Annotated in this window: 103 protein-coding genes, 1 pseudogene and 1 riboswitch; of the genes and pseudogenes, 18 read left to right on the plus strand and 86 right to left on the minus strand. The window is 45.1% G+C overall.

Annotation, left to right across the window (positions count from 1 at the left end; genetic code table 11):
* Nucleotides 1-499: 499 nt before the first annotated feature.
* Complete coding sequence (locus J2T19_RS22865) at nucleotides 500-1,381, minus strand: nucleotidyltransferase-like protein (RefSeq protein ID WP_307219916.1); 882 nt, start codon at nucleotides 1,379-1,381, stop codon at nucleotides 500-502.
* 122 nt (nucleotides 1,382-1,503) lie between these two features.
* Between J2T19_RS22865 and J2T19_RS22870 the strand changes: the two genes are divergently transcribed.
* Nucleotides 1,504-1,875, plus strand: a complete 372-nt coding sequence (locus tag J2T19_RS22870; protein ID WP_145051590.1) for a DUF2614 family zinc ribbon-containing protein — start codon at nucleotides 1,504-1,506, stop codon at nucleotides 1,873-1,875.
* Between the two features lie 216 nt (nucleotides 1,876-2,091).
* Here the strand turns inward: J2T19_RS22870 and J2T19_RS22875 are convergent, their stop codons facing one another.
* The 17 genes from J2T19_RS22875 to uptA all read right to left on the minus strand — a co-directional run bounded on the left by J2T19_RS22875 (nucleotide 2,092) and on the right by uptA (nucleotide 15,937).
* Nucleotides 2,092-3,843, minus strand: a complete 1,752-nt coding sequence (locus tag J2T19_RS22875) for a glycosyl hydrolase family 18 protein (protein WP_370874934.1) — start codon at nucleotides 3,841-3,843, stop codon at nucleotides 2,092-2,094.
* A 107-nt stretch (nucleotides 3,844-3,950) separates the two neighbouring features.
* On the minus strand, nucleotides 3,951-4,373 hold the full coding sequence (perR, locus tag J2T19_RS22880) for a peroxide-responsive transcriptional repressor PerR (protein WP_056693464.1): 423 nt from the start codon (nucleotides 4,371-4,373) through the stop codon (nucleotides 3,951-3,953).
* A 163-nt stretch (nucleotides 4,374-4,536) separates the two neighbouring features.
* Nucleotides 4,537-5,940 (minus strand): DUF4097 family beta strand repeat-containing protein, encoded by a 1,404-nt coding sequence (locus tag J2T19_RS22885; protein ID WP_307219924.1) that lies wholly within the window; start codon nucleotides 5,938-5,940, stop codon nucleotides 4,537-4,539.
* Between the two features lie 26 nt (nucleotides 5,941-5,966).
* Nucleotides 5,967-6,521 (minus strand): hypothetical protein, encoded by a 555-nt coding sequence (locus tag J2T19_RS22890; protein ID WP_307219926.1) that lies wholly within the window; start codon nucleotides 6,519-6,521, stop codon nucleotides 5,967-5,969.
* Between the two features lie 208 nt (nucleotides 6,522-6,729).
* The gene (locus J2T19_RS22895) at nucleotides 6,730-7,440 is read right to left on the minus strand and encodes an MgtC/SapB family protein (protein ID WP_145051599.1); all 711 of its coding nucleotides are present in this window, start codon (nucleotides 7,438-7,440) and stop codon (nucleotides 6,730-6,732) included.
* A gap of 91 nt (nucleotides 7,441-7,531) precedes the next feature.
* Nucleotides 7,532-7,960, minus strand: coding sequence for a GNAT family N-acetyltransferase (locus tag J2T19_RS22900; protein WP_307219932.1), 429 nt, complete (start codon nucleotides 7,958-7,960; stop codon nucleotides 7,532-7,534).
* 217 nt (nucleotides 7,961-8,177) lie between these two features.
* Nucleotides 8,178-9,617 (minus strand): Asp-tRNA(Asn)/Glu-tRNA(Gln) amidotransferase subunit GatB, encoded by a 1,440-nt coding sequence (gene gatB / locus J2T19_RS22905; RefSeq protein ID WP_307219934.1) that lies wholly within the window; start codon nucleotides 9,615-9,617, stop codon nucleotides 8,178-8,180.
* Nucleotides 9,618-9,643: 26 nt separating this feature from the next.
* On the minus strand, nucleotides 9,644-11,101 hold the full coding sequence (gene gatA / locus J2T19_RS22910; RefSeq protein WP_307219936.1) for an Asp-tRNA(Asn)/Glu-tRNA(Gln) amidotransferase subunit GatA: 1,458 nt from the start codon (nucleotides 11,099-11,101) through the stop codon (nucleotides 9,644-9,646).
* 27 nt (nucleotides 11,102-11,128) lie between these two features.
* The gene (gene gatC / locus J2T19_RS22915; RefSeq protein ID WP_128103545.1) at nucleotides 11,129-11,416 is read right to left on the minus strand and encodes an Asp-tRNA(Asn)/Glu-tRNA(Gln) amidotransferase subunit GatC; all 288 of its coding nucleotides are present in this window, start codon (nucleotides 11,414-11,416) and stop codon (nucleotides 11,129-11,131) included.
* Between the two features lie 269 nt (nucleotides 11,417-11,685).
* Complete coding sequence (locus tag J2T19_RS22920; RefSeq protein ID WP_307219940.1) at nucleotides 11,686-12,069, minus strand: ATPase; 384 nt, start codon at nucleotides 12,067-12,069, stop codon at nucleotides 11,686-11,688.
* 153 nt (nucleotides 12,070-12,222) lie between these two features.
* On the minus strand, nucleotides 12,223-12,438 hold the full coding sequence (locus tag J2T19_RS22925; RefSeq protein WP_056693445.1) for a hypothetical protein: 216 nt from the start codon (nucleotides 12,436-12,438) through the stop codon (nucleotides 12,223-12,225).
* Entirely contained in the window at nucleotides 12,431-12,763 is a 333-nt protein-coding gene (locus tag J2T19_RS22930; protein WP_307219943.1) for a YxlC family protein, read from the minus strand. The genes J2T19_RS22925 and J2T19_RS22930 overlap by 8 nt, the downstream gene beginning before the upstream one ends.
* Nucleotides 12,756-13,319, minus strand: a complete 564-nt coding sequence (gene sigY, locus J2T19_RS22935) for an RNA polymerase sigma factor SigY (protein ID WP_307219946.1) — start codon at nucleotides 13,317-13,319, stop codon at nucleotides 12,756-12,758. Before sigY ends, J2T19_RS22930 begins: the two co-directional genes overlap by 8 nt.
* A 61-nt stretch (nucleotides 13,320-13,380) precedes the next feature.
* The gene (locus tag J2T19_RS22940) at nucleotides 13,381-13,647 is read right to left on the minus strand and encodes a hypothetical protein (RefSeq protein WP_307219948.1); all 267 of its coding nucleotides are present in this window, start codon (nucleotides 13,645-13,647) and stop codon (nucleotides 13,381-13,383) included.
* Nucleotides 13,648-14,111: 464 nt separating this feature from the next.
* Nucleotides 14,112-14,744: an MBL fold metallo-hydrolase gene (locus tag J2T19_RS22945; protein WP_307219949.1), complete on the minus strand. Its 633-nt coding sequence runs from the start codon at nucleotides 14,742-14,744 to the stop codon at nucleotides 14,112-14,114.
* 6 nt (nucleotides 14,745-14,750) lie between these two features.
* A complete protein-coding gene (locus J2T19_RS22950; protein WP_307219951.1) occupies nucleotides 14,751-15,320 on the minus strand; it encodes a thioredoxin family protein in 570 nt (189 codons plus the stop codon).
* Entirely contained in the window at nucleotides 15,320-15,937 is a 618-nt protein-coding gene (gene uptA, locus J2T19_RS22955; protein WP_056693428.1) for an undecaprenyl phosphate transporter UptA, read from the minus strand. Before uptA ends, J2T19_RS22950 begins: the two co-directional genes overlap by 1 nt.
* A gap of 160 nt (nucleotides 15,938-16,097) precedes the next feature.
* Between uptA and J2T19_RS22960 the strand changes: the two genes are divergently transcribed.
* Nucleotides 16,098-16,445 carry a dehydrogenase gene (locus J2T19_RS22960; RefSeq protein ID WP_082560313.1) on the plus strand — a complete coding sequence of 116 codons (348 nt, stop codon included), beginning with the start codon at nucleotides 16,098-16,100 and terminating at the stop codon, nucleotides 16,443-16,445.
* A 90-nt stretch (nucleotides 16,446-16,535) separates the two neighbouring features.
* Here J2T19_RS22960 and J2T19_RS28200 read toward each other — a convergent pair whose 3' ends face one another.
* The 5 genes from J2T19_RS28200 to yyaC all read right to left on the minus strand — a co-directional run bounded on the left by J2T19_RS28200 (nucleotide 16,536) and on the right by yyaC (nucleotide 23,154).
* Nucleotides 16,536-17,984, minus strand: coding sequence for an O-antigen ligase family protein (locus J2T19_RS28200; RefSeq protein WP_370874935.1), 1,449 nt, complete (start codon nucleotides 17,982-17,984; stop codon nucleotides 16,536-16,538).
* A gap of 1,299 nt (nucleotides 17,985-19,283) precedes the next feature.
* Nucleotides 19,284-20,510, minus strand: a complete 1,227-nt coding sequence (locus tag J2T19_RS22970) for a class I SAM-dependent methyltransferase (RefSeq protein ID WP_370874936.1) — start codon at nucleotides 20,508-20,510, stop codon at nucleotides 19,284-19,286.
* Nucleotides 20,511-20,605: 95 nt separating this feature from the next.
* A complete protein-coding gene (locus tag J2T19_RS22975; RefSeq protein WP_307219960.1) occupies nucleotides 20,606-21,310 on the minus strand; it encodes a DUF6483 family protein in 705 nt (234 codons plus the stop codon).
* A 301-nt stretch (nucleotides 21,311-21,611) separates the two neighbouring features.
* Complete coding sequence (locus J2T19_RS22980) at nucleotides 21,612-22,409, minus strand: alpha/beta fold hydrolase (RefSeq protein ID WP_239293810.1); 798 nt, start codon at nucleotides 22,407-22,409, stop codon at nucleotides 21,612-21,614.
* 181 nt (nucleotides 22,410-22,590) lie between these two features.
* Nucleotides 22,591-23,154 carry a spore protease YyaC gene (gene yyaC, locus J2T19_RS22985; protein ID WP_370874938.1) on the minus strand — a complete coding sequence of 188 codons (564 nt, stop codon included), beginning with the start codon at nucleotides 23,152-23,154 and terminating at the stop codon, nucleotides 22,591-22,593.
* Between the two features lie 149 nt (nucleotides 23,155-23,303).
* On the opposite strand from yyaC, the gene J2T19_RS22990 reads away from it, so the two are divergent.
* Nucleotides 23,304-23,525 carry a DUF1128 domain-containing protein gene (locus J2T19_RS22990; protein ID WP_056693416.1) on the plus strand — a complete coding sequence of 74 codons (222 nt, stop codon included), beginning with the start codon at nucleotides 23,304-23,306 and terminating at the stop codon, nucleotides 23,523-23,525.
* 219 nt (nucleotides 23,526-23,744) lie between these two features.
* Here the strand turns inward: J2T19_RS22990 and J2T19_RS22995 are convergent, their stop codons facing one another.
* Nucleotides 23,745-24,470, minus strand: a complete 726-nt coding sequence (locus J2T19_RS22995) for a pirin family protein (protein ID WP_128103555.1) — start codon at nucleotides 24,468-24,470, stop codon at nucleotides 23,745-23,747.
* 161 nt (nucleotides 24,471-24,631) lie between these two features.
* Nucleotides 24,632-25,651 carry an asparaginase gene (locus J2T19_RS23000; RefSeq protein WP_307219966.1) on the minus strand — a complete coding sequence of 340 codons (1,020 nt, stop codon included), beginning with the start codon at nucleotides 25,649-25,651 and terminating at the stop codon, nucleotides 24,632-24,634.
* A gap of 176 nt (nucleotides 25,652-25,827) precedes the next feature.
* On the opposite strand from J2T19_RS23000, the gene J2T19_RS23005 reads away from it, so the two are divergent.
* The 4 genes from J2T19_RS23005 to J2T19_RS23020 all read left to right on the plus strand — a co-directional run bounded on the left by J2T19_RS23005 (nucleotide 25,828) and on the right by J2T19_RS23020 (nucleotide 27,844).
* A complete protein-coding gene (locus J2T19_RS23005) occupies nucleotides 25,828-26,526 on the plus strand; it encodes a phosphatase PAP2 family protein (protein WP_307219968.1) in 699 nt (232 codons plus the stop codon).
* Nucleotides 26,527-26,672: 146 nt separating this feature from the next.
* Nucleotides 26,673-26,930 carry a GlsB/YeaQ/YmgE family stress response membrane protein gene (locus J2T19_RS23010; protein ID WP_056693407.1) on the plus strand — a complete coding sequence of 86 codons (258 nt, stop codon included), beginning with the start codon at nucleotides 26,673-26,675 and terminating at the stop codon, nucleotides 26,928-26,930.
* Nucleotides 26,931-26,994: 64 nt separating this feature from the next.
* Nucleotides 26,995-27,402: a YtxH domain-containing protein gene (locus tag J2T19_RS23015; protein ID WP_307219971.1), complete on the plus strand. Its 408-nt coding sequence runs from the start codon at nucleotides 26,995-26,997 to the stop codon at nucleotides 27,400-27,402.
* Between the two features lie 76 nt (nucleotides 27,403-27,478).
* A complete protein-coding gene (locus J2T19_RS23020; protein WP_145051635.1) occupies nucleotides 27,479-27,844 on the plus strand; it encodes a DUF5665 domain-containing protein in 366 nt (121 codons plus the stop codon).
* A 22-nt stretch (nucleotides 27,845-27,866) separates the two neighbouring features.
* Here the strand turns inward: J2T19_RS23020 and J2T19_RS23025 are convergent, their stop codons facing one another.
* The 11 genes from J2T19_RS23025 to J2T19_RS23075 all read right to left on the minus strand — a co-directional run bounded on the left by J2T19_RS23025 (nucleotide 27,867) and on the right by J2T19_RS23075 (nucleotide 40,146).
* Entirely contained in the window at nucleotides 27,867-28,904 is a 1,038-nt protein-coding gene (locus J2T19_RS23025; RefSeq protein WP_307219975.1) for a magnesium transporter CorA family protein, read from the minus strand.
* A gap of 134 nt (nucleotides 28,905-29,038) precedes the next feature.
* Nucleotides 29,039-29,812 carry a sigma-70 family RNA polymerase sigma factor gene (locus J2T19_RS23030; RefSeq protein WP_145051641.1) on the minus strand — a complete coding sequence of 258 codons (774 nt, stop codon included), beginning with the start codon at nucleotides 29,810-29,812 and terminating at the stop codon, nucleotides 29,039-29,041.
* A complete protein-coding gene (rsbW, locus tag J2T19_RS23035; RefSeq protein WP_145051644.1) occupies nucleotides 29,809-30,261 on the minus strand; it encodes an anti-sigma B factor RsbW in 453 nt (150 codons plus the stop codon). The genes J2T19_RS23030 and rsbW overlap by 4 nt, the downstream gene beginning before the upstream one ends.
* 18 nt (nucleotides 30,262-30,279) lie before the next feature.
* The gene (locus J2T19_RS23040; protein WP_056693392.1) at nucleotides 30,280-30,618 is read right to left on the minus strand and encodes an STAS domain-containing protein; all 339 of its coding nucleotides are present in this window, start codon (nucleotides 30,616-30,618) and stop codon (nucleotides 30,280-30,282) included.
* A gap of 83 nt (nucleotides 30,619-30,701) precedes the next feature.
* The gene (locus tag J2T19_RS23045) at nucleotides 30,702-32,375 is read right to left on the minus strand and encodes a hybrid sensor histidine kinase/response regulator (protein ID WP_307219980.1); all 1,674 of its coding nucleotides are present in this window, start codon (nucleotides 32,373-32,375) and stop codon (nucleotides 30,702-30,704) included.
* A 16-nt stretch (nucleotides 32,376-32,391) separates the two neighbouring features.
* Nucleotides 32,392-33,264, minus strand: coding sequence for a CheR family methyltransferase (locus J2T19_RS23050; RefSeq protein ID WP_145051650.1), 873 nt, complete (start codon nucleotides 33,262-33,264; stop codon nucleotides 32,392-32,394).
* 68 nt (nucleotides 33,265-33,332) lie between these two features.
* The gene (locus tag J2T19_RS23055) at nucleotides 33,333-37,052 is read right to left on the minus strand and encodes a response regulator (RefSeq protein WP_307219984.1); all 3,720 of its coding nucleotides are present in this window, start codon (nucleotides 37,050-37,052) and stop codon (nucleotides 33,333-33,335) included.
* On the minus strand, nucleotides 37,049-38,218 hold the full coding sequence (locus J2T19_RS23060) for a PP2C family protein-serine/threonine phosphatase (protein WP_307219987.1): 1,170 nt from the start codon (nucleotides 38,216-38,218) through the stop codon (nucleotides 37,049-37,051). The genes J2T19_RS23055 and J2T19_RS23060 overlap by 4 nt, the downstream gene beginning before the upstream one ends.
* 336 nt (nucleotides 38,219-38,554) lie before the next feature.
* Complete coding sequence (locus tag J2T19_RS23065) at nucleotides 38,555-38,899, minus strand: YflT domain-containing protein (protein WP_056693378.1); 345 nt, start codon at nucleotides 38,897-38,899, stop codon at nucleotides 38,555-38,557.
* Between the two features lie 127 nt (nucleotides 38,900-39,026).
* Nucleotides 39,027-39,560 carry a hypothetical protein gene (locus tag J2T19_RS23070; RefSeq protein WP_307219989.1) on the minus strand — a complete coding sequence of 178 codons (534 nt, stop codon included), beginning with the start codon at nucleotides 39,558-39,560 and terminating at the stop codon, nucleotides 39,027-39,029.
* 76 nt (nucleotides 39,561-39,636) lie between these two features.
* Entirely contained in the window at nucleotides 39,637-40,146 is a 510-nt protein-coding gene (locus J2T19_RS23075; protein ID WP_307219991.1) for a DUF948 domain-containing protein, read from the minus strand.
* 222 nt (nucleotides 40,147-40,368) lie between these two features.
* Between J2T19_RS23075 and J2T19_RS23080 the strand changes: the two genes are divergently transcribed.
* Both J2T19_RS23080 and J2T19_RS23085 read left to right on the plus strand, forming a co-directional pair.
* A complete protein-coding gene (locus J2T19_RS23080) occupies nucleotides 40,369-40,533 on the plus strand; it encodes a DUF1328 domain-containing protein (protein ID WP_017692264.1) in 165 nt (54 codons plus the stop codon).
* A gap of 397 nt (nucleotides 40,534-40,930) precedes the next feature.
* Entirely contained in the window at nucleotides 40,931-41,404 is a 474-nt protein-coding gene (locus tag J2T19_RS23085; protein WP_307219994.1) for a hypothetical protein, read from the plus strand.
* A 128-nt stretch (nucleotides 41,405-41,532) separates the two neighbouring features.
* Here the strand turns inward: J2T19_RS23085 and J2T19_RS23090 are convergent, their stop codons facing one another.
* Entirely contained in the window at nucleotides 41,533-42,420 is an 888-nt protein-coding gene (locus tag J2T19_RS23090; protein ID WP_307219996.1) for a cation diffusion facilitator family transporter, read from the minus strand.
* A 302-nt stretch (nucleotides 42,421-42,722) separates the two neighbouring features.
* On the opposite strand from J2T19_RS23090, the gene J2T19_RS23095 reads away from it, so the two are divergent.
* Nucleotides 42,723-42,911 (plus strand): hypothetical protein, encoded by a 189-nt coding sequence (locus tag J2T19_RS23095; protein ID WP_056693364.1) that lies wholly within the window; start codon nucleotides 42,723-42,725, stop codon nucleotides 42,909-42,911.
* Between the two features lie 152 nt (nucleotides 42,912-43,063).
* On the opposite strand, the gene J2T19_RS23100 is transcribed toward J2T19_RS23095, so the two are convergent.
* The 6 genes from J2T19_RS23100 to J2T19_RS23125 all read right to left on the minus strand — a co-directional run bounded on the left by J2T19_RS23100 (nucleotide 43,064) and on the right by J2T19_RS23125 (nucleotide 52,058).
* Complete coding sequence (locus J2T19_RS23100) at nucleotides 43,064-44,689, minus strand: ABC-F family ATP-binding cassette domain-containing protein (protein ID WP_307219999.1); 1,626 nt, start codon at nucleotides 44,687-44,689, stop codon at nucleotides 43,064-43,066.
* A gap of 432 nt (nucleotides 44,690-45,121) precedes the next feature.
* Nucleotides 45,122-46,210: an MBL fold metallo-hydrolase gene (locus J2T19_RS23105; protein WP_307220001.1), complete on the minus strand. Its 1,089-nt coding sequence runs from the start codon at nucleotides 46,208-46,210 to the stop codon at nucleotides 45,122-45,124.
* A gap of 65 nt (nucleotides 46,211-46,275) precedes the next feature.
* Complete coding sequence (gene cydS / locus J2T19_RS23110) at nucleotides 46,276-46,428, minus strand: cytochrome bd oxidase small subunit CydS family protein (protein ID WP_156395355.1); 153 nt, start codon at nucleotides 46,426-46,428, stop codon at nucleotides 46,276-46,278.
* 5 nt (nucleotides 46,429-46,433) lie between these two features.
* Nucleotides 46,434-47,468 carry a cytochrome d ubiquinol oxidase subunit II gene (locus J2T19_RS23115; RefSeq protein ID WP_145051676.1) on the minus strand — a complete coding sequence of 345 codons (1,035 nt, stop codon included), beginning with the start codon at nucleotides 47,466-47,468 and terminating at the stop codon, nucleotides 46,434-46,436.
* The gene (locus tag J2T19_RS23120; protein WP_307220006.1) at nucleotides 47,465-48,811 is read right to left on the minus strand and encodes a cytochrome ubiquinol oxidase subunit I; all 1,347 of its coding nucleotides are present in this window, start codon (nucleotides 48,809-48,811) and stop codon (nucleotides 47,465-47,467) included. Before J2T19_RS23120 ends, J2T19_RS23115 begins: the two co-directional genes overlap by 4 nt.
* 394 nt (nucleotides 48,812-49,205) lie before the next feature.
* Complete coding sequence (locus tag J2T19_RS23125) at nucleotides 49,206-52,058, minus strand: ATP-binding protein (protein ID WP_307220009.1); 2,853 nt, start codon at nucleotides 52,056-52,058, stop codon at nucleotides 49,206-49,208.
* Nucleotides 52,059-52,410: 352 nt separating this feature from the next.
* Between J2T19_RS23125 and J2T19_RS23130 the strand changes: the two genes are divergently transcribed.
* Complete coding sequence (locus tag J2T19_RS23130; protein ID WP_307220011.1) at nucleotides 52,411-53,106, plus strand: response regulator transcription factor; 696 nt, start codon at nucleotides 52,411-52,413, stop codon at nucleotides 53,104-53,106.
* A 54-nt stretch (nucleotides 53,107-53,160) separates the two neighbouring features.
* Here J2T19_RS23130 and J2T19_RS23135 read toward each other — a convergent pair whose 3' ends face one another.
* Nucleotides 53,161-53,589: a hypothetical protein gene (locus tag J2T19_RS23135; protein WP_307220013.1), complete on the minus strand. Its 429-nt coding sequence runs from the start codon at nucleotides 53,587-53,589 to the stop codon at nucleotides 53,161-53,163.
* A 234-nt stretch (nucleotides 53,590-53,823) separates the two neighbouring features.
* Here J2T19_RS23135 and J2T19_RS23140 point away from each other — a divergent pair, with 234 nt between their 5' ends.
* A complete protein-coding gene (locus J2T19_RS23140) occupies nucleotides 53,824-54,966 on the plus strand; it encodes a virulence factor (protein WP_307220015.1) in 1,143 nt (380 codons plus the stop codon).
* Nucleotides 54,967-55,111: 145 nt separating this feature from the next.
* Nucleotides 55,112-55,331: riboswitch (Lysine riboswitch) on the plus strand.
* Nucleotides 55,332-55,453: 122 nt separating this feature from the next.
* On the plus strand, nucleotides 55,454-56,920 hold the full coding sequence (locus tag J2T19_RS23145; RefSeq protein ID WP_307220017.1) for an amino acid permease: 1,467 nt from the start codon (nucleotides 55,454-55,456) through the stop codon (nucleotides 56,918-56,920).
* Here J2T19_RS23145 and J2T19_RS23150 read toward each other — a convergent pair.
* From J2T19_RS23150 to xylA, 10 genes and pseudogenes are all read right to left on the minus strand, one after another.
* On the minus strand, nucleotides 56,917-57,123 hold the full coding sequence (locus J2T19_RS23150; RefSeq protein WP_307220019.1) for a hypothetical protein: 207 nt from the start codon (nucleotides 57,121-57,123) through the stop codon (nucleotides 56,917-56,919). The genes J2T19_RS23145 and J2T19_RS23150 overlap by 4 nt on opposite strands.
* Nucleotides 57,111-58,238: a transglutaminase domain-containing protein gene (locus J2T19_RS23155; RefSeq protein WP_307220021.1), complete on the minus strand. Its 1,128-nt coding sequence runs from the start codon at nucleotides 58,236-58,238 to the stop codon at nucleotides 57,111-57,113. Before J2T19_RS23155 ends, J2T19_RS23150 begins: the two co-directional genes overlap by 13 nt.
* Nucleotides 58,239-58,437: 199 nt before the next feature.
* A complete protein-coding gene (locus tag J2T19_RS23160; RefSeq protein WP_307220023.1) occupies nucleotides 58,438-60,813 on the minus strand; it encodes an S-layer homology domain-containing protein in 2,376 nt (791 codons plus the stop codon).
* Between the two features lie 357 nt (nucleotides 60,814-61,170).
* Nucleotides 61,171-62,094, minus strand: a complete 924-nt coding sequence (locus J2T19_RS23165; protein ID WP_307220024.1) for an alpha/beta hydrolase — start codon at nucleotides 62,092-62,094, stop codon at nucleotides 61,171-61,173.
* A gap of 153 nt (nucleotides 62,095-62,247) precedes the next feature.
* Nucleotides 62,248-62,880 carry a bifunctional 4-hydroxy-2-oxoglutarate aldolase/2-dehydro-3-deoxy-phosphogluconate aldolase gene (locus tag J2T19_RS23170; RefSeq protein ID WP_307220026.1) on the minus strand — a complete coding sequence of 211 codons (633 nt, stop codon included), beginning with the start codon at nucleotides 62,878-62,880 and terminating at the stop codon, nucleotides 62,248-62,250.
* A 236-nt stretch (nucleotides 62,881-63,116) separates the two neighbouring features.
* The gene (locus tag J2T19_RS23175; RefSeq protein ID WP_307220092.1) at nucleotides 63,117-64,187 is read right to left on the minus strand and encodes a glycosyltransferase; all 1,071 of its coding nucleotides are present in this window, start codon (nucleotides 64,185-64,187) and stop codon (nucleotides 63,117-63,119) included.
* Nucleotides 64,188-64,628: 441 nt separating this feature from the next.
* Nucleotides 64,629-65,066: pseudogene (locus tag J2T19_RS28245) on the minus strand (glycosyltransferase family 2 protein); the annotation flags it as partial.
* Nucleotides 65,067-65,082: 16 nt separating this feature from the next.
* Nucleotides 65,083-65,799: a glycosyltransferase gene (locus J2T19_RS23180; RefSeq protein WP_307220028.1), complete on the minus strand. Its 717-nt coding sequence runs from the start codon at nucleotides 65,797-65,799 to the stop codon at nucleotides 65,083-65,085.
* Between the two features lie 341 nt (nucleotides 65,800-66,140).
* Entirely contained in the window at nucleotides 66,141-67,634 is a 1,494-nt protein-coding gene (gene xylB / locus J2T19_RS23185; protein WP_307220030.1) for a xylulokinase, read from the minus strand.
* Between the two features lie 687 nt (nucleotides 67,635-68,321).
* Nucleotides 68,322-69,638, minus strand: coding sequence for a xylose isomerase (gene xylA, locus J2T19_RS23190; RefSeq protein ID WP_307220032.1), 1,317 nt, complete (start codon nucleotides 69,636-69,638; stop codon nucleotides 68,322-68,324).
* A gap of 201 nt (nucleotides 69,639-69,839) precedes the next feature.
* Here xylA and J2T19_RS23195 point away from each other — a divergent pair, with 201 nt between their 5' ends.
* Together J2T19_RS23195 and J2T19_RS23200 are read left to right on the plus strand one after the other, a co-directional pair.
* Complete coding sequence (locus J2T19_RS23195) at nucleotides 69,840-71,006, plus strand: ROK family transcriptional regulator (RefSeq protein WP_307220034.1); 1,167 nt, start codon at nucleotides 69,840-69,842, stop codon at nucleotides 71,004-71,006.
* 144 nt (nucleotides 71,007-71,150) lie between these two features.
* Complete coding sequence (locus tag J2T19_RS23200) at nucleotides 71,151-71,348, plus strand: hypothetical protein (RefSeq protein WP_056693310.1); 198 nt, start codon at nucleotides 71,151-71,153, stop codon at nucleotides 71,346-71,348.
* A gap of 268 nt (nucleotides 71,349-71,616) precedes the next feature.
* On the opposite strand, the gene J2T19_RS23205 is transcribed toward J2T19_RS23200, so the two are convergent.
* Entirely contained in the window at nucleotides 71,617-71,847 is a 231-nt protein-coding gene (locus J2T19_RS23205; protein WP_056693307.1) for a glutaredoxin family protein, read from the minus strand.
* Between the two features lie 74 nt (nucleotides 71,848-71,921).
* On the minus strand, nucleotides 71,922-72,863 hold the full coding sequence (gene trxB / locus J2T19_RS23210; protein ID WP_307220039.1) for a thioredoxin-disulfide reductase: 942 nt from the start codon (nucleotides 72,861-72,863) through the stop codon (nucleotides 71,922-71,924).
* A 254-nt stretch (nucleotides 72,864-73,117) separates the two neighbouring features.
* Here trxB and J2T19_RS23215 point away from each other — a divergent pair, with 254 nt between their 5' ends.
* On the plus strand, nucleotides 73,118-73,849 hold the full coding sequence (locus J2T19_RS23215) for a ZIP family metal transporter (protein WP_307220042.1): 732 nt from the start codon (nucleotides 73,118-73,120) through the stop codon (nucleotides 73,847-73,849).
* A 355-nt stretch (nucleotides 73,850-74,204) separates the two neighbouring features.
* Here the strand turns inward: J2T19_RS23215 and J2T19_RS23220 are convergent, their stop codons facing one another.
* The 21 genes from J2T19_RS23220 to J2T19_RS23320 form a co-directional block, all read right to left on the minus strand.
* On the minus strand, nucleotides 74,205-76,154 hold the full coding sequence (locus J2T19_RS23220; RefSeq protein ID WP_307220044.1) for a heavy metal translocating P-type ATPase: 1,950 nt from the start codon (nucleotides 76,152-76,154) through the stop codon (nucleotides 74,205-74,207).
* Nucleotides 76,155-76,566: 412 nt separating this feature from the next.
* Nucleotides 76,567-77,874 carry a homocysteine synthase gene (locus tag J2T19_RS23225; protein WP_307220047.1) on the minus strand — a complete coding sequence of 436 codons (1,308 nt, stop codon included), beginning with the start codon at nucleotides 77,872-77,874 and terminating at the stop codon, nucleotides 76,567-76,569.
* Between the two features lie 246 nt (nucleotides 77,875-78,120).
* Entirely contained in the window at nucleotides 78,121-78,966 is an 846-nt protein-coding gene (locus J2T19_RS23230) for a sugar phosphate isomerase/epimerase family protein (RefSeq protein ID WP_186323553.1), read from the minus strand.
* 36 nt (nucleotides 78,967-79,002) lie between these two features.
* Complete coding sequence (gene kduD, locus J2T19_RS23235; protein ID WP_307220050.1) at nucleotides 79,003-79,755, minus strand: 2-dehydro-3-deoxy-D-gluconate 5-dehydrogenase KduD; 753 nt, start codon at nucleotides 79,753-79,755, stop codon at nucleotides 79,003-79,005.
* Nucleotides 79,756-79,799: 44 nt separating this feature from the next.
* Nucleotides 79,800-80,558 carry a DeoR/GlpR family DNA-binding transcription regulator gene (locus tag J2T19_RS23240; protein WP_307220052.1) on the minus strand — a complete coding sequence of 253 codons (759 nt, stop codon included), beginning with the start codon at nucleotides 80,556-80,558 and terminating at the stop codon, nucleotides 79,800-79,802.
* Nucleotides 80,559-80,617: 59 nt separating this feature from the next.
* Complete coding sequence (gene kduI, locus J2T19_RS23245) at nucleotides 80,618-81,457, minus strand: 5-dehydro-4-deoxy-D-glucuronate isomerase (protein WP_239293780.1); 840 nt, start codon at nucleotides 81,455-81,457, stop codon at nucleotides 80,618-80,620.
* 299 nt (nucleotides 81,458-81,756) lie between these two features.
* Nucleotides 81,757-82,086 carry a cytochrome o ubiquinol oxidase subunit IV gene (gene cyoD / locus J2T19_RS23250; protein ID WP_056693282.1) on the minus strand — a complete coding sequence of 110 codons (330 nt, stop codon included), beginning with the start codon at nucleotides 82,084-82,086 and terminating at the stop codon, nucleotides 81,757-81,759.
* Nucleotides 82,087-82,707 carry a cytochrome o ubiquinol oxidase subunit III gene (gene cyoC / locus J2T19_RS23255; RefSeq protein ID WP_110898411.1) on the minus strand — a complete coding sequence of 207 codons (621 nt, stop codon included), beginning with the start codon at nucleotides 82,705-82,707 and terminating at the stop codon, nucleotides 82,087-82,089. It abuts the gene before it with no gap.
* A complete protein-coding gene (locus J2T19_RS23260; protein WP_145051744.1) occupies nucleotides 82,708-84,678 on the minus strand; it encodes a cbb3-type cytochrome c oxidase subunit I in 1,971 nt (656 codons plus the stop codon).
* A gap of 21 nt (nucleotides 84,679-84,699) precedes the next feature.
* On the minus strand, nucleotides 84,700-85,671 hold the full coding sequence (gene cyoA / locus J2T19_RS23265) for a ubiquinol oxidase subunit II (RefSeq protein WP_307220059.1): 972 nt from the start codon (nucleotides 85,669-85,671) through the stop codon (nucleotides 84,700-84,702).
* A gap of 318 nt (nucleotides 85,672-85,989) precedes the next feature.
* On the minus strand, nucleotides 85,990-86,253 hold the full coding sequence (locus tag J2T19_RS23270) for a hypothetical protein (RefSeq protein ID WP_145051748.1): 264 nt from the start codon (nucleotides 86,251-86,253) through the stop codon (nucleotides 85,990-85,992).
* Between the two features lie 373 nt (nucleotides 86,254-86,626).
* The gene (locus J2T19_RS23275; protein ID WP_307220061.1) at nucleotides 86,627-87,973 is read right to left on the minus strand and encodes a GH1 family beta-glucosidase; all 1,347 of its coding nucleotides are present in this window, start codon (nucleotides 87,971-87,973) and stop codon (nucleotides 86,627-86,629) included.
* A 3-nt stretch (nucleotides 87,974-87,976) separates the two neighbouring features.
* Nucleotides 87,977-90,370, minus strand: a complete 2,394-nt coding sequence (locus tag J2T19_RS23280; RefSeq protein WP_307220063.1) for a glycoside hydrolase family 95 protein — start codon at nucleotides 90,368-90,370, stop codon at nucleotides 87,977-87,979.
* Between the two features lie 274 nt (nucleotides 90,371-90,644).
* The gene (locus J2T19_RS23285; protein WP_307220065.1) at nucleotides 90,645-92,348 is read right to left on the minus strand and encodes an ABC transporter substrate-binding protein; all 1,704 of its coding nucleotides are present in this window, start codon (nucleotides 92,346-92,348) and stop codon (nucleotides 90,645-90,647) included.
* Nucleotides 92,349-92,479: 131 nt separating this feature from the next.
* Nucleotides 92,480-94,171, minus strand: coding sequence for an ABC transporter substrate-binding protein (locus tag J2T19_RS23290; protein ID WP_307220067.1), 1,692 nt, complete (start codon nucleotides 94,169-94,171; stop codon nucleotides 92,480-92,482).
* Nucleotides 94,172-94,708: 537 nt separating this feature from the next.
* Complete coding sequence (locus J2T19_RS23295) at nucleotides 94,709-95,611, minus strand: carbohydrate ABC transporter permease (RefSeq protein WP_307220069.1); 903 nt, start codon at nucleotides 95,609-95,611, stop codon at nucleotides 94,709-94,711.
* Between the two features lie 15 nt (nucleotides 95,612-95,626).
* Nucleotides 95,627-96,610, minus strand: coding sequence for an ABC transporter permease (locus tag J2T19_RS23300; RefSeq protein ID WP_307220071.1), 984 nt, complete (start codon nucleotides 96,608-96,610; stop codon nucleotides 95,627-95,629).
* Between the two features lie 278 nt (nucleotides 96,611-96,888).
* Nucleotides 96,889-99,789, minus strand: a complete 2,901-nt coding sequence (locus tag J2T19_RS23305; RefSeq protein WP_307220073.1) for a glycoside hydrolase family 2 protein — start codon at nucleotides 99,787-99,789, stop codon at nucleotides 96,889-96,891.
* 204 nt (nucleotides 99,790-99,993) lie between these two features.
* Nucleotides 99,994-101,598, minus strand: a complete 1,605-nt coding sequence (locus J2T19_RS23310; RefSeq protein ID WP_307220075.1) for a response regulator transcription factor — start codon at nucleotides 101,596-101,598, stop codon at nucleotides 99,994-99,996.
* On the minus strand, nucleotides 101,591-103,381 hold the full coding sequence (locus J2T19_RS23315) for a sensor histidine kinase (protein WP_307220077.1): 1,791 nt from the start codon (nucleotides 103,379-103,381) through the stop codon (nucleotides 101,591-101,593). The genes J2T19_RS23310 and J2T19_RS23315 overlap by 8 nt, the downstream gene beginning before the upstream one ends.
* Before the next feature lie 118 nt (nucleotides 103,382-103,499).
* A complete protein-coding gene (locus tag J2T19_RS23320; protein ID WP_307220079.1) occupies nucleotides 103,500-103,958 on the minus strand; it encodes an Lrp/AsnC family transcriptional regulator in 459 nt (152 codons plus the stop codon).
* 273 nt (nucleotides 103,959-104,231) lie between these two features.
* Between J2T19_RS23320 and J2T19_RS23325 the strand changes: the two genes are divergently transcribed.
* Nucleotides 104,232-104,654 (plus strand): carboxymuconolactone decarboxylase family protein, encoded by a 423-nt coding sequence (locus J2T19_RS23325; protein WP_307220081.1) that lies wholly within the window; start codon nucleotides 104,232-104,234, stop codon nucleotides 104,652-104,654.
* Here J2T19_RS23325 and J2T19_RS23330 read toward each other — a convergent pair whose 3' ends face one another.
* The 5 genes from J2T19_RS23330 to J2T19_RS23350 all read right to left on the minus strand — a co-directional run bounded on the left by J2T19_RS23330 (nucleotide 104,655) and on the right by J2T19_RS23350 (nucleotide 108,242).
* On the minus strand, nucleotides 104,655-105,077 hold the full coding sequence (locus J2T19_RS23330; protein ID WP_145051767.1) for an OsmC family protein: 423 nt from the start codon (nucleotides 105,075-105,077) through the stop codon (nucleotides 104,655-104,657).
* A gap of 21 nt (nucleotides 105,078-105,098) precedes the next feature.
* Nucleotides 105,099-105,845 (minus strand): amino acid ABC transporter ATP-binding protein, encoded by a 747-nt coding sequence (locus J2T19_RS23335; RefSeq protein WP_056693238.1) that lies wholly within the window; start codon nucleotides 105,843-105,845, stop codon nucleotides 105,099-105,101.
* A 17-nt stretch (nucleotides 105,846-105,862) separates the two neighbouring features.
* A complete protein-coding gene (locus tag J2T19_RS23340) occupies nucleotides 105,863-106,513 on the minus strand; it encodes an amino acid ABC transporter permease (RefSeq protein WP_056693229.1) in 651 nt (216 codons plus the stop codon).
* Between the two features lie 31 nt (nucleotides 106,514-106,544).
* Nucleotides 106,545-107,408, minus strand: a complete 864-nt coding sequence (locus tag J2T19_RS23345) for a substrate-binding periplasmic protein (RefSeq protein ID WP_307220084.1) — start codon at nucleotides 107,406-107,408, stop codon at nucleotides 106,545-106,547.
* A gap of 201 nt (nucleotides 107,409-107,609) precedes the next feature.
* Nucleotides 107,610-108,242 (minus strand): TetR/AcrR family transcriptional regulator, encoded by a 633-nt coding sequence (locus J2T19_RS23350; RefSeq protein ID WP_307220086.1) that lies wholly within the window; start codon nucleotides 108,240-108,242, stop codon nucleotides 107,610-107,612.
* Nucleotides 108,243-108,481: 239 nt separating this feature from the next.
* Here J2T19_RS23350 and J2T19_RS23355 point away from each other — a divergent pair, with 239 nt between their 5' ends.
* Nucleotides 108,482-109,267 (plus strand): undecaprenyl-diphosphate phosphatase, encoded by a 786-nt coding sequence (locus J2T19_RS23355; RefSeq protein ID WP_056693502.1) that lies wholly within the window; start codon nucleotides 108,482-108,484, stop codon nucleotides 109,265-109,267.
* 162 nt (nucleotides 109,268-109,429) lie between these two features.
* On the opposite strand, the gene J2T19_RS23360 is transcribed toward J2T19_RS23355, so the two are convergent.
* The 4 genes from J2T19_RS23360 to J2T19_RS23375 all read right to left on the minus strand — a co-directional run bounded on the left by J2T19_RS23360 (nucleotide 109,430) and on the right by J2T19_RS23375 (nucleotide 111,641).
* A complete protein-coding gene (locus J2T19_RS23360; RefSeq protein ID WP_307220088.1) occupies nucleotides 109,430-109,612 on the minus strand; it encodes a hypothetical protein in 183 nt (60 codons plus the stop codon).
* Nucleotides 109,613-109,825: 213 nt separating this feature from the next.
* On the minus strand, nucleotides 109,826-110,152 hold the full coding sequence (locus tag J2T19_RS23365) for a thioredoxin family protein (protein WP_239293931.1): 327 nt from the start codon (nucleotides 110,150-110,152) through the stop codon (nucleotides 109,826-109,828).
* Between the two features lie 131 nt (nucleotides 110,153-110,283).
* Entirely contained in the window at nucleotides 110,284-111,192 is a 909-nt protein-coding gene (locus tag J2T19_RS23370; protein ID WP_145051779.1) for an aldo/keto reductase, read from the minus strand.
* Nucleotides 111,193-111,476: 284 nt separating this feature from the next.
* Entirely contained in the window at nucleotides 111,477-111,641 is a 165-nt protein-coding gene (locus tag J2T19_RS23375; RefSeq protein WP_307220090.1) for a hypothetical protein, read from the minus strand.
* Nucleotides 111,642-111,854 lie beyond the last annotated feature (213 nt).

The raw sequence follows: 111,854 nt of genomic DNA on the forward strand, positions 1-111,854 counted from the left end.
AGCGTTCGTCCTGAGCCAGGATCAAACTCTCCAATAAAGTATTGAAAAGAGCGATTAGCTCATTTTGAATCTGACGAGATTAAAAATCTCATTTGCGCTTCGAAACCATCCAGTCCGAAGACATGTACGATTTCTCAGCGTCGATCTTGCAAGCAAGATCGTTACTCACTCGTTGTTCAGTTTTCAAAGATCAAACTTGAATCATATTACTTGTTTTTGTGTCAACCAAGTTTTCAGCGGCGACTTTTATAATGTAACACATTTCGTTTGTTTTCGTCAAGAACTTTTTTTTAAATTCTTTTTTTGAAGCATTTTGTTCTCGATGTTCTTCAGCAGAATCTGACTGTCTGTTACAACATTCTTCATTTGAGGAACGAAATATAATGTATCATAAATCATATTTAAGAGTCAACATTTTTTTATAAATTATTAAACAAACAAAAAAGGAAGGTTTCCCCTCCTCTTTTTATACAGTATAACTGTTGAGTCCAGCACTCATTTAATTCTCAATCCAGTAACGGATTTCGCGCCCTTCTCCCCCGATCAAGGAAGGCCAACCAGGTGATTCTTTTACTAATGAACGGAAAACCAGCTTACGCAGAATAAGCGGAAGATCTTTGGCAACAAACCTTAATTGAGGATGATGAACAAGTTCATCCATACTCCAAGGTTCTTTACGGCTACCTAACACACGTAGAAGCAGTCCCGAACATTCACTCATTTTGGACATGACAGAGAACTCGCAGGCTAGTAGAACAAGCTCCACACGTTGCTCCAGTGTCTCTGAGCTGACGGTAAGTTCCTGATATAGCTTCCACAATGCCCGATCCAAGCTCTGTACATGTGTCCAGACAGCGTGATCTGGGTATATTCCCTGTTCAATTAGTACGATTCTAGCCCAGTTCCCTAGAGCCTCAAGTACATTATAATACGCATCCACCACATGTCCTTCCTGAATGTAGCGTTTCGACTCCACATACATTCTAAGAAAGCTAGCGAATTCATGTAGAAGCTTTTGCTCTCGCAATTCTTTGCTAAAAGTAGATAACTCATCTCGCAGGGCACTTATGGCACCGTCAACTTCCCAGATGATCTCTCCTTCTATCAGGCATTGCATCATGTTGTCATTGTCCCCAGTAATCACACTGCCTCGCAGCTCATGTCTACTCGCATACATAATCTGATAACGCAGATCACCATATTTATAGTGCCCTACCTTGGATGCAACCTCATCTGATTCACATATAATAAGTACAAGCAATTCGAAATCCTGAATCAGGGAGCCGTGGAATCGCTCTCCCGGGTGGGAATAAGCGATAGCCCCAACTGCTCCCGTCTCTTCCGACTGTCCGGATAAAAAAGCTAGGTTCTTTAATTCCACGAGTCCCTCCATACAATTCATGGCAGATATGCGCCAAGTCAGTTATAATATAATTCTACAAGCAGGCTGAAGTTTCCTTCTTTTCCAGATACGATACTACTCATACGTTAGGAGCATTTTTCATGATTTTTAAATCAGCTAAAATTAATGCTTTTCGCACTTGGGGACTGTTGCTTACCATGCTAGGCATGGGTCTAATGGTCCTGGGTACGGCCGGAATTGTATTCTGGGGACATGCTGGCAAGATATTTGCAGCTGTAGGACTCGTCATTGGACTGGTTGCTATGTTGGCTAGTCTGGCGATCTACTTTTGGGCAGGCATGCTGTCAACGAGCGCTGTGCAAGTTGATTGTCCAGAGTGCGGCAAGTTAACCAAAATGCTGGGCAAGACAGATCGTTGCATGTTCTGTCATACCATCCTCACCCTAGATCCCAAACAGGCCAATACGATCGCCCCACAACTGAAAGCGCCTTCTCCTTCAAGTACAGACTAGGAATGATACAGACGAGAAAGATAAGTTTAGGCTCCTTAGATACCCATCATTCGCGACTGTTGTTAATGACCATTAAGATTTCAATAACAAAAAGACCCGGAATGATTACTCCGGGTCTTTTTGAATTCTATAATAGGATTAATGAAACGAAGATTATAAGTCCACTGCGTGTTCATTAGATTCTTAATCATGTAACAATGATGAGTTAGGATAAGTTTATTTGCCATAGCCAGCTTGTTTCAGCACTTCCCAGGCAGAGGCGTTTGCAAAACTACGGTTCCATGCAGCAACGCCGCCCAGTTCCAGCGAATCAATCAGATCCACACGTGCCTGGAGAGACACGGCGTCTTCTATCCATATTTTCTTCGTTGCGCCATCTTCCTCATATTCCACATAGTTCTGTCCACTGGCTTGATCCAGCACAGGCTTCAATTTCTTTTCTTTAATCAGATCTGTAACAGTATTCATGCCTACTGCCTTCGAAGACACTTTGACTTCTCCCTGTTCATTCTTCTCTTCAGTCCATATCCGTGTGTATAACGGAACAGCCATAATTAATTTATTGGCTGGCACTTCGTCTTCTTCTAAAATACGGCGCATAGATGCCTCTGTCCATGGCAGTGATGCTACTGATCCCGCCTTTGGACTTGCAGCCCAGTGTTCATCATAAGCCATCACAACAATATAGTCAGCGAAGGATCCCAGTGAACGACGATCTAGAAAAGCTGACCACATCTCACTGTTGGATTTTGGTGTTACATCAACAGAGAGCATCAAACCATGAATACGTGCCATCGCTTTAATTTCACGCACAAATTGAGTTATGTTAGGACCGTCATCCGTATAGACATTCTCAAAATCAATATTGATCCCATCCAGCTGATAGGTCTGCGCATACGTTAACATCTGCTCAATAATATGAGTACGTGTCTCATACGTTGCCATTGCTTCCTTCGTAATATCCGGATCAAAACTATTGTCGATCAATCCCCATACTTCCTTGCCAGAGCGGTGAGCCCAGTTAACGTAGCTCTTGTCAGCCTTACTTCTCAGGTTACCTTGCCCATCTGTGATATGGAACCAGGTTGGACTAACTACATTCACTCCTGGCAACTTGCCAATAGAAGAAATGTCTGGTTGGCGATTATAGACTGCCTCCCATACCAAGTTTACAGGCTTAGTCTGCCATTTCTTCTCAGCAGCAGTAAGTGTGAATTGAGGCTTGTCCAGCTCCTTTTGCTCAGTAAGGGTAATGTTCTTGTTGTCCATGTAACCGGCATATCCATTGTCGAGCTGTACAAAACTTTGTTCATCCCCAGTCTGCCACACCCTCAATCGGTCATCTTGCAGCATATCCGCAATTATAGGAGAACGCTCTCCCCCTTGTTTGTACAGCGGAACCGTCTTATCTGCTTTGGTCGATCCAGTATTCACGGTAGCATATTGTATCGTATCTCCCCCGCGCATGAGCAAGACTGCACCGGTTGTAGAATCTTCTTGTATAGCTATGCCATAGACCTCCTTCAGAGGTTTAAGCGGAATGTAGGCCTCATCCCCTACTACCTCCGGCTCTACCGACATCGGAAAATCCTTATGATTCAATTCTGCTTGTGTGCTGTCTACCTTCATATGCAGCACTCGTTGGGGTGAAGCAATAATAATATCACCGGTAGCAGCTTCATAACGAATGCCTGGATCAATGACATCCTGCAGTACGCTGACAGGTAGCTTGAGCTCGTTTCCTGAACCTGAAGCCTGCCCCTCCATACGCTGTCCTTCTACAAAAATAGGTTGTTTCATCCCAATCCAATCGGGTTCTTCATAAGTTGGATTAAGCCATACATTCGTAATAAGCCAGTAAGCAGCGCCAGCAACGATACAAGCCCCAAGTAAACCAGGCCAGAACGAGCGACGTTTCTGACGTGTATATCTGTTTTTTCTACTCAACAGTCTACCTCCGTTATTCATGCTGAATCTAATCATTATGCATACATAACATCATCTAATAGCCTTAAAAACAAAAAACGTGAAGAATTCAACCGAATTCCACACGTTAATATTGTAATTCAGCTCTCTTAAGTCCTGCAACTTTTACATACACCATAGACTTCCAGTCGGTGACCATGTACTTCAAACCCAGTACTTGTCTCCGCCTGCAGCTCCACGCTTTTTAACGAAGGATAGCTGAAATCTTCAATTTTGCCGCATTGATCACATATCACATGGTAATGATCCGTGACATTGGCATCGAAGCGACTTGAATTGTCTCCGTATGTTAATTCCCGAACCATGCCGGCTTCCAAAAACATCTTCAAATTGTTATATACAGTCGCCACGCTCATACTGGGAAATTGGGGTTCAAGCGCACGGTAAATTTCATCGGCTGTTGGATGCCCCATAGATTCCATCAGATAATTCAATATGGCATGACGCTGGGGTGTAATACGGACACCGGTCGTTTTCAGATGCTCCAACGCATGTTGGACACGTGTTGCCATAAAACCCACCGCCTTACCTTTCGTTCTCTAAATGAAGATCACATCATCGCCATTCAGAGTTTGATCTTAGGCAGGAACAACGGCCAACCGTCTATCCCACCGTGTCACCTTACCTTATGATAGTTATTGTACGGCGACTACAAGTTTGTTGTCAACGCGGCAGTCACGGAACTTCCGGTGGATTGTCCTGGGAATTTTGCTCATTCTCACCCAACTGTTCCACGTCATCCCCTGTATCTTCTACATTTTGTACATCTACATTAGGTGACATGACTTCAGGATTCTCATTGATCGTCAGATCGCTATTCCCTTCAACTTTAACCGTATATTCCCCTTCGCCTAATTGACCTTCAATCGTTTTGTTTCGCACTGTAAACGGTAGATCTGTTAACAGGTCGCCATAGCTGCTGGAGCCATTCAGTTTATAGTCACCTTGATTCGGTATCAATATATTAATTGCGCCGACCGCACTGTACACTTCCCAATCGCCACCTATTTTGGTCGAAGTAATGCTGATGCTCCCATTTAACGATTGAGCTCTGATGCCCAGATTTGCATTGTCCAAGGTGATATTCCCGTTTCTAGTCTCCGCCGTAAACTCACCAACAGAATCGGTAATACTGATACTGCCCACTTGTGTCGTTAAATCTACATCTCCAGATACCCCACGAGCTTTCATATCTCCTCGATTACTATCTAGGTCAACATTGCCAATCGCATTAGCTACAATGACATCGCCATTCAGCGTTTTGCCTGAAATATCGCCTACCGCATTCGTAATTCGAATACGTCCGTTTCCCGTCTCAGCCATAATGGTGCTGATCGCTTCAGGGCGGTTCAATAAGATCGCACCATTGGATGTGCGAATGTCCAGATTAAAACGACGGTCATCAGGGACAGTAATGGTCATATTCATCCGTGGCTGTGTTTTTTCATTTTCTCCATAAGTCTTGCCCGTAGCTTTGATATAAATAACTTTTGTGCCCTCTGTCTCAACAAACGAAGCATCTGCTACAGCCTTAGCCTGAACCTCTGACGTATTGTCCACCCAGACAACCGTACGCACTTCAATTTCGTCTGTGTCTCCGCGCTGGAACGCAATATCTCCATTTACGCCTTGAACGACAATGTCCGAAGTTTCCATCTCCACGGGTACACGTATGGTTCCTTTATCTTGCATGTATCCAGCAGCTTGGCTATAGTCCATTGATGCAGCTCCGAGATTGAGACTCACCCTGTTCCATAAATGCATGTAATGATCCTGCTCTGTCACGATGAACACAGAAGCCGTAAGCACAAGAGATGCCAATATCCCTTTCGCATCCGGCCTAAAACGCATTTTCACCTTCTCGCCTTTTACTTCCTGTGTTAAGGTCTTTCTCTTGCGAAGAAACCAGAGGAATAATAGGATGCATTCGAAACCAAGTGCAATGAGTAGCAATGGCCACCAATCCACAATTTCATAGAAATAGTCGGTTCCCCACTGCTTATCCATAATCAATAGAACACCAACTGATATGATTAAGGAGGCAGCCGTATAGCGACCAACTCGGATTTTACGGTTCATCGTTTCCCCTCCTAAGATAACGTCATCTACACTTTCGTTTTACGCAGCATACCCCATATTTCACGACCAAATATAATTAAGCCACCTATAATTAACAAGACTGCAAACACATATCCTCCATACAGCGCCAAGACCTCTTGGAACCAACGGGGTTTACGGAAGAACAATACCATGAGTGCTCCGCCTACAATGAGTAACAGTCCAAATGATATCCCTCTTTCCCAGAGCATAAGCGCTTCTCCTGCAGCCCGCTCATTTGGTTCAGGCTTGTCCGAGCCCCCAAGTACATTCACTCTACGCCTGCGCATCATCACCCAGTCCGCCGATTGTAATACATCATACACATTGTAGAAATAGATTATTGGAATACATAAAGCCAGCAGGATCAACAGCGGTACGTTAATCTGTATGCCGATCGATGAGAAATACAAGAGCGCCGACAAGTCCAGTAGAATGAGCAGCATAAACGTAAGACCTCTCATATATAGACGCAAATAAATATGCCCCATACCCGGAATAATGGCACTTAATAGCCCAGCGAGGAATTTATGTGTTCGGTTCCGAATGGGTTTGTTTTGCATCATATTTCTACTTTTCCGAGGTTGATTCTTCTGTTTTCTGTGTTGCTTCTTGCTTACCATGACATGCCCCTTTCCTCAAGAAATGATGCTCACGCTCTTCGTGCATTTGGTTAGATAGTACCCTAAAGCGGCAGAAGAGTAACTGGAAGAAAAATGGATACAACCAAAAACCCTCCGCCACTACTGGCCTGGGGAGGGCTGGATTCATTTATTCTACAGATACCTTGGTAATATGTTCTCGCTCTCTCAATTTGGATACAAGCTGTACTGTACTATAATCATGCGGCACATGAACATGCAGGACAACTTCAATTTTACGCTCGACGGAGACCATTTCTGCATAAGCCAAGTCTTGTTCATTTACTGTAATTTTGCGTATTTTGATCTTCTCATGCTCCAAAAAGGAAGATATCTGCTCCAGAAAGCCGGGTTCAGATAACGTATGGAGTGTGACGACATGAAGCTTGTTACCTCGAATGTACCTTAACTCCAGCTTATTAAATACCCAAAGGTTAAGCAGAACTAAGACCGTGGATACGATGGATGCAAAAAAGAACCCCGCGCCTGCGGCAAGCCCAATGGCTGCAACCACCCAGATTGATGCTGCAGTCGTTAAACCAGTGATTGATTTTCCGGTGAAAAGAATCGTTCCTGCTCCCAAAAATCCGACACCCGTAATAACCGCTGTCGCTAGACGTGCCGGATCGATCCGTACATTTAATTCATTTGCAAAATCTTTAAATCCATAAACAGATAACATCATAATTAATGCCGATCCAAGACATACCAGAATATGCGTACGCAAACCAGCCGCATGATTCGAACGTTCACGCTCTAAACCTACAAGCCCTCCCAGTAACATCGCAAGCAATAACCGTAACAAAATATGCCACTCATCAATAAACCAAGGATTACCCAAAGCCGGTGCTCCCCCTCCAAGTTGTTAACATCTTTAATCATTAATATCTAATATTTATTCCCCAACTAATGTTGTCATACCTAAGATGAGACTAACTCTTGTGAAACGTCGTTAGTTCCACACCAGGGGCAATCTGCACAACCTCTACAGGTTTGAAGCCAAACTTAGTGTATAGATTCACTGCGGGTTGGTTCAAGGTGCCTGTAGACACGATATATCGAGGCACATGGGGATACTGCTCAAACACATGAGACATTAATGCAGCTGCAATTCCTTGACGAAAATGATTCGGATGCACCATCATCCGTGTAATCGTCAACGTATTTTCCTCTTCCTTCGCTACGGCGACAGCACCAAGAAGTTCACCCTCACCATCCATGCAACCATAAAAAGTCTCACCACAGTTCTGGAGTGTCTCGATCGTATCCATCAGAGGTGGGATCTCTTGAAATCCGATAATTTCAGCTTCTAACCGATACGCCACATGCTGAAGCCGCCAGAGCTGGCTCACTGTCTCCATCTCGTATAATGCCAAAGCTTGGATATGCACCTTCCCTCATCTCCCTCCTGCGCAATATAAATTGAACTGTATGAATAAGGTGCCTAGTTGTAAAAAAACATGTACACGCCTACTCCAAAGATAGAATATGTTTCTATCGTCGCGATCTTCAATTTGTTTTACAAAAAAGAGGCTGTCGCAGGGACGAGCCTCTTTCTGTCCGGTCTCACCGGCTGGATTAGCGGTTCAGTACGTCTGTCAGTAGTTTATTGGCCAAGCCTGGATTGGCTTTCCCTTTACTTTCTTTCATAACCTGACCAACTAAGAAACCGATGGCTTTTTGTTTACCAGCCTTGTAATCCTCAACGGATTGAGGGTTGTTTGCAACAACCTGCTCAACAATGGTAAGAATGGCTCCCTCGTCACTAATTTGGACAAGACCTTTCTCTTCAACGATCTGTTGTGGAAGTTTACCACTCTCCAGCATTTCTTTAAATACTGTTTTGGCAATCTTACTGCTAATTGTGCCCTTCTCAAGCAGTCCGATCATCTCACCTAGACCTTGACCTGTCAGAGGAACCTGAGACAACTCTAGGTTACTGGTGTTCAAGTGAGCGAGTAATTCACCCATGATCCAGTTGGATACCGTTTTGGCATCTTGTGTGTATTTCAAGCTATCTTCAAAAAGATCTGCAATCGCTTTGGATGAAGTAATAACCTCAGCATCGTAACTTGGCAGCCCATAATCCGCAGTATAGCGAGCTTTACGCTGGTCTGGAAGTTCAGGAATTGAAGCTCTAATCCGCTCTTTCCAAGCATCATCAATATGCAGGTTAACTAGATCTGGATCTGGGAAATAACGATAGTCATGCGCCTGCTCTTTACCACGCATCGTTAGTGTTTTGCCTTGTGCCTCGTCCCAACGACGAGTCTCTTGCACCACTTCACCGCCCTCATCCAGGATCTCAGCTTGGCGGAATTGTTCATATTCCAAACCACGCTGAACACCACGGAAGGAGTTCATGTTTTTGAGTTCAGCCCGTGTACCCAGCTTCTCTTGTCCATGTGGACGCAAACTGATGTTGGCATCACAACGAAGCGAGCCTTCTTCCATTTTCACATCAGACACTTCACAATATTGCATAATTGCACGTAGCTTCTCAAGATAAGCACGCGCTTCTTCAGGTGAAGAAATCTCTGGTTCTGATACAATCTCGACAAGCGGTGTGCCTACACGGTTAAAGTCAACTAATGAAGCATAGCCGCCATCAACGTGAGTCAGCTTACCTGCATCTTCCTCCAAATGGAGACGGGTAATGCCGATTCGTTTCGTTTCACCATTCACTTCGATATCAATCCAACCGTTCTCACCAATAGGTTGATCAAATTGTGAGATTTGGTACGCTTTTGGTGAATCCGGGTAGAAGTAGTTTTTACGGTCAAACTTACTAACATCAGCAATCGTACAGTTTAGAGCCATTGCGGCTTTCATCGCGTAATCAACTGCTTGACGATTCAATACAGGCAATACACCTGGGTGCCCGAGACAGACAGGGCAAGTATGCGTATTAGGCGGTGCTCCAAAGGCTGTGGAGCAACCGCAGAAAATTTTGGAATTCGTGTGCAACTCGACGTGGACCTCAAGTCCAACGACCGTTTCATATTTAGATGCGGACATTTCTATATTCCTCCGTTCCGGGCAGTCTACAGCTGCGGACGCTGCTTGTGGAATTCCGTATTTTGTTCAAACGCATGCGCTACACGCAGTACGGTTGTTTCATCAAAGGCTTTACCAATAATCTGCAACCCAACAGGAAGTCCATCCGAGAAACCACATGGAATGCTAACTGCAGGTACACCAGCAAGACTGACCGGAATCGTCAGAATATCATTAAGGTACATGGTCAGCGGATCATCCACTTGAGAACCTAGTTTGAACGCAGTTGTCGGAGCCGTCGGTCCGATAATTACATCATATTTAGCAAATACATTGTCGAAATCTTGCTTGATCAATGTACGTACTTTTTGTGCTTTCAGGTAATACGCATCATAGTATCCGGAGCTAAGCGCATACGTACCCAGCATAATGCGTCGTTTCACCTCTGGCCCAAAGCCCTGACTACGAGACTGATGATACAGATCGAGTAGATTTTCAGGATTCTCTGCACGCACGCCATAACGAACACCATCAAACCGAGCAAGGTTCGATGAAGCTTCGGAGGAAGAGAGCAAGTAATACGTAGCCACTGCATATTCGGTATGCGGGAGTGATACTTCTTCCCAAGTTGCTCCAAGCCCTTCCAGTACCTTGAGTGCCTCCATAACTTTCTCTTTAACCTCTGGATCAACACCTTCACCGATGTATTCCTTCGGTACAGCAATACGAAGCCCTTTGACATCGCCGGTAAGACCACTCAAATAATCGGGAATGTCGACTTTTGCAGATGTCGAATCTTTGGCATCATAACCAGCAATGGCTTGCAGGACATAGGCAGAATCTTCGACATTTTTAGTCAATGGCCCGATCTGATCCAATGAAGATGCAAAAGCTACTAGGCCAAAACGAGATACTAATCCATACGTTGGCTTCAGACCAACGACACCGCAATACGAAGCCGGCTGTCTAATTGAACCACCTGTATCTGATCCAAGTGTAAAGTATGCCTCTCCAGCTGCAACAGCTGCTGCCGACCCACCGCTCGATCCACCAGGTACACGATCCAGTGCCCATGGGTTACGAACAGGATAGAAGCTTGAGTTTTCATTCGAACCACCCATAGCGAATTCATCCATGTTCAATTTACCGATCGTTACAGTATCTGCCGCTCTAAGCTTCTCCACAACCGTTGCATCATACACCGGATCGAAATTGCTCAGAAATTGGCTAGCACATGTGGTCCGCAATCCGTTCGTAACGATATTGTCCTTGATCCCTACTGGCAATCCAAAGAGCAGACCTTTTTCCTCTCCACTAACAAGACGGTCATCCAACTGGCGTGCACGGGCACGGGCACGTTCCTCATCCAATGACAAATATGCCTTTACCTTATCTTCACGTACACCAATGTTCTCATATGCTTGATTCACGAGATCGCTGACCGACAACTCCTTGGCGTGCAGCTTGTTATGTATCTCCGGCAACGATTGTTCAAATAAACTCACGATGTTCGTCCTCCTTCCGGTTATCGGTTATTCCATTACAGCAGGTACTTTGAATTGACCTTCTTCTTCATCCGGTGCATTGTGCATTACCTGTTCGATTGACAAACTTTCTTTTGTCTCATCTTCACGCATCACGTTGCTTACGTGCAGGACATGACTGGTAGGTGCAATGTCGTCTGTGTTCAGCTCATTCAGCTTCTCTGCATATTTTAAAATCGCGTTCAGCTGTCCTGTCAGCATCTGCTCTTCATCAGAAGTCAGATTGAGCCTAGCCAGCTTGGCCACATGCTGAACGTCATTGTTTGAAATACTCATTTTCGGATGGCCTCCTTCATTTCGTTCAACTTCCCGAAACCGCCTAAAACGAATCGCTCGTTTAACGGGCTAAAGTCCCAAGATAACTTTTTTTATTATAGGGGAGATAGTTCGACAATTCAATGCAAAGACCCGAGACTTGTGTAATATGCAAAATAACACCACAATATGAAGCAAATCTAAGAAGATGCTCAGTCTATGATCCACTCTCTTCCTTCTCCTATAACTAACGTCTATCTAATAAAAAAGAGCCGGCATCAGCCGACTCTCTAAATCCATGCTCGCAGATTAACCTGCTTTATAAAATCCGCTTGTGACATCACTTCGTCCGCGGTTTCCTCTTCCTCTTCCACAGCTTGAAAATCTCCGTTCATCAGATGATGAAACAGCTTCTCATTGTGTGTCGCAAGGGCGTAATCTATCAACGCTTCTCGCTCGACCCGCTCAGCTTCTTGCTTCAGCAGAACCTCTTCCAGATCAACGTCACCGGATGGAACAAAAAAGTTCCGGTTCATTTGCGGTACTCGAAGCACGTAATCGAACGCATTGTCCGGATTCCGGTCATAAGCGATGATGAATCCATATTCCCCCACAGGAAGATTCTGCTCAAACGCATCCGCGACGATGACAACCTTCTCTCCTAAACGTAGCATCGTCTAACCTCCTGGTAGTCTAACTTTTAATTATTTGTATAGTCTACTAGAAAAGAATAGCGATGTCTAGGAATACTAGAATTATACAACATATTTGTGCAAAATCTTTTTTGGAGCGTTATTACGCAAACGAATATTACTATTCTGTGCTCATTATCGCAATCTACGATTGGAACGAATAACGACAAACCAATACACAATAAGAGGTGTTGGAAATCCGGTAATACCCCACAATCCCCATAACCAAGGGAAACGTCCACGTCTGCGTGCATCCTGAAAGATCCATGTACCCTGGATTAGCAACAGAACGGCGATGATGACAATCCAGACCAAGGGTACTTCTTCCAGAGGATAACGGAAATTATTCATGTGTAGTCTCCTTCCGTTTTCCTACCCATATCAACGCTATAGCAATGGCAGCAACCACACTAAGTACCTGAATACCCAAATAAACGGCAGGAGAGGAACGGATTAATAATGCACCTAACGTGAGAAGCATTATGCCAACCAACCAAAACAAGAGCATTTCCACCCGATCTGCTCGGCGTTTACTCTGTCTTCGTTCCTTAACTTGGGCTTCAAGTGACGCTAATGAAGGAATATTCACAGGTTCATATGCTTCGTCCAGCACCTTCATCTGTTGATTCAATCGTTCTAGCATCTCCCGCTGGGCCTGCTCATCCGATCTATTCATATTCCTGTAGCTCCTTTCTCAATTGACGAAGACCATACGCTGTGCGCGACTTCGCCGTCCCAGATGGAATATCTAACATCTGACCAATTTCATCATACCCGTAGCCGTAATAATGTTTCAGAAGGACTGCGATCCGATGTTCAGGTGTTAGTCTGGTCATCGCATCCATAACATCCGTCCATTCCTCATTGCGACGTTCAAATTGCCAGCGCAACTTCCTAATCGCCTGATTCCGGATGACTTCCAACCAGTTCTGTTCTCTGCGTCTGCGTCGTGTCTTGTCAATATAAATACGTGTCGCAATAGTAATCATCCAAGATGAGAAAGCAGACGATCCATCATACCGATGAATATTCTCCATGCATCGAATCATCGTATCTTGCACCGTCTCTTCTGCAAGACTCGGATCCATTGTCACTTTAACGAGATACTTATATACAAATGCATAGTGACGTTGTAATAACTCAGCCAGTGCACTGTCGTCTCCTTCTGCCGCTCTGCGAACTTCTTCCAATTCGGCTGCCTTCATCTGGCCTATCACCTGCTTCCCGTTCATGTAAAGATAGTACGAAGTGAAATCCATAAACGTTCAAAGGTTAGCTCAAACTTTTTCACGATCAGATTTCATTGCGGTGTTCTTGCAGTTTAATAAACCAGGGTTGCTTCCTTACTTGATTCTTTAATAACCGACTTTTCCATAAATTGTGCTTCTGTTCTAACGTTTCGTTTAATTGATGATTACTGCTATTCATCTGCATACTCTGGTTATGTACTTGAGACCGCTCTACGACCAAATCTAATCTATTGTTCTCCATTCGACGACCTTCTTCAATAACGTAATGTTCGTTACGCTCTCCGAACTGGATTACTCGTCTTTTCTCCACTTCTACTTCCCCGCCCTCTAGTTACTTCTACTTTTGCTTTTACTCCACTTCTTCTTCTACACTTGTATATTCGCTCTTATTACTGCTAACAAAACAGCTTAAAACGTATTGCTACCTATACACTTCTCAAACAATCTCTTCCCCATTCATTCCTCTTGTCTACATATGTATCTTGCCCAATCTATAGCCTAATACTGTCCTCATGTCTATCTCCGCCGAATCTTGTCAAACTGTATATCTACTTGGCAAAAAGGTGCTGAAAACAAAAAAAGAACGCAAACCGGGTATAGACCACAGTCTGCGTGCTTCGCAAGGTTGGGTATTTCTGATTAACGCTTCAGTTAGATGATGCTGTACAGCTTGTAACAACTAATTGCTATTCTAATGAAAAAAATGTCACTTGTCCAGACTTTCTTCTCATCAAAATGACAGATTGTTATCTTTCAGCCGATAAGCTTGTCGAATTACCTTGCAGATACGTAAGGATTATTCTGCTTCTCATATCCGATGGTTGTTTTGGGTCCATGACCAGGATGGACTCTAACCTCATCGCCAAAGGTGTACAGCTTATTCTGGATTGAATCGATCAGATCACGTTCGCGTCCACCTGTTAGATCGGTTCTTCCTACGCCCATACGGAATAGAACATCCCCAGCAAATAGATCTTCACCACATAACAAGCTCACACTACCAGGTGAATGACCTGGAGTATGGAATACGTGGAATGTATGACCGATGAAGTTCAGTTTCTGACCTTCATCCATCGCATATTCAGCAGGATCTGTCGAAAGCGGAGGTGTAGCTTGCGGCCAGTTCATCGAACCATTTAACTTCGGAGAAGACAACCAATCGCTCTCCAGATCATGCAAGTAGACAGGGCAACCCTTCATTTTACGGATTTCGTCCACACCGCCCATATGATCAAAATGAGCATGAGTCAACACAATCGCTTCAATCTCCAAATCCTGAATCGCCTTTACCAGTGCACCCGGGTTCATTCCTGGGTCAATGATTATTGCTTTGCCCGGATTTTCCCCCTGCAGAAGGTAAGCGTTAGTCTGTAGCGGGCCTAGTGTAAACGTACGAATCTTCAACATATTGGATCAATAACCCGAAATCAGTTCGCGCAGCTCGCTAACGATAACCGCATGTGATTCCGTTCCTTCCCCATAACGTTTAGCCATTTCCTGACGTGCCACAGCCATATTATCCTGATAATCTGCCGCATCGCGATCTGGATTAAGACGTTTGAACTCAACCATTACTTCTTGAACATGCTGTGGACGTGGTCCCCACTGACCAAGCACATGACCACCTGTGTCTGCAAAAATAACGATTGGCACGGAACGTCCGCCCATCGTCAGGAATTCATCCATCACTTCTGGATGGTTCTCCATAATAAGCACTTCTGTCGGTATGCCAGAGATTTCTAGAGCCTGGAACACAACCGGGATATTACGCACAACATCGCCACACCAGTCAGCAGCAAGAATCAGCACACGTAGATCGTCGCGGTAGTTAAGACTCTCAAAAAACTCACGGTCCTCTTCGTTAGCCCAAGTAAAGCTATCATAGTTGGCCTGAAATTCACTTTGGTTCTTCGTCATACTCTCAATAAATTCTTTAGGAGGCAGACCTTTACCGAATTTGTGAGACAAGTTAGGTTTACTCATTACTCAACACTTCCCTTCTTTTTACGAGCATTCATCCATTTAATTAGTACATAAATAATCATAAGAGCCAGTGCTACAAGTAAGATTGGCATAATGTACGGTGCTGCTTTCTCATCAATATGTTCCCATTGATCTCCAAGAATCATCCCTAAATATATAAACAAAGCAGTCCAAGGTATAACAGCTAGGGTAGTAAGCATGATGAATTTGCCTGTATGCATTTTCGTGATGCCAGCCGGGATGGAGATAGCATGCCTTACCACTGGAACAAACCGCGCCGTGAAAATGACACCTGTACCATACCTGCGGAACCACTCTTCGGAATGGTCGATATGTTTTTTCTGGATGAGTATGTATTTCCCGTAGCGTTCCAGTACAGGTCTGCCGCCATAACGGCCAATCCAGTAAATAAATAGCTGTGCAAGCACACCGCCAACTGTACCGAAAATCATAGCACCGAAAAAGTTAATGTTTCCCTGTGATACGAGAAAACCTCCATATGCCAGCACAATTTCACTTGGAATGACCTCAAGCATTAATCCAAGCATAATCCCAAAGTATCCAAGACTTTGAATCCAATCGAACAATTGGCTGACTATGTTATGAATAACGTCCATCTCAACCCTCTTTCTTCATCCTGATTAGCAGTGCCTTTTCGCACTATGGATGTTCGTCCCTATTTTATCACAGGGCTGTAGACGTTGCTACATTGCCCGGCTGGGATTGTGTCCTGTAAGAGGAACTCCGCATATGGTATCGGAAGAGGAGCGTGATGACATGTCAAGCAAAACCACACCCGGTACTCCCCCGGTAAAACATAACATGCCTGGTCAGAAGTTGCCTTCGGCAAGAGGCATTCGGCGCGCATGCAGCAAAGAGTTATATCGTACAGCCAAACGACTCAAATTGTACGTTTCCCCCGAACTAATGAAGCAAGCAGAAGAACTATACTACGGTAAAGTGATTGGCAATCTGCTCTGGATCGGGGAAAATCGCGATAATCGCAAAAAACTGTGTGATTGGTGGAACGCAGACGTAAGCTCAGAGCTTGCTGCATTATGGAGCGTGGAGCTAGAACCTCTTCAGCGTGCATTTCAACAGGCATTTGGTGGTTATCGACTATAGTGAAGTGAAAGCGAGAGAGCGGGAGCAGCTTTTTTCTATTTTCCTGTCCTCTCCGCTCTCAGGTATTGCAGTTGAGCCGATGTAGATAGGTCAGCGAACGCTGCTGGAATCTTTAGAAAAATAGGCTTTGGCAGCTATCGTTCGCAGCCTATCTTCATACACGGTCGCCGCTGGCTGAAGTACGAAACGGCGGTCATTGCGATCATTACTCATCGCCACTTCTTCAACCAACTGCCTATAACGTTCAACGATATGCACTCCAGCTGCAGCGGTCTGCCTGGCTTGATCCAGTTGCCCTGCCTTCAACTCTTGCTGCGCGATCTGCTCGATCCAATATAAAGCGCCGGTATGAAACGTAGCATCATACTGGTTCAATGCAATCGCCTCGTTAAAATAGTGTATTGCTTGTGCGCTCTTAAGCGATTGGGCTGCAAGTTGTCCTAATTCAAAATACATTTTGGCATCTGATTGGGTATGGGACAGGCTCTGTCGCAGCATCTTCTCTGCATCGACCACAGGAAGTGAACGAGCTAGCGTAATGGAGATATCCGAACGGTATGGATTCGCTCGGGATGCCTGAATAAGCATCGCCGCTTGCTCCGCCGACAGATCCGTTGATTGCACGACTTGACGATACTGCATTTCCGCTACCATTTGTTGGCTAGCCAGCCAAGCTATCCCGCCAATCCAACAAACCGCTGTGAGCACGATTAAACCGGATGTAGTCCATATATTCACCATTTGATACTTATGTATAAGCCCCCCTATCTCATACCTATATCGAGAGAATGCCGATTGAGAATATGCTTCATCGTGTTTTGCTTTCCCCCATTCATGCTGCCTTGAAGGAATTAGCTTCGTGCTACATCCGAACGGTGAAACAGCTGGACTATATTCCAAGCTTCTCCCTTTTGGACTGTATACGGGTGATTGTGCTCCCAGCGTTTGATGCACATTGAATTGTAAGGCATACGCCCAGCCACCAATCCAGATAAACATCATCCAAATTAACGTGTAGCTCCAGTCAAAATCAATTGCACCGTGAAGGCCAAAAACGAGGATACAAGGAACTAGGTGAGTGGCCTTTCGCCATACCATACGTATTGTTGATATAAACCACAATGCAACGAGCACTAGTCCGATTATGCCGGCATCCAGAGCAAGATCAAGGATGCCGCTGTGAACCTCGCCGCCAACATACGGCGAGGATTGTATGGCGCGATACATGCCGCGCCATGTCTCTCCCCCGTGGCCGAGCCAAGCGGCCTCGGTCCACAGCTTCAGGGCGTCCTGCCACATCCGTAGGCGGGACAGCCCTGTGCCGACACCTGCCGCGAGACGCTCGGCGGTGGAGGTCACGGCCAGCGCTGCTGCGGCAACTGCCGCCAGCGCCGTGGCCGTTATGGCGGCTGCGCGCGAACTCGCGCCGCCGTGCCATAACCGGCACAGCAGCAGCGTGCCGAGCAGCGCAGCTGCCCATGCCCCGGCCAGTGCCAGCAGGCCGGGCACAGGTGCAGGCGCCAGTTGGGCAGCAGCCAACTGGCGGTGTAGCCACGCCGCGCTCGCCAGAGGCGCGGCCGTGGCCAGCAGCAGCGGCAGGCGGAATGCACGCCGCTGTAGGGCGAAGGCGCAACCGGCTGCACAGCCGGTTGCCAGCCAAGCGCCGCGCGACTCGCTCAGCAGGAGCGCGGCGATCGCGGGCATCAGCGGCGCCGCAGCCGCGATGAGCTGCCTGGCGCGCGGCGGCTGTGCGGCTCCAGGCTGCACGCCATGCGGCGGTCGCCAGCCGATGACGCGCGCGGCGGCGCCTAGCCGCTCCAATGCGTACATGCCGACTACGGCACCGTACGCATTGGGGTATTGCAGCAATCCCCCGAGCCGTGCTCCGGCTGAGCTTATCTCAGGGTCGGCTGTTCGCATGACCCCAAAGGGCAGCGGCATTATACCGCACACGGTTAAGATGCCGCTTAACACCAGTACGCCGCCTGTAATCTGCCAGCCCAGATTAAACCATCCTGCTCCTTGCGGGAGCCAAGCCAATAATGCTACCAACAGAGCAAAGATGGCCAACAAGCTCCAACGAAGCATTTCGTCTAAACTCCCCTGTGTACTGTGTGAGCCGGTCAACGCATGCAGGGCAAACCATACCATCATACCTAACGGCCAAATCGTCCACGAAAAATAACCCAAGGAAGGTAACTGTATTGACTTATCCTCTAACTGGGTCAAACCGAATTCATTTATGTTCGGCAACCCTCGTTTAGACTTCATTTGATGTACATAATATGAAACGAAGACGAATGCGAGTAATGCCCCTGCACAAGCCATCAAGAGAGTTCCATAAACATCACTGGCATAAAACAACCCTCGGCGTAAAGATGCCATCCACAAGAGCATACAAACGATCAACCCCATTGCTGCGGTTAAACATGACTCCAGCGAATTTCTCCCTTTTCGTTTGGACGTATCCCTCTCTGCTGACAGATGGCACCTCCTATCTGTATCTCTAAATTCCTTATACTGTGTCGTCGTCTTTATACCAAGCTGCTACATATATCTACCTGAGTGACGAAGCAATTCCGATTCGCTTATAAGCTTCCCATTCAATGATTATCAGTATGGTCAGGATCTGTAGGAAACATAAACGAGCCTACTTTTGCTTCACCGTTCCAATCTATCGACAGTTGTATTTCACCATTTCACTCTAATCATCCCACGCTACTCCATTGATCGTTCTTCCCTGAAAAGCACAAATAAGGCCAACCAATCATTACTGGCTAACCTAAAGAAACAAAAAAGCCAGCCAGAACAATTCTGGCCGACCTCAACAAATATTCATTAACAGTTCTTACAATCACTTGAAGCAGTAGCTTCATCTGTGCCAGACGCTTCCCGAGAACCGCCTCCGGGCAACAGGTCTGCACAAGCTCGTTCTAGATACGGATCGGCATGAATGAAATCACGGAACGCTGTGTACTCATCCCACAACTGCTTCGTTGGCCCTGCTTGGCCTCTTACAGCTCGGATGAGTATATTTTTGGGCGTATGCTCCATATCGATAAATTCGAGCAATTGCGTTTTGTATCCCATTAAGTCCAGCAATTTAGCACGAATAGCATCTGTCGCGAGTGCAGAGAAGCGCTCTTTGAGAATACCATGGGACAACAACGGATTCATGACCGTAGACTCGATCTGGTCAAACAGCTCATGCTGACAGCATGGAACCGATAAAATAACAGAGGCTCCCCAACGGACTGCTTTTTCTAATGCTGCATCTGTCGCCGTATCGCAGGCATGTAGTGTGACGACCATATCTACTGCATTCAGCTCGTCATAGTCTGCAATGTCTCCAACCAAGAACTTCAGATCACCATAATGCAGCTTGTTCGCTAGATCATTACAATGTTCAATGACATCCGCTTTCAGATCCAGACCTATAACTTTCAAGGATCTACGTTGCTGTACGGACAGGTAGTGGTACAGAGCAAAGGTCAGATACGATTTACCACAGCCAAAATCAACAATGGTCAGCGGACGCCCCTCAGGTAAGTGGGGAATCACATCTTGAACCATCTCAAGGAAACGATTGATCTGTCTAAACTTATCGTATTTACGAGCCAGCACCCTACCTTCTTCATTCATAATTCCTAGCTCAACTAAGAAGGAAACAGGTACCCCATCCTCCAGCACATATTGCTTCTTGCGATTGTGGGACAGATCCACAGCCGTCTTGGATGCGGATTTGGTTAGAATCGAGACTTTATATTTTTTACTGATCAAAATCTGATAGTCTGCTTCTGTGGTACAGAGCAGCCCTTGACGAAACGTCTCTTCGGCCAGTTCAGTCATGCGTTCAGTCGCTTCAGCCGGAGTCAAATTCTCATGCAGCACTTTGTTGTTATAATGAAATGCGAATTGATAATGCAACTGATTTTTGAGCGTTACCGGCTTGACTTGCACTTTCGTATACGAGACATTGTCCCGTCTGCGCAGCTGGCTCCAGGTCGCCGTAATCAGCGAGTTCTGTTCAAAGATGTCTTGTATAAGCTTTCGCAATGAATCCACGGGGGTACATCTCACTTTCGATTTGGTTTGGTCAACCGTTACCATACCACAATTCCGTCCCCGCTCCAAGCAAGGACATCTAACAAGCGGTGTTCCTATCCATTCGCCGTTTCCCGATGTAACTGGGCAAGCCCCTCTTCCACTTCCTCACGAGGAAGCCCTCCCGCCTCAAGCTTGGCATCTTCAAGTTCACTTAGCCGTTCATAGAATGCCTGCACATCATGACGATAATTCACAGGATGCTCTCCATCAACATGTAATAGTCTATACCAGCTGTTCTCTGCCTGATCATACTTTCCTTGCTGTTCACGATACATGGCAAGCTGCTTCTCCGTTCGTGCCGGTCGTTCGTATTCTTTGGTTAGTTTCAGAATGGACTCGATACGATCCGGCGCATCCAGCAGTTTCGGATTGGCTCCGTGATTTAGTGCATATAGATAAAAATGAAGAGATTTCATTAATCGAATGAGTTCTTCATCTAATGAATGCTGTCGTTCCTCATCATCTATGCCTTCAACCTTCGCTTTTTCACCATATATATAAGCTTCCTCTTCAAGTAGGCGTGCCGCTTGCTGCAAATTATCTACTTCAATCATGCCACGAAAACGGAATAGCTCGATAACATCCTCTGCAGGCAAAGAATTCAGCAAAGACGAATTCAAGCCAAAATTCCTGCGAAGTAACTCATCCAGTTCAGACAGTGCCTCGGCATGTTTCCGCTGTTGCTTCAACGTAAACACTTTGCCGATCGCTTCAGTCATTTCCTCCACCATGCGGAGCAGATAGTCTTTTCTGAACATCCAATGTGCCCCCTTAACGTTCGCTTGTTGACCTAACCTCGGCCTAGCAGTCTTTCATTGCGCGTTCAAAAAGGACGGACTTTGAACAACCTCTATGAACATTATTTTAATGCATGCACGATCAAAAAGCCAAAGTACGCCGTTCCAACCGTGTCCTCATACGCAAAAAAACCTCTGCCTTCCCGAATAGGGTATTTAGCAGAGGTTCATATATATGCATCATAGTTAATTGTTAAATGGTTAAATGGATCATCACTTTATGCTGTGAATGAAGCTAAGCCATAATCCTCCGTTCCATGCGTTATTTCGATGAAGACAATCCATCCATGAATTGCTTAATCACCTGAATTAACTTTTCCGGTGCCTCGTACATGCTCATATGTCCCACTCCAGGAATTACTGCTTGTACGATATGCGGCTTATCACTTGTGAAAGTGCGTTCTGGCGGAATGACAGCGTCCTTCTCTCCAGCAACCAACAATACCGGTAGTGGTGTGGCTGACAATACATCACGTCGATCTGGACGTTCACGCATAGCGAGCGCAGCGCCAGCAGCTCCTTGTGGTGCTGTCTGATATCCAATCTCCTTCACACGAGTAACCTGTGCCGACATGGACTCTACATGCTCTGGGGCAAATAACGCAGGAACCAAACCATCCACGAAATTCACAATTCCGTCCGTCTGTATCGTTGACACAGCACGAAGTCGTTTTTCTTTCCCCTCTTCGCTATCCGGGTAAGCCGTAGAATGAATCAGACCAAAGGCATGGAGTCGTTCCGGATGACGCTGAGCAATAGACAAGGCGATGTAACCTCCCATGGAATGACCGAGCAGAGTTGCCTTCTCTACCTTTAACTCATCCATTAGTTGCAGCACATCATTGCCCATCTGATCAATCGTATAACTTCCTACAGGCGCATCCGTTTTCCCGTGTCCACGCAGATCAGGCACGATACAGCGGTAGCTTCGTGCAAGCTCAGGTACAACTTCATCCCAATAGGACGAACTACCACAATATCCGTGGAGTAAGATCAGCGCATCTCCTTGACCTTGTTCAGCATAACAAATTGTCGTTCCATCACACATCACTTTTTCCATATGTATCCCTCTCTCTACACATAATAAATGCACTTGCGTTCATTGTAATGAATCTGGTTCATTCACTTCAAGTTCGTGTTCAAAAAGGGAAATCCCATCAGGCATCCTTCGTAATCAAAAGCAGACTTTTTGAACAACCTCTCAAGCTGAAGCTCAGGTTGTATATTATTAAGCTTTCCCATCAGGAATGAAACGTTTGCCCCGGAACTGCTGCTTTCAACACAGCTTCTGCAATCATCTGGGACATGTTCATCACCTGGTGAAGAGACGTCATTTGCAGTACAGTATATGGTCTTGGCCCATTCGCATTCACCACAGCGGCTACACTATAATGTCCGACGGATGGCAGGTTGCCCCCTACAGATTCAGCTGGATTCAAGGCCTGATTAAAAAGGTAAAAGTGACCTACCGCAGCCTTCGGCCCCAAACACGCATCAATGGCAATGATGACTTGATGTGGCGGGATGCATGCTAGCTTCTGTTGCAGCGTGTCTGCATCGCAAGGATATGGCATTGTTCCGATAACATGCCCCACTCCTTTTCCTTCCAGCAAACTCCCTGTTAACGGCCCAAGTGCATCACCTGTAGAACGATCCGTACCAATACACACAAAGGTGATCTCATCTGGGGAGTGAGCCTGATATATGTTGTGGAAAAATAAGTCCAGCTCTTCTCCCTGCACACTTCTACGGGTTTCTCGATTCTGCTTGCGGATCAATTCCCGCTTATAAGCTGCCAAAAACATTTCCTCCTTTGCACATCGCATGGATGTCCACTGTTATTGTATCCATCATTTTAACTGATGCCCTCTTTTCCCGCAAAAGCATTCGCCTGAGCCAGTCCAATCATGATACAATGACAACAGTTTCCGATAGGGAAGGGATGGACATAACGATGGATTTAACGCAAGCAAGTACTGCCAACATGGAATATATGATTGAGGCAATCAAAACCAAATTGCGGATGGCGAGTGGAGCCGCAATGCAAGGATCATCTTTTCCACTGGAAAAGTATGAAGACCTTCACGATCTGTATGAGATGGTTATGGGAAAAGAACACCTGAGCATCTCTGAGGTTGAAGCCGTAGCTTCTGAACTTGGTAACCTGCGCAAGTAACTTCTCTCCTGTCAGCTTGTCAGATAGCACGATGGCTGACTGTGGTTGATATTACATCGCAGAGTGCAACGAAAGAAGCCTTAGCACAGAAGAGGATCTATCCTCCACATCATTGTGGGAATAGATCCTCTTCTGTTTATTTATTTTCCTATTTTCATAGGAACAGATTCAGTACGAGTCCGCATCATCCTGAACACTAATGCATCAGAATATAATTCCTTATGGTAGATCAATCAGTACAAATTCAGCAGGCTCGCTGCCCGTTCCCGTGATCTGCAGATCACAGCTCTTACGAATTCGTGCTGCATCTCCCGGTTTAAGATCAAAGTTGCCATCTGCACATTCAATGGAGATATGACCACTGATCAGGAAAAGGTGTGTACGCCTATCTTCATGTTGTGGATACATTAGCTTTTTGCCAGATTCCAATTTGGACAAATAACATGTAACATCCTGATGAATAGGTAACGCATCCTCCGTGCCTTCCCCAGCTTGCCCTGACACGATAGGGCATAACCGGTTCAGATGATCCTCCGGCTGAAAACGCCGGTTGGTATACGTTGGCTTTGCTTTCCGTTCAGAAGGCAAGAACCACATTTGCAGAAAACGTACCGGCTCCTCTGTTGAAGGATTGGTCTCCGAATGCTCTACTCCTGTACCCGCACTCATGACCTGTACGGTTCCTGGTTCCAGCAATTCCTCTGTTCCCATTGTATCTGTATGCTTCAACGTGCCTGAAATGACATAACTAACGATCTCTAGATCATGATGTGGATGTCTTTTAAAGCCCTCTTGCGGCATCAGCGTGTTGTCATTATGAGCTAACAGGCAGCCAAAATGGGCATTGCTTGGGTCATCATAATCTGCAAAAGAAAAGCTAAACTCACTGTGTATCCAACCGCGATCCGACGTGTGCCTTTCTTCCGATGTCACTACTTTAATCATGTTCATCCACCTCCAAGGGTTAGAGCTGCCAGTATCTCTCCAGCAGTCCTTCATGTAAACGAATTGTATAGATTCATACCAGTTGGTATGTCATTTTTACCCTTGGTCAGACTATTCTAATCATGCAATTCAGCGAGTTTTCAGACACGACCTAGTTCAGTTTATACGCTTTTTTCAGTTGATTGTAAAATGAATTCACTCTCTGCCCGTCCTACAATTGTGCCAGCATCATTTCGGATATCTGGTGGATATATTTCGCGTAACCTTGCAATCGTTGCTCGGTTCGTATAACCAATCTGCTCAAGAATGGACTGAGCAATCCAAGCCCATTCTTCCTCTGAACCATCAAGGATCTTAAAGGTAATGCCTAATCTTTCTTTTTTGAGTGCAAAACCGAATACACCCTTGAATCCACCCTTGGCTACGATGTTGTCGTCTTCCAGTAGAACAGAGTCTACGCGATGAGTACCACCTACCATAAGTGGAAATTCGTTCATTGCCGCTGTAATGGTCTCTACCGCACGGCGTGTCGAAGCATCCTTGATTAGATCTGGACAGGCTAGTTTCAGATAAGCGTTCGATAATGCTGATAATGGCAACGAAAATACCGGAAAGCCGCAGCCATCCGTCCCTAGTTGAATTTCATGCTGCTCAATTCCGGCCATGTACGCCATCGTCTCCAAAATCTCGCGCTGTACTGGATGTTCTCGCTCAGCATAACTGCCCAGATCAACCTTTTTCATCTGACTGTATCCAAGAATACCTAAGTGTTTTCCTGAACAATTATGCAAAATCCGGCGCTTCTCTCCCTGACCCCGCAACCATTCATTTCGACTCTCCTCATTGAGAGGGTAACTCGCCGCACAGACTAGACATTCTTCTCCCAGTCCGATTTTGGCAGATAACTGCTCCAATACTTGGATATGAGCTGGTTCTGATCGATGTGAGGATGCCATTATAGCAATCTCTTGAGCAGATAACCCATAGTGAGACGCAATTCCTGCACGAATGCCTGGAATGGCTTGAAACGGTTTGGCTGATGAACGCGTAAACGCTCTAAAATGTGGATTACCTACTGAATAAACCACTTTACCGTGTTCGTCTGTAATACTTATGTGACCGTAGTGGGCGCACTCCATCTCCCCAGCACGGTATTCTTTAACCAACAGGGCACTCTCCATGCGAGTTCTCTCCTTTATGCTCCCATAATCATATCTGCTTTGCGTCACGACGCCGCATGGGATATCTTAATTAGTATAGTACAAAAACTTCATTTTTACAGTTTTTTCGACATATCTTTCGGGTAAAACATTAACCATATTCATATCCGACTACATCCATGAAGGAGATACTCATCATGCTACGTAATACCCATTCCTCATCAAGCTTTTTCACCAAATCGAGTTCCCCCCTGCGATCCCTGCTAACATGGAGTATCGTAGGTTTTGTCATGAGTTCTGCCGTTGTATTTCTGCTTGCTGCTCTTGCCTTGATGCTTGGTACAGATTTCGTTATGCATTGGGATCATCAGATCCAACGTTTATTTTATCTTCATTCTGAAACTCGTCTTCAACTGTTTCCTTTCACTTCGTTTATTACTGCGCTTGGATCCTTTAAGATTTCTGCTCTCGCAGCCATCGGTTTCACGTTCCTGTTTTTCCTGCAACGTATTCCTCGATTCTACTTCTATGGATATGCGTTATTGGGCAGTTTTGCCATTATGTGGACACTGAATACTGGATTAAAGGAGATTTTCCAACGAAGCAGACCCGAGCTTGAGCATCTATTAGTTGTTCACGGTTATAGCTTCCCTAGTGGACATGCCATGATCTCCATGGGCTTCTACGGTATGCTCTTCGTCATCTGGGCTATTGAACGGCAATTGCGGACATCCAGACCAGGAATTCCTATTTTATGTGGCATCATATTTGTAACGTTGATTGGTCTAAGTCGGATCATGTTAGGGGTTCATTATCCTTCCGATGTTTTCACTGGATTCATGGCGGGTCTAGCTTGGATTTTCTGCATGATCCCTGGTATTAGACAACGGAGCTGAGAGCGGGGCTAAGCCACATCACATACAAATCCCCAACCCTATAACTACAAGTTTAACTGTTTCACCTCGAAGCACGGCGTTTATATACGAAGTAAGCAAACGCGAACAGACAACATCCTACATCAAGTTAAAAGGAGGCGGTTGTTATGTGGGGCATTATTATCAGCATAATCATGGCGGTCATTATTGGTTTGATCGGAGATGCACTTGCCGGTCACAACATGCCCGGAGGTATCATCGGCGCAATGATTGCCGGATTTGCAGGAGCCTGGTTAGGAGCACTCTTGCTTGGTAACTGGGGACCAGTTATCGGTAACTTTGCAGTGATTCCAGCCATCATTGGTACAGCGCTCTTTGTGTTCTTGCTGGGGCTTGTGTCCAGACTGTTCAGACAGGCTGCCTGATCGGTCAATAAGGTGTTCGTTGTTTCGTTATCCGTTTCTTAATCTGAAGAAGGAGTGATTGAATATGAATAAAGCAGAAGAACAATATCCTGTACAGACGGGTTCCACTTTCGCAAAAGGAATTTTCATCGGAGGTTTGCTAGGTGCAGCAGCAGCATTGCTCTTTGCTCCTAAACCAGGACGTGAATTGCGTGGAGACCTTTCCGAGAAAGTCGGTATGGTTACTGATCGTACCAAGGAAGTAGCATGCGTAGTAGGTGATAAAGCATCCGAACTAGCCAAAACGGTATCATCTAAAACGTCTGATATTGCAAAAACCGTGAATCAAGGTCGCAATGACGTGATGGATTCCGTGCGTAGAGCTTCATCAGATATCGCTAACGAAACATCCAAAGCTTCGAACGAGGTTGCTGTAGCGGCTGAGGATGCAAAGGATGATGCACGTAAAGAGCTGAATTCAACCAGTCTGTAAGGCTAATTGAATGTAAAATAGCCAGCTGAGTTTAGCTGGCTATTTCTCTTCCCATCTCATTATAGGAGGAATGAACATGAGCAAAGTTACAATTAACGGCAACTCGCCTTTATCAGGAGAACCTCCTAGACAGCAGTATGATACGTCTGAGCATCCTTTTGAACTGCGACATGAGGTGAAAAAGCTCAATACCCGTCTAGATCAAATTGCGGATAGTCTTGAGAAAGCACAGATTAAGGATATCATCGAGAACTATACCAATCCCAAGAAACGCATCATCACCAATTTCACAGCAGGTATGGCACGTGGTTTAGGATTAACTGTTGGAACATTTGTTGTACTAGGTCTTCTCGGTTATCTCTTGAGTCAATTTGTGAACATGCCGATTGTTGGGCAATACATTGCGGATCTGCTCGGCTATATTGAGGACTACAAAAATTAGGAGGATGAGCCCCTACCCTAGCCTATCCTTTCCTAACAGAAGTGGGGCGTTTGTTCTCATCAACTGGAGGCTGGGAGGACCTCACTCTTAACAGATCCCCTGTCCAGCCTTTCATCATCATCCAAACGTACATGCCAGACATACTCGCTAGGATTAATGCAATGACCAGAACCACTCCCCAGGTTTTATCAATCAGAGGTAAGTTCTCGAAGTTCATTCCCCAGATCGCACCAGCTGCCGTAGCGGGCGTGAACACAGAGGTTACGATGGTAAGTGTCTTCATGATCTCATTGCCTCGCACACCGGAGGTTGCATTGTCGATTGAGATCAACGTGTCGATTTCTTTTTCATAGTGCTGAAAAAGTCGTTCGATCCGTTCAATTCGATGCTGAAGTTGTCGAAAAAAACGATTATCCTGTATTTCATCTAGGTAAGCTTCCTTGGAGGCTGCGATTAACTCAGAAAAAGGAATAAACTGATTGCTCCAATACAGCAATTCGTATCGAGATACGAGAATCTGATCCATCAGTGTGCGTGCATTGCGTGATTCCATCTTCCGCTCCAGCTCCCGCAGATTCATCTCAAAATGGTCCATTCCGACATGATAATAGTGTAATATCGCTCGAAACAAAACAAACATGCCGTCTCTTGCTTCATTGCACTGATTCAACATGGCAGCACGCTCTCCGGTATTCATGATGCCTCTCGTATTATTGTCCATGTTGAGGGTAACAAGTGTGCTCTGATCCACATAGAAAAACATTTGATTTTCTTTTCTTTCGCTAGCCTTCTCATTCTTCACTGCATATAATAAAGAACCAAATATAACCGGCTCATCACCATTCATAAATCGGACAGATAAGTAATTGGAATGAACCTCTGGGATTTTGCGAAGCCAATATTGCATTTCCGGGAAGGATTCCGTCAGCTCTTGCAAAACTTCATCCATACTCTGTTTGTCTGGTGCTACCCAGTCCCACCATTGCCACTTATTCGAGAAAGACAATCGATCTCGTCTAATTTGCAAATCTACCTCATCCACGGGTTTTAACTCCTCCATTCAGCATACATTTATCCTATCCTGCACAGCACTTCCAACACTCACTAATTCATTCAAAAAAGGACACGTATGCATTCCAGCGGAATCACGTGTCCTTCATTATGCCGAGCTCAACTTCATCAGAAGATTACATCTCATAGCATCGAGGCATTTGACATAATCTGTTTTAATTTCTCAGTTGCTCGCTTCTGAATCCGGGATACACTCATCTGAGATACACCCAATTTCTGCGCGATCGCCCGCTGAGACTGACCATCTTGGAAAGCCAGAATAAGCACTTTCTGCTCTTGTTCTTTCAACTGTCCTAATGCCTGCTGTAGATCCATTCGCTTCTCAACCGAATCGAAGTCATTGACATCCGCACTAATAAGTTCACCTAATGTCGCCGCACTCTCATCTTGGGATAGAGGGGAGTCTAGGGATACATAATGGTAACACTCACGGCCGGCCAACACTTCAATGGTTTCCTCCGGGGTAAGATCAAGATATTGTGCAATCTCGTCTACACTAGGCGAACGTTCCAATTTCACGGTTAGTTCATCGATAGCATGTTGAACGAGAGCACCCTTTTCCTTAATCCGTCTAGGTACTTGAATGTACCAAGATTTGTCTCGAAGGTAGTTCTTCATATGACCGATCATACTTTTCATGGCATAAGGCTCGAAAGGAATCCCGAGGTTAATATCGTATTGCTGGAGCAATCGAATCAACGCCATCTGTCCTGTCTGATATAGATCCTCATACAGATCGGGACGATTTCGGGCAATCTTGCCTGCGGCCATTTTAACCATCGGCTCATATTTGCGGATAAGAACAGTAGCAATTTCATTATCCTTGGTCTGCTGGTATTCCCAGATCAAACCTACAGCTTCAGACATGGACTCTGGGGGAGTCACTTTTTCATTCATACTTTCTCCTCACTTCTTGCAAGGCGTTTAACGAGTACTACTTTCGTACCTTTGCCCGTCTCACTCTCCACGCTGACATCATCCATCAATGCTTGCATCAGATAGAATCCAAGTCCACCGATCTGAGCATCTGACAGTTCCTTGTCATGCAGACCAGCACGAGTTGCTGCAGGATTGATGTGGTCAAAGCTAGCACCTTCGTCTTTGACTGTAATCGCAAGCGTTTCGCCATCCACCTCAAAAACAACTTCAACCATGCCGCCTTCGTGAGAGTAGGCATACAGTACAGAATTGTTACAAGCTTCGGATACAGCCACTTTCATATCCTCAATATCTTCATAAGAGAATCCCATTTTGGATGCTACCCCATAAAGATTAAGTCTTACGATATCCACATATTCAGCTGTTGCCGGTAGGTTAAGGGTAATTCTTTCAACTTCTGCATTCATTCCTTTTTCGATCCTTTCCTATTGGGAATTCTTCTGTGAGACAAAGAATTTGGCAATACCCGTCATATCAAAAAGCTTCTGTATCTGCGCAGGAACTTCTTGTACTTCAAAGCGTGCTTCCATTCCATGTCGTGCCTTCAGAACAGATAACAGGATTCCGATCCCTGTACTGTCGATATACTTTAGATCCTTCATATTGATGATTAGATCTTGTTCCTTGTTGTCTACAAGCGGCTCCATGACCAAACGGAATTCAGGAGCAACTGACAAATCCAGTTCGCCAGTCAGATACACTGTGCATACGCCGTCGTGTGTCTCAGTCTTTGCATTGAATTTTTCATTTTTATTTGTATTCATTAGACATCTCTCTCCTGATCAATGGTTTCCTTACTAATAACCCAACTTGAGCCCATGTGAAACAAAAACAAATATTGGAAAACTTAATTAGCATGATTCATGGCTGATGACCTGGGCTGAAACATTTTTCGTTGTTCCTGAAATCGTGACAATTTCTGCTTCACACTGCCCATTTTGACGGGCTTGCTAATATAATCATCCATCCCTGCGGCTGAGCAGCGTTGCTGAATACCTTCCATCACATTTGCCGTCATCGCTAAAATAACCGGCTGCTCCGTCTGAGGAAGGCGTTCGCGAATGACTTTAGTACACTCAAGTCCATCCATGACAGGCATCTGCAGATCCATAAATATATAATCGTATTTTGGATGTTCTAGAACCATATCCAGTGCTTTCTGTCCGTCCTCAGCCATATCTGAAACAAAACCCAGCTTGCTCAGCATGATGGACATCAGCTTCTGATTAATAGGATGATCATCCACGATTAATACTCTTGGCTGGTGCTCATAATTTTTCACATCTGACGGCTGCTCATCACCACCGCCAACAACAAAATCAGTTTCGACGTAACGCTGTGCTTGGATCGTAAACACAAACGTAGCTCCGCGCTTCTCCGATGTATCCAGGTAGATATGACCACCCATCATCTCAACGAGTGTACGACAAATGGCCAGCCCAAGCCCTGTTCCGCCGTATTTACGAGTCATTGAGGTATCCAGTTGGGAGAAGGGCTGGAACAGGCGATCCACTTTGTCTGCAGAGATGCCAATGCCTGTATCTTTTACAGCAAACTCCAGCGTCATTCTTCCATCCTTCTCCTCATTGACCGAAACGATGAGATACACTCCGCCATGATCCGTAAACTTCACTGCATTAGCAATCAGATTCATTAATACTTGGCGCAATCTTGCCATGTCTCCGTAAACAAGCTGAGGAACGGACGATTCCAAGAAATAGTCCAATTCGAGATTTTTTTTGCCTGCTTCGACCGTAAATAATCCCAGTACCTCCCGAATGCAAGCAACTAACTCAAACGGATGCTCCTCGAGCTCCATTTTGCCTGATTCCATCTTCGTAAAGTCCAGAATGTCATTGATTACTGTCACCAAAGCATCGGCACTACGACGAACGATGTCCGCATACTCTTTCTGATCTTCCTTGAGCTCCGTTTCCATTAACAGATCGACCATACCGATGACTCCGTTCATCGGAGTACGAATCTCGTGGCTCATCATAGCGAGAAACTCGGTCTTTGCATTAGCAGCAATCTCCGCTTCCTCTTTAGCCTGAATGAGCTGCTGGTTCATCTTCTCTAGTTCCTGCGTTTTTTGATGCAGCAGCATTGTCTGGGTCTTTAATCTTTTATTCGTCATAAACATCTCTACAAATCCCTCAATTTTGGACTTCAAAATCTGAGGAATAAACGGTTTAACCATGTAATCAATAGCTCCGGCTGAATAACCTGCAAACAAATGCTCGGCTTCCCTGCTATTTGCAGAGATGAAAATGATGGGCACATCCTTAGACTTATCGCGGGCCTTAATTAGCCTTGCAGTCTCAATTCCATCCATTCCAGGCATTTGCACATCAAGCACAATGACCGCAAATTCGTCTTTCAGCAAACAACGAAGTGCCTCTTCACCTGAAGTTGCTTTGACGAGTTTATATCGTTCCGATTCCAGAACCGCTTCAAGAGCAAGCAGGTTCTCGGGGCGGTCATCTACCAACAATATATGGATTGGTTCATTAAGCCCCATGACTTTGCCTAACCCCCTATTTAATCTTCCGGTATATTTTTTCCGTCCGGTCTAACGGCTCGTAGGCATCACTAAATTCCGTAAAATGTATCGATTCTTTAGACCCCAGAACTAGGACACCGAAGTGACTCAAACTTTCATGAAATAACCCATGCACTTGGTTCCGCAGTTCATCATTGAAATAAATCATGACATTGCGGCAAAAAATGACATTAAATTCGTTAAACGAACGATCCGTAGCCAGATTATGTTCGGCAAAAATAATGTTTTTCCGCAGATAAGGATGAAATATAACGGAATTGTACTTAGCCGTGTAATATTCTGAGAAGGCTTTAGTTCCCCCAGCCTCCAAATAATTGGTTGTATATAGTTTCATTTTCTCAATGCCGTACACGCCTTCCTTGGCCTGTTGCAATGAGCGATCATTCATATCTGTCGCATAGATTCTTGCTTTGTCATACAATCCTTCTTCATGAAGCATAATCGCCATGGAATAGACTTCTTCCCCTGTAGAACACCCCGCATGCCAGATTCGGATATAAGGGTAAGTTCGCAACACAGGGATAATCTTTTCCCGGAACGTACGGAATAATGATGGATCCCGAAACATCTCCGTTACAGGAATAGACAGATTCTGCACAAATCGTTCGAATGCCGAGCGATTATGAAGCACACGCTCCTGCAAAGCAGATATCGTTTTTGCTCCTTCTGCATGTGCATAATGCCAGATTCTTCGTCTCAAAGAAGGCAAGGCGTAATTTCTGAAATCATATCCATATAGACGGTGCATACCTTCCAACAGCAATTCGATTTCAATCAGTTCGCGCTCTTCATCTTGCGCCAAGCGGCCTGATTCTGCCCCCGCCTCGGTAGGTTCCCACGATGTCATAAATTCTCTCCACTCTTCTTTTGTTACTTACGTTTAGCGTATTGTCCTTCATTACCCAAACTAGTGGCTTACGAATACAACCATACACGCATTAATGATAATAATTGATCCGTTTGGATTGGCTTTTTCACATAATCGGATGCGCCAGCCTCAATACACTTGCCACGATCATCCTTCATCGCCTTCGCCGTTAATGCAATAATCGGTAATTTCTCGAATTTCGGAATCTGTCTGATCCGTGTCATCGCTTCATAACCATCCATCTCAGGCATCATCATATCCATGAGGACAAGGTCGATTTCTGGATTTTGCTCCAGAATCTCTAAGGCTTCACGGCCGTTCTCGGCAAAGGTAACATCCATGCGATATCCTTCTAATACACTAGAGAGAGCAAATACGTTACGAATATCATCATCAACAAGCAATATTTTCTTGCCTTCAAATAATGTTTCTTTGTTGTGTAGCTTCTGCAAAATACGGCGTTTATCTTCAGGCAGATTCGCTTCTACCCTGTGTAAGAACAAGGTGGTCTCATCCAATAACCGTTCTGGCGATTTGACATCCTTGATAATGATGGATTCTGCATATTTACGAAGCTTCATCTCTTCCTTACTATCAAGCTCTTTTCCTGTATATATAATAATAGGCAGATCACTCAGATATTCGTCATCCCTAATCTGATCCAACAGCTCGAATCCGGTCATGTCGGTCAGCATCAGGTCTAACACCATGCAGTCATAACGCTGGCTATGCAGCTCGGTTAAAGCTTCTTTTCCTGTAGAGACAGCTGTTATTGCCACATCATCATGACCTATCAATTCAATAATTGCTTTACGCTGAGTTTCGTCATCCTCCACAATTAACAAACGCTTCAATTGGTTCTCTGTATAGGATTCGATATGTGAGAAGGCTTTATCCAACGAATCTTTGCTGGAAGGTTTTTTCAGATAAGCGATGGCCCCCATCATCAATCCTTGCTTCATGTCATCAATGACGGAAATTACATGTACTGGGATATGACGAGTAGTCGAGCTACCTTTCAGTTCTCCCAAAATAGCCCAGCCATCCATAACAGGCAATTGAATATCCAAAATGATCGCGTCAGGCAAATACTGACGAGCCATTTCAAGTCCCTTATCCCCTTGCAATGCCACAATCGCTTTGAAACCTCTTCCTCTCGCCATATCCATTAAGATATGGGCAAACTTTACGTCATCTTCGATAATCAAGAGAACTTTGTCTCCTTCGGAAATTTCACCTTGGTCATCTTCTATCGTTGTTGAAGCTGTAGCCTCCGGTGCTGACAGCTCCATAAGTGCATTGCTGTCAGGATCTGGCGTAATAACGGTCTGTCTGCTTGATCGCATCATTCGCACTTCTTTTTGCCTAGTAGGCATCTCAGACGTGACTGCTGCTTCATCGAGTGACTCCTCTAACAGAGCTTCATCCTCATGATTATCCGGTAGATACAATGTAAACGCACTACCCACACCCTCAGAAGATTCTACCTGAATGGCTCCACCAAGCAGACGCGCAAGTTCACGGCTGATCGATAATCCTAGTCCAGTACCTCCATACTTACGACTTGTCGTGCCGTCTACCTGTTGGAAGGCTTCAAAGATCAGATCTGTCTTATCGGACGGAATCCCGATCCCTGTATCCTTCACGGTAAATCCTACGTATTCTTGATTATTGTTCAGGTACCCCGGAAGTTCTTCTGGAGCTACTTTACGTCCAATAATACTTACAGATCCTCGGTTCGTAAATTTAAAGGCATTCGACAGCAAATTACGAAGAATCTGTTTCACTCGATGGCTGTCTGTATATACCCACTCCGGTAGATTACTATCGAAATCAATGTTGAGGTCAAGCTCTTTTTTGTTCGCCATAGCGCCAAAATTCTGTTCGACAAATTGGGTTAAATCTTCCATTCGAACCGTTTCATAATTGATATCCATTTTACCAGCGTCTACTTTGGACAGATCTAAGATTTCATCAATCATTTTCAATAGATCTGCACCGGACATATAGATCGTTTGAGCATACTCTTGTTGCTTAACCGTCAGATTTCCATCCTTGTTCTCAGACAATAACTGAGAGAGAATCAGTAGGCTGTTCAGCGGTGTACGTAGTTCATGTGACATGTTAGCCAAAAACTCGGATTTGTATTTACTTGTCATCGACAACTGCATAGCCTGCTGTTCCAACTGCGTTTTTGTTTTCTCAATCTCGTCGTTCTTCTCTTCCACTTCTCGCACCTGCTCTTCAAGTGCACGCGTCTTAGCAATTAACTCCGTATTAAAGTGCTCAAGTTCCTCCTGTTGCCGCTGAAGCAGCTCCTCGGAACGCTTGAGTGCACCTGTCTGTTCCTCTAAGTTTTCGTTAGAGCGGCGTAACTCTTCCTGCTGTGTCTGCAGCTCCTCGGATTGCACTTGGAGTTCCTCCGTGAGCGCTTGCGATTCACGTAATAATTCTTCCACGCGTAAACGACGGCGAACGTTGTTAAGGATCACACCCAGATTCATAATCAACTGAGAGAATAACTGTTTATGCAGATCGGTAAACCCATCAAATGAAGCCAGTTCAACCACACCAATAAGCTCATCCTCAAAAACAACGGGATAGATCATAATGCTCGTCGCTCGCGAAGATCCAGATGCCGAACCGATATGCACATAATCTTCTGGTGTGTTTTCTACAATAATCGGATTCATATCCAGAGCAGCCTGACCAATCAACCCTTCCCCGATGCGATAAACTTCTTTCCCTACAGTTTCGTTCTCTTCAAAAGCGTAAGCACCGTAGCGTCTTAACTCATCTGGATGCTTCTCTTCATCTACTAAATAAACGACACCTAGTTGTGCACCTAGCACAGGTGTAAATTCACTAATAAACATTTGCGAAATCTGGCGAATTGAACCAATTCCTCTTAACAACTCTGGAACTCTTGCAATATTGGAACTCATCCAGTTCTGATCCTGTTGCGCTTGTAAATATGCTTTCTCTATTTCCATTTTCTCTTCTAAGTCGCCCGATACTTCTTTGAATACCGTTGCAATCTGACCGATCTCATCCGTGGACTTGATCCGAATGCGTTGAATGGTACGATAACGACCATGACCGAAGCTTGTGATCATCATGGATACCGTGTTCAGACCTCGCGTAATGCTTGGCAGCACCCACATAATGACACCTAGTGCCAGTAATACACCAGCAATCATTATGCCAAATGTAATCTGCACAGCCTGTGTGTAAGCTTCATTGGCTGATGTAATCTCTGAATCAATCTCTTGATCCTGATAACGAGAAAGAGCATTAAGGCTATCCACTGCCTCTTTCTGAACAGCGAGTCCCGTCGAATTACGGTAGTTATTCGCATCCTCTACTCGTCCCTGCGACATCAAGCTGAGCTGCCTCGTTCCATAAGCCGCATAGGCATCCCAAGCCGTATTGACTCGGTCAACTAACTGATGCTCTGATGCACTGTCGGCACGCTCGCGGACTTCTGTGAGATAGCCTTTGGCGCTTTTCATCATTTCCTTGAGCTCACCGTCAGCAGCACTAATCGAATTGGTCGGATTGAGCAACAAGTTAGCTAGCACTTTAGCCATATCGTTCACTTCTCCGCGTACAGACGACGTGAATCTCACTTTCAAATAACGTTCCTGATACATCTGATCCAATTGCTGATTACTATTGTTTAACCGCTCATAACTTATAAATGTAAGAGCAATAAGAATTGCCATCAGAGCGGTAAAGCCTACCAGCAGTTTATTTCTGATTTTCACTCTGCTTCCGCCCCTTCACCTAACGTGATCCATACCAGACATTTATCATCATCCCGCTCCTGAGGAATTTCGTCATCAAAGAACAAGGTTTGCATCAATGGCTCGTTCCATAGATGCGGGCCTATCAACTGTTCCTTCAGGAATTCGAGCTGGTCTTCCTGGTCTCCTGGAACAGCTTCCGTTAATCCATCGGTATAAAGGGCAATATGACCTTCACCCTCGTAATGAATCGTTTGAGGTTCAATATCCATTTTATCGAACAGACCCACCGGACAGCACACGCTGTCGAATGTTGTGATTGAACCATCCTCACGGAAAAATAAAGCTGGTGGATGCCCTGCGTTAACATAATCGATACGCTTCTTCCGTGTATCAACGACTAGGTAGATCGCAGTGAAATAATACTGCACCAATTGTTTTCCCAAATTAAGCTGGTTAAATCGCCGATTCAGTTCCTGAATAACCTTCTCTGGATCGACATATGTTGTCACCGTGTCTTTTAATACCGAGGCGATAAACATCGTAAATAATGAAGAGGAAATGCCGTGCCCCATCATATCTAGGAGTATTACACCATAACGCCCATCACCGAGTGGATACCACGAGTACAAATCCCCCGCTAGCTCAAAGGATGGTTTATAGATGGCATTCACTTCAAATAAGGGATCCTTAATCGCTGGGCTCAGTACGGCACTCTGAACCATAGCCGCAAGCTTGAGTTCGTCCTGGATACGCTGATCGCGCTCCTTATGCCAATCCTTCTCCTGCTTCAGACGCAGCGCCAGCCTGATGCGAGCCATCAATTCAACTTTATTGATTGGCTTCGTTACATAGTCAGAGGCACCGGCATCCAGAGCTTCCGCCAGCTTTTTGGAATCACCAATAGCCGTGACCATAATGATGGGAATATCCTTGAGATTTTCAAACTTTTGCACAATGCTACAAGCCTCGATGCCGTCCATTTCAGGCATCATCATATCTAGCAAAATGAGGTCAATATCCGACGGTCTCGGACGAAGTTCATCACTTTCTCCGCCTATTCCGAGGATTTCAAACATTTCCATCGCAGAACTTGCGGTTACAATGTCACGATAGTTTTCTTTTTTCAGAATTTCTCGAATGATAATGACATTCGTCGGATTGTCGTCAACAATAAGTATTTTCATTTCTATCTCCTTATCTGTGGCGTTCCGGGTTTGTCGATTAGTTGGTTTTTGTAATAACATGTAACAACCCTAATGTTACATTTTCTGCATTTTAAACGACGGTAGACATAATAATTCCTACTATAACTATAATCGTAAAAATGAAAAACTGCTATCAGTAAATGGCACCATTAGAAGGAAATTGCGAAGCTGGTGCCCTGTTTTTGCTGCGGTTCTGACCCCGCTTCCAAACTTGCAAAAACATAGATAAGGAATGGGGATTTCCCCATTCCTTATCTATGTTTTTGATTCAGTACGATACATTAGATTATTGTAGTCGTCTGAAGCTTGTACGCTTCAATCTTTCTTTTTGGCAATAACTAGCACTTTGCCTTTATCTAATTCACTTTCGTAGAAGTCTGCTTCTGCCTCAGTGAATCCCATTGATACAATTTTGGCTCTAAGCTCATCTCCACGGGAACGGAACAGATTAGCCATGGAATCAAACAATCCCTCTTCCTTGATGCCAATTTCGTTCGCATCCGCTGTGTCTGCAATTCGATCCGTGCGATCCTTTTCATGGGCAAGAACGAAGATATGATCAGCAAGGTATCCGGTGTTTTGCAGCTCTTTCACTGCTTCTACCGCTTGGACTCCGTTTTCTACCACTTTAGCATAAGCTTGCGCATTGGTTGAATTCATCGTTTCCACTCTCCTCTGATATTCTTCTTTCTCAAGCTACTTTTAATATATAACCATAGCATTTGGGGATGAAACGCTTGATGTTGACTTGTCCCAAGAACATCATTCAAACCGACAAGATGTAGCTTTAGGACAAGGTTGCATCGAATAGGTCAATCCCCTCAATCTGATCCGTGCCTGACTTCAAATAAACTTTTAAAGCTTGGTCTCCACGAAGGTATACTTCTCCATCCTCTGCAATAACATAAGGATCACCAAGCTCCTCTTGTATGGATCTTAGATCCATATCAATCCATTGTTGATTCAATTTAAATCGTTCTTGAGAAGCATCAATATGAATATATTGAATCTCTCCTGTATCTTCGCATAGTCCCACTTTAACATCCTGAAATGCAAATTCAGGGCATCCTAGATACGGATCTTCTTTTATATCTATTGGCTGACCCTTGTGATACAACATTTGATGCATGTTGTCCTCCAAAGAAATATCATTTAGAGTCCGAAATGCCTCAACTGGTTCGGATCGATCTACAGCCAGATTAACTTCTGGCGTTTTCTCTTCCAATACCGTCCATGGCAGATCATGAGCAGCGGATGTCGCTGCCGGTTGAACGGAAAAGGGAGAAATTACGCTAAAGATTACAAGCCATAGTTTCATCATGATTCTCACCCTTTCATGAAGTTCAGGTTCGTCACCGCTCTAAATGACTTCCTTCTCGTTGAACTTATATCATTTGTTATTTACGTGCACGTTGCCAAAGGTTAGCTGCAAGATCCACATACTTCAACCATTTCTTCCCACCATTTGCTGCATCATTATATGTAGCATCATAACTTTGCAGGGTACGATCCGTTTTGGTGGCTGGCGCTGCCTGTACTTGAATCGGTTCAGAAGCTTTTTCATCTTGTGGATTGGAGCGTTTGGTCTGGAATTTAGCAATCATCGTAGAGGAAACTTGTTTCGCCGCGGCAGTTACTTCGTTAAGCACCTCGCCTAGGTTTTGAACAGATTCCATAACTGGATCGATTTTTTTCATTTTGTTTTGTACATCCGCCGTAATATCATTCGCATGTCTCACCGTCTGTTTCACTTCATAACTGAGTTCATCAATCGTTTTTTGGACTTCCTGTAGCGTCTGGGATACATTGTCCAATGAACTCTGAGCGGATTTTAAAGTACGAATTAAGAAGAAAACCAAGACTGCAAAGGCCACCGCAATTAAAGCCACGCTAATTTGATAGATCATAGAAGAACCTCGCTTTCGATATACTATCTGATTGTTATTATTGCTATAGTTACCCGACCATTTCCGGGACGAAACAAACGATAAAACTCACTTCATATAATCACTCGTTTGGAAAAATCATGAATGTTTCAACTCAAAAGTCCTCGGTTAAAGAACAACTACACAAGGCGGCGAGGTGTTCAAATCTCGCTCCACAATTCCAAATCGAAAGGATGAAAACTCATGTTGAAATGGTCTGTATTGTTTCTGATTATTGCACTTGTCGCAGGTATTTTCGGGTTTTTCGGAATCGTTGAAGCGGCTGCTTCGATCGCTAAAGTTCTCTTCTTCATCTTCGTTGTACTGTTCGTAATCTCCCTCATTACGGGACGAAGCCGAATGCGATGAATGAGGCAACTCAATGAAAATCATATCTTACATACAGAAGCCTATCGCGCTTACCATAGCCGGTAGGCTTTTGTTTGTTTACAAATAGATAAAAACATCATTCCACATAACCTGCCTATACCTCTATTATGTATTACACTCCTTTCCCCTCTATTCCTGAATCGCTCTCCTGCCGATTACAAAATCAAAACGTAAATAGGACTTTTTTGACATAGCCAAATTGATTTTATCCCACTGAAGTATGATTTTCACAAGCATTCCTAATACCCACAAATGCTCCAGTTGACTCTGGAGGAAGCAAGAAAATATTGTTATAATTTGTGATTCATAGGTGAGCTTGCTTGGTTATTTTTAACACAGGACAACAAACTACATACCTACTGAGGAGGAATTACAAATGAAAAAAATCGTAAGTTTTGCTGCTGCTTTAACGTTGATGGGTTCGATGGCTGCTGCTGCAGGTGCTGAGGAAGCGGTTACTGGAACAGTAACTCCTGAAACTGGAACTGAAGCAACAACACCAGCAACAACAACTCCGGCTGTTGAAGTTAACAAACCAGCTGTAGAAACAGTTGAAGGTACAGTTGAGGGTGTTACAGGTACAACAACTGAAACTTCAACAACGACACCTGACAAAATGTTCGATGAGCCTGTTGTAAAAGCAGGAGACGAAGTTCTTCAGCCTACAATGCTGCTTAACCTGTTAGAGCGCACTTGGTTCTATGATGCTCCAAACGGTAAGCCAATCGGTGCACTTGGTTCACAAGTCATCGACACTACAGGTGAAGTTGTTGATGGTTTCGATGGCGGTGAGTGGGTACAAGTGTACACTTGGAAAGGTAAAGCTTGGATTCACGTTGCGATTCAGTAATATCGTATAATCCTTCTAAACATAAGTAAAGAGGACAGCACGTGAAACCGTGACTGCCCTCTTTTTATTTTGAAAGCTGATTATAATGAATTGAGCTTATCCATCTTAGAGATCTGGTGTAATGATCTTCACTCATTCTTCGGGATATCTTCGATCCTAGGCTCGACATGTACATGAACCTGCATAATGTTATGTGATCGTTTCAATCGCTCCTCCACCCTATCACAGATCTGATGACCTTCGATCAGACTAAGTTTCCCGTCTACCTCAATGACGATATCTACCAATACATGACTCCCATGAATACGTGCTTTGACATCTTTAATCGTCTCCACACCAGGAACACGAGCAACGGAAGATCGCAGATCAGTTAACTCCTTTTGATCAAATCCATCGGTCAGACGATGTGTGCAGTCTCTGAAAATTTCCCAAGCTGTCCTGCAAATCAGCAACCCTACAGCGATAGCTGCAACTTTATCGAGCCAAGGTAATCCAAATTGAGCACCGATAATCCCGATGGCTGCTCCAATACTGACCCAGGCATCCGAACGATTGTCCTTGGCAGCCGCCATAAGTGCCTGACTGTTAATTTGTTTGGCTAGACGAGAGTTATAGCGATACACACCTAACATTGCAATAGCGCAGATAACCGCGACTCCCGCTGCCCACAGATTGGGGGCTACAAAGCTGCCATCATACCAGGAGCGTACGGCTTCAACAAGCACTTGAAGTCCCACCACAGCCATAATAAACGAAGCAATGAGTGCCGCGACCGTCTCTGCTCTGAAATGACCATATGTATGGTCAGAATCTGGAGGCTTTTGTGAAATCCGGAGACCAATCAACACTGCGACAGAAGCTACAATATCGGTGACATTATTATATCCATCCGCCACTAAAGCACTGGAGGCAAATATATAACCACTGACTAATTTGAAAGCAGACAAGACTAGGTAAGCTGCAATGCTGACCCAAGCTCCCCGCTCTCCCTTACGGATTTCTTCATAAGCATTCAAATCAGTGACACCCCTTTACTATCTCATATTCAGGTTAATTCATCGTACCAAAGGCTCTCCTTGTGGGTCTACAGAAACAGTGTTGCCAGAATACAGTGCTATAGCGGTGCTGAAACAAAGTTGTTAGAAGGCATCGGTGTAGGTGACTAGACAGAAAGTTGGTTGTGTTCAACATGTGCGAGTATATGCTGAAGATCAGCATTTTATCAGGTTGCCCTTGTAGGGCTTTTGTAAAACGTATAAAATAAGGACATCCCGTCCAACTCGGACGGCTTAACTGTAAGACCGGGAGGGAAATAACGATGAGCGATAATACTGAACCGAAAAAAGTCAGTTTGCAGGATGCGATACGCCAAAAACTGGCGCAGAAGAAGGAGCAATCAAAATCCGGTAACCAATCGAGTGCCTATTTTGAAGGCGGTCCTAAGGCGATGAAGAGCCAAAATAACAAAAAACCTAACAATCAGCGCCGCCGTACTGGCGGATCCTAGACCTTTGGGGGGTATCCCCCAATGCACGCTGTAGAACGGCCTTTAATGGCCTCTATGCTAGGTAGTTACTTTGTTGTGACTGCAACCAAAAAAGAACCGCGACAATCCTCCAAAGAGGCTTCGCGGTTCTTTTATATATCTATATCATGTATTTATGCTTCAACCGGGTACATCTTGTTCCGTAATTCCTTAATCTCGTCGCTCTCCAAGTATTCATCATAGCTCATTTGACGATCAATGATGCCTGTTGGCGTGATTTCGATAATACGGTTAGCAATCGTTTGAATGAACTGATGGTCATGTGATGTAAACAGCATTGTGCCATCAAAATCAATCATACCATTGTTCAGCGCTGTAATGGATTCGAGATCCAAGTGGTTCGTTGGCTCATCCAGAATCAGTGCGTTAGCACCGGTTTGCATCATTTTCGCCAACATACAGCGAACTTTCTCTCCTCCGGATAGCACACTTGCTTTCTTCAAGGATTCCTCACCCGAGAACAACATCCGACCTAGGAATCCACGCAAATAGGTTTCATCCTGATCTTTGGAGTACTGGCGCAACCAGTCAACCAAAGTCATCTCGACACCATCAAAGTATTTGGAGTTGTCTTTCGGGAAATAAGCTTGTGATGTCGTTACACCCCAAGTATATTCACCACTATCAGCTTCAACCTCACCCATCAGAATATCAAACAACAGTGATTTGGCATTACCGTTCGGACCCACAAATGCGATTTTATCGCCTTTGTTCACCACAAAGCTAATGTCATTCAACATGTTCACACCGTCAATCGACTTGCTTACACGATCAACCGTTAACAGTTGTTTACCCGCTTCACGCTCAGGCTTAAAGTTGATAAATGGATATTTACGGTTCGATGGACGAAGGTCATCCAGTGTAATTTTGTCGAGTTGTTTCTTACGGGAAGTCGCTTGTTTGGACTTCGACGCATTTGCTGAGAAACGTTGAATAAAGGCTTGCAGCTCTTTAATCTTCTCTTCTTTTTTCTTGTTCGCATCACGTTGCAATGCAAGTGCCAATTGGCTGGACTCGTACCAGAAGTCATAGTTACCTACATACAACTGGATTTTACCAAAGTCGATATCCGCAATGTGTGTACATACTTTGTTCAGGAAGTGACGGTCATGGGATACCACAATAACGGTACCTTCATAATCCATCAAGAAGTTCTCCAGCCATTGAATGGATTCGAGATCCAAGTGGTTGGTAGGCTCATCGAGAAGCAGGTTGTTTGGACGACCAAACAATGCCTGTGCCAAGAGTACACGTACTTTTTCGTTACCGCTCAGCTCTACCATTTTCTTCTCATGCATGTCACGGTCGATACCGAGACCAATCAAGAGTGCCGCTGCATCTGGCTCAGCATCCCAGCCATTCAACTCAGCAAATTCACCCTCAAGCTCACCTGCGCGCAAACCATCTTCTTCTGTAAAATCAGCTTTGGCATACAAAGCGTCCTTTTCCTTCATGATGGAATAGAGACGACTATGACCCATAATGACAGTTTCGAGAACTGCATACTCATCATATTCAAAATGGTTTTGCTTCAAAACGGCCATACGTTCGCCCGGGGTGATGTGCACCTCGCCCGAGTTTGCTTCAATTTCACCTGACAAAATTTTCAAGAACGTTGATTTACCGGCACCATTGGCACCGATCAAGCCGTAACAGTTACCTGGTGTGAACTTGATATTCACATCTTCAAAAAGTGCACGTTTTCCGTAGCGGAGCGTTATGCCGCTTGTACTAATCATTAAGCATTACCATCCTTTATTTATTAATCTGCATTCTGCATGAATAGCAACTTGCATTAATCTTGGATTCAATATCCCGTAGCCTATTCTGGCACCATATTATAACACAAAAAAGCGGCGAATTCGAAAATTGGCCGCTTTTTACATTAAGATACATGTTCAAAAAGGACGGTTTTCAGTACCGAGAAGATGGGATGAAGATAGAAATGGAGTAGCAGAGCGTAGACAAACCTACGTGAGCAACTACATGACTCCGAAGGAAACAAGCTGCGTAAGCATCCACTTATTTCGGCTGAATCCCATACTCGATGCTGAGATGCCATCAGGCATCCTCGTAATCAAATGCGTACTTTTTGAACAACCTCTTCAAGATTTGGTAATGAATTATTCATGCGGATATACCCTTACATTAGCATATTTGGCTTGCTATTGTTAGTCTTGTTTATGTGTTTCATGCCTGATACGTAATGTCTCTCCGTGACCAAGCACACGAATCCGCTCTGCACTTATTCCTAATTTCTCACGTTCTGCTTCCAGACGGTCAAGCGCCTCCCTAGGTGTATCGTCAGCCAGTCTGAATGTTCCGTAGTGCATAGGCACCATAAGCTGGGAGCCACACTCCACGAATCCCTGCAATGCTTCTTCTGGTGTCACATGCTGAGAGGTCATAAACCATTCTGGATCATACGCACCAATCGGCATCAGCGTAACACCGATATCGAAACGTTCACCAATCGTTTTGAACCCTGGGAAATAGCCCGTATCCCCAACAAAATAAATAACGGGTGGCTTCTCTACACTTTGCTGCGCCGTTAACTCCTGCGATGCAGAAGCTTCGGATTGTTGGGCATGAGACGTGTTAGCTGTTGTATCTGCTGAATCGTTTCGCATCTTCGTAGCAGCCATTTCCTCAGCAGCTTCAGCAGATGTGGGATGAACCACCTCCAACACATAACCACCCCAGTGAGAGCTGTTCGTGTCAAACAATGTACGTCGTGTCCAGTGTTGGGCAGGTACAAAGCTTATTTTGACACCACCCACTGTCATATGTTCCCACCATTTCATCTCGTGGCAACGGTGAAAACCTTTACGAATCATCTTCCGCTTCAGGCCATCTGGTACGATCAACAGTGTTTTGGCTGTAATCAGCTTCCGTAAGGAGGCCAGATGCAGATGATCATAGTGGGAATGGGAGATCAAAATAATATCGAGCGGTGGAATATCCTGAATCGGAATACCAGGGGCACCAAGTCTACGTTGAAATCCCATTTTCTCTGCCCATACCGGATCCGTCACGATATTTAAACCGTAGTATTGAATAAAAAAAGTGGAGTGACCAATCCAGGTAAGTGTTGTCTCCTCCCGGTTGGCATGTAAGTAATCCAGCTCCGGTGGGTGCTTAGGTACAGTGTACGAATAATCCTTTACCTTGTTGCGCCGCTCTTCCCTCCACTGCTTGAATTCCTTCAATGTCTTATCCGTGCTTACATTATCAATATTGTTATAACGAATTTTCGGCATGAAAGGGTCCTCCTCCCTTCCTACTATTTTAACCCAGGATCAACCTATTTGAAAAAAACAGCCTGTTAGTCCTTCGGATTTTTGCACATCGCCAAGTACACGAATAAAAAGGCAATCGCAGCTACGATAATCAGTGGTGGAGCATACATAATCGTAAATGTCTCAAAAAAACTCAAGCCTGTAATCCCCGGAATGCCGGATACACCTTCCAGATACATGAAGCTCATCCCTTCTTCTTGCCCGAATATCCACGGACGTAGTTCGCATCAAATAGAAACAGTTTCATGATCAGTACCAGCGATGGAATGAGCACCAGCAGTCCTAGACTGAATGCAGTAATCAGTGCAATTCCCATCGTTCGATTCGTAAAGCTATCATAAATATTAATGTACGGGTACAGAATGTAAGGCAAATGGGAACGACCATATCCATACCATGCAAAGGCAAATTGTAGCATCACGGCGATAAAACACCAGCCCAAATACTTTCGCTTCCATACAAGCGATAAAGCAATGACAAAACATATAAACGAAGCGATAAACATCCAGGAGATATCGAGCATGCGTTCAAAGTGAAGCGGATTTTGTTTGTTAATTTGCAAAAATGCAAGAAAACTCGCAAATATCGTAGGTAAACTCCATAACAGCGCGTACTCCCTCAACACTTCAAAAGCGATTTCATCCCCTGCCCGCTTGGCATAATAGGACAAGAACATCGCCGAGATATACAGCACACTCACGATTGCCAGCAATACAACAGACCAAGTATAGGGGTTCGTCAGGAACTCTCTCCAACGAAAAAACACCTGCTCACCGACCTGCTCGATAATGCCTCCTTCGGATATAGCCAAAATGGTGGAAAATACCGCCGGGATCAGTAATCCCGTCGCACCGTATAAAGCCATGTAAATACGACTGTTCTTCCCATGATTACCGTAGGTGTTATAGGCGTAATACACACCTCGGATCGCCAGCAATACAATCGCAAGTGATCCGGGGACTAAGAGTGCCGTACCATAATAGAAGGCACTGTCGGGATAAAACCCCACCAGACCGACAACAAAAAAGATAAGAAATACGTTCGTAACTTCCCACACCGGAGATAGATATCGTTGAATAATATTGTGAATCTTATTCTCGTGACCGGTTAGCAGACTATAAAAGCTGAAAAAGCCTGCTCCAAAATCAATGGAGGCTACGATTAGATATCCAAATAGGAACGTCCACAAGATCGCAATGCCTGCAATTTCGAAGCTCAATGCACGATCCCTCCTTCAAGACCGAGTGAGTCCAGTTCTTTCTCTGCTTCCTTGTTACGGAATAGCTTGCTAAGCACCCGAATACAAGAGAAACAAAGGATCAGATACAGCACAATGAACAGCACTAGCATCCAACCGACAGATGAAGATGTGGTTGCCGCCTCGGATACTTTCATATACCCGCGCAAAATCCACGGCTGTCTGCCTACCTCAGCAAACATCCAACCGAGCTCTATCGCAATCATCGCGAGTGGCCCGAGCAGCACAATACCTAATAAGAGCCACTTCGGATACGGCTTGCGCCCTGGTAACCAACGACGAAGCACATACAGCACCGGAATCAATAGGATGATCACGCCTGTGGTTACTTTGAGATCGAACATATAGTGAATAGATAATGGGGGTCTGAGGTCTGCCGGATACTCCTCAAGCCCTTTTACTTCCGTATCAGGACGGTTCCCTGCCAGAATACTCAGTGCATACGGGATTTCCAGTGCATACTTTACCTCGTTGTTTTCATCCAGAATTCCTCCATAAATTAGCGGTGCATTCTTCATCGTCTTAAAATGCCATTCAGCCGCCGCCAGCTTCTCTGGCTGGTACTTGGCTAAGAACTTACCAGAAGAGTCTCCAATCATAACGGTACTTACCGCAAAGACAAGCGCGCTCACTGTCGTAAGTTTCAGCGCCTTTTTGTAATACACATGATTCCGTCCCCGAAGCAAACTAAATGCGGCAATTCCGGCAAGCACGCCTGCACTCAGCGTATAGGAAGAAGCCAGTACATGAGATACTTTGGTCGGCGTAGCTGGGTTCAGCATCGCAGCAATCGGATGGATATCCTTCATAATGCCGTTCACAAGTGTGAATCCCTGAGGCTGATTCATAAATGAGTTAACGGTTGTGATAAATATGGCTGATGCTGATGAACCCAGCGCAACCGGAATTAACAGGAGCATATGTGTGTATTTCTTTTTGAACCGATCCCACGTATACAGATAGATCCCCAGAAAGATCGCCTCGATAAAGAACGCAAATGTCTCCATGAAGAGTGGTAGCGCAATCGCTTGACCTGCAACACGCATGAACATCGGCCAGAGCAAGCTGAGCTGCAACCCGATAGATGTACCGGTGACTACACCAACGGCTACAGTAATGACGAATCCACGCGCCCATCTCCGTGCCAGTAATGTGTAATGAATATCATTGGTACGCAATCCGCGCCATTCGGCGAGAGCGATCATTAACGGAACGCCGACACCGATCGAAGCAAAAATGATGTGAACAAACAGAGTAAGACCAGTCAAAATACGACTTAATAGAACTGGGTCCATCGAAGACATGGGTGACACTCCTCTTCAGCATAGTCAGTATGTATTGCTAAGCTTCAGTTACAGACATGAGGGAAGCTCTTCTCAATAGCTCATGATGCGAATGATACTTTTCACAACGGCGTATAACACCACAACGGCTGCTACCAGACAGACGATGATGAGCGTTTTCTCCTGTTTACGAAACATATCCCAGCCATCCTCCTTAATCTCGAATTGCAAAAATTGGCTCTATAGACAGTTTGCAAAAGTTCATCTTTTTTTATCCCGAAAAATGTAAAATACCAAAAAAGCCTTTACCTTCGCAGTACACCGAGGCGCACAGAAAGATAAAGACTTTATTATGAACAACAAAATTAAATAATGGCTTTTTATTGTGGTGTCACTGAATTCTTAAGATCACTTATTACAAGAGTTCATTCTGTTTAGGCAACCTGATCTTAAACGTACTTCCCTTGCCTGGTGCAGAGATGAAGCCAATTGTACCTTCATGATCCTCTACAATTTTACGCGAGATGTAAAGTCCAATGCCGGTTCCACCAATCTGGCGATGATCGGAGTTATCTACACGGTAAAACTTCGTAAAGAGTAGATCCTTCACGTTCTCTGCGATACCAATTCCGTAATCACGTACATCAATACATAACCATTCCTCTTCTTCCCACAGTGTGATATCAATGCGATCGGTGCCTGGAGAATATTTGACTGCATTGCCTATTAGATTGTGCAATACCTGTACCATTCGATTCTGATCCGCATAAGCAAAGAAATCACCATTAAACGCATGAACCTCAATACGCTGAACTGATTTCATGTTCCATTGCTCGGCGACACCCTCCACCAATTCCAGCAATGGTACATACGTTTTGTGATACGTTAAGCCTTCATTATCCAGACGCTGGATATCCAGAACATCATCTAGTAAGCTGCTGAGCCTTGCTCCCTCCGCTGAGATCGTCTCCATAAACTCTTGACGCTGGGATGCCGGCAGATCATACATCATCATTAACTCCACATACCCCATTATGGTCGCTACCGGTGTACGCAACTCATGGGATACGACACTAATTAGTTCATTCTTCATTCGATTCAGATGTTCTTCCTGTGTTCGATCCCGGAACACCAGCAGAAATCCATGGTTTTTGCCCGGCACATCTACCTGCTTGATATATAGAGAGAACACACTTTTTCTCACATCATTAAACCAGAACTCGGTCTCCACAAACGAACGTTCTCCGTTCAGAAAAGCATGAGTTTGCTCTGTCAGATTAAAATCATCGGTTAAGACGATCTGGTCAATTGCTTGAGCAAAATCTTCAATCGACTTGCCCAGGAAGTTTCCTAAGCCAAACATCTCTTCTATCCGTCTGTTCACGATGGTAATCGTACCTGAACGGTCAGACATGACCAGCCCTTCACGGACAGATTCGATAAAATGCTCACTAATGTCCCGCTGTTCCTGAATTGCATTCTTCTCATGATATAACTCAGCATTTAACTGCTCTAGAGCAAGTGCATGCCGTACCCGTTCTTCTTCGGCTCTCGTTCGTTCAGTAATATCCTTAATAAAGAGGTTGTATAACGACTCATTGTTGCCTAGACGAATCTCCACAATCTTGTACTCAATCGGAAATAACGCACCGTTCCGACGAATACCTGAAATTTCATCCACAATGGTATATCGCTTGCCCTGCTTATACTCATATTGCTCAAGCATTTTTTTGATCTCAACACAGCTTGCGCCTTGGAATAGAGACGGGGCATCCGTTTGCAGAATGACCTCTTCCCGTGTTAAACCGAACATTCTCTCCGCTTCAGGGTTGAATTCTATAATAAGTCCATTCGAGTCCACTGCGATAATGGCATCAATGGAAGAATCAATAATGGCGCGTTTAATCTCTTCACTATTCTTCAGCTCTTTGGTTCTTTCCCTGACTCGATCCTCGAGCGTTAGTTTGTCTTGGCGAATCTGTTCGAATTGTTCAATAAGCACATCAGCCATCTTACGCAAATTACCAATCAAAATTTGCACTTCTGTAACGTGACTTGTCGGCCACTCCATCTTGCCATTATTACGGAATAATAGCCTTGGTAGAGAGCCTGTCACACGAGTAAGCCGTTGCATAGGACTTACCACCTTGCGACTGAGCGGGGCAGCTACCAACATGGAAGTGACGATAATAATAAACAGGCTTTGAAGCGTGGTCAGGTAGACCGTTTCAATGCGATTATAATAATTTTCAGCGCTTGTTTCGATGATGACCCGATAAGGGAGACCTGGTATTGGATCTGCTTCATAGATGAACGAAATCTGTTTCCAGAAACTGAGTATATTCCGCTGATGCGATTCACCAGAATGGACGAGAAGATCATTGTCTCCCGTCTGGATCAGCCGATACTGCTCCAAATCCAGTATATCCCCCGTCTTCAGATCATCTAACCCCGAAGCTACCACCTTTCCGTCGCCTGCACGAAGCAGAATAACATTCACACCCAATAGATGATGGTACCGCTCCATATTTTGAGCCATATTATCCGCCGTTACATATCCACTGTTCAGATCCTGAATAACTGCCGTAGCGGCATGCTCCATATTCGCACGAATGGCATCATTAATCTGATCCAGTTGCCTACGGCTATCGGCCGATAATAAAGCTAGAGACACGATTACTACAAATGCCACCACATATTTGAACGCAATGCGAGATAGTGGAATCGTGCCGGTTCTCTTCGCTTTATCCTCACCTGTTGTAATCCAAAAATCCACCACGATGCCCGCAATTAATGCATTCACCATGCTAATGACAGCAATATGCATATACGTATACTTCACATCTTCTAGACTCATACCCTGAATGAAGTAGCCATACGTTATAATTGGTAACGACATCACTACCCAAAATACAGCGTTGGCTTTAATAATACTGCCATTCTTCCAACGAATCTGCCACGCTAACATCCATATGAGTTCAACATAACGCAGCATGGCGATAACCATCGTTTCAGGTTCTAATTCTGTTAACAAAAGTTTGAGGATAAGAATGATCGTCATGGCTACAAATCCATAGATTGCACCATGTAATCGCAAGGCAACTAACACCGCTGCGCTTACCAATACCAGATTTACTCCAAAAAATAATGTCACTGGAAATAAACTGCTTACTGTACCCAGCAAGATTAGGATTGCTGTTCCGATCCAAGGAATACGCAGTTTCAATATGACCCAATCCAACATCTGTCTTGTTTTGATATTAGCCATCTGCACATTTCCCTTTGCTATTTCTCGTATGTATTTTAAATGGCAAGCTTAGTTCCTCCCATAAATAAGGGTAAATAACGACACTTTTCCCCCTAAATCGCTCCTGATCTATTATACTGTAGTTAGGTCATGTTATCTCTTTGGCAATTATTGAATGGTCGCCAAGCGTATTACACTCATGATAGAATAGTGAAGTTTGGCCAAATTCATTGTTTAGTACGTTATGAAATAGATTCATTCACCCTATATTCTGGAATAAAATCATTAAAATTTTTGCAGTATTTTTAACAATATTTCAGTGCGAACTTCGTAATTTCTTAACAAATTCAATTCACCCAGGAGTGTGACCTCAATGATCAAAGTACTTCTTATAGAGGATGAGAAAAATCTCGCGGACATGATCGCTTTCTTTCTTGAGGAGGAGGGGTACATAACTGAACGGGTTCATCATGCAAAGGATGCTCTACTGCTGTTCCCTCAGTTTCAACCAGACATTGTGGTGACTGATCTCATGTTGCCTGAAACGGATGGCAATGATCTTGTAGATGCATTTCGCCAGCAATCAACAGTGCCAATTCTTATGATTTCTGCAAGCACGATGTTAAATGATCGACTTCGAGCATTGCATAATGGCGCGGATGATTTCCTATGTAAACCCTTCAGTCTGAAAGAGCTCGATGCTCGAATTAAGGCTCTATTGCGCAGATCAGCCATTACCTATTCCGACAAACCGCTCCAAGAGGAAAAACCGGCCGATGTGGCCGGACATGTGAGCGTGAATGAATATAGACGAACCCTTTTTGTAGATGGACAAGAAATCGAGGTTACACATATTGAGTTTGAAATTATGAAAGAATTATACGGTAATCCCGGCAAAGTATTTACACGTAATGAGCTTATGGATCGCATCAAAGGCTCAGAACGGGCGTATCTGGATCGCACCATTGATGTACATATCTCCAGCTTGCGAAAAAAGATTGAGCCAGACCCCAAAAATCCCCGTTTTATCAAAACGGTTTGGGGAACAGGATATAAATATGTCATCTAGCTTTACTATAGTTGCTTGAATCATCACTTAAATACATAGCCATTACTTCCCCAGTCATGATCGAATGGACATGGTGGAAGGAATGGTTTTTTTATTGTCCTGCGGAGAAGTTTGAAGCCAGCGCTGAATCTCGGATAACCACTGATCTAATTGTCCGGGGTGCCACAAGCTAAGCTTAACTTCCCCTGAACCCGAAATTTGCTGCAAATGCCGTTTGCGAATAAGTGATTGGAAATCAGTAATGACAAGCAATGGAATCTTAGGCATAAAAGCCCGAATTGCATTAGCTGCGGATATTGCACAGGAGGCGTCCTTATAATCCACGATACAATAACGGGACTTTTCCCATCCGCCCTGCTCTTTCATTATTCCTTCGTGTTCTCGTTCGCAAGTTTCTTCGACGATCCATTGTCGCAACCTTGGAATCATCTCGTCATATGCAATGCTACGGCATCCATCCGAAAGAATAGTAATGGGCTCCATAATGTTACCTCCAGTAATTTCATTACTTCTATTGTGAGCTTTTTCATTTAAAAATGTTTGTGCGTGAACATGAAAGAAGTGTTAACAATCTTCGCACTTCTTTACAATATACATTTGGCACTTTAGCGTTGATTTCGCAGTTTAGACACATTCATGTAAAATAGAGAAGTACCCGTGTGCTTTAGTTCACGGGAATCTAAGAGAAGATCTGGTAATATAGGAGGTTATGAACCGATGAATATTGTTTCCATTGAACCAACACCCAGTCCTAATACGATGATGTTGCATCTGGATGAACGTCTGGAAGACGGAATCCGCAAAACATATACGCTGGACAATGAGCGCTCTGCCCCAGCCTTTATTCGCCAAATGCTTCACATCCCCGGTGTAAAAAGTGTGTTTCACACCACCGACTTCGTAGCTTTGGATCGTAAAGGGAATGCAGACTGGTCCGTTATCCTTGGTGAAGTTCAGAGCCGTCTAGGTCAACAGGGTCTAGATTTGGATTGGATTGACGGTGAAGATCATTCCGGCGAACACTTTGGTGAAGCACAAGTATTCGTACAATTCTTCCGAGGTGTGCCTATGCAGATCCGAGTAAAAGCAGGTACAAAAGAAGAACGTGTCGGACTCTCAGATCGGTTTGTCAAAGCCGTTACTGAAGTCGCCAGTGCTACGCTGATCAAAGAACGGAAGCTGAAAGACTACGGTGTTCGTTACGGTGAACTTCCAGATATCGCTCGCGAAGTAGAACAGGAGCTTGAAGCTGCATATCCTGCTGAACGCTTGAATCAAGTGATCCAGCAAGCCATTGCGCACGGTACCAATGCCGAAGAATTTGTGGAACGTCGCCGCCAGCTCGAAGGTGCTGAGCTTGAAGAAGCTCTAAACAGCACAGACTGGAATGTACGCTACGCAGCGTTCGACGGTATGGAGCCAACACCGGAGCGATTGCCTCTGGTAGCTCATGCGCTTAAGGATGAGAAAATGCAAATACGGAGATTAGCTGTTGTATATCTCGGTGACATTCGCACACCAGAAGCCATGGAGCTGTTATATGAAGCACTACAAGATAGCTCCCCTGCTGTACGTCGTACCGCAGGAGATACCCTGTCTGATATCGGAGATCCGGCTGCAACTGCAGCTATGACAGCCACGTTAACTGATAGCAGCAAGCTTGTACGCTGGCGTGCAGCTCGTTTCCTCTATGAAGTTGGGACGGAAGAAGCGGAAGAAGCTCTACGTCTAGCTGCCGAAGATCCCGAATTCGAAGTAAGCCTGCAAGCGAAGATGGCCTTGGAACGCATTGAATCAGGTGAACAAGCAGCAGGTACGGTATGGCAGCAAATGGCTGGCCGGAACAAAAAAACGGAATAGCCCAAAAAAGTAGTACCAATATTTGTTATTGCACTAGGGAACATTGAGCGTTATACTGAGTTTCTGTTCGGGAAACCAAACAAAGCTTGTCATGTTTGGAATCCATAAAAATTTCATAGACATATAGATACACCTCATCCATTGATGATGAGGTAGAGGTCGCGGGTGCGATCAGTATGCTGAAGGAGGCGCTAAGGAGCCGCTTAAGATCTCAGCAGAAAGGTGCACCCGCCGAAGCTCACTGGACGCTTCCTTATTTTGTCCAGTGTCGCTGGGGCTGTTGCCGAAAGGTGCAGAACTGTCACGGTTGGAACATACAACGCTTCAAGCAAGTATGATTTCTACTGTGTTGAGCTATCTTAAACATCGGGGACAATGTGGTGCGGACTAAATAAAGAGACCGCAGGCGAATGCCTGCGGTCTTTGTTATTGTTACGTATCCTTTACCTATATGAACAACTCAGTAATTGAATGAAGGAGTGTTACCATGCAAGACCGCAACAATACTACATCAACTGGACCATCACTGAAAAAAGGGCTTCGTGCCCGGCACATGACCATGATCGCTCTTGGTGGATCGATCGGTACCGGACTGTTTCTTGCAAGTGGTACTGCCATCTCTACCGCTGGTCCAGGCGGCGCACTCATTGCTTATGCAGCCGTAGGAATCATGGTATATTTCCTCATGACAAGTCTCGGAGAGCTGGCTACATTCTTGCCTGACTCCGGTTCATTTAATACGTATGCCGCCCGCTACGTTGACCCTGCACTTGGGTTCGCGATGGGCTGGAATTTCTGGTACAACTGGGCTGTTACCATTGCCGCAGAACTTGCTGCAGCTACAGTGCTTATTAAATACTGGTTCCCAGATAGCAATTCTATGCTGTGGAGTTTGTTATTTCTCGTATTGATCTTCTCCTTAAATATTCTGTCGGTTAAGGGATACGGAGAATCGGAATACTGGTTCGCCATCATCAAGGTAGCTACCGTCATTATCTTCCTTACGGTGGGTGTACTTATGATCTTTGGTATTATGGGCGGAGAAGCTGTTGGATTCAGCAACTTTACCATAGGCGACGCACCCTTCCATGGTGGATTCTTCACTGTACTTGGTGTATTTATGGCAGCAGGATTCTCCTTCCAAGGGACGGAGCTGATTGGTGTCGCTGCCGGCGAAAGTGAAAACCCTCGTGAAAATGTACCTCGTGCGATTCGGCAAGTATTCTGGCGCATCCTTATTTTTTACATTTTGGCGATTACGGTGATCAGTCTAATCATTCCATATACACATCCGAATCTGCTCAAAGGTGAGCTGAATAATATCGGTGTCAGTCCGTTTACCCTTGTGTTTGAGAAGGCCGGGCTAGCGATTGCTGCTTCTGTCATGAACGCCGTAATTTTGACTTCTGTACTGTCTGCAGGTAACTCAGGTATGTATGCTTCTAGCCGTGTACTCTACGCTCTCGCTCGGGATGGAAAAGCGCCACGCTTCTTGGCACGATTGAACAAAAGAGGTATTCCTATGAACGCGCTGCTCATCACAACTGCAGTGGGAATGCTGGCTTTCCTTGCCTCCCTGTTTGGGGATGGGATCGTGTACACGTGGTTGCTTAATGCATCAGGTATGTGTGGTTTCATCACCTGGCTCGGTATTGCGATCAGTCATTATCGTTTCCGTAAGGCTTACGTTGCTCAAGGCAGAGATCTGAACGATCTACCTTACCGTGCACGCTGGTTCCCATTTGGCCCGATTTTTGCTTTTGTATTGTGCATTATCGTCATAATCGGCCAGAACTATCAGGCATTTACAGGCGATCAGATTGATTGGAGCGGCGCACTAGTTGCTTACTTAAGTGTACCGTTGTTCCTAATTTTGTGGCTCGGGTACAAATGGATTAAGAAAACTAAAGTGGTGCCTTTGCAAGAATGTGATTTCACCTCTTCAACAGATTAAATTACAAGCAGCTTTCCTTCCGTACGGAGGGAAGGCTGTCTTTTGTTATATTGAAGTTTGCGATCTGCGATTGCCTGAACCAGCTGTTTCTCCTTCGGACATAAAAAAGAACGCTTCTGCATGAAGCGTCCTCGTTCGAAATACTGAATCCGTTCTAATTCATATCGGTAGCAAAAATGATAGTCAGCGATTACAACGTCCATGTAATTTTCACACGCAAATCAGTGGTGTCTGCCATGTTCGAAACGTAATAGGATATCGACTTCATCCCTAGCTGATATAAATCTTGTAGATCCTGAACCAAACCTTGCTCTGTTCCCTTATATCTGAATGTTAGCGATGTCCCGCCGTCCTTCATTACCGTTTGTACTTTCTCCTTCAAGGCAGCATGTTCCCGAATTGCATCACTCTCGTTATACAAGGAATAATCCAGGGTATGGTAGATTTTCTGATAAGCAGCTGTTTTACTACCTCCCTCGGTAATTAGGCCATGCAGCACTTCACGGTACAACGTTGAAGCTGCAGGATATTTACCATTATTCGTCCAGAAGTGGTCACGCGCCATCTCAGCATCACTCAGCAAGTAATAATTATAGCTCACCTTTCCTTTGCGGTCAGGTGTAGGATCATCCCACGTGGTGTCCATGTGATACCATTTCCCATCCAGTTTAACCAGATTCCAAGCATGCAGCTGATCACCAGCTGTACCTTCAACGATCCGATTCTCAATGCCCACTTGCTCTAACATGCGATAAGCCAGCAAAGAATATCCCTGACACACGGTGCTGCCCGTTACCAATCCATCGTATGCTGTATATTTCTTTAGCGAGGTATCATAGGCGAGGTTAAGCACGATCCAGTCATGGATCACTTTAACCTTCTCATGGTTGGACATGCCTGGAACGATGATCTCCTTCAGGACGCTCGCGACTTTTCGGTTTACATAGTCTGTCTGTGCCTTCGTTTCCCGATAGGACAACGTAATATGTACCTCTGCTGACACGTTGGAGCCTTTATAATTAAATGCGTAACTCTTCACCGTATATTGAATATAAGGGTCGCTCTTCATCGCTTCATCAATAGAGCTCTGCAACTGTTTTTTGAGGCCTTTCACATTACCCTTGTATGTAAAAACAAGTTCCTCTGTGCGCTGAGACATCGCCGTTAACAACGTCTTGCGCAATTCTGCAGTCGTAGATATGTCCGTCGTTCCGGATGCAGCATATAATTGATCCAGATCAACCGTCCGCGGTAAAGCTACAGCAATTAAGCAGCTAGCTAGCAAAATGGTGATGATTCGTTTCCCATTCTTGCCCATGAAAGGATACCACCTCTCTTCGCAAAGTTCTCATGCCTCATTGTATCACAAATGCAACTGACATCAGGCTTCTAGTTTTGTCGAAAAGAATCAAAAGAGACCTTCCACAGAAGGTCCCTCTTATCTTCAGTAAAATAAACATCATTCCGTTATTCTTATCCTATGAACTGAACACGGATTTATGACATCATGCGCTCGTTTAATATAGGCGGTTACCACTCATAAACGTGTCTGTCTTGCCTTGGAGCTTCGCAAGTCGTTCTAATACCTGTGCAGCTTCTGCAACGGTTACCTTACGAGCCGGCATGAAACGACCTTCAATGGAAGGTAGCAGGCCTAGCTTCAGGCTGAGCGAAACTGCGCCTTTGTTCGTCACAGCTCCTGCATCTGCGATGTTAGGCAGATCAGAAGGTAATGTGTAGAATCCAGCCAATTTCTCATATCGCAATATCTGAACAAGTAACACAGCCAACTCTTCACGTGTCATTTCTTCTTGAGGGTTCAAGTTCTTCTCTGGGTCAGATCCACCTAACCAACGTTGATCAAGCAACGTTCGAATCGCTGGATAGTAAGGACTATCGGACGTAATGTCAGCGAAAGGCTTGTCATCACTGTCTCCGTTGTAATACACATCCAGACTCGGATTGAGTGCTCTGGCCAAATAGTTGAACCAGTCACCCTTCGTAATCACACGATCTGGAAGAATACGACCTTGATCATCAGCAATGAATACGCCATGCTGAATCATGCTTTTAAGAGCAGTCTCCGCAACATGCCCTGCAATATCCGTAGGCTGTGTCTTGGAGGATGAATTCAAGTCTGCATACATATTTCTCCACTCACCCGTGTTGGCATCCAATACTTCATACAGACCATAGATCGAGTTCTCACTACGTGATGGCATGTATGCGAGTTTGACTCCCATAGGCGTAGCTTCCCCATTTGTCATGCCATAGCCACCATAACGGGAATAGGCCAGAATCAATTGAATCTCTTGAAGATAAGTTGCCTTGGCATCCTCATAACTGATGGCAGGCTTCGCATCTGTAGGTAACAGTTCTGGAGTTGCAGCCATTCTCGAATAATATTCCGTGATAGAGCCATCCTTCGCCACTTGAATCTGTAGAGAATCGTCTTTTACTAGAATTCCATTCATATATCGTTTGAAGAGGAACGTTCTTGCTCCATCCGATTCAATGACGGTGGACACGCGGAACTGATTCGCAGCATCTGGCACAAGGGCAATAGCCGTATTGACCGCCAGCTTCTCCGCCTCTGCTTTGGTTACAGGCTTGCTGCTTGTCTCCTCCGTAGCTCCCGCTTCTGTCGTTCCTGGCATGATCCGCTGGTACACGTTAAAGCTGTAAATCTGCCCCGTTGCTGCATCAACCTGTGCTGAGATATCTCTCATGAACATATAGGAAGCACTCGCATTGCGATCACTCCAGCTCAAACTCCAGACCTGACTGTTAGGGCTTGCAAAATAGCCTTTGCTCAGCTGACTATGTTCTAATTGATATCCTTTTGGAATGTCGAAATTCTTCTTCACCAAGCTCTCTGCTTGGGTTGCATTTAATTTCTGTCCTGTATTTGGAACAAACGCAGCCACACTTCCCTTTAAGGGTTTGTCCTGTTGCTCCGAATCGGACGTCATTTCTTCACCAGTCATCGGGTTAATTGGTTTCAGCGTGTTAGCATCCAGTCCATTGCCTGAGCTTTTGGGTAAATAGCCAAGATAATATTTCTGCCCTTTACGGGATGAGAATCCATCTGGCGAAATATAAGCAAGCTCAACATCAAATTGCTCGTCAAATTTCTTTTTGGCCTGCTCGGCGGATAGTTCCGGCTTCGATGAAGGGTAGTCGCTCTCAATGGTGCTGCGTGAATAACCTGTGACTCTTCCCTGGTCATCAACGTTCACATAGGCTGTCTCAGCCGCAGATAATAGACCTTCATGCTTCAACTGATACTGGTACTGATATTCCGTTCTGCCAAATAACGATTGCTGTACAGCGTATGGATAGGATTCAGAAATAGCTACAAATGCGTCTTTCTCTAAATCTGGTATAGCTTCATATAAAAATGCTTCAGCCAGCTTCTCTGCTTCGGACTCTGTCACCTGGCGGTCTGATTCAGTACGCTGTTTGTCCAGCAGCTCTGAAGGTAAATGCACGCTGAGTACCTCACCTGTGCCAGCATGTACGGTAGCGCTGAACCCCATGGAATGGTTGCCTTCACGAATTCCAAAACCAATTTCCCACGCTTTATAATCTGGTGGTGGATACGAGTTTGGTGAATCGAATTTCGCAGATGTAATGGTTGCCTTTTGGAGCAACGGAAATAGTTTCAATATGTTATCACTGGCTTGCTTAGAGGAGATCTTAGCTCCTTCCGGCACATCACTGCTTACGACACTTAATACATCTTCCCCCGTTGAAGCTTCGGTTACCTGTTCCGCTGTTGCTGCTGACACGCTGCCTGCAAACCCTGGAGCTTGCGATGCCAGAAGCAAGGTTGCCATTGCAGCCGTTGCTGCTCTAGCGGTCATCATTTTGAATCGAATGTGAAAACTCAAATCTGTACCTCTCCCTTCAATCTCATACATGGACACACATCAAATAACCCCGCATGAATATTGCTAGTCTATTCTATGATACCATAAGCTTCCTTTTTAATCGTCCTTTTCCCAACAATTTTACAAATGTGAATTTTGGAAAATCATCCGCAAACGCTAGAAAAATACCGATCGACGTACTTTCAAAGAAGATATACTGCGCTTAGCTGAGATTTATCTTGCGATCATCGAATTGTTCAGCTCTGCTGAAAACTTATGAATTCTATGATCTACAAAAAAACGCCAACATGGTTGGCGTTTCACTTTCATACTTTTATGAGTTCGTGTGCAAAAACCTCTAAATCATTGCCTGGGATATTACTCATCACTCGCTGCCGCTTGGGTCTGCGCTTGTACTTGAACATGCTTCTGTAGAAAAGGAATAACCGTTTCCCAGAATGCTGGATCTTCCTCTGAACAGCTATGTCCACCACTGTTCACCCATAAATGCTCTACCGGGGGATCGGCTTTGGTCATAAAATACTCCAGCTCGCTAGGAGGGATAAAATTATCTCCTTTCGAATGAACCATAAGCAGTGGTAACTGCATCCCTTTTCGCCGTTCATTCAACAACATTACAGGCTCGCGCTGTCGATAGGACTTCAGCGACTCTCCGAGTCGCCAGAACCAGATTCGCGGTATAAGTTGAGCCAACGGAAATAATGGGAGACGACGACGCCTTAGTTCTGAACTTACGATAACTTCAAATTGGGATGGCATCGAGTCCGTAATCACTGCAGAGACAGGGATATTCTCTGTTACTGCCAGAATCGTACCTAATCCTCCGAGTGAATGTCCCAGCACCCCGATGGCTTCCGGGTCAATCTCAGGTCTAGTCGACATATACTTCAACGCTGAGAGTAGATCATCACGGAATAAATAGGCTGATGCCGCTCGAACAGCATCACTCTCTCCATGACTACGAACGTCATACATAAATAGAGCATATCCTGCTTCCCAGATTGGGCGTGCATAGCGGAGTACGCGGGAGCGATTAGAACCCCAACCATGCGCAATGATGACCAGCGGCCACGGCTTTGGTACATGTGCAGCAGCAGGAATGAACCAGCCATGCACTCTCCCTCCACCACTATCAAAGGTTACATCTTCAAAGGGCATAGGCGGCGTCAACGTGATCGGAATTTTTTTGGGTGTCTGGCTGTTCACCGCTGCTTTCCACAGCCCTCCTGCAGTTAAAGCAGCAAAGGCAATCATTCCTCCAACCATCGTTCTCGTCTTCACAGGCATCTCTCCTCTCCGGCTCTTGGCATACCTTCATCATAAGATAGGACTATTAACTAGAGATTAAGGTTCATCGGTGGAATGGATCATTCTTATCCACTCACATATTCTTACGTCAAACTTATACTTACCCAATTTACGAATGGCTTGTCACTATTCTTTAATTCTAGCCGCGTCTACAAATGCACGTGTACATGCCGCAATCTGCTCATGATTACCACTCGCTAATGCATCTTTAGGAAGAAGCGCGCTTCCCAAGCCTACCGCAGCTGCACCAGCAGCATAATACTCCGCTATATTGTCCAAGTTCGCGCCACCAGTCGCAAGTAGTGGAATATGATTCAATGGCGCCTTGATCTCCCGCAAATACGGAATGCCTAAACTTGCCATTGGGAACAGCTTCACGACCTTGGCACCTGCCTCATAGGCAGCAACAATCTCCGTGGGTGTCATTGCCCCAGGCCAGATCTCTACACCCTGTTCTACAGCATATTCAATAACGGATAGATCGACATTGGGCGAGACCAAAAATTGTGCGCCTGCAGCCACCGCTTCTCGTGCCATCTGTACATTTAATACGGTTCCGGCTCCTACATAGGCCTGTCCTTCATGTCGTTCTCGCCAATCGGCAATAATATCATGTGCACCCACCGTATTGAGCGTAACCTCCATCAGACGTATTCCACCCTCAGTCATTCCTTGCCCTGCAGTAACAGCAGCCTCTCGGCTAATTCCACGTACAATCGCGACCAGCCTTGATTCTAGTAATGTTTCCGTCAAATTCATATTCCTATTCCCCTCGTTTCATCAATTCGTCTAAATATCAACTTCAATGCCGATGAACCCGTTAGGCACTCTTTATAATCAATGTAGAATTTTCATACAACCTCTTAGAACTATTGTAAAACATATCTTCCCTTGGTTGAACTACGAAAAAAACAGAAAACGACGATGATCATTTCAACTCCTCTAGAGAGCTGTCCCGATCACCATCGTTGGATATCTAACGTTATAGGGTTCGTTTACGCATTTTCTAACACACTGCCCTCATCCAACTCTCGAAAATACTTTTCGTTATACAGCATACTTGGATGTGTTGGATGGTATGCCAGGGCAATCGTGTTGTGCTCTTTCGCCTTCGTCCGATTACCCAGCCTGTCATAACACACACATAGCTGCAGGTGCGGCATCCATGTCCAAGCGGCTTCATTCACCGGTACGATGGGGTCAGCAGGTCGTATAGCCTGAGTTGCCTGTTCGTACCAGAACACCGCTTTGCGGTAATCCTCTCGATCGGCAAAATATCCCCCTAGGCGGCAGCATATTTCTGCTCTCGGTAAGTCATAAGCGAATGATCTTAGCAGTGCAGCAATCTCTTGATCTGGACGTTTCCGTGCAGCTTCGCAATCGGCCATCTTTTGACATGCAGCAATCTGATCTTCCACCCAGCCGAGTCCGGTATCCAGAAACTTTGTATAATAAGCTACCGCGTCCTCATACTGTCCGTGATCTTTAAGCTCATTCCCAAAATAATATAAGTCACGCGGAGAAAAGACTTCGCCTGCCTGTTCCCGTTTGCGATAGATGTTCAGGTTACGATCGGTATATACTTTGTCTTTCTTATGTGTGACAGCCACATCACTATGCAGCATATGCCCGCTCACTTCCAAGTATTCATGCACTGCACCAATCCAGCGAAAATGACGATCCCGACGAACCAGTCGATTCCGCCTGAGACTGTATGCTACCTGACCATCTGCTGTAAATGAAAGATTATAATTCATCGTCACACTGTCCACCGCTGGATCAAGGGATCGTTTCAGGGCAATGAGCTTTGCCCGGTCTTGAGGTTCAAACACGTCATCGGCATCGAGCCAGAGGATATATTCACTTGTCGCCTGATCAAAGGCAAAATTCCGCGCAGCCGCAAAATCATCCACCCATTCAAAATCCATAATATGCTCTGTATACCTTGCAGCAATCTGGCGAGTACGATCTGTCGAGCCAGTATCCACAATAATCACTTCATCAGCAATGCCGTTAACCGAGTCCAGACAGCGTGCAAGGGAATTCTCTTCATTTTTCACAATCATACATAGCGTTATCGTTATCGTCTCTTCTGCCCGTCGAACCCTCCGATTATAAGCGGCCACCCCTGGCAGTTCAGACAAACGATAGATGTGATAGGCAGGATGATGTGTATCAACAAACAATGAAAACCCTAGTGCTTGAGCCCGAATGCAGAAGTGACGATCCTCCCCCCAAAATGAAACATTAGGGATCTGATCAAACGTAACACCTGCCTCCAATACATTCCTGCGTATGAGCGTACATGCCCCCAGACCCCCTACTTCATAACAGCCTGGATGATGCAATTGCTGTAAAAAAACCTCTGTCTGAATCGTCTGATTATCCGCTTCCGTTCCCTCAGCTACCTTCACACCTCGGCGGTACAACTGATATTCATCCTGCAGCCAAACTTGGGGCATCTCCCTTGCGCCTGGTTGCCAGCGGGTCCAAAAGATATTGGATACGATCTCTTTCTCCGTGGAAACGAGCTGTTCCAGGGTTCGGGGATGTAACACCAGATCAGAATCGATGAGAAATACAGCATCATACCGGTGTTCACACACGTATTTCAAAATCTGATTCTTCAAGCCAGCTACCCGCCAGACTTGTTCATCCTGCCAATAGTGTCCACCCTCATCCTTGGTGTATGAACCTTTCTGATGATCTTCATCTTCATTCAGCACCGCGTCCACGGTAATAATGGTACCTTCATTTTCTGTTACAAAATCTCGAAGCATATCCGAAGAGGCCGTTTCCTCATTATCGTCCACAAATAAATAGTCTGTTCTTACCGTGGTTCGCTCCAGCACACATAGGGATTCAAGGAATTCTCGGAGCACGGGTGCAGTTTGACGCACTGGACTCGCAATCAGTATGTTTTGCTTAGGTTTTCCCTTCTTCAACCTTATTCCTCCTCCCTTATTCTAACCATGGCAGAAGTCTGGGCTCTGGATCCAAAATAGATTCATACTGTTCCTTCCACCCATATCTCGCATCCGGATCTAGTGCCTGATAGCGCTCCACCTTACGAATTCGGTCTTCTTCCCGTGCCCAGCCATAATGCTTCACCCGAGGTAGATGACAAGCATAAGTGAAATGCTGAATCGTTAGCGGGAAGCGGCCGCAATGCTGAGATGTTTCCTTCCACTCATAATCCCAGTCATGACGATACCGAATAAGAAATGGACGATAGTACGCGTGAGCCTGCCAATACTGATCTTCTCGATATGAAGTCTCACTCCACATATCAAACAAACGGAAGTAGATCGCATCCTCTTCTCCACTTAACAGTTGGTCGCGTATAACTCCAAAATCAGGTGTTAGTATCTCATCAGCATCCAAATTCAGAATCCACTCTGGTTGAGTAGAGATGGTTGCCTGCCACTGCTGTTTCCGTAGACTGACTTCATCCGCAAACTGGGGTGTAGAATTCTCTATTAATAGTAGCGGTATATCCTGAAGTATCTCCCGACACATCGTAACTGTCCCATCTGTACTGCCGTCATCAATGATAACTGCCCGATCAATCCAAGGTCGATGAGTCTCCAATGCCTGCCTTAAATAACGGTGCTCCTCATTACGAACAATCATCGATAAGGTCATATGCGGTCTACTGTTGTCCTGTTGCTCTGTCAAAAGCTTCACCCCCATCCTTCAGATCGTGACCATGTATGTATGCTCGTTCATCGAAAATAGAATGATGTCTAATCCTTAACAAGATGAATCATATATCAGGTGAACCATTCATGTTGTACACTATCCATTAATGCTCATTGGAACAGATCGTGCTCCTATAGCTACTGTATGCGTAGGAGGATTATGGTTATGTCAGGCATGCTTATTTCGTACATGTGCGGTATGTACTACGCGTTTATGTGTTATGCGATTGGCAAGTGAATATGCAAAAAGCACCCGCTTTCGCGGATGCTTAGGGTATCTAAAAGTATTAATGTAAGAATTCACTCACTCATCTTGGATTAGCGATATTGTGCCAAACGATCATTCAGACTGCGCGTCTGTCCATACACCTCTTGGTACAATGCAAACAACCCGTCATATACTGCAACTGTTTCTGGGTTAGGATCATAGGATTTCGCTGGGCGTAGGAACGCTGTAGCACATGCTTGCAATGATGAGAACCAGCCACATCCATAAGCCGCCAACATCGCTGCTCCCATCGCTGGACCTTGTTCACTCTCCAGCTTCACGATGGTTGCGTTAAAGATATCTGCTTGCATTTGCAACCAAGCTTCATTCTTAGCACCACCGCCGATGGAGATAACTTCTGTCACGGTCTTACCAGACCCACGCAAAATATCAATGGATTCGCGAAGCGAGAACGTAATGCCTTCCATCACTGCGCGTCCAAAGTGCTCCAGCTTATGCCCAGCATCCATACCAATAAAGCTGCCACGAATGTTAGCATCAGGGTGTGGGGTACGCTCCCCTACAATGTATGGTGTGAACAATAAGCCTTGGCTTCCAGCTGGTACCTGATCAATGCCCTGTAAGAGCACATCAAATGATTTGTCCGCTGCAAATGTATCCTTAAACCAGGATAAGCTATATCCTGCTGCCAGGGTTACCCCCATAATATAGAAGGCATCCTTCTCACCATGGTTGAAAAAGTGAACTTTCCCTTCGAAATCGAGATCCTTGCGCTCCTCGTAGGACAGAATAACGCCAGATGTGCCTATACTGCACATGGTCTGCCCTTCACTCAGGATACCCGCACCAATCGCGCCACAGGCATTGTCAGCACCACCTGCAAATACTTTGGTTGCTGTTGCCAGACCCGTTTGATCCGCAATCTCTGGCAACAGTGTCCCCACTTCCTCGAAGGATTCCACAAGTCGTGGACAGAGTGAGATTGGCAGTTCAAACGCTTCTGCAATCTCTTGGCTCCATTGCTTGCCCGCAACGTCAAGCAGCAACGTACCCGCTGCGTCAGAATAATCCATTGCGTAATCTCCGGTTAGGCGATAACGCACATAATCCTTCGGCAATAGGAATACAGCGGCCTGTTGCAACACCTCTGGCTCGTTTTCTTGAACCCACAAGATTTTAGGTAATGTAAATCCTTCAAGCGCACGATTTCGGGCGATGCTTAACAGCTTACCATCCAGCACCTTCTCGATGCGGCGGCACTGCGCCGTTGTGCGTGTATCATTCCATAGAATAGCATTGCGAAGTGGTTTGCCTGCCGCATCCACCAATACAAGTCCGTGCATCTGTCCGGAGAAGCTCAAACCTTCAATCTCGGAAGGCTGTACGCCAGATACCTCCAGCAATTTACGAAGCGATACAATCGTCTGCTCTATCCAATCCTCTGGATTCTGTTCGCTGTATCCAGCCTTAGGCTGGAAGAGCGGGTATGACTCAGATGCTTCAAATGCCACTTTACCTTCACGGTTCACCAGTACAGTCTTAACTGCGCTCGTTCCCAGATCGACACCAATTACGTAACTCATAAGTATACTCCTTTCGTTTGTAGCAGGATTGAATAAAAACCTCGGGCATGTAAGGTCACTCCGTAATCAGAAGACCCTTGGATCGCCGTTATCCCTGAATTTCCTTGATTCCCTTTTGAAAAGGGAGATATCCCGGGATAAATGCGCACGCTTCGCTTCCTAGGGTTCTTTCTGATCACTCCGTTTTGCATGCCCTTTCTACATTTCGTTCAAACGGTACAACGTACTCGTTTTGGGCAGCTAGGGCTCTACAATGACATCATACCGTCATTGGTTATGAACGATGTAAATCTTGGATGAAGCATGCAAAGTCACTCCATGGTCAGAAGACCCTTGAATCGCCGTTACCCCCAGATTTTCTCATTCCCTTGTTTAAGGGTAAAATCCGGGGATACATGCTCACGTTTCGCTTCTAGGGTTCTTTCTGATCACTCCGTTTTGCATGCCCTTTATGCATTTCATTGTAAGATCGCCGTATGCTGTGCTGCTCACGTTTCAAAAAAAACCGTTCCCGCCTTCCCAGAGGAAAGCGGGGACGGTTTGAATGTCACGCTTATTCAACGTCCAGGGCGCAAGATGTTCCTGCGCCTAGTAGGAAGAGGTATTCATGCTTTGCTGTATGCTCGCTTATGATCTGGTCATAGGCAGAGCCATCAGAGCATGAATCCGTCTTGCTCAATGACTGTCTTAGTCAGCCAGGATGTATTGGTTGAGTTTTGCTCTCAGCAATTCCTGACGTCCGGATTGGTTTTTGCGTGGGCTTTCGTTGTTCAGTGCATACTCAGCAAGGGAAGCAAGTGTCGCTTTACCTTCAACCACTTCTGCACCAATGCCTTCGCTGAAGCTGCTGTAACGTTTTTCGATGAAGTCATCGAATACGCGATCTTCGATCAGTCTTGCAGCTACTTTCAGACCTTTTGCATACGTGTCCATACCAGCGATGTGTGCCAGGAACAGATCCTCAGGCTCGAAGGAACCACGACGAACCTTCGCGTCAAAGTTCACGCCACCACGGCCGATACCGCCGTTTTTCAATACTTCGTACATTGTCAGCGTTGCATCATACATGTCCACTGGGAACTCATCCGTATCCCAACCAATCAGCAGATCACCTTGGTTTGCATCCAGGGAACCGAGCATGCCGTTGATACGTGCTACGCGGATCTCGTGATCAAACGTATGACCTGCCAGTGTAGCATGGTTCGCTTCAAGGTTCAGCTTGAACTGTTTGTCCAGATCATATTTTTGCAAGAATGCGATGGAAGTAGCTGCATCGTAGTCATATTGATGCTTCGTTGGCTCTTTTGGTTTAGGCTCGATCAGGAATTGAGCGTCGAAGCCGATTTCCTTCGCATAATCAACAGCCATGTGGAACATACGAGCAATGTTGTCTTGCTCCAGTTGCATGTCTGTATTCAGCAATGTGTCGTAACCTTCACGACCGCCCCAGAATACATAGTTTTCTGCACCCAGACGTTTACCAACTTCCAGACCTTTCTTGATCTGTGCTGCTGCATGAGCGTATACATCAGCGTTACACGTGGAAGCTGCACCAAACATGAAGCGTGGGTTGGAGAACATGTTCGCTGTATTCCAGAGCAGCTTTTTGCCGCTAGCTTTCATATGCTCTTCCAGCAGGTCAACGATCGTATCGATGTTACTGTAGAATTCGCGCAGTGTTGCACCTTCTGGAGCGATGTCCACATCGTGGAAACAGAAGTACGGCAGATTCATTTTTTCCATAAATTCAAAAGCCGCTTCAACGCGAACTTTCGCTTTATCCAGACCGGAGTAGCTATCCCAAGAACGAACAGCGGTCTCCGCACCAAACGGATCACTGCCGCCTGCAGTTAATGTATGCCAGTAAGCCATGCCGAAACGGAAGTGATCTTCCATCGTTTTGCCAGCAACAACTTCTTGTGGATTATAGTGTTTAAAAGAAAATGGATTCGTGGAATCTTTACCTTCGAATGCAATTTTATTAACGGATTCAAAATAGGCCATGTGTAAAATGCCTCCTCAATAGTTTTAAAGAAATCGTTTACACCGTTATCCTATCACATCGATTATACTTTGTCTATCCATTAAACAAAGTTAAATAAAAATGTTTTTTGCACGTTTGTTTACGCTATAATAGTCGAATAGCTTGCTAGCGGATATCATTGTGAACTCTTTTAGTAGAGAGAATAGGAGTGCCTTGTTGATATGAAAATTACCGGAGACCAGATGCTGGTCAAAAAAATAAATAAATCGATCGTCCTCGATACCATTAGACGTCATGCCCCCCTCTCTCGTGCGCGAGTATCCGAGGTTACAGGGCTTAACAAAGCCACAGTCTCTAATCTGGTCGCTGATTTAATCCATGACGAGTTAGTACAAGAGATCGGCCCAGGGGAGTCTAGTGGCGGACGCAAACCACTGATGCTGCTCTTTCGAGGTACAGCCGGCTATGCGGTTGGATTGGAACTCAGTGTCACTCATTTGAAAGGTGTACTTACGGATTTGGAAGGCCGTATTGTTACTGAATATGCCGTGCAATTGGAGCAGCATGATGTTTCATCCGTATTTGAGCAGTTGAAGCTCGCGGCTGATCACTTAATCCAAACTGCACCGTCTTCACCTCATGGCATAATTGGCATTGGCATCGGTGTACCCGGCATGGTTGATGAGGAAGGTACTGTGCTATACGCACCCAATCTACAGTGGGAGAAAGTTCCCCTACGTGCTATGTTAGAAGAAGCTTTCCAACTGCCTGTCACGATTGATAATGAGGCCAATGCTGGTGCTCATGGTGAACTGAATTTTGGCGCAGGTATCGGTGTTCGGCATCTAATCTACATCAGCGCAGGCATCGGGATTGGATCAGGCATTATGGTAGATGGCGAATTGTACAAAGGCGCTTGGGGTTATGCCGGAGAAACCGGTCATATGTCTATTGAATCTGAGGGAAGACCTTGCTCTTGTGGCAATCGCGGCTGCTGGGAGTTATATGCTTCGGAGAGAGCTTATGAACATCCCGATTATCAAGTACATTTGCCTGCACACACAACCCAAGAATTGATTGAATATGCCGCTCAAGGGCATGAAGCTGTATTGGCATTGTACGAAGACATCGGTCGTAAATTAGGTATTGGCATTACTAATATCGTCAATAGCTTCAATCCAGAGCGTATCATTATTGGTGGAGGATTATCCAAAGCACGACCATGGATCGAAACGGCATTAAGACAAGTTGTTGAGGAGCGAACCCTGCCATATCATCGCCGCAGTTTGCAGATTGAATGGGCTGCTCTAGGTAGCCGTTCAACAAGAGTGGGTGCAGCTTACTCTGCCATTTCCCAATTTTTAGGGAGAATCAGAGTATCCGTCTAATAACTAATGAAATTGACATCATTTCGCCCCATTTCCTCCCTTTTTGTTAAAGAAATCCAGGGGTATAATGAATATATGTGATTTTTGTCATGGCGACATGTACGTCGTTATGTTATCCCCTATAACGAAACGGAGTGAACACCTGTGACCTACGTAGATACCTCAGATATCTCGGCGCAAATGTTTGTCACCGTACTCCTGTTCCTGATCGTGCTTGCGCCAATGTTCAGCCTTGGCATACTCCGATTATTTCAGAGCAAAAAAAAGGCTGGTTTCATGTACATGCTGTCAGGCTTAGTGGTGTATGTAATATTTCAGACCTTTATGAGTATCTTTTTCTAGATGAACAATAACTTGATGTAACACACGCAACGTAAAATCCTCTTCTGCAGTTATTCATAAGGCATGTGGTCATGTCTCTGAATTGCTACTGGAAGGGGATTTTTCATGTAATCACCTGTTTATAAGCAGAACGAACAAAAGAAGCCTTAATCCTAATCTGGACTAAGGCTTCTTTCGTATATTTATATTCAAACGGCTCGCGCGAACCGGAATAGCTATAGATTATCTTACGTCTTCCACCCTGTAACGCTCAGACGATTCGACTAATTTATGCGTCCAATGCTTTAGCGAATTGTGTTTTGTTCATTCCCAGAATGCGATGTTCGCCGATAACAGTCAGAGGTACAGCACGTACGCCCATGTCCCATACTTGTTGTGCGAATTCATCGCTAGTTTCGATGTTACGCTCTTCATAAGCGATACCTTTGTCAGCCAAGAAACTTTTAACGGATTTGCAGTTCGGGCAGTTAGTCGATGTGTATACAATTACGTTTTCCATGATCTTTTCACCTCATATAGTTTAGTTATTATTTATATTTATTGATCTAGCCATCTTGCTTCATTCACCAGATCTTACAGAGAAACTGCAGTATGCTCTAGGCTCTCGATATATTTCTCTGTATCCATTGCCGCCATACATCCACTTCCTGCTGCTGTAATGGCTTGTTTGTAACGAGTATCCTGTACATCTCCACAAGCAAATACACCTGGGATGTTCGTCTCGGACGTACCTGGTGTTGTCAAAATATAACCATGCTCGTCAGTTGTGATCTGTCCACCCAAGAAGCCTGTGTTAGGCGTATGACCAATTGCTACGAATACACCGCTCGCAGGGATCACTTCTTCTTCACCTGTTGCGTTGTTCAGCACTTTCAGTCCAGTTACACCATTCTCACCAGCAAGTACTTCAATCGGAGTACGATTCAAAGCCATCTCTACTTTTTCGTTGCTGCGTGCACGATCCTGCATGATTTTGGAGCCACGCAGTTCTTCACGACGGTGTACCAACGTTACTTTGGAGCCAAAACGGGACAGGAAGCTTGCTTCTTCAAGTGCGGAGTCACCGCCACCAATAACGATAATTTCTTTGTTACGGAAGAAGAATCCGTCACATGTTGCGCAAGTACTTACACCACGTCCAACATTGGTTTCTTCACCAGGAATACCAAGATATTTAGCAGATGCGCCTGTAGACAAGATCAGCGTTTCCGATACGAGTTCTCCCATACCTTCAACTTGGATTTTGAATGGACGCTCGCTCATGTCGATATTATTAACCCAGCCTGTGCGGAATTCTGCTCCGAAGCGTTCTGCTTGTTTACGCATATTATCCATCAATTCAGGACCCATAATTCCATCAGGGAAACCTGGGAAGTTCTCAACTTCTGTTGTTGTTGTCAGTTGACCACCAGGTTGTGGCCCTTCAATAACGAGTGGGCTCAAGTTGGCGCGTGCCAGATAGATTGCTGCTGTCAGTCCCGCAGGACCTGTTCCAATAATAATTGATTTATACATGTATAGTTCCTCCCCCGGTTTCTACAAAAAGGATCGACTCTCCAGCATCAAAAGCAAACGCCTTTGCATACACTAAAAATGAGAGCCCAGATCATGTCCATATGACTGGACTGTTATGACAATTGCCCTATGCAGAAACGGAATTCTAATTTATAATCATTCTAATCTGTTGTTCATTATGATCTCTTTTGTGTAAGGTGTCAATGCTCTGCAGCGATTATGAAGAAGTCTTCATCAGGAGGGAAAATAGAAGCATGAACGAAGCACTGCTTGGCAGCTTTATTTCAGCCATGTCCACCGGCCTTGGTGCCATACCGATTTTATTTATGCGCAAAGTAACACATCGACTCCGTGATATTTTGCTGGCGTACGCAGCAGGGATAATGACCTCTGCCTCCGTTTACAATCTCATTCCCGAAGCACTCGGTCAATCGAACCTATTCGTACTGGCTGTGGGTATTCTGCTCGGTAGTATGGTTCTACTCGTTCTAGAGATGAAGATTCCGCATGTGGATCTTGAGAATCCTGAGAAGATGCCGTTCAAAATTGAAGCTAAAGCCTTCATGATTATTGCAGCGATTACGATGCATAATTTGCCAGAGGGATTATCCGTTGGTGTCAGCTACGCCAGTGGGGATGCTGGCCTTGGCAACCTGATTGCGCTGTCTATTGGTTTGCAAAATGCACCTGAAGGATTCCTGGTCGCCCTGTTCCTCGTCAATCAGAATATTGGTCGCTTCAAAGCTCTGGGTATTGCTACACTCACCGGAGCGGTCGAGATTATTACAGCAATGATCGGATATACACTTAGCAGCTTGGTTGAGGGTCTTGTCCCGTATGGTCTGGCATTTGCAGCAGGGGCAATGATGTTCATCGTCTACAAAGAGTTAATTCCCGAAAGCCACGGGGATGGCAATGCACGTGTCGCAACTGTCTCATTCCTACTCGGACTCATCACCATGATTGGTCTGACTGAACTTTTCTAGAGGTTGAAAACCGACCTTTCTGAACACGTACTTTGCTAGAAAAGAGCTTAATCATCCATCGAAAAAGCAACCCGCACGTTTCACACACAGCACATGTCATAACGTAAAACGTATATATGAGATCCAAAAAAAGAGAACCCGATCCAACAGCTCACCGCTGCCGATGGGGTTCTCTTTTTGGCCATAAATGAAGATTCCATGAAATAGTTGGAATTCATTGTAAGTGACGTTGCCGAATCAAGATTGAATAAATCGAATCAATTCCACATTGAATTTCTCCAATTCATCATAGAAGGCGCCAAGCTCCTTTCTCAAGTCCTCGTCTCGCAATGCAATTGCACTGTGAATCGTGACCCTAACGCAGTAATCTAAGACCATTTAAAATAACTAAAATCGTACTGCCTTCATGTCCCACAACGCCTAGAGGCAATGCTACATCTTGAAGGAAGTTTCCGGCAATTAAGGCAAGGATAACGGTAATCGCAAACACCATATTTTGCTTAATCGTCCGTTGCGCACGTCGAGCTTGCGCAATCACCCATGCAATTTCTTCGATACGATCATTCATCAACACAACATCAGCTACCTCTAGTGCCGTACCACTTCCGGATACCCCCATGCCCATTCCTACCGTCGCTGCGGCAAGTGCAGGAGCATCATTAACGCCATCGCCGACCATCAACACCTGGCCATATTGCTTGCGCAAAGCGTGTACCTGCTTCACCTTATCTTCGGGGAACAGATCCGCATAGACGATATCTACTCCAGTTTCACGTGCAATAACAGTAGCTGCCTCTGCACGATCACCTGTCAGCATCGCTACATGTACACCCATCGCTTTAAGCTTTCTTACAGCCGCTGCTGCCTGTGGACGAACCGTATCCCGCATCGCGATTAGACCTACAATTTTCCCGTCTGCCTTCACCACAGATACCGTCTTGCCTTCACCCTCTAGACGAGCACGTTCATCATACCAAAGGGTATTCGTATCTTTATCAACCTCATCTGTTTTCCCAATTCTCCAATGTACATCATTCACCATACCTTCAATGCCCCAGCCGGTTAGTGCCTGTACCTGCTCGGCTTGTGGAAGTGCAATGTACTCAAGCATCGCCTGATCTACAATGGCGCGAGCGAGAGGATGCATCGAGAGATTCTCAATGCTTGCTACAGCAGCAAGCACTTGGGTACGATCATAAACTTCTGCTGTTACGATGTCCGTGACCTGAGGCATGCCCATCGTTAATGTTCCTGTTTTATCAAAAGCAACCACTTGGGTCTGAGCCAGATTCTCCACATGTGCCCCACCCTTGAATAAAATTCCTCGACGGGCGCTGCTGGACATTGCGGATAACATTACCGGCATAATGGAAGATACGAGTGCACAAGGAGACGCTACAACCAGAAACACCATCGCTTTATAAAAAGCATCCCCCCATGTCCAGCCAAACAATAACGGTGTTCCCCCGATAATCAATAATGTCACGAGCACAACGATGCGCGCATATATGCCTTCAAATCGTTCGATGAAACGTTGTGAATCAGGGACTTCCGCCTGCGCTTCCTCAACCAATCTAATAATTTTGCCAAAGAGCGAGCCCTCAGCCGACTTGGTAACTTCGACATACAATGCACCTTCACCGTTCACTGTCCCAGCATACACCTCATCACCTGCACCTTTATCCACTGGCAGCGATTCACCTGTAATTGAGGACTGATTAATAAAAGAACTTCCGCGATACACGACCCCATCAGCAGGAACCAGTTCTCCTGGTTTGACTAACAGCAGGTCGCCAGGCTGTAGCTCATCAATCGCAACGAGGTTCATCTGTCCTTCCTCAATACGAAGTGCCGTTTCAGGTTTCAACGCCAGTAAGGATGAGATATCCTTATGACTACGTTCTGTCGCATAACTTTCCAACGCTCCGCTCAGTGCAAAAATAAAGATGAGCATTGCTCCTTCATTCCAGTACCCAATCGCAGCAGCCCCAAGGGCTGCTGCAATCATAAGCAAGTTAACGTCCAGATCACGGTCTTTGACGAGTGTCTCTACACCTTCTTTTGCCTTTGTCCAACCACCCAAAGCATACGCCACAATATATAACATGACGGATAACGGTTGAGACCACGAAGCAGTACCCCAGGCAATCAACATCAAGAGTCCACTACCTAGTGCTGCCTGCATCTCTTTGTTGTGAAGCATAGTTCGAAAGTTTGGTTTACGTCTGCGGTTTGGGTTAGGCGCGTTGGTTGAAACCTTCTCTGCCTTAACTTGATCACGAATGGATTGATGTATCGCTTGCATGTTCATCACTGTCCTTTCTGAATGTTGGAACGAATTATCTTGCTGATTTCGTATTCCAAAGATGAGTTGTATTGAGAATGAGATCCATTGTTAATGCCCTAAAAATGACACATGCTGCTGCGGGAATCCCGCAGCAGCATGGTGATCAAATGAGAATGATAATCATTTTTGTACTTATGCAATTATTTTTACCTAAACCAACTTTTAGTTATTATATGCCTGTAATTGAAATTTGTAAATGGGGATTCTCACAGTTTTTCCACGAAAAAAACAAAAAGCCACCGATCCATAAGGATGGTGACTTAAGTTTGTTTTTTTGTATTAGAGGTCAAATGAGACATATTAGTTTATCTGGCTTCCAGCAAATATCTTCTTCATATATTCAACATGAGCAGCTAAACTTCACACGAACTTATACACTAACGCTGGCTTGTTGGCTTGCTTGGATTGCTTGCTCCAGATCATACAAGATATCATGAATATTCTCCGTACCCACCGACAAACGAATCAGCTCCGGATTAACACCTGCTGCTGTCTGCTCATCTTCTGATAGTTGCTGATGTGTTGTACTTGCTGGGTGAATAATCAGAGACTTGGAGTCACCCACATTTGCAAGGTGAGAGAACAGCTTCACATTCTCGATCAGTTTACGTCCTGCATCTACCCCACCTTTAATACCAAAGGTTAAAATCGCGCCTTGACCTCTCGGGAGATACTTCTGTGCAAGTTCATACGATGCATGACTTGGCAGACCTGCATAGCTTACCCATAATACATCTTCATGTTTCTCTAGATATTCTGCAACCGCTAGTGCATTACTACTATGACGTTCCACACGTAGGTGAAGTGTCTCCAGTCCCTGCAGCAAAAGCCATGAGTTGAAAGGTGAGATCGTTGCACCGATGTCTCTTAACAACTGGACACGTGCTTTGATAATATACGCGATTGGTCCAACAGCCTCCGTGTAAACGACGCCATTGTAGCTGGAATCTGGCTCAGTTAGACCCGGGAACTTCCCACTTGCCTTCCAATCAAATTTTCCGCTGTCCACGATGACGCCACCAATAGAAGTACCATGTCCCCCAATGAATTTCGTAGCCGAATGCACAACAATATCTGCTCCATGCTCAATCGGTCGAAGCAGATATGGACTTGGGAACGTATTGTCTACGATCAACGGAATACCATGTTCATGAGCAATCACCGCGACAGCTTCAATATCCAGCACATTCCCTTGAGGGTTACCAATCGTTTCAGCGAACAATGCCTTTGTTTTCTCCGTAATTGCTGCCCGGAAGTTCTCAGGGTCATTAGAATCCACGAATTTCACGTCGATTCCTAGCTTCGGCAGTGTTGTAGAGAATAAGTTGTACGTTCCTCCATAGAGACTTGCGGAGGACACAATCTCATCACCTGCGCCAGCAATATTGAGAAGTGAGAAGGTGATTGCCGCCTGACCTGAAGCTGTAGCCAAAGCTCCTGCTCCACCTTCCAGTGCTGCGATACGTTGCTCAAATACATCCGTTGTTGGATTCATCAGACGTGTGTAAATGTTGCCAAACTCTTTCAATCCAAACAAATTAGCAGCATGTTCAGTATCACGGAAACCATAAGATGTTGTCTGATACAAAGGTACAGCTCGTGCTTGTGTTGTAGGGTCTATTTCCTGACCTGCATGAATTGCTAATGTCTCAAAAGAAAGCTCACGTTCGTTTGACATAAATCTGAATCCTCCCTTAGGTATACGTTAAAATCTCTGGGTGCACTCACTTGGTGGCGTATGTTTTCCATATTCTCTCACAAGATGTCGTATTTGAAAAGAATTATTTCCGATTTTTCCGATGAGAAATTATAAATATAAAATTCACCGTCTTGGTATACTAAAAAACCTTTGCTAGTGCAAAGGTTCTTTAGTCATTATTAATTACTCGCTTCATTCAACCTGCGAATTAGCAATATCTAACGTTTATACTCGTACACCATTCCATACTTCACGCAAATGTTTCGCCGCAGGTACTGCCTCTTCCGCAGTCACACCTTCTAATGAAATATCAATATGCGGCTTATATTGCTTCAATAGTTCAAAAAATAACGGATAATCTAAAATGCCCGCACCAGGCACAGGATTAATCTTCTCCCCTTGAGCATTGAAAGCCACGTCCTTGGCGTGAATAACAATGATTCGCTGATATAGCGTCTCCATGACTTCACGTAGGAACCCTGCCTGATCTGCTACATGATGCTGTTTAATCAAGTTACATGGATCGAACAACATGCCCAGATTCGAAGAAGGAATCTCTTCAAACAAACGCACCATATGTTCACGCGTATGCAATGTATGTGTCGACACAGGCTCAATTGCAGCATGAACGCCCCACTTCTCAGCCTCTTCCGCAATCTCCTCTACTGTTGCCCGCAATACATTCCATGCATGTTCTTCATACGTATCCGGATGTGTACTAAGATATGTGTCCAAACCACCCGTTTCCGTTGCAACCATGCTGCACCCGAAATCTCTAGCATACCTTAGGTGCTCCTTGAATCGATCAATATCTGCACGCCGGCTCACCGGATCGGGATCAATCGGATTAATATAACAGCCTAGCACTGCAATTTTCACGCCACGCTGTGCAAATTGATCTCCAATTTCATTCGCCAGCCCAGGGCTTAGCTTGCCATTCGCAGAATCAACATCGGAGAGCGCTTTGGCAAGCGCAAGCTGCACCGAATTGAACCCGTTATCTGCGATCGTCTGCGCAAGCTGAGCTGTAGGCTGCTTACCGAACGTATGCGCTAGAATACCAAGTTTCATCATTCTTGTCTCCTTTATAATCGGATGGGTGGAAACCTAGCGAGCCAGCCAGCCACCATCGACATTAAGTACATGACCGTTCAAGTAGTCCGAGGCTGAAGATGCCAAGAAGACAACCGGCCCTTTCAAGTCTTCTGGTGTTCCCCAACGTCCAGCCGGGATGCGCGCAGTAATATCACGGTACCGATTCTCATCTGCCCGGATCTGCGTCGTATTGTCCGTTTCCATATAACCTGGTGCGATTGCGTTAATCTGTACACCTTTACCTGCCCACTCATTCGCGAGCGCTTTGGTCAGACCAGCAACACCATGTTTACTAGCTGTATATCCAGGTACATTAATTCCCCCCTGATAGGACAGCATAGACGCAATGTTTATGATCTTGCCGCTACCACGTTCGATCATATGTCTACCCGCCAATTGGCTCAGGAAAAATACGCTATTCAAATTAAGCGCAATGACATCATGCCAGTCTTGCTGCCCATGATCTGCAGCCGGGGTACGGCGAATGATACCTGCGTTGTTCACTAAAATATCAATCTTGCCTTGAAAGGATAGAGCCTCTTCAAACACTTTAGACAGTTCATCCTCGATACTCAGATCTGCTTCTATAACATAAGCTTTGCGTCCCAATGCCTCGATAGCACCGGCTGTTTCCACAGGTTTGGAATAGGACACTAGGATTACATCGGCTCCTGCTTCTGCCAGCCCGATCGCCATACCTTGCCCCAGCCCACCAGATGTTCCAGTCACGAGAGCAACTTGTCCACTCAAATCAAATGAGTTCATATGTGATTCCTCCGCATGTTATGATATGCAAACCATTAATTAAGTTAACTTTGATAATCCACTTTGACACCGCTCTGACTATATAGCGCCGCTGTCTCTTCATCTAGTCGATGATCGCTGATAATGCAATCAAGCTCTGAACAATTCGCAAAGGTACGTAGTGCAAATTGCCCGAATTTATGATGATCCACAACGCCGTACACTTGTTGGGATGCCGAGATCATTGCTTTTTTCAACGGTACGAGATCACCTGTATAGATGGATAATCCGAACTCGGGATGAAGTGCAGTAGTGGAGATAAATGCTTTATGGATATTAAGCCCCGAAATAAAGGTAGCCGTATCGTCCCCTACCAGCATATTTCGAACTCTCGCTCCCCCTGGCACAACCAATCGAACCTGTTCCTTCTTCGTTAACTCGGCAATAATAAACAGGTCGTTCGTGACTACGGTCAAGGGGAGGTTATCCATACGTCTCGCCATCTCTAGCGTTGTACTTCCGCCGTCCAATGCAACAATATCTCCAGGACGTATATAAGCAAGTGCCCGTTCGGCAATTTCCGTTTTTTCCGGATGGTGCTTCTCAATGACTCCGCGGCTGTTCAGAATACCATATTGATCGTTCTGAGCCAGCATTGCCCCACCGTGGACACGGACAAGTAAACCCATGCTCTCCAGCTTGGCAAGATCTTCCCTTACCGTCTTACCTGTAACCTGCAGCAGTTCACTTAGATCACTAACGGTCATTTCCTGGCGTTGTAACAACGCCTCCATAATTTTCTCATGTCGCTTCAAAGGATTCATCACAATCAACTTCCTATATAACTGAATTAAAATGAATAACCTGTTTCACATACAGCGTGTTACTTCAGATCTTTCATTGCTACGCCGTCCATATCCTCGAAGGTTTGGTTCTCACCAGCCATCGCCCAACAGAACGTATAATTACTTGTACCTACGCCACTGTGAATAGACCAGCTTGGTGAAATGATCGCCTGACGATCACGAACAACCAGATGACGTGTTTCGTTTGGTTCGCCCATCATATGGAACACTACACCATCCTCTGGCAGGTTCCAATATAAGTATACTTCGGAACGACGATTATGGGTATGTGCAGGCATGGTGTTCCACATGTTACCCTTATTGAGCTCAGTAATACCCATGACAAGTTGACAGCTCTGAATACCGCCTTCGCCTTGGTGGATATAACGATAGATTGTACGTTCATTCGAGCTTTCAATGCTGCCCAGATGGTTAGGCTGTGCTTGCTCTTGTGTAGCTTTTACCGTTGGATACGTATGGTGTGCTGGTGTTGATACGAAGTAGAATTGTGCTGGCTGAGCATTGTCGCTGCTCTTGAACAGAACCTCTTTAACGCCACGTCCAATATACAGACATTCCTTCGCACCAATCTCATAGCCTTGCCCATCAGCGGTTACCGTTCCATGTCCACCAACATTAATGATACCGATTTCACGACGCTCTAAGAAAAAGTCCGTTCCAATATCCTTCAAGTTCACTTCGAGCGTAATATCCTTGCTCTGTGGTACAGCCGTTCCTACAATATAACGATCCACGTGGGAGTATACGGTTACTAGTTCATCTACAGCGAATAGCTGCTCCATCAAAAATTCCTCACGCAGGCGAGACGTATCATATGTTTTTACTTCATTAGGGTGTGCAGCGTAACGGTTTTCCATGTTCAATCCATTCCCTTCGTCATTTGAATGATGTTCATATATGTTCATTTTAGTTCATTTTATATCTTTTGTGTACCTTTTTTTCAAAATAAAACAACTAATGTAGTTAAATATGTACATTCATATTAATATCCGTATCCATACAACTTCACAAGTTTGACGTGTTCAGTCAATCAATCCGTTCGCTGGAATCCATGAAGCTAGATAAAAAGGTTTGAGTTTTAGGCGAAAAACTCCAAACAAAAAAAGGGATTCCCACGGTCATAGATAGACCGGGAAATCCCTTTTGAATCTGAAACTTAATGTGCAACTGCGTTATTAAGCATGATCCAGATCGAGCCGATAACGATGGTCATCATCATCAGAAGCCCGAAAATGAGAGCCATAACATTCCAGCGTGGTTTCTCTGTTTCACGAATATGCATGAAGAAGAAGAGTTGAACCACAAACTGAAGTGCAGCTGTACCAAGAATAACAACCATTGTTCCTGTTTTACCCATCATGTCGTTCAGAACAACCACCAGCGGGATGATCGTTAGAACGATAGAGAGAATAAAACCGATGACATAGGACTTCAGCGAGCCATGTTGTTCATGGCCATGGGAATCATGTGTGTTGTGCTCTGCCATCTACATCACCCCCATCAGATAGACGATGGATAGAAGGAAGATCCATACAACGTCCAAGAAGTGCCAGTACAAGCTGATTACGTTGATTTTACCGCGAGTTACATCGGTAATTCCACGTTTTTTCAGTTGGAACATCAATCCAATCATCCAGATCAGACCGAGCGATACGTGAAGTCCGTGAGTACCCACCAAGGTGAAGAATGCGCCAGAAGCAGCACTCGTCGTGTAGCTGAATCCTTCGTGAACCATCTCAACAAACTCATAAATCTCCAGTGCAAGGAAGCCTGCACCCAGAACGGCTGTAACGATAAGCCAGTTAATCAACTGTTTAACTTTACCTTGGTTCATTGCCAGAACAGCAAGTCCGCTCGTAAATGAACTTGTGAGCAAGAGGAATGTTTCAGCAATAACACCAGGCATTTTAATCAGTTCAGACAAAATTGGTCCGCCCGCCGTATTGTCACGCAACACAATGAAGGTTGCGAACAATACGGAGAACAAGATTACGTCGGAAATCAGGAAGAACCAGAAACCGAGAATTTTCATTTCCTGTGGATCATGGTGGCCATGGTCATGACCATGTGCATGATTCTCACCGTGCTTAGCGGCTGCTTGAGCCATCTATACCGACCCCCTTAACGACGCTTCGGTACGCTTAATTTCGTCAACCGGAATGTAATAGTCCGTGTCGTATGAGAATGAACGGGCGATCATGCAGATACCTACGCCGGCAAGTCCGAGAATCGCCATCCACAGCCATCCGAATACAAAGCCGAAGCCGGCGATGAACCAGAAGACAGACATAACGAACGGAATTCCAGAGTTTTTCGGCATATGAATCGGCTCGAGTTTTTGCTCTGGCGGATAGATGCCTTTAGCACGACGTTCTTTCTCTTCCCACCACTCATCAATATCATCTCCGCGAGGTGTAACAGCGAAGTTGTACTCAGGAGCTGGTGAAGGAATCGACCACTCAAGTGTACGAGCATCCCATGGGTCGCCAGAAGCTTTGAGTGATTTGTATTTGCGAATACCGTCTGCGATTTGTGCAACTTGGAACAAGAATCCGACACCCATCAGGAATGCACCAATCGTAGATACGAAGTTCAGTTCCCACCAGCCAGTATCCCAGCCGTAAGTGCTTAGACGACGTGTCATACCCATCAGACCGACAGCGTACTGCGGCATGAAGCAGACATAGAAACCAATATTCCAAGTCCAGAATGCCCATTTGCCCAGTTTCTCTTCAAGTTGGAAACCGAACATTTTAGGCCACCAGTAGTACAGACCTGCGAAGTATCCGAATACAACGCCACCGATCAATACTTGGTGGAAGTGGGCAATCAAGAAGTAACTGTTGTGGAACTGGAAGTCTGCAGGAGCGACGGACAACAGAACGCCCGTCATCCCCCCGACAATAAAGCACGGGATAAAGGCAAGTGTCCACATCATTGGCGTTGCCATGCGAATTCTTCCTCGATACATCGTAAACAGCCAGTTAAATATCTTAACCCCTGTTGGAATTGCAATCAACATCGTAGTTACTGCGAAGAATGCATTCACGTCAGCTCCGGAACCCATCGTGAAGAAGTGATGCGCCCATGTGAAGAAGGACAGGAAGCTGATGATCAACATCGCGAATACCATCGATTTGTAACCAAACAGTTTTTTCCGCGAGAACGTACTTACGATCTCGGAGAATACACCGAATGCCGGCAAGACGACAATGTATACCTCAGGGTGACCCCACATCCAGATCAAGTTAATATACATCATTGGGTTACCGCCCAGATCAAGTGTGAAGAAATGCGCCCCGGCAAACCTGTCGAGGAAGAGCAATGCAAGTGTCACAGTCAAGATCGGGAATGCAAACAAGATAATAATACAAGTGGAGAATACTGACCATGTAAACATCGGCAGCTTCATCCAACGCATACCTGGCGCGCGCATTTTAATGATGGTAACCATAAAGTTGATACCGGTAGCCAGGGAACCGATACCCGATATTTGGATACCCCATATATAGAAGTTCTGTCCTACCCCCGGACTGTGCGACAGCTCCGATAGAGGCGGATAACTCAGCCATCCTGCGTCTGGTGAACCACCAATAACGAATGAAAGGTTAAACAGCATTGCTCCTAGGAAGAACAACCAGAAGCTCAGTGCATTCAGGAACGGGAACGCAACGTCTCTCGCTCCGATCTGAAGTGGCACGATAACGTTAAATAAACCAAACATAAATGGCATCGCCATGAACAAGATCATGATCGTACCGTGGGTTGTAAAGACCTGATTATAATGCTCAGGGTGTAAGAAATCCATATTAGGCATTGCTAGCTGAAGACGCATCATCAGCGCATCCACACCACCACGGAACAACATGATAATGGAAGCGATGATATACATAATACCGATCTTCTTATGATCGACAGTAGTTAACCAGTTACGCCAGAGCCAGCCCCATTTTTTAAAATAAGTTAGCACCGCTACAATAGCAATCGTAGTAATACCAATCGCTACCATCGCACCATAGATGAGTGGATCACCGGTTACGAAAAACTCCGATGCAAACTCCTTAAGTCCCTCTAACATTGGGGGCCTCCTTTCGAATCTTTAGTTAGCACTCTTGTCCTCATCTTGATTGGACTCTTGAGTGGCTTGATTAGCTCCAGCAGCTTCACTTGAGCTTCCGTGCTTACTATGAGCTCCATTACCATCTACAACATACTTAGTTACGATGTTCTGGAACAGACCTTCTGGGAAGGCTGAGTAATAAGCAACATTGCTTGTTCCAGGCTGTGTAAGTGCATCGTATCCTTCTTGTGTCAGCTCTTGGGAATTTTGCTTCACTTCTCTTACCCAGTTTTCAAACTCTTCGTCTGATGTAGCATTCACATCAAAACGCATTTTGCCGAAATGTTCACCTGTAAAGTTGGCGCCTGAGCCCCAATACTGTCCTTCATGGTCAGCCTGCAGGTACAAGGTCATCGCCATACCCGACATTGTGTAAATCTGACCACCAAGTTGCGGAATCCAGAACGAGTTCATTGGTGAATCCGCGGTAAGTTCAAATTTCACGGGCCGGTCTGCCGGAATATTCAACGTATTGACCGTTGCAATCCCTTGCTCTGGATACATGAACAACCATTTCCAGTCCAATGACGATACTTGGATAGTCACAGGTGCTTTCTCAGAAGCCAGTGGCTTCGAAGGCTCTAGATCATAAGTGTAACGAACTGTTACAATAGCGAGTATTCCAATGATGATAATTGGAACGGTCCACCAAATGACCTCAGCTTTGGTACTATGAGACCAATTCGGCTCATATGCAGCTTTATTGTCCGGTTTGTCGCGGTAACGCCATACGATTACTGCAGACAAAATCAACACAGGTACGATAATGACAGCACACAGAATAGTTGAAATAACGATCAAATCTCTCTGTGAAGCGCCAATCGGTCCCTTTGGATCCAGAACAACGTACTGCCCGCCTGCCAGCATTGGCCAGACAATCAATGCGATGGTAACCAACGTCAGGACAACCGGAATAATAATCCGGGCTAGCGACCTAGGTTTCTTGTTCATCTTGATCCCCTCTCCTTAAATTCGCTCATACTGAAAAATCAGTATACTACTCTATTCCTTCTAAAGATATCAGAAATGAGCAACTTTTTTGTTCTTGTTAACAAATTTGTCGATTTTACACCCTAAATGTGTGAATTTTTTCTCACAAATTACTTGCACACTTGATATTTCCGTATGATAAAACATCACATGTCACCTAAAAAAATAAAGCCCTTTGCAGTCTCGTTGAATAGGTCAACGAATCCGCAAAGGGCTATATTGACTGGATTCCGATTACTTATCCAGTCTTAGTATGGACGAATAACCTGCAGACTATTATTAATCCGCACCTTCGTCTTCATGACGTGTATGAACTAATCCGATCGCTTTTGCAATAACGTAAATGAATACGCTACCAACCAGGAAACCAATACCCACCATCAAGCCAAGATTACGGTCATTAAATTCATTCAAGTTGATCAAGCACATAACTACGCCTGTAATCAGCGCGATCCAGGCCAAAACTGTCATCGTCAAGACTGCGCGCCGCATATTTTTATCCTTGCGCTCCAATTGGCTTACCATTGCTGTCTTCGATGCCATAGTAAACACTTCCTTTTCCCTTTTTGTAAGTTATTTACTGATACCAATATACCACATTAGTATGATTTTTAGTCAACAAATGTTCAAATTTTATTCTCAATTTGGACACTTTATTTATTGTTTACCTGTTGACAAATTAAATTTTTCATCTTCTTGTTATATATAACCCAAAAATGACTGCTTCATAACAAGAATCGCAAACAAGCTTTTGAAACATTCGTGAACGACATATGATAGATCTTTATGTACAACTTTTAAAGAAATAAAAAAACGGTGACTCCGTCTGATCGGAGCACCGTTTCATTTGATTGCATATCAAGACCGAATCCCGTTCTATAGTTCTATAGTCCAGCCTACTTCATGTTCTTTGCATTTAGCTGCGCGTTTCCAGCCAATTGTTCTTGATCACATTCTGGTACCAATAGAAGCTTTCTTTCGGTGTTCTTACAAGTGAGCGGTAATCCACATGAATGAGTCCAAAGCGCATACGGTACCCTTCAGCCCATTCAAAGTTATCCATCAGCGACCAAGCCATGTAGCCTTTGAGGTTAATGCCATCATTGATGATCCGATGAATTTGAGCCAAATGCTGTTCATAATAGGAGATCCGGCGGTCGTCATTAATTTTGCCATTATTCAGATCATCGTTGATGCAAGCACCGTTCTCCGTAATGTATACATCGACATTTCCATACTTTTGCAGGTAATGCATAAATTCATACAGGCCGCGGGATTCAATTGGCCAGCCAATATCCGTCTTTGTCAGCCCCATATCCACTTCTTCCGATTGCAGCACTCCTGCCTCTGGATTGAAACGGTTGAGTCCCATGGTGTAATAATTAATGCCAAGCAGGTCGATCGGCTGTGAGATGATCTCCATGTCACCTTCCTGAATCGGCACAGTAGCACCAGCCTCAGCGAACCAGTCCACCATAAACTGTGGGTAGCTGCCTTTGTAGATTGGGTCGAGGAACCAATCCGTATTCAGGGCAATTGAACGGTCACACGCAGCCTGATCCTCAGGTGACTTGCTATAAGGCTCTGCCCAACACACATTCGGAGCAATCCCAATCTGTCCGGTGATCCCCAAGCGACGGAAGGATTGAACAGCTTTGCCGTGAGCAACCAGCAATCCATGAGCAACATTGATTGACGTTTGCAGATCACGATTTCCTGGCGCATGTATCCCTAACAGATTGGACAAGAAAGCAATACACCATGGTTCATTAAAGGTCAGCCAGAAATTAATTTTTCCGGAAAACTCTTTAAAGATCACTTCAGCATATTTCACAAAGGCGTCTACCGTTCTCCGATTACCCCAACCCCCGTCATCCTCCAGCGTTTGCGGTAGATCCCAGTGATACAATGTGCAGAACGGTTCTATTCCTGCTTCAAGCAGTTTATCCACGAACCGATGGTAGAAGTCTAACCCTTCTCTATTGATCTCTCCATCGCCATCCGGAATAATACGTGGCCAGGCAATCGAGAACCGGTATGTGTTAATGCCAAGCTTTTTCATTAGCTCGATGTCTTCTTCATAGCGGTGGTAGCTATCACAAGCAACATCCCCGTTATCTCCATTAAAAACTTTACCAGGTGTACGGGCAAATGTATCCCATATGGATACCCCACGCCCACCTTCCTGTGCTGCTCCTTCGATCTGATAAGAAGCGGTTGCCGTTCCCCAGCGGAAATCCTTCGGAAATTGAAAAATAGTCATCGTTTATTCCTCCGTCTCGGTTGACACACGAACCGTCTGCCCGCTTGTCAACCGTATTATCGTTACGTAATCGCCTTGTGGCGTGCTCTCTGACATGCTCTGCTCATGCCCTTCAATGCTTACAGGATAAGCACTACGAAGCGTTAATGAACCACTGTGGTCTGCAGTAACTTCAGCTGTCACTAACTTGCCGTGCTCCCATACCATAGCCACCGTATAAGCCCCTCTGGCACGTAAGCCCTTCACGCTACCACTCGCCCAAGCTTCAGGCAGTGTAGGCAGAAGGTGGATCTCCCCCATGTGACTTTGCAGTAACATCTCAGCAATGCCGGCCGTTCCTCCAAAATTCCCATCAATCTGAAACGGAGGATGGTCATCAAACAAGTTGGGATGAGTGGATCGTGCAAGCAAAGTACGCACAAATTGATGTGCATGCTTACGATCCAACAGACGTGCGTATAGATTGATCAGCCATGCACAGCTCCACCCTGTATGCCCGCCCCCTTGTGAAATACGACGCTCAAGCGATACACGTGCGGCTTCAACAAGCTCAGGTGTATGCACTCGATTGATCTGATCCCCCGGATACAGCCCATATAGATGGGATACATGGCGATGTCCTGGCTCTGATTCGGCAAAATCTTGGAACCATTCTTGCAGCTGCCCCTCGCTACCAATCTGGAAAGGATATAGCTTGCTCTTCGCCTCTGAGAGCTCCTGTGCTAATTCCGAATCTAGCCCAAGCTGCTTCGCAGCAGTGATAGAGCGGTCAAACAACTCTCGAATTAAGCTCATATCCATCGTTGAAGCCATGGATACACTTCGAGCATCCCCTTCCTCAGTCAAGAACTTATTCTCTGGCGAGGTAGATGGAGCCGTAACCAGATAACCGCCTGGCCCCTCAATAAGCCAATCTAAACAGAATAGAGCGGCTTCCTTCATGATTGGGTATGCACGCTCTGCCAAGAATTGCTGATTCCCCGTAAACAGATAGTGCTCCCACAGATGTGAGGTCAGCCATACACCACCCATGGGCCAGAATGCCCAGCTAGCATCGCCCCCTGTAGGCGTTGTTGTTCTCCATACATCCACATTGTGATGTGCAGTCCAGCCACGAGCCCCATAATGGATACGTGCCGTTCTACGTCCTGTCTGACTCAAATCATCAATCATCCCAAACAGCGGATCATGGCATTCACTCAAATTACAGACTTCGGCAGGCCAATAATTCATCTCTGTGTTAATATTCGTCGTGTAATCACTGTGCCACGGCGGCTCGACCTGATGATTCCATATGCCTTGTAGATTGGCTGGTTGCGTGCCAGGACGTGAGCTTGCCATGAGCAGATAACGACCATACTGAAAATACAAAGCCTCCAGTCCAGGGTCTTCCGCCCCTTCTTGGTAAGCTAACAATCGCTCATCGGTAGGCAACTCACTATTGCTTGTCATGCCTAGATTCAGATCAACTCTTGCAAATAACGCCCTATGATCCTGCTCATGGCGTTTCCTGAGTTGCTCAGGATTGAATGACTTAGCTTTTGCGATGACCTCATGACATGTCTGCTCTAACAACCCACCTTCTTTCACTGGCATCACATCATAACGTTCAAATGACGTTGCAGCCGCCAGGTAGAACACAACCTGATCTGCTCCTAGAACACGCAGGCTACCCTCTTCAACCACAACTTGAGCCTTGCTACCTACGGTACTCACACTCACACTGACAGCATAAGCGGTTCCACGGTCGTCTTCATAAATGACGGATTCAGGATGATCTCGGAAATAGTTCGATTCAACATGACTGGGACAACGACTGAACAATGTCACGCCCTCTTCTGAGATTTGTGAAGTATACGGGTGTGGGCTGTCTAGTGAAAGGCTGACATTTACTGCTCCCGTCTGGTCGGCTGAAAGCGTACATACCATCACATCGTCCGTAGCACTCGCATACACTTCACGTTTATAACGAACACCATTACAAATATAATTTGTCGCTGCAACCCCAGTTTCCAGATCAAGCTCTCGTTCGAATTCCTGTATAGGGGTTCCAATCAGCTGCTCCTGCTTCAATAGGAAGTGTCCCATTGGCTGGTAAGCTTCAACATCCCGCCCTAACATTTCACGGTTCAACAGTTCTTCTGCTTCACTATACTGTCCTGCCATAATTAACTCACGAGTCTTCTTGAGATATCGCTGGCTGCTGTACTGTACTGTGTCGCGCGGGTATCCTGACCATAGTGTGTCTTCGTTCAGTTGAATGCGTTCTTCCACATCGCCGCCGTAGACCATACCCCCAAGACGCCCATTTCCTATAGGAAGAGCCTCTTCCCAACGGGTTGCTGGCTGACGATACCATAGACGATTCGGCTGTGTGTTCTTCGTGAATGAGGTCATTACATAGCTCCTGTCCCTGAAGTAATGTTATACTATCCTGATTTTATAAAACGTTTTCGATAAATGTGCTGACGACACTAATCTATTCGTAAATTCGTCTCCTATGCTACTACATTTCAAGCTCATTTCAGATTAAACTGAAAGTGCTTACACTAACAAAATTATAGGAGATTCCACCTTTATCGTCAATGTAAAACATCACAATAAACGGAAGAAAAGACCCCTTCATTCTAGGGTCTTTTCTTCGTTTCTATTGCCTTTCAACTAAGACGTATTATTTAACGTCCTTACCTGTCCAGAGTGCTACACGCTCTTTGACCCAAACCGTGTATTGTTGCTCCATCTCTACAGCACCTGCTCGATCCAATTCTGCGAGGAAGTCATCGTATACTTTATCGAAGTTTTCTTTTTTAGCAAGCACCGCTTCTGGGATACGTTTACGGATGATATCCTGTGTTTTTTGGTACGCTACATTGTAATCTGTATCTGATGGAACTGGCATATTATATGCCGCACCCCACTCTTTGATTTCGAACTCATCTTCTTGTGGATATAGACCCTTCCATGTGTCGATACCATACGCTTTTAGCGTTTCTTTCTCAGCAGCTGTATATCCTGCGATAATCTGTTCAGGGAATCTTGTCGTATAATAATTATCCGTCGCGTCCTTCACACCGTCTCCGTATCTTGCACTAAAGATTGAGTAAAGCTCAACACCTGTTTCTTTGGTGAATGCAGCATTATCATTCGTTTTGCGATCCTGAATCTCTTCAGGAATGACACGTTTGCCATCAACTACGTTGTAATGTTTGCCTTCAATTCCCCAGTTTCGAAGCACTTGACCTTCATCAGAAGCAAGCCAATCGAAGAATTTGATAATACGTACTGGGTCTTTAGCAGAAGTTGTAATCCCAATACCGTAGCCGTCAAAGCCAGTAGGCTGGAAGGTATTATCCTTAATATCTTTATTCAATGTGACTGGGAAATGGGCATAAGTACTGTCATCTTTGCCTGCAGCTTTCAACGCATTCTCAGCATCTGAATATCCCCACTCTGCATCGATGAGACCAAGCACACGTCCACTTGCGATTTTAGATTTATACTGGTCTTCTTTTTGTACAAATGTGTCCTTGTCGAGCAGTCCCTCGTTGTACATATGGTTCAACCAGCGGAAATACTCTTTCTCGATTGGGCGCTTCACGTGTAACATCGCTTCATAATTTTCTGGGTTAATGTAATATTCACCATCGCCGCCTCCACCAGTCGTTTGAGCAGCTGGATTCGTTACTGTAATCATGATTTTCCAGTCATCTGCATTAAGTGACAGTGGAATTGTTGGTTGACCATCAATAGTCGGGTGTTTTTCGACATAAGCACGTAGTACATTTTCGAAGTCCTGTAGCGTTCTAACTTCTGGATAACCAAGCTCTTTCAGTACTTTTTGCTGGATCTCAAAGCCATCCGTTGCGTCAAAGGCAACGTTATCTACCCCCATATTCGTTGGAAGCGTATAGATGGATTGGTCTTCTAGGCTATACTTTAGACGGTTCATCTGTTCGCCATAGATCTTTTTCAAGTTGGGAGCATGCTCCTCAATCAGATCGGTCAGATCAAGCATAGCGCCTGCGTCAACTAGCTTGGATAGATTGCCCTTTGGATAGACGATATCTGGATAATCTCCACTTGCTGCCATCAGGGCGATCTTCTGGTCACCACCATTGTTTACATCATATTCTGCATCAATCGTAACACCTGTTTGTTTCGTAATCTCTTGACCAACTTCATCCTGCATTCTATTCCAGTTTGGGCTAGCATCAGCTCCAAAAAACGTAAAGGTAACTGGATCGGTACCTGTTGAACTTTCGGATGAAGCCTCTTTACCACCTGAGTTGCCACAACCTGCAGTAACCAATAGCGCACTGGCCAGCATCAACAATGCAAATGTCTTTGGTGTCTTACTCTTCGTTTTGCCTCTCATCTTGTATGTCCTCCTCGTTGGGTGAGCCATGGATCCATTGTATTTGTGTTCTCATCAATCTGTAGAAGAACCCCTTCTCCAGGAGTTCTTCTACATACTATCCCTTATTTCATTCGGTCTTCCATTCCGAATTACTTAACGTCTTCACCCGTCCACAGTGCTACACGTTCTTTAATCCATACTGTGTATTGTTGTTCCATTTCAGCAGCACCTGCTCTGTCAAGCTCAGCAAGGAAGTCATCATACACTTTGTCGAAGTTTTCTGGTTTAGTCAGAATTGCTTCTGGAATACGTTTACGAACGATATCCTGTGTTTTTTGGAATGTCACGTTGTAGTCTGTATCCGATGGTACTGGCATGTTATACGCTGCACCCCAAGGTTTCAATGGTAGATCTTCTTCAGATGGGAAGAACTCTTTCCATGTTGTGATTCCATAGGCTTTCAACGTTTCCTTCTCGGCTGGAGTGTAACTCGCTACAATCTGCTCAGGGAATCTTGTTGTGTAATAGTTACCTGTAGGATCCTTCACGCCATCACCATATTTAGCACTGAAGATAGAATACAGTTCAATTCCTGTTTCTTTGGTAAACGCAGTGTTGTCATTCGTTTTACGATCCTGAATATCATCAGGGATTACACGGTTGCCATTTTCGACGTTGTAATGTTCGCCTTCAATACCCCAGTTTCTAAGCACCTGTCCTTCATCGGAAGCAAGCCAATCGAAAAATTTGATAATACGTACTGGGTCTTTAGCGGAAGTTGTTATTCCAATTCCGTACCCGTCGAAACCAGTCGGTTGGAACGTGTGATCAACGATATCTTCATTTAATGAAACGGAGAAGTGAGCATAAGTTGCATCATCTTTACCTGCTGCCTTCAACGCATTTTCCCCATCTTGATAGTTCCACTCTTGGTCAATCAGACCCAGTACACGGCCACTGGCAATTTTGGATTTATATTGGTCATCCTTTTGTACAAATGTATCTTTATCGAGCAGACCTTCAGCATACATGTGGTTCAACCAACGGAAGTATTCTTTCTCTTCTGGACGTTTGTAGTGAAGCTGTGCTTCATACGTTTCAGGGTTGATGTAATATTCACCATCATCTGGAGCACCTGTAGCTTGGAAAGCTGGGTTTGTCACCGTAATCATGATTTTCCAGTCATCTGCATTAAGTGTCAATGGAATCGTTGGTTGACCATCAATTGTCGGATGTTTAGCCACATATTCTTTCAATACATTTTCATAGTCCTGTAATGTTTTTACTTCAGGGTATCCTAGTTCCTTCAATACACGTTGTTGAATCTCAAATCCACCAGTGGCATCAAACGCAACGTTATCTACCCCCATATTGGTTGGGATGGTATAAATGGCCGGATCCTCCAAGCTGTATTTCAGACGGTTCATCTGATCCCCGTATATCTTCTTCAGATTCGGTGCGTGTTCCTCAATCAGATCCGTTAGATCAATCATCGCTCCTGCATCAACGAGCTTGGATAGATTACCTTTTGGGAAAATAATATCAGGGTAATCGCCACTTGCTGCCATCAATGCAACCTTTTGATCGCCGCCATTATTTACATCATATTCAGCTTCAATGGTGATGCCGGTTTGTTTAGTAATCTCTTTACCAACAGCATCCTGCATCTTATTCCAGCTTGGACTTGCATCCGCACCGAAGAATGTAATCGTCATTGGAGATGTTGTATCCCCTGTATCTACTGGTGTTTCAGAAGCAGTACTCCCCCCGCAACCGGCTGTGATTGCTAATGCGCTGGCTAACAGCAGCATTGCAAACGTTTTTGGTGTTTTTCCCTTCATGTGTAATCCCCCCTATGGATATTAATGAAGCTATATTGTGTATAACAGGCTGCCCTGCACATACCTTTACGTGGCTGACTGAACCTGATGTGACCCCTCTAACTAGACATTGTAAAAGCGCTTTCTGTTTTTTGGGTAAATCCCCGAACTACAGTTTGTGACCTCCACATTCAGTTTATTACCATTCACTCACCATCATGTAGGTTAGCATTCTAAAAATCCATAAATGAAAGTGCTTTCATATTTGAATCATAAATGTTGTTATTACCCTTGTCAATAGCGAATTCATCTCTAGGAAAACGTTTTTCGGAAAACGGTTTAAATGTTGTATTTATTTGAAGCATCTGTAACAATTTATTGTTCGAATTATCCAAACTCGAACTTTGACTTCAATCCATTAGATAGCTCGGTTTTGGATAAATTGCTAATGTAAAACTCACCGCAGGCTATCCCCGATACGGTAAGCGCAGCCCCTCAGCCACGCCTACACTGTGTATCGCAGGTCATCTACCCACCCTAACTATTCGAGCCGATTAATTATGCTTTAACAGCTCCGAGTGTCATACCACCAACAAAGTACTTTTGCAGGAATGGATAAACTAGCAGGATTGGAACTGTAGCGACGATGGTAATCGCCATCTTAATGGATTCCGGTGAAATCTGTGCCATCTGCTGCGCCATATCATTGGCGTTACGTCCAGCGCTCGAGCCCTGTTGTGTACTTTGCAGTACTTTCATCAGCTCGTATTGGAGCGTCGTTAAGTGCGGTTTATTGTTGTTATAGATGTACGTATCAATCCATTGATTCCACTGTCCTACCGCCAAGAACAAAGCGATGGTAGCAAGTACAGGTTTACATAATGGAAGAATGATTTTGTAATAAATGGTGAAGTCGTTTGCACCATCGAGTTTGGCTGATTCCTGCAATGCATATGGCAGACCGTCCATGAAGGAACGGATGACAAACACGTTAAAGGCAGAGATCATCAATGGGAAAATGTATACCCAGAACGTACCGATCAAGCTTAGGTCACGCATGAGGATATATGTCGGGATCAGACCACCCGAGAAATACATCGTCAGAGCGAGCGATACAGAGACAAATTTTCTGATTTTAAAATCAGGTCGGCTGAGCGTGTAAGCAATCATCGATGAACTGAGCAATCCGAGGAACGTACCAATTAGCGTACGCAATACGGATATTTTCAAACCTGTCAGCAATCCTTCGTATTGGAAAATCGTTTTGTAGTTCTCCAATGTAAATTCCCGCGGCCACAGATAAATTCCGCCACGAACCGTATCTGTCGAATCATTGAATGAGATCGCCAGTACGTTCAGGAATGGATACAGTGTTACAATCAGCACCATGGTCATCGCGAGGATATTAAATATATTGAACACTTTATCGCCCCGTGTTGCATTGAATGCTTTGTTCGCCATAATGTCGTCCCCTCCCTACATGATGCTTTCTTTAGTAATTTTTTTGAACAATCCGTTCGCTGCAAACAGAAGAAGAATACTAACTACGGAGTTAAATATCCCTATGGCTGTACCGTACGAGAATCGTCCTAGATATATACCGTAATTCAGTGCGTATAGGTCTAATACTTCCGCATAGTCGGTGACAAGGCTGTTACCGAGCAAGAGTTGCTTCTCAAAACCTGTGCTAGTCAAGTGACCAATAGCCATGATGAACAGGACCGACATGGTTGTCCGAATACCAGGCAATGTAATGTGCCACATCTGTCTCCAGCGGTTGGCTCCATCGACACGAGAGGCTTCGTACAGCTCTTGGTCAATACCCGTAATAGCTGCCAGATAGATAATGGCATTCCAACCGGTTTCTTTCCACATATCTGAAGCGGTTACAATGTACCAGAACAGGTTACCTTGCGCCATGAATTGAATTGGTTCGTTAATAATGTGAAGACCCATCAAGATGTCATTGATTACGCCTCCATCAGTGGAGAGCATTTTCGTAACGATCCCGGCAACAACGACCCAGGATACAAAGTGAGGAAGGTACGACACGGTTTGTACTGTGCGCTTCAAGAACACACCTTTAAGTTCATTCAAGAGAATTGCGAAGAAAATTGGCACGACAAAACCTACGACTAGACCCATGATGCTCATGGCTAGTGTGTTTCGTAATACGAGATAGAAGCGTTCATCACTGAACAATTCTACAAAGTGTTTAAAACCAACCCATTCTTGTTCACCGAACGATCTAGCTGGTTTATAGTTTTGGAATGCCATCGTCCATCCCCATAAAGGTAGATAGTTGAATACAAATACCCAAGCAACGAATGGCAATGACATGAGATAGAGAAACTTTTGTTGCTTAATGCTGTCCCAAATTCCGTTCCGGCCTTTTTTCGTAGGCGGATTGGAGTCACTGCTTCTTTTCGCGGAAGCGGATTTTTCTGTTAGCGTTTCCATCTCCGTTCCCCCTCCTCTGTTTTTATAAAACCATCATACTAGATAGAGCGTTTTCAAAATACCAGCTTGATTTTAGAGAAAATCATATAAAAATTAGATATACCCCTATAAAATCCGACATATTTGATTCAAAATCAGTTCATTTTAAGCATTTTAAATTCAATATATGAAATAAAAAGGAATTTACACGCCAAAATTACAATTTCCGAAAACGTTTTTTCGAAATCGTTTACTTTACATTTCTATAATAAAAAGAGAGCCCTCTCGGGCTCTTCAAATTAGAGTGCAAAACGTATCGTTTGTAACTTCAATATGCCCAACAGTTCCCCCACAGAAATAGCCGATTCAGGTTCGAATTGATCACTCAGCAGGTACGATATGATCTCTTGGAACAAATAGGCTACCTCCGGGCGCTTCATGAGAGACAGCTCGGTAAATGGTAATGAAGATACCAATATTTTCCCCTTCCCAACCCTCGCTTCAAAAGCATAGGTAAGACGTTTCGCTCTATGGAAGTGATCAATCACCTCAATTAAGGGACTTACTCCGCGAAGCGTATCAAGACAGATTGCAGGTGTACCATTAACGAGGTGATACCACTGCCAATCCGAGGCATGATCGTAAGGGAAACGACCTAACATCGCGGTCTGCTCCTTCAAGTTTAACCCCATCGTTGCCCCGGGTTGGGTAGCAAACATCAGATAATTCCAGAACACAGGCAAATACTTTGTCTCTACCGGATCATATAGCCCTTCTGGTGGAGTCTGAATCCACACCTGCCCTCCATTAACTAGATAATCTAGTATGTTCGGTGTAAGGGACTTAGCAATAACAAGGTTGAATTGCGAGCCTCTTCGTAATGTACTTCCATCTAGATGATCCACGTGATCCTGTTGTGCCCCTAGCAGATGTGGCTGAAGCTCAGTCACACTGTTCCAGATGCGATGGGTCTGCTCATGTGTGCGGTAGTGGGGAAATGACCAGCCATGCCACACATTCGTCGCAATGACCTTGTCATCTCCTGAACGAATCTCTGCTTCTAGCTTAAAGGCCGCCGCGTTCTCTGAAGGCGCATGTATCGTTAAGTATCCAAGAGGCAACACAACGCCTCGATCTACTTCTCCATAATGCCAATGTCCTTCTTCCAAAACTACATGATTGCTTATCAGCTTCCAATGAACGATTGCATCCTTAATGGGCTGCTGTCCATAATGAGATACTCGCGCTTCGACTTGTATCGCTTCACCAGCATAAAATGTTCGCTCTCTACAGCTTAGGAGCAAGACCGTATTCTCGTTAAACTGTTGAAAATCTACTGGCTCAGCAATCCCTTTACTGTCCCAGAACACATCCAGAATGCCTGTCGTGGCATGCCCCTGTCCAGGAAAGTCACGGATATCCAGCAGCTGTATACCCGCTGCATTCGGGGTACGACGTACTCGCTCCATCGCTTCTTTTAAGGAACGCACCAGATGTGCACCACTCGCTCGCTGGAACTGCTCCAGATCCGTAGCTATGCCTTTACGAGTTAGAGACTCTTCAATCGGTGGCAACCAGCTAGGGCGAAGAACACCTGTATATTTCTCACGTTCTTCTGGACGCACATACATCGTGTATTGTGCATGCTCATGACCAATTACCGGACGATCAGTCAGTCGGGTCACCGCTTGATAATCTAGCGTTGTATCCGGGACGGCGGACAACTCCGATTTCAGTGGAGGGTGCCAGTTCAGGGATTGAATATAGAAGTCGGCCTCACGGCCTTGAGCTGGGAGCTGACCGAATCCCGTGTTATCGGTATACAGACGAGACGGGTCAAGCGCTTGTGCCTTTCTCACTAGCTCATTTAATTCCGGATGACCGTTATAACCAATCAATTCATTCCCCATAGAAAAGAGTACAAACGAAGGATGATCTTGCAGCGACGTTAACAGACCTTCGAGCTCGTGAGTTAGATAGGTTAGCACTTCTGCTGGCGCAGGCTGTTCTCGATTCTCGAATAATCGTGACCAATGCGGAAGCTCAGCCTGCACCAACATTCCCTCTTCATCTGCTGCCTCCCAGAAAGGTTGTGGTGCACTCCAGCCATGCAGACGCACATGGTTAAACCCGTATGACTTGGCAATCTGAAACTGCCGAATATAATGCTGCTTGTCCCAGACTGGATACCCTGTAAGTGGGAAAATGCAGCAATCCACATAACCACGTAAAAAAACCGGAATATCATTCAGCATAAGCTTCTGGCCATGAGCCTGGAAAGAGCGAACACCAAATGTCCGCTGTTGCTGATCCAGCTGTAGCTCTCCATCGTATAAACGAATCATTGCTTGATAGAGTGAAGGGGACTCATCCGACCACAAAGCAAGACCTTGTTCCTGTGCAAGGTTTAATTGCAATGGTTGAATCTCTGCGATCCGTTGCCCGTCTGCTTCTAATGCTTCTGGTCTCTCATCGTCCTCATGCTTCCTTAACTCCACCTTGAAGCTCTGATCATCGAGCCAGGTTCCATCAGGGTGCCTAATCTCGATCTGTAACCGCAGGGCTGAAGACGTACTATTAGGGGCAACATTAATCGTTCCTTTGATGGTCAGGGTCTCCTGCTTGGCATCAGGAAGTAGGCTCAGTTGGTTGATGCGGTTCATTGGTATGCATTCTAACGTTGCTCCGCCTGTAATCCCACCCCAAGCAGTAGCTGTGTGCAAAGAGTGAATATGACTCCCTGCTAGAGGAAGCTTCATCGTGTTATCGACACGCAGCTTCAATTCGTTCAATGATCCTTCTCGAATCCAAGGCGTAACATCCCATTCTTGTACGTTAACCAGGCTGTCGCGTTCACCAGCGTATTGACCATTCACCCAGAGATTCGTTGTCCAGCGTACCCCCTTTAATCGCAATATATAAGCACAATCCATCTCCGTGGAAGCGATCTCAAAATTCCTTGTGTACCAGGCAGCTCCTTCATACTCACGTACCTTAGTCCACGTATCCACACGTTGATAGCTTGGCTCTTCACCATACCCCTGTTCTTCCCACGAGCCGGGGACTTGAATCTCCCCCCATGCAGGATCACCAGAGGATGGTGAAACTAGACTACCTGTATCATTGGTAGCAAGACAGAATTGCCAGGTTCCGTTCAGGTTATATGTTTGAAGAACAGTATTAGGATCGAATGATTGCATCTGCTTGTCGCTCCTCACCTTATCATTTACATTCAGTTTAAAAGGTACGTTCTGGGCTATACCATTGCATAAACACGGAAGAGCATGGACTATCTCATGAAATGATAAGAACACCTACAGATGATCTATAGGTGTTCATGTCCATATTCCTGAAAACGTTTTACAAAAATCGAATACGTACTAACCTTTATCTATGTCTAACTGTTACTCGCTCGGGTTTTCTCCAGGCTTCTCTTTGGATTGTAATTTAGTATGTTCTCTGGCGTGTTTGTATGCTGACGGAGATTCGCCGACATATTTTCTGAACTTTCCGTGGAAGTAATCCACATTGGCATATCCTACTCTCGCGGCAACCTGATGTACCTTTAACCCCTCGTTCAGCAATTCCTTCGCCTTCTCCATCCGCACTTTATCCAGAAAAGCATTAAACGACTCTCCTGTATGATTTTTGAACAATTTCCCCAGATAACTACTATTGTAGTTGAATACATCAGAGAGTACTTCTAGCTTCAAATTCTCACCGGGATTGCGCCGGATAAATTCAATCATTTGTTTTAACACGGTATCCGTACTGCCCCCACCCATGCGCTGAATAAGGCGGTTCAGATGCTCAGCAGCCATCACTTGCAGATCCCGCAGTGTATGCTGATGATACACCTCGGTAATTAACATTGAATGCTCCTGCAAAATAGACTGCATCTGCTGATTGGCAGCAGCAAGTTTGTTAATCGCCAAAGAGAATATCTGGGAGAACGCCGTCTTGATCGCTTGCTCTGTTCGATGATAAGGCACAATTCGATCCTGCATCTCGGTAAGAACCCGCATCACCGATTCATGACTTCGAATATCGAGTGCATAGTACATTTTGTCTGCAAGTTCTGCTTCATCCGGTTCAAAACCGTCTGGTCTGGAATCTTCAGTTGAATGGATGTGATTCTCACCAATAACCTGATCATTCCAGAGCATCATTCGTTCTTCGGAGAACAAGAATCGATCAGCCAACATGGCGTTTGCCTGACGATAGGACTTCGAGATCTCTGCTGTAGATGGGACAGGCTGACCCGCTGCCACATACATGTGAATATTCCATTCCCCTAATAGACTCCTCAGTTCATCATGAACATTACGGGCTCCGTCGATAGAAATAATCGGCTCTTTGCACAGCAGCCCTAATCCCGAATGGAACGAAAATACGATCCCCCGCTGCTGCTGATCAAAGGCTTCAATCAACTTACGCTTAAGGGCACTACCCCGCTGCAGATCAGGTGCAGCATGAATCTCCAGCAATATAATCTGATATTGAAGCCACTTTAGCCCAAGTGCATCTTCTTGCGTGGTGACGGCACCTTCCTGATTATCAAAAAGCAACGCTTCAATCTGATGCTCTCGATATGCCGTATCCTCACCCGCATGACGCGCATTCGTCTCTCGTTCTCGTGTCAGCACGACAGATATACGCTGAAGCTCGCTAATGATCTCTTCCTCATCTACCGGTTTAAGGAGATAACCATCTACACCGAAGCTGATCGCTTTTTTGGCATAATCAAAATCCGCATACCCGCTCAAGATAAGAAAATGGGCATCTGCATGATGCTCGCGTACCTCTTCAATGACATCCAACCCCGTCATGCCAGGCATCCGGATATCGATAATCGTCAGATCTGGCTTGAGCTCGTCAAAACGTTCTATCGCTTCACGACCGCTTGCTGCGGTACCGATGACTTCAAATCCATATTCTTCCCAGTTAATAATCGTCGTTAATCCCTCTCGAATACTGGGTTCATCATCTACCAAAAACACTCTATACATGCTGGTTCCCTCCTGCTGGCAAGGTGAAAGAAACCTCTGTTCCTTCCCCGTACACACTCTTGATCTGTAATCCATGAGGCTCGCCGTAAGTCAGCGTCAACCGCTGGTGTACATTGCGTAGACCGATTCGGCTCTTCTCCTGTTCCTCAGGCCCACAGATGAACTGCATAACCTCACCCAACCGTTCTGGGGTAATGCCTGCTCCATCGTCTCTTACATGAACCTGAATTACTTCATCCATCGGATAGATGCTAATGTTCACACGCACCGTACCCTCTTTATTTTCTAGACCGTGCACGATGGCATTCTCTACAAGGGGTTGGATGATTAATGGAGGTATAGAGATTTTCTCTACCTCTGGATGAATATCAATGACGAATGCCAGACGATCACCATAACGAAATTTCTGAATTTCCAAATAAGAACGTACCATTTCAAGTTCTGCCTTAAGGGTTGTTTTGCCGCTACCAATCTCTAAACTCTTACGCATAAGCTTGCCTAACAACCGCACAATATTGGCGATCTCCGCTTCCCCTTGAATATGGGCTTTCATACGGATGGATTCCAAGGCATTAAATAAAAAATGAGGATTGATCTGGCTTGCCATCATTTTCAGTTTAATCTCTTTTTGGGCGATTTCCAATTGTGTATTCTGCTCAGAAGTCTCTACAACCTGGGTCATCAGATCATTAATACTTTTTACCATATAATTGAATTGTCTAGAAAGTTGTCCTATCTCATCATTGCCGTCAATACGTGAGGTGACATTCAGATCGCCTAGAGCAAGCTTGTTCAGATGTCTACTAAGCCGTAGTAATCGGTTAGAAGTGAGGAATGAGATGATATACACCAGCAACAGTGCAATCACCAATACCAATATCATAAAACTCATACCAATCAGGCTGATTTTATTGGCATCCTTCACTATATTTTTGGTTGCAAACACTGAAATGACCTTCAGGCTATTGATACTGTACATAGGGTTCAGTTCATCAATCACAATGTTGGAAGGTTCTCCTTGGAAGTCAGCCTCCAACGTGCCTTTTGCTTGATTCTGGAGATCGATGCCAAAATCAAGCTGGTTCAGCGTTTGACCTACTAGCTCCGTATTTTTGGCTGCAACGATATAACCCTGCTCGTCCGTGATCAGCGTCTCAAATGGCTCTTGGCGCAATAACTCATTCAGTTCATCCTGATTAATCCCAATCATAAGAACACCTTCGGTACGGTATTCGGGAAAGGGCACCTTACGAACTAAGCTCAGTTTGTGTACTGGATTGTCTTCCTTGTTAGGAATGTAAAACCATCCGATGCTGGTTGAAGTGAGTGCCTTCTGATACCAGTAGCTATCCTTCGTTTGTTGATCCACCGGAATAATTTCCAAATTGTTAATCAGCGTTGGGTTGGTAGAATAGAAACGAATGCCCGCAACCTCACGATACTGACGCTTGTATTCCTCAAAATCCTTATATGCCAAATACGCTCTCGTCAGTTCCATCACCGATTCATATCGTGTGTTCACGATTTTCTCCAGATCCTTATTGAACATTAGAATGTTGGATATATCTGTTGGTACACGCAGCAACGTAGCTGTCTGACTCTTGATTTTATCCACGTTATTGATGGTTTGTTCAATGGCATTATCCAAAGCCTGTTGGCGGAAATATGCCGTGACAGCCAGACCAACGATCAAGACCGGAACCATGACAACGAGTACGTAGGAAATAAGCAATTTATGCTTCATTTTGAGATTGTTCGATACTTGTATTAGCCTCTTTAACATGTCTGCACCTTCCGTCATCTTGTACAAGCGCTTACATATATAAGAATAGGTAACCTTGCCTTCTTATATATCTTATCATACCACGGAAAAAGCCCTAATCAGGGCTTAATCTTACTTTTTAACCTAAAGAAAGTTGCTCGGTCTTCAAAATAAGGTCTGATAACTGCACCTCGGAAAAGACCACATGGGTCACCGTAACAGCATACGGAGTAAGCTCTGTAATGCAGGCTTCCACCTCGGCCATACTCGGTGTGCACAACATAACCATAAAGCATGCCTTCCCTGCCACGCGATAAGCAAACTCTGTCCAAGGCAACTGGCGGATATAATTAGCGAAGCGTTCATGCTCGCCATTTCGCAAGGTTACCTCAATCATACACCGCACCGTACATCCCAGCTTGGCTCGATCAATATGCACTTGGTATCCCTTAATGACGCCTTCATCCTCCAGCCTGCGTACCCGTTCACTCACTGAGGAAGGAGATAAGTTAACCTGTCTTGCTAGTTCCCGCATAGACAGTCGAGCATCTTCCCGAAGTTTTCTCAATATATGATAATCCGTGCGATCCAGGTTCATTTGTCTACCCAGGCTCCTTTTTTCAAGACATTTGTCTTAGATTATCATACATTCGCAGTCATTTGCAGTGGAGGCCCATCCAACCATACGATAAAATTTAGTTACAGCGAATCCATTTCATAATACCTTTTTGAGTTATGAAATGGATTCCAGCGACAATTCAATCCATATTGGCAATATGAGTGCATGTAAGGAACACAAACTTAGTTTAGAAAAAACCAATGTAGTACACGTAAAGTACACCAAACTTCTATAAAGGAGCATTCACATCATATGCCTATCATTTCTTTTTCCTCTATTGGAGATACGCCGTTTCAACGCCTACTTGGTCACAATTCATCGATTATGCTGCACTGGAATGCATTGGGAGAAACCCTAGCTAGGGATAGCTTATTATCTGCCGAACTTAAGGAGCAGGTACGACGCACACTCGCTCATCGAAACGGCTGTATGTATTGTCGTGCCAAAGGGGCTCCTGATCCGAAGCCCGAAGAGGCCGCCATTGGCATGGCGACCGGACTTGCGGAGTTATTTATCCAAACGGGTGGCAATGTGGACTCTGCCGTTTTCCCCGTCCTACGTGAACATTTTACCGACGCTCAGCTCAGTGAGCTGTGTGCCTGGATCTGTTTTACGATCGCATCCCAATGGTTCGGCGCAGCTCTTCAGCTTGAAGCACCGAATGAATCCGAGTAATTATGGACGTGGTGTCTCTACACCATTGAGAATCAATTGGGGATGAATGTCTGCACTTAGTGAAGCGGATACGGCACAATATTTCTCTTCTGCCATCTGGATCGCTTTCCAAATCCGGTAATCCGGGATATCTCCATCGACTTTGAAGATCAGATCAATGGAAGTAAAACCTTTGGGCATCCCTTCACTACGTGTACCTTGTGCCTCAATTTCAATAGACGTAATTTTGTCCAGAAAAGCGTCCAGAATCATCGTAATATCGATGCCCATGCAACCACCAAGACCTGCCAGCAGCAGTTCCATTGGTGTCGCTCCTTGGCTATCTCCGCCATAAGCAGCCGTTGCATCCATACCTACAGCGTAGCCAGACGGACCTTCAGACGTAAACGCGCGTTTGCCTTTCCATACCGTAGTTACATTCATGATGTCATCCTTCTTTCTTCATTAAAATTCAGTGATTTGTTGTAAAAACTTACGTGTTCGTTCTTGTTCTGGATGTTCAAAGAACGCCTGAGGACTCGCTTCCTCCACAATCGATCCGTCCGCCATGAACACAATTTTGTTTGCTACATTACGGGCGAATTTCAATTCATGGGTCACCACAAGCATCGTCATACCTTCCTGAGCCAGCTCCTTCATAACAGACAACACTTCACCTACGAGCTCAGGGTCAAGTGCCGATGTAGGTTCATCAAACAGCATCACCTCAGGCTCCATCGCGAGTGCACGAGCAATAGCAACACGTTGCTGCTGTCCACCGGATAAACGGGATGGATAAGCATCCTGCTTATCCGAAAGACCGACACGATCAAGTAACAGCTTGCCTCGTTCGGCTGCTTCATCACGCTTGATCTTTTTGACTGTGACAAGCCCCTCCATCACATTGCCGAGCACTGTCTTATGCGGATAAAGGTTAAACTGCTGAAATACCATGCCCGTCTGACGACGAATTTCTAATACTCTCGCACGCTGTACACGTAGAGAATCCGCACTGTCAACCACAGTACCATTCACTTCGATTCGTCCACCAGACAGCTGCTCCAGACCGTTCAAACAGCGAAGCAATGTACTCTTGCCTGAACCACTCGGTCCGAGCAGTACAACGATATCTTTAGCGTTCACGTGTAAATCTATATTTTTAAGTACTTCATTATTCTCAAAGCGCTTGCTAAGCCCTGTCGTTGTAATCATCGGTTCTCCTCCTTCAATCAGTAAGCCCGAGCGAGCCTACGCTCCACTTGTTCCAGAATGGCCGAGAAGCCGATGCTCATGATCCAGTAGATCACACCGATCGCTAGATAAAACGGCATGTTCAGTGCATATTGAGAAACCAGTAATTGTGCCGAACGCAACAGCTCGGTTACCCCGATTGCGGCCACAAGGGACGTTTCTTTTAACATACCAATAAACGTATTACCCATCGGTGGGATAGCAATCCGGACAGCCTGTGGGAACACAATACGTCTCATCGTCTGAGCCGGTGTCATGCCTGTTGCATATGCCGCCTCTGTCTGCCCTTTGGGAACAGCCTGGATCGCTCCACGGAAGGTCTCAGACAAAAAGGCACCTGCATTCAAGCTGAGTGCAAGACAAGCCGCAGTGAGTGAGCCTAAGGTTACCCCGTAGTCCACTAACCCGTAATAGATAACGAATAATTGCACGAGCAACGGCGTTCCTCGCATAATGGATACATAAAACCGGGCAATCAGCCGGAGCCACATCGGTCCTTTCAGACGAGCTACAGCGACGATAACCCCGATGATAAAGGCAAAAAACATTGAAATCACAGTTACATATAGGGTGTAATACGCCCCCTTCAAAAAGAAGGGGACATTCTCAAGTATCAAATCAAGTTCCATGGATCAGACTTCCCTTCGCCTTGCAGGTTCATTATTGCGCAGGCTCTTCATTAAACCATTTTTTGAAAATGGTGTTGTATGTGCCATCGTCCTTCATGCCTTTAAGCGCATCGTTCAGTGCAGCCACCAGTTCCGGGTTATCTTTACGAACCGCAATTCCGGCTTGATCACTCTTGATTGGTTCGCCTACAGCTTTGATCTTGAAACCATTCGCATCCACAATAGGTTTCAGCGCATACAGGTTATTGATTGTTGCATCAATACGACCTGCATCCAGATCTTTCAGGGAAGAAATAACATCGTCATACGTTTTGATCGTGAAATCGCCAACTTTGGGCAGTACTTCATTACGCAGGTACGTTTCATCGTTTGTACCAAGACCTACGCCGATCGTTTTTCCTTTGAAATCCTCTAGCGTCGTAATATCGTTATTATCTTCTTTTACAATGATTTTTACGGAGTTGGTAATGTACGGATCACTGAAATCCAGTGCTTTTTTGCGTTCATCGGTGATCGTCATTTGGCTAATGATCGCATCCAGTTTCTTGGATTGTAGACTTGGTGTCAGTCCAGAGAACTCCTGGGATACAAATTCAACCTCAACGCCCAGACGCTTCGCAACCTCACGTGCGATATCCGCATCAAAGCCATCCATTTCCTTCTTATCATTCAGGAAGTTGTATGGACGATACGTTCCCATCATCCCCACTTTGATAACGCCAGCGGACTTAATTTGTTCCAGTTCATTGCTCGCTGGTGCCGCAGCATCTCCACCATTATCTGTAGTTGCTTTGCTGCCGCAAGCGCTAAGTACCAGCACCGTAATCAATAGCAACGCGGTTAGCGTCCAGCCTTTGCGAGTTTTATTCTTCCGAGTGTTAAATCCAGTATTCATGTTGTGATCTTCCTCTCAAGTCGTTATGTGTTTGTGCATACAGGAACATTTTTATATGTGGAACCTAATGTATATGGATACAGCAGTTATCCCCATTATTCCCTGCTCGTGGCTGAAACATGTGATAGGACGTACTTTCATTTTCCTAATCAAATGCTCATCCCTATTTCAAAATAAATGCTTCGGAATCAGGCGATGTCTTCATGTGCCTAACAATCCGTAAAATTCAAAGCTTGCTGCCTCCATCGCGAGCGACGATGCTGTCATGGAAGAGAACTCGTTGTGCAGATCTTCTGAACCAAATAGCCAACGCGTTATCATGCCTTCAATCATGCTGACAAGCAATGCTGCTCTGAGCGGAATATCCATTGATCTTGGCAACATTCCCAGCTCCATGGCTCTCTCCATGTTGTGACGAAACGCCGTTTCCACCGCATTGCGTGTCTCCTCAACCAGACGGCGAACTGCATCTTCAGTTACGATGCCTTTGAGAAGTAGCTCCATGAAGTAACGGTTGTTTGCGGCAAAAGAGAACAAATCGGTAAACAGTCGTTCCGAAGCCTTCACCATATCTTCTACCGTTCCGGCATCCTTGCGATATCCTTGTCCAATCGCTTCAAGAAGTTTCTCTCTACCTGTGAGTACAATCTCGGAGGCAATGGCTTCCTTGCTTTTGAAGTGCCAATAGAAGGTTCCCTGAGCGACACCCGCTTCCCGAACAATATCGGAAATTTTGGTCTGATGATAACCCTGCGTTGCAAAACGCTCTAGTGCTATGCGTATAATCTGGTTCCGGCGGTCTTCGCCAGGTTCCAAAGTATTACCTTTACTCATACGTTTAACCCTCCCGATTGATCAGTCAGTCAGTTAATGTATATCCTATGGGATAACTAGGTTTTTGTCAATATAGTTTTAAACAATAGATTCACAAGAGAAGTTGAAGTTGTATGCATTTCTGATCATAATAGAGCATAGCCATGTTCTAGAGGACAGGCATTGTGAAGCAGGGCAGCTCGCTTCTGCCATCTGCATTTCAAGGAGGAAGAGAATTGGACTTAATATCATCTATTATTATGGGCATCATCGAGGGTTTGACTGAGTTTTTGCCCGTGTCCTCAACAGGACACATGATTCTGACTGCCCACCTGCTGGGTTTATCGGAGGACAACGAGTCAGTCAAAACGTTTGAGGTGGTTGTTCAACTCGGAGCTGTACTTGCAGTCGTGGTGTTGTACTGGAACAAGTTTATCGACATGTTCCGCTTCACTGGGGGAAAACGAAGTTATTCCCGCCGTCTAAACCTTGGACACATTTTTCTCGCAATGGTTCCTGCTGTAGTCATTGGACTTGTCTTCCGGGATTGGATCAAAGCCCATTTATTCGGCCCTGAGACGGTACTTTACAGCCTTGTCATTGGGGGCGTTCTGATGATTGTCGCTGAACGCTGGAGCCACCGTAGTGAGCGCATCACTACCCATGATGTAGACGATATTTCGTATAAACAAGCCTTTGTAGTCGGGCTATTCCAGATCTTGGCACTGTGGCCTGGCTTCTCTCGTTCCGGCTCAACGATCTCTGGTGGTCTATTCGCAGGAATCAGCCGTGTAGCTGCAGCCGAATTTACGTTCCTGGTATCTGTGCCAATCATGATTGGTGCTACAGGATATGATCTATACAAAAGTATCGATCATCTGAACGGCAGTGACTTCCCGATCTTCGCTATCGGTTTTATTGCAGCCTTCATCGTTGCGATGCTTGCGATCAAAACATTCTTGTCCATTCTCAAACGACTGAGTCTTACGGTTTTTGCGGTATATCGCTTCGTTCTAGCAGCCGTATTCTTCATCATTCTAATGTAACGTCAAACATCGTAGCGCAATATAAATGGCGGTCTCACGTTCCTCTGGAACTGAGCCGCCATTTTATTTATGTGTTACATGTGCTAAGTGCTAAATCCAATAAACCGAGTCCTATGTATAGATGACATAGAGGCTTTTTTTACTTTTGGTGAACCTACAGATCTAGTACCACTGCTTCACTTGAATTTCTCTTAATTTCTTCCGATATCTTATCTGCTCAATCAAATTATATCTATTCTGCTTCTGCTCCTCCAGCCGTCTTCTCACTCCTCGCATCAATAATTGATATCTTAGTTCATCATTACGACTCAGCTGATGCATTTCTTGAAAAATAGCTTTGCTCATAGTAATCTCTGTTCACTCCATATTAGGTTTATACTACATGAGTTGAAACGATGTTCACCTTATGTCGCTTTAACATTGTACTGCTAGGGTCTAAACAAATTCTGAACAACATTAGAAAGTTATGGATTGGAGTAGAACATTAAAAAGCACCTTCAAATCATGGGTATGATTGAAGGTGCCTATATGTGTTTAGATAAAAACGCTACGTTTTAGTTATACTTTGGATTCCAAGGTAGTCAGATATTCCGAGATTTGAGCAGGAGTCTTAGCCCATTTGCTGTGCAGGTGTGCGATTTTCTTGCCATTTTGGAAAACAAGCAAGCTTGGAATACCACGTACACCATTCTCCTCAGCCAATGGCTGTAATTCTTCCGCGTCCATAGCATAGAATGTTTTGTCAGTGTGCTGGTCAACTACGTCTCCGATAAAGCGATCGAGGTTTTTGCAGTCAACACACCAGGTTGTATCAAACTTAATAACCGTTAGACTGTCTGAATTAATGGTATCGCGATATTGCTGTTCACTAAGAATTCTTTCCATAGATGTTCTCTCCCTTGTCTATATATGTTTAGCCACAACATGATCATGTATAGCTGAAACGGAATAGTAAATATTTTAACTTTATTTCATTGTACCTTGAATAGTTACATTTGAAAATAGGATTTCCTGTCTCAGCGGTGCTGCTTGTACAGATTAGCCGGATTCGATTCCTTAATTTGTTGGATCTCCGCTGTTGTGAGCGGTGCTGATGCTGAAGCAGCAATATTATGCAGTAATTGTTCTCTAGAACTCGCGCCAGGTACAACCGCCGCTACGGCTGGATGAGACAAGGCATATCGAATGGCCGTTTGGGTTAAACTGCGCCCGTCCGTAACATAACGACCCAGCGTGTCCCGAATACTGTGAAGCTCAGCCGGCGTATAGTCCAGATAACCTTTATCAACCTTAGCTGCGCCAGAATCAGCGAGTACTCCACTTGCCACTGGCCCGCGGGCGATCACACTAATTCCCTTTTGCTCCAATAACGGCAATACCTCTTCCTCCGCTCGGCGATCCACTAGGCTGTATTGGTTCATGACACTTACAATCTGAGCTCTTCTCACATATTCCCGTATGACATTAGGTCGAATTGAGGAAATACCGTAATAACGAATTAGCCCCTCCTGCTTAAGTTCTTCAAATGCCTCGATGGTCTCTTCCATTGGATCTTCAATGGTACCGCCGTGCAGCTGATACAGATCAATATAGTCAGTCTGGAGACGTTTAAGACTGTCATGTACCGCCTGTTTGATATACGCCTTGGATGGATCCCATGCCCAACCTTCTTGACCTTGTATTCTGCGGTTCCCCACCTTGGTAGCTACAATAACCTGATCACGGCGTCCCTTAATCGCTTGCCCTACGATCTCTTCATTGCGCCCTGCGTCATACAGATCCGCTGTATCCAGCAAATTCACACCGTGATCCAACGCTTCATGAATCAGGGCTACGGCAGGATTCACATCCGTTCCGAGCGACATACAGCCAAGACCAATCTCTCCCACCATCAATTCGGATGAGCCTAGACGATTTTTTTTCATATGTGCACCACCTCATATAATTTCTGCAAGTATCCATTGTATCATTCTTCATTGCAAAAATCGCATCCTGTCCTTTGAAAAGCAGCATCTATATATGCTGATCTAAAGAATATTCATACTTGTCGCTCCGATGACAGAATAACCTTTCGATCGCTGTTATCTCCAGATTTTTTTGATTTCCTTTTCCGAAGGGGAAAAGAAAGTAAAGTGAATTGGATGTAGAGCGCAAACAAAAACCCAGACTAGCTAGCCTGGGCTTGACATTACATGTTGATTAGATGGATTTATTTAATATCTATACGCTGTGGTCTCTTGCCAGTTGAAGAACTGGAGCTTTTCATCATGCCTGAGACTGTCGAAAACAACTTATCTCTTGCCTGCTTGTTCCTCATCAGATACGTTACGCCTGCACCAATAGCTGTCATGATAATTCCTTTACGTTTAGACATGTGTTCTTCCTCCTTTAAGGATAAATGTACATCGTGTCTTGTTTGAAATTTACCCGTTGTGCCGAAATCGAAACGTCCTGAATAAGCGATTGAATAAATAAAAAAATACGATACATTCTGGACCTATGTCAAGAAAGTAGACACTTACGCGACGGATTTGTCCGTAAATTTCTTCGCAAAACGAGCAGGGGAAAGATAACCTAGCGCACCATG

The sequence above is a fragment of the Paenibacillus tundrae genome (genome assembly GCF_030812775.1).
GTDB lineage: Bacteria > Bacillota > Bacilli > Paenibacillales > Paenibacillaceae > Paenibacillus > Paenibacillus tundrae_A.

Coding starts and splice junctions, on each gene's coding strand:
- J2T19_RS23020 (WP_145051635.1), top strand. CDS start 27,479: ATGAGCAAAGTTACAATTAACGGCAACTCGCCTTTATCAGGAGAACCT.
- J2T19_RS23280 (WP_307220063.1), bottom strand. CDS start 90,370: ATGACCTCATTCACGAAGAACACACAGCCGAATCGTCTATGGTATCGT.
- J2T19_RS23030 (WP_145051641.1), bottom strand. CDS start 29,812: ATGAATGAAAAAGTGACTCCCCCAGAGTCCATGTCTGAAGCTGTAGGT.
- J2T19_RS23270 (WP_145051748.1), bottom strand. CDS start 86,253: ATGGCATCGAAGACAGCAATGGTAAGCCAATTGGAGCGCAAGGATAAA.
- J2T19_RS23125 (WP_307220009.1), bottom strand. CDS start 52,058: ATGGCTAATATCAAAACAAGACAGATGTTGGATTGGGTCATATTGAAA.
- J2T19_RS23095 (WP_056693364.1), top strand. CDS start 42,723: ATGAGCGATAATACTGAACCGAAAAAAGTCAGTTTGCAGGATGCGATA.
- J2T19_RS23015 (WP_307219971.1), top strand. CDS start 26,995: ATGAATAAAGCAGAAGAACAATATCCTGTACAGACGGGTTCCACTTTC.
- J2T19_RS23225 (WP_307220047.1), bottom strand. CDS start 77,874: ATGTCAAACGAACGTGAGCTTTCTTTTGAGACATTAGCAATTCATGCA.
- J2T19_RS23230 (WP_186323553.1), bottom strand. CDS start 78,966: ATGAAACTTGGTATTCTAGCGCATACGTTCGGTAAGCAGCCTACAGCT.
- J2T19_RS23045 (WP_307219980.1), bottom strand. CDS start 32,375: ATGGGGCTTAATGAACCAATCCATATATTGTTGGTAGATGACCGCCCC.
- J2T19_RS23205 (WP_056693307.1), bottom strand. CDS start 71,847: ATGGAAAACGTAATTGTATACACATCGACTAACTGCCCGAACTGCAAA.
- cyoA (WP_307220059.1), bottom strand. CDS start 85,671: ATGAACAAGAAACCTAGGTCGCTAGCCCGGATTATTATTCCGGTTGTC.
- J2T19_RS23330 (WP_145051767.1), bottom strand. CDS start 105,077: ATGAATGTAACTACGGTATGGAAAGGCAAACGCGCGTTTACGTCTGAA.
- J2T19_RS22960 (WP_082560313.1), top strand. CDS start 16,098: ATGTCAAGCAAAACCACACCCGGTACTCCCCCGGTAAAACATAACATG.
- kduD (WP_307220050.1), bottom strand. CDS start 79,755: ATGAACTCATTTGATTTGAGTGGACAAGTTGCTCTCGTGACTGGAACA.
- J2T19_RS23310 (WP_307220075.1), bottom strand. CDS start 101,598: ATGTATAGAGTGTTTTTGGTAGATGATGAACCCAGTATTCGAGAGGGA.
- J2T19_RS23350 (WP_307220086.1), bottom strand. CDS start 108,242: ATGAGTAAAGGTAATACTTTGGAACCTGGCGAAGACCGCCGGAACCAG.
- J2T19_RS23080 (WP_017692264.1), top strand. CDS start 40,369: ATGTTGAAATGGTCTGTATTGTTTCTGATTATTGCACTTGTCGCAGGT.
- J2T19_RS23150 (WP_307220019.1), bottom strand. CDS start 57,123: ATGGACGTTGTAATCGCTGACTATCATTTTTGCTACCGATATGAATTA.
- cydS (WP_156395355.1), bottom strand. CDS start 46,428: ATGTATCTGGAAGGTGTATCCGGCATTCCGGGGATTACAGGCTTGAGT.
- gatC (WP_128103545.1), bottom strand. CDS start 11,416: ATGAGTATTTCAAACAATGACGTTCAGCATGTGGCCAAGCTGGCTAGG.
- J2T19_RS23285 (WP_307220065.1), bottom strand. CDS start 92,348: ATGAGAGGCAAAACGAAGAGTAAGACACCAAAGACATTTGCATTGTTG.
- J2T19_RS22975 (WP_307219960.1), bottom strand. CDS start 21,310: ATGTTCAGAAAAGACTATCTGCTCCGCATGGTGGAGGAAATGACTGAA.
- J2T19_RS23290 (WP_307220067.1), bottom strand. CDS start 94,171: ATGAAGGGAAAAACACCAAAAACGTTTGCAATGCTGCTGTTAGCCAGC.
- J2T19_RS22890 (WP_307219926.1), bottom strand. CDS start 6,521: ATGCAAAACAAACCCATTCGGAACCGAACACATAAATTCCTCGCTGGG.
- J2T19_RS23370 (WP_145051779.1), bottom strand. CDS start 111,192: ATGAAAAAAAATCGTCTAGGCTCATCCGAATTGATGGTGGGAGAGATT.
- J2T19_RS23140 (WP_307220015.1), top strand. CDS start 53,824: ATGAATATTGTTTCCATTGAACCAACACCCAGTCCTAATACGATGATG.
- J2T19_RS23215 (WP_307220042.1), top strand. CDS start 73,118: ATGAACGAAGCACTGCTTGGCAGCTTTATTTCAGCCATGTCCACCGGC.
- cyoC (WP_110898411.1), bottom strand. CDS start 82,707: ATGGCTCAAGCAGCCGCTAAGCACGGTGAGAATCATGCACATGGTCAT.
- xylA (WP_307220032.1), bottom strand. CDS start 69,638: ATGGCCTATTTTGAATCCGTTAATAAAATTGCATTCGAAGGTAAAGAT.
- J2T19_RS23365 (WP_239293931.1), bottom strand. CDS start 110,152: ATGGAAAGAATTCTTAGTGAACAGCAATATCGCGATACCATTAATTCA.
- sigY (WP_307219946.1), bottom strand. CDS start 13,319: ATGAACGGGAAGCAGGTGATAGGCCAGATGAAGGCAGCCGAATTGGAA.
- J2T19_RS22875 (WP_370874934.1), bottom strand. CDS start 3,843: ATGAATAACGGAGGTAGACTGTTGAGTAGAAAAAACAGATATACACGT.
- J2T19_RS23300 (WP_307220071.1), bottom strand. CDS start 96,610: ATGGAAACGCTAACAGAAAAATCCGCTTCCGCGAAAAGAAGCAGTGAC.
- gatB (WP_307219934.1), bottom strand. CDS start 9,617: ATGTCCGCATCTAAATATGAAACGGTCGTTGGACTTGAGGTCCACGTC.
- J2T19_RS23345 (WP_307220084.1), bottom strand. CDS start 107,408: ATGAATACTGGATTTAACACTCGGAAGAATAAAACTCGCAAAGGCTGG.
- J2T19_RS23325 (WP_307220081.1), top strand. CDS start 104,232: ATGCCTATCATTTCTTTTTCCTCTATTGGAGATACGCCGTTTCAACGC.
- J2T19_RS23025 (WP_307219975.1), bottom strand. CDS start 28,904: ATGGAGGAGTTAAAACCCGTGGATGAGGTAGATTTGCAAATTAGACGA.
- J2T19_RS23010 (WP_056693407.1), top strand. CDS start 26,673: ATGTGGGGCATTATTATCAGCATAATCATGGCGGTCATTATTGGTTTG.
- J2T19_RS22950 (WP_307219951.1), bottom strand. CDS start 15,320: ATGAGTAAACCTAACTTGTCTCACAAATTCGGTAAAGGTCTGCCTCCT.
- J2T19_RS22990 (WP_056693416.1), top strand. CDS start 23,304: ATGGATTTAACGCAAGCAAGTACTGCCAACATGGAATATATGATTGAG.
- J2T19_RS23155 (WP_307220021.1), bottom strand. CDS start 58,238: ATGGGCAAGAATGGGAAACGAATCATCACCATTTTGCTAGCTAGCTGC.
- J2T19_RS22885 (WP_307219924.1), bottom strand. CDS start 5,940: ATGAACCGTAAAATCCGAGTTGGTCGCTATACGGCTGCCTCCTTAATC.
- rsbW (WP_145051644.1), bottom strand. CDS start 30,261: ATGAATGCAGAAGTTGAAAGAATTACCCTTAACCTACCGGCAACAGCT.
- J2T19_RS23085 (WP_307219994.1), top strand. CDS start 40,931: ATGAAAAAAATCGTAAGTTTTGCTGCTGCTTTAACGTTGATGGGTTCG.
- J2T19_RS23320 (WP_307220079.1), bottom strand. CDS start 103,958: ATGAACCTGGATCGCACGGATTATCATATATTGAGAAAACTTCGGGAA.
- J2T19_RS23100 (WP_307219999.1), bottom strand. CDS start 44,689: ATGATTAGTACAAGCGGCATAACGCTCCGCTACGGAAAACGTGCACTT.
- J2T19_RS23260 (WP_145051744.1), bottom strand. CDS start 84,678: ATGTTAGAGGGACTTAAGGAGTTTGCATCGGAGTTTTTCGTAACCGGT.
- J2T19_RS23065 (WP_056693378.1), bottom strand. CDS start 38,899: ATGAATTCAACCAATGCGCAAGCTTATGCTAAAGTGGTAGAAAACGGA.
- J2T19_RS23375 (WP_307220090.1), bottom strand. CDS start 111,641: ATGTCTAAACGTAAAGGAATTATCATGACAGCTATTGGTGCAGGCGTA.
- J2T19_RS23275 (WP_307220061.1), bottom strand. CDS start 87,973: ATGACTATTTTTCAATTTCCGAAGGATTTCCGCTGGGGAACGGCAACC.
- J2T19_RS23240 (WP_307220052.1), bottom strand. CDS start 80,558: ATGAATCCTTTGAAGCGACATGAGAAAATTATGGAGGCGTTGTTACAA.
- J2T19_RS22980 (WP_239293810.1), bottom strand. CDS start 22,409: ATGGAAAAAGTGATGTGTGATGGAACGACAATTTGTTATGCTGAACAA.
- uptA (WP_056693428.1), bottom strand. CDS start 15,937: ATGGACGTTATTCATAACATAGTCAGCCAATTGTTCGATTGGATTCAA.
- J2T19_RS22930 (WP_307219943.1), bottom strand. CDS start 12,763: ATGAATAGATCGGATGAGCAGGCCCAGCGGGAGATGCTAGAACGATTG.
- J2T19_RS23135 (WP_307220013.1), bottom strand. CDS start 53,589: ATGGAGCCCATTACTATTCTTTCGGATGGATGCCGTAGCATTGCATAT.
- J2T19_RS22900 (WP_307219932.1), bottom strand. CDS start 7,960: ATGGAGACAGTGAGCCAGCTCTGGCGGCTTCAGCATGTGGCGTATCGG.
- J2T19_RS23360 (WP_307220088.1), bottom strand. CDS start 109,612: ATGAGCAAAGCTATTTTTCAAGAAATGCATCAGCTGAGTCGTAATGAT.
- J2T19_RS22920 (WP_307219940.1), bottom strand. CDS start 12,069: ATGCTACGTTTAGGAGAGAAGGTTGTCATCGTCGCGGATGCGTTTGAG.
- J2T19_RS23295 (WP_307220069.1), bottom strand. CDS start 95,611: ATGGCGAACAAAGCATTCAATGCAACACGGGGCGATAAAGTGTTCAAT.
- J2T19_RS23120 (WP_307220006.1), bottom strand. CDS start 48,811: ATGTCTTCGATGGACCCAGTTCTATTAAGTCGTATTTTGACTGGTCTT.
- J2T19_RS23340 (WP_056693229.1), bottom strand. CDS start 106,513: ATGGAACTTGATTTGATACTTGAGAATGTCCCCTTCTTTTTGAAGGGG.
- J2T19_RS22870 (WP_145051590.1), top strand. CDS start 1,504: ATGATTTTTAAATCAGCTAAAATTAATGCTTTTCGCACTTGGGGACTG.
- J2T19_RS22925 (WP_056693445.1), bottom strand. CDS start 12,438: ATGAATAATTTCCGTTATCCTCTGGAAGAAGTACCCTTGGTCTGGATT.
- J2T19_RS23175 (WP_307220092.1), bottom strand. CDS start 64,187: ATGATTGTGAAAAATGAAGAGAATTCCCTTGCACGCTGTCTGGACTCG.
- J2T19_RS23335 (WP_056693238.1), bottom strand. CDS start 105,845: ATGATTACAACGACAGGGCTTAGCAAGCGCTTTGAGAATAATGAAGTA.
- xylB (WP_307220030.1), bottom strand. CDS start 67,634: ATGAGTTACGTAATTGGTGTCGATCTGGGAACGAGCGCAGTTAAGACT.
- J2T19_RS22995 (WP_128103555.1), bottom strand. CDS start 24,470: ATGATTAAAGTAGTGACATCGGAAGAAAGGCACACGTCGGATCGCGGT.
- J2T19_RS23130 (WP_307220011.1), top strand. CDS start 52,411: ATGATCAAAGTACTTCTTATAGAGGATGAGAAAAATCTCGCGGACATG.
- J2T19_RS23195 (WP_307220034.1), top strand. CDS start 69,840: ATGAAAATTACCGGAGACCAGATGCTGGTCAAAAAAATAAATAAATCG.
- J2T19_RS23070 (WP_307219989.1), bottom strand. CDS start 39,560: ATGATGAAACTATGGCTTGTAATCTTTAGCGTAATTTCTCCCTTTTCC.
- J2T19_RS23355 (WP_056693502.1), top strand. CDS start 108,482: ATGGGCATCATCGAGGGTTTGACTGAGTTTTTGCCCGTGTCCTCAACA.
- J2T19_RS23060 (WP_307219987.1), bottom strand. CDS start 38,218: ATGAAAATACTTATTGTTGACGACAATCCGACGAATGTCATTATCATT.
- J2T19_RS23075 (WP_307219991.1), bottom strand. CDS start 40,146: ATGATCTATCAAATTAGCGTGGCTTTAATTGCGGTGGCCTTTGCAGTC.
- J2T19_RS23315 (WP_307220077.1), bottom strand. CDS start 103,381: ATGTTAAAGAGGCTAATACAAGTATCGAACAATCTCAAAATGAAGCAT.
- J2T19_RS23305 (WP_307220073.1), bottom strand. CDS start 99,789: ATGCAATCATTCGATCCTAATACTGTTCTTCAAACATATAACCTGAAC.
- J2T19_RS23005 (WP_307219968.1), top strand. CDS start 25,828: ATGCTACGTAATACCCATTCCTCATCAAGCTTTTTCACCAAATCGAGT.
- cyoD (WP_056693282.1), bottom strand. CDS start 82,086: ATGGCAGAGCACAACACACATGATTCCCATGGCCATGAACAACATGGC.
- J2T19_RS23145 (WP_307220017.1), top strand. CDS start 55,454: ATGCAAGACCGCAACAATACTACATCAACTGGACCATCACTGAAAAAA.
- kduI (WP_239293780.1), bottom strand. CDS start 81,457: ATGGAAAACCGTTACGCTGCACACCCTAATGAAGTAAAAACATATGAT.
- trxB (WP_307220039.1), bottom strand. CDS start 72,863: ATGTATAAATCAATTATTATTGGAACAGGTCCTGCGGGACTGACAGCA.
- yyaC (WP_370874938.1), bottom strand. CDS start 23,154: ATGTTTTTGGCAGCTTATAAGCGGGAATTGATCCGCAAGCAGAATCGA.
- J2T19_RS23000 (WP_307219966.1), bottom strand. CDS start 25,651: ATGGAGAGTGCCCTGTTGGTTAAAGAATACCGTGCTGGGGAGATGGAG.
- J2T19_RS22945 (WP_307219949.1), bottom strand. CDS start 14,744: ATGTTGAAGATTCGTACGTTTACACTAGGCCCGCTACAGACTAACGCT.
- J2T19_RS23220 (WP_307220044.1), bottom strand. CDS start 76,154: ATGCAAGCGATACATCAATCCATTCGTGATCAAGTTAAGGCAGAGAAG.
- perR (WP_056693464.1), bottom strand. CDS start 4,373: ATGGCAACACGTGTCCAACATGCGTTGGAGCATCTGAAAACGACCGGT.
- J2T19_RS23170 (WP_307220026.1), bottom strand. CDS start 62,880: ATGAATTTGACGGAAACATTACTAGAATCAAGGCTGGTCGCGATTGTA.
- J2T19_RS23105 (WP_307220001.1), bottom strand. CDS start 46,210: ATGCCGAAAATTCGTTATAACAATATTGATAATGTAAGCACGGATAAG.
- J2T19_RS23040 (WP_056693392.1), bottom strand. CDS start 30,618: ATGAATACAAATAAAAATGAAAAATTCAATGCAAAGACTGAGACACAC.
- J2T19_RS23050 (WP_145051650.1), bottom strand. CDS start 33,264: ATGACATCGTGGGAACCTACCGAGGCGGGGGCAGAATCAGGCCGCTTG.